This is a genomic window from Streptomyces sp. NPDC090994, from assembly GCF_044768905.1.
Lineage (GTDB): Bacteria > Actinomycetota > Actinomycetes > Streptomycetales > Streptomycetaceae > Streptomyces.
Window position 1 is genome coordinate 1 of the sequence record NZ_JBIVWS010000027.1, and the last position, 81,605, is coordinate 81,605.

Consider the following 81,605-nt stretch of genomic DNA (forward strand, 5'->3'; position numbering starts at 1 on the left):
TCGGTCAGGGTCACGTCCGGACAGTAGCAACCGCGTTCGTTCACGACCCCTGAGTTAGCTCTCAAGTCCTCGCAGAGCATTCCGTTAGGAGTTCTAAGAACAAGTCGAAGTGGACGTACGACGAGCGCGACATTCGACGCGCCGCCCAGGCATTCGCTGACTTCCGCCTGGACCTCAACGACGTCGTGGAGGTCCGTCTCCCGCCCTACCACGACCACGCCGAGCACGACCCGGAGGAGCGGGGCCGCCCCGACTGGCGGGCGAAGATCGCCTCCTGGATGTACTGGTACGCCCGCCGGAAACACCAGGAACAGCGGCACTACGAGGACTGGAACGACAGCTGGCAATGTATCGGTGCCCAGGGACTGCCCGGCGACCTGACCTGGGAAGGCTTCATGGCAGCCCACAGCGGACGCCGACAGGGCATCGCCAACACCCGGCCGCTGGAGCTGATGACGCGCTCTGACGGCACCCTGCTCCTCCCGAGGGCCTACACCGAACTCCTCGACCGCTGGGAGCAGGTGACGGAGCACGTGATCGCCCGGGCCCGGATCTGCAGCCGCTGCCGCGCTCAGGGCCCGCGCTGGGGCGCCTGGCGCACACCGACTCCGCTCGGCTACGTCACCCTGTGTCCACCGTGCTCGGGAGCCATCTTCCAGCGCTACACCGGCCACCTGCGCGGCGTGCTGTACGAGTCGGCCCGCACACGAAGCACCCGCGCCGACGGCTACTTGTGCCGCCTGTGCTCGGAGACCCGGGCGACGGCCTGGGACCACTGCCACGACCACGGCCATGTCCGCGGCCCGCTGTGCGGCAGCTGCAACACCTACGAAGGAAAGAGCACGCCGCAGTCCTTCCTGAAGAACCAGGAAGGTGCAGCCCTGCACCTGCTGGAATGCCGAGGCTGCCTGGAGCGACGCACACTGCCCGCTCGATACCACGCCGCGCTCGCCCAGATGCACGTGGAGGCGAGGGAACGCCACATCACCCGTTCGCGCCGATGCAAGCACGTGCCGTGGATCGAACATGTGGAGCTCACCCATGGTGCGTACCGCTTCAAGCTGTCCTGCTGGTGGCACAAGGCGACGTGGACAAAGGACATCACGATTGCTGAGACTGCGGCGCTCGTGAGGGAGTTCGTTGACCAGACGCTCGCCGCCGAGCAGGCCGACGTCACCGTACCGGCCCCCCGCCACCCGGCCTCGGACACGACGGTTGAGGCATAACGGCCTCCGCGTTCGCCCGCGAGCTCCGGACCGATGCGATGCGGTCCGGAGCTCGCGGGCGTGGCTACTCCTACTCTTCGCTGTCGCCGGCCCAGCGGACGCCGCGCAACGTCGGACCCGTGCTCCCCCGGCGCGCTCCTTCGATGGGGTGAACACGCAGCAGGCCGACCCGCCCAGATGGCAGTGGGCAGTATCTGTAGGACGTGCTGAAGAAACTGATGCGTGCCGCGGCCGTCGCCGCCCTCGCCCTTACGCCACTGGCCGTCCCGGCTGCCGCCTCCAGCGAACCCCGCGCGGCTGCGGCGGGTATCGACTGCCCGGACGGCTACGTCTGCATCTACCCCGAGATCAACTTCGGCGGGCAGCCCTGGGTGCGCCGCGCCTCCGACGGCAGCGTCAAGGACCTGCCCTCCGCGATCCGCGACCGCGGCAGCTCGATCCGCAACCAATCCGCCCGCACCGCCCGCGTCTACGAGAAGCGCGACTACAACGGCCGGTGGGTGTGCGTCACCCGCAGCGGCGGTTCCATCCACGACCTGCGCGGCTACAACCTCAACGACCAGACCCGCTCTCTGAGGATCAACGACAACGACTGCGGCTGACGTTCTGATCGCTGGGCGGCGGACAAGCGGTACTCACGAGCCACCGCCCTTACCGCAGTAAGGACTCTGCTTTTCCAAGGCCGGGGTGGTCGCTCAAGAGGGATCCAGCGGAGTGATGCCGGTGCCCGCGTACAGGCCTGGTTCCGTCGACAGGAGCGTGAGCGGCTCCCCCGCTTTGACCGCGTGCCAGGCGATCGCCGCGGCGTGGGCCACCGGCCAGTCCGCCTTCCAGCTCATCGCGTCGACCGCGTGCGCGGTGGTGAACGGGACGTATTCGGCGAACCGCAGGGCCGCCGCGTGCCGGCCGGCGCCCGTGGTCTGGCGTTCGGCGGCGAGGACGGCCAGGGACGGAATGAGGACGCGGCCGGTGCCGCGGGAGGCCTCGATGTACAGGCCGGTGAAGAAGGGGTCCGCACGGTAGAGGGCGGTCAGAGCCGTGTGGTCCAGGAGGGCCGTCAGGTTCACGCGGCGGCGCCGCCCTGGTGGGCGCGGATCTTCGCCCAGGCGTTCTGGCCGGCTTCGTGGACCTGCTCGGTGTACTCGATGCCGAGTTCGTGGGCCGCCGCGGCAGCCCGCTGCTCGCGTTCGGCCTCCGTGAGCTCCCGGCCGGCGAGTTCCTCCAGCAGGTCGGTGATGGTCGTGCCACGCTCCTCCGCCAGGACGCGCAAGCGGTCGCGTACTTCCTCGCTGGTCTTGATGCTCGTCGGCTTGCCCATGGCCTCGATTCTACCGCTGGTAGAGTCGCGGTGGAGGGTGAAGGCGGATGACTTGGCCAGGACGGCGTCAGCAGGCCGCCTGAGCAGGAAGATCCTCAGTCCCTGCAAGCCTGTGTGATGCGTCTTCCCTTCTCATCGAGGTCGTCGGTCAGCCAGTAACTCCATCCCGCCTCGCGCAGCACTTCCCCGTCCAGTACATCGGTGTGCAGGACGCGTCCGTGCACCGGCCCGCACATCAAGATCACTTTTTGCATGCGGGCACCGTAGAGGTCGGTGCGGCTTACGGTCTTGCGCGGCGGCGACCGGGCCGCACCAGCGGGTGGTGCGGCCGGTCGCCGGCGGGCCAGCCCGTTGACCGCTGGCAGGGCGGGGGTGACTAGAGACGGTGCAAGGGCCGGGTGCCGACGGGCTGGGGAAGGCGGCGCGCGGCGGCCAGGAGGGCGGTGACCCGGGCTGGGTCGGTGCCGGTGATGGTGGCGATGTGGTCAATGCTCAGGCCGAGTTCGTCGTAGAGAAGTGCGGTGTCCTCGGCCGGGCCGGGGGTACGGCCGGTGCGGCGGGCAACGGCGCGCTTGTGCTCGTTCCAGGCCCAGGCGGAGGGGTGTTGCTCGGTCATGATCCGAGTCCAGTTGCTGGCAATGAGGTCGAAGAGCTGGGTGACGCTGAGCTGTGCTTCCTCCTGGGAGAGAAGGACCGCGGCGTAGGTGTGGTAGGCCGGGCGGTGCAGGTCGTAGAAGGCGTAGAAGGCGGTGGTGAGTACGGACGGTGCGGGCTCCATGGTCCATCCCCCGGTGGTCATGCGTATCAGCTGGAAACGGCGGGGCCGCTGCCGCCTTCGGCTGCCGTCTGGGCTCGGCGCCACAGGGGCCGGGCGAGATTGGGCAGGCTCTGCAGGGCGACGGTGAGCCGGTCGATCACCGGCCAGTCGGGGACGCCGGGGCCGTGCAGGGCCCGGTGGACGTCGTCGGCGCTGAGGGTGTGCTGGGCGGCGGTGAGGATGACCCCGTGTTCGAGCGAGCCGTACGCGTAGTGCAGGCCCCGCAGATAGGTGCGCAGGTACTCGACCGGGTCGTCGGTGTCGGAGGGCTGTACGTCGGCGGCAGCTCGGGGTCGGTTCCGCACACCTCGCAGATGATCCTGACGTGCCTCCAGGACAGGTCGCGCTGGCCGGAGAGCATGCGGGAGATGTAGGACTCGTGCACTCGAACCGGCGTCCTCCCACATGAGGTGAAGGCGCGACAACCGCTGCGCTACGAGCCCCATCCCGCCCACGATCATACGAGCGCCCGAACCCCAGCGCTCTGAATAAGCGGACTGATCACTCAGCGCGACGCCATCACGAAATCTTGAGCCAGAACCCGAAGCCGTGACATTCGAGGCCGTCTGCACCGCGAGAGGGCCGGCCGCCAGGGTGTGCCCGGCGACCAGCCCTCCTCCGGGTGATCGGTGCTTAGCCGTGGTAAGTGATGTAGCCGTTGCCGTCCTTGTCGTTGGCCGCCTTCGTGTACGAGTGGACGTCGGCGCGAGAGCCGCCAGGCTTGTACAGGTAGATGGTGTCCTTGTCGTTGTTCCACATGAAGTTGCAGTTCTGGCGGTAGACGACGTTCTTGGCGTCGGAGTCCGTGCCCTTGCCGCCACGCAGGTACACGTAGTCGCCGGGCTCCAGGGTGTGGCTGTTCTTGAACGTGAACTTGTTGCCGGCAGCGTCCTTGACCACGTAGCCCTTGAGGTTGACCTTCGACGTCTTCGAGTAGTTCTTGATCGCCAGGTACTCGTTCTTGGTGTTGCCGCCCGAGCACTTGTTGGAGTCCCGGCCGGGAGCGTCGTACTGGATGCCCTTGACCTTCAGAGCCGACGAGTACTCGGCAGCCTGGACCGGAGCGGCCACGGCGAGGCCGAGCGCGCCGACGGCGGCACTGGCCGCGGCGGCGGTCACAACGCGATGGATACGCATGAGGAATCCCCCCTCAGTGGTGCGAATAGAGCGTCCGGAGCATACCGAAAGTGATCATCCCGGGGGGAAAATTCGATGAGACTGTGCAGATGTTCGGTGATGATGCCGATTTCTGCCGGAAGTCAACGGCTGCGTTGCGGCGTCGTTCTGGGCGAGGCGGCCCCCGGCAGCGTGGGAGTTCCTCGCCTGTGCGCTGTCCTTCGCGGCCGCTGGCTACCCGGTCGAGCTCGTGATCCTGGCTGTACGAGCCGTCGACAGCCGGCTCGGCACCGCGCTGCAACTGGGCTCTGCAACACAGCGGCGCCGCCCGGTTCACCACGCGGGTCGGGTACGACACCTGCTTCTGCGGAAGCCGTTCTCAAGCTGGAGGGCGCGGCGCACCCGGCGCTCGCCTCGACGCGCTCCGCGTCCACGCAGCCCAGGGCGGCGACGGCGATCGACGGGCAACCATTCCTGTGAGCCGGTGGTCATGTCTGTACCACCCGCGCAGTGGGTGGGCACTGTCAGCCCCGCCTCGGAGCATTCCTGGGGCACTGGAACATGGGATACGCCTTCATGCATCACCGCACCGCCGTAGCAGGTTTCGCCGGGGCTCTCGCCCTGTCCGCGCTCGCCATGCCGGGGACCGCCCAGGCAGACGAGGTCTCAGGCGACATCAAAATCACGAAGGTGGTTGTCAACGGCGGGAAGAACATCGTCCTGGGAACCGCGGACGCGAAGACGTTCACCATCGCGGTGACGGCTACGGACGACTCGGGCATCGAGGCCGGAAACACCTTCCCGGTCATGTGGCACACGCCCCTGCCGAACGGCGACTACTACGGCCTCGTCATACCCGACAACATCGCGGGCAAGTGCGTGCACCAGAGCTCCACCACGACCACCTGCACCCACACACTGAACATCAATCCGCGCGTCGACGTCCAGGACAACACCACGGCCGGGACCTGGACCGTAAGTGTCCACGTCCAGGCCAACGACGGTGACTACATGACCAAGGACTCCGCCGCGACAGCGAAAGTCCTGCGCAACGCAAGACTGACGGCCAACGCCTCGCCGGAACCGGTGAAGAAGAACAAGACGATCACCGTCACGGGCTCCCTGACCCGCGCCAACTGGGAAACCTACAAGTACGGGGGCTACACGAAGCAGCCGGTGAAGCTCCAGTTCAAGAAGAAGGGCACCAGCGCCTACAAGACCCTCAAGACCGTCACGGCGGACAACAAAGGCAGCCTGAGGACGACGACGAAGGCCACGGCGGACGGTTACTACCGCTACTCCTTCGCCGGCTCGCCGACCACCTCCGCAGTTGCCTCCACGGCGGACTACGTCGACGTGAAGTGACCTGCGGGAAGGACCTTCAGCAGGCACAAGGTCCAGGCCCGAGATCACTTCGGCCTGGACCTTCGCGCGTCCTGGCCAGCTCCCGGCCCTCTCGCCACCAACCGGTACGACGCTGGCCGGTCCCGCAGCCCTGTCACAGCCGGTTGCCTCCAACCTGGCACCCCCAAAGCTCCTGCCAGTCCAGCAGGTGCTGCACCGCGCCGGGCCCGTACCCTTACCCGCGCGCCGGTCCCGCCTCCTCGATGGGGTGAACATGCAACAGGCCGGCCCACCCGGCCGGCAGCGAGAGGCTCGTCCGGGACGACGTCGGCCGACTACGCAGTCGCGGCTTCGACGCGGCGGGCCTTGGCGGCGGCCTGGCGGGCGCGACCTGCTCCCACAAGTATCCGCGGGCCCATCTCTGGGCGGTCTCCACGTGGGGTGAGCCCCGTGGAGACGTGCACCGCGCCGCCACCGCCTACGCCGCCGCTGGTTGTGCAGAACAGCGAGTTACTCGCTGTCTCAGTGAGCCGGCCCTCTGCTCAGCAGCGGTCTGCGCTGGTGCTGAGCCAAGCGAAGGTCGCTACGCTGCCGTCCCGGTAGTCGGTGTCGACAGGTGTGTCGGTGTCGCAGATAGTCCACTGCTGGGAGTAGGCACCGATGGTGACCTTGAGGATGGTGGCGCCATCGCTGAGCGAGGTGTCTTTCAAAGTACCGAAGACGCGGATCCTGCCGTCGTCCCAGGGACATTTGTACAGTGTGCCGGTAACGTCGGCGGATGGTTGCAATTTGCTGCAGTCGATCGCCTCAGCCTGGGTTTGAGCGTAGGTGTCTGTGGCGGTGAACAGAGCCAGAGCCAGGGTTGCAGCGCCGATCGATGCGGCGGGGAGAAGACGTCTCACGGTGTCCTTCGTGGATGTGTGAACACCGGCTGGGCTTTCAGGTGCTGCCTGGGAGTCCAGCCGGTGTGTTGTGAGCGGTCAGCTGCGGTAGCGGGTCACTGAGCGACCTTCAACTCGACCTCGCAGTCGAGTGTCTGGCTGTATGCCTTGCCACCTTGGGTGTAATCGAAGCGGCAGTCGCGAGCCGTGCCCTGGGGCGGCGAAGTGATTTGCAACTTGGCCAGGTAGAAGATCGTGCTTTCCTGCTCGGCCGGTACTTCGACCGGGCCCGACGCGTAGTTCTTCAGCTGCTCGAACTTGGGCGTGTACTTCTCGCCTTCGCTCACCAGCAGCGGAAGTCCTTCCGTGTCGTTCAGGTCGTAGGCTCCGTACTTCAGGATCTTCAGGCCGGCGGGAACGTGTTCGACGGCGACTTCTGTGATCTCGATGGTGTCAGGTGACTTGTTGAAGGGGACGGGCAGTGCGAAGTACCAGATCTGCCCCACCTGTGCGTCCTCATTGCCGACGACGCCACTGGACTGGGCGCTGTCGGTGGCGAGGGCGCTGCCCGTTTCCGTCTGGTCAGCTCGGCCTGCCGGAAAGCAACCGGTAAGTGCCAGAAAGGCGAGGAAGAAGACAGCCTTAGAACGAGTAGAAGACGCCGGGCTTACCCGAGACGCGGTCATTCTTTCCCCAGATGTCGTGCCGGTACTTCTTGCTGTTGCCTGCTGTGATGCGCTGTCTGTGGTCCTTGTCGTACTGGGTGGAGCCGCCGAGCTTGACGCCATAGGCGCTGACGGCCCCGGACCACTTGATGCTGCGGTTCTTCGAGATCTGGAAGTACGTTCCGGCCTCAACGTAGGCGCGGTGCGACTTGGGCGAGTTCTTGTACGGGGTCATACCGTCTTTACTGCTTACGTCCTTGCCGTACTTGCCGACTGCTCCGCCCGAGGGCACCTTGTATTTCCCGGCTTTGATCTTGTAGCGGTACATCACCGTACGGCCGTAGTTGCAGACCCACTTTTCCTTGGTCTTTTTGTATTCGATCGGGACCTTCCACTGCTTGGCGAAGTACGGTCCCTTGTTCGTGTAGCCGGTGGTGGCCGACATGGATGAGCCGAGGGTGACCGAGCCCTCGATCGTCCACTTGGTGCCGGTCTTGACTGCGACCTCTACGCTGGAGGACAGCTTCGAGTCGTAGTCCACGGATGCCTTGGCGTCCCAGTAGGCGTGGCCCTCGCCGACCGCGGTGTAGTAAATGTTCTTGCTGATGACCTTCTCGCTGGCCTTGTCGCAGCCGCCGTCCATGGGGGTCACCACCATGGATTTGGTGTCGACGCCGTCGATGACGTACGGATCGTCCTGGGGAAGCGCGCCGGTGTCGCTCTGGTACTCGGGCAGCGGCTGGTCGCCGAGGGTGTCGACTGACACGGCCTCGTTCTTCGAACCCCAGCTCTGGGCCGTCTGAGCTTCGGTCGGCTCCGGCGTCTCCTGGAGCATGTCGTCCGTCATGGGCCGGAGCTTGGAGGGCTCAGCAGTGTCCTCAGCCGCGGTGGACACCAGGGCGCGCACGGCGGACGAAGCCGAGGCAGGAGCTGCGGACACGGCGTCGGTGCCCAGCATGATCTGACCTGATGCCGTCTGGCCGTCGACGCTGGCTGTGGCGTTGATGGCACCGCCGTTGGCCGCAGCGGCCTGTTGCACCTCTGCAGGCAGGGACTGCGGAAGAGGAAGTGACCAGGTGCCGTCTGCGGCCGTGACCGTGCTGCCCAAGATGACGGGCGCGACTTCGTCTTCGCTCTCGCTGGTGACGTCGGTGGCCTCGACGTCGACGGGCAGTCCCGCAGCCGGAGTTCCGTCACCCAGGACGAACTTGCCCGAGAACTCAGTGGGGTCCTGCGGAGCCGGATCGGCGGTCTCGTCCGTCACAGCCAGCGGCGGGGTCTCCGTCTCCGGAGGTACTGCGTCGGCTTCGGGCTTGTCGTCGGAGGAGGGACTCGCCAAGCAGGAGGAGAGGTCGGCCTGCACGTCCCCGTACAGACCCGCAGCGACCTCCTCGTTGGCGAGCGACATCTCCTGGGAGCCGGTGTAACTGCGGGCTATGCCCGTGTAGTCCGGGGTGTCACCCAGGGTGTAGATGGTGCCCGGGCCGGGACTCCAGCCACTGCGGGTCTTGGTGCCGATCCCCCGGATGACCGTCGTGGACCCCTCCGAGCTGAAGGGCGCTGTTGTCCCGAGAGTGTCGCTGTACGGCCAGGCCTTGACGTCGCCCTGCTGGTCGGCGACCCCCCGCTTGAGGGTGTACGTGATGCCGCCTGCGGCCCACACGTCGTCGGCCTGGGCCATCGCCTGGACGGCCGGATCAGTGGAGGGAACGGTGCGGAGCTTGGTGAGCACGGTCCCGGACAGGGCCACCAAGTAGACGGTCACACCGTCTTCCCCGAGGGTGTAGATCCGGTTACCGGAGGACCACACACGGGAGTAGGCGCTCCAGTCCCTTTCCATATCGCGGACGAACGTCAGAAGGTCCCCGCCGGTGGCCGTCTCGTCCCTGTACAACTGCAGGGCGCCTTCGGGCGTGATCACGTAGATGATGCCATTGCCGCTGGTGAAGTACCGGCTGTGCCGGTCGAGTGGTGCGCTCACGCCTGTGTCCAGGAGGGACCCGGCGGCGTTGCCGGTCAGCGGGTCCCAGTCCAGATACTTGCGCAGGACGCCTTCCGAACCGGTGCTTGTGTCGTGGACGTAGGTGGGGATGGCGCTCCTGCAGGTCTCTGCAGCGAGCGCCGTCGGGGCTGCCACCGCGGCCGGCAGGACGACGCTGCCGGCGAGGAGGGCCGCGACGCACGCCGCGTTCACGCCGAGACGTCCGCGAGACGTCGCAGGACGCTTTATCTGGTACCGACGATTCACTATCGTAGGCCTTCGGGTAAGACGGTGCGGGCGCCGCTGCGATGCACGAAATGGCCTGGAAACCGGGTGCGTCTGGCGGCGCCTGTATCCCCGGACGGTTCCAGGGGTAGCGGGACAGTAACCCTGCGTGCTTCCGCTCGGCTAGACCAACTTGGCCGCATGACTGAAACCCATCTTGCGATCAAACGGGGCAGGCGGTGCAATTCACGCTTTACTTAAATGTGAAAAAGGGGCGTAAGTTCCATAACGCTTGCTCGGAATGGCTGATTTCTGCCCCTTCGGAATCTCATATTCCACTCAAGTTACCGCAGGTACGTCTGGAATGCGGTCTGTAAGAGATGGTCGTCACGCTGCGCGTCCAACGCACCAGAGCGTGCCCGCCCGGCCCGCCCGTGCCGCCACAGCTGTTCGACGCTGTCCTGGAAGCCAGCCTCACCTCGCTCGCCGTGTACCTCCTCCACGCGGAGCGCGAGTAGGGCTGGAGGTGCTCGACGACATACTCGAGTCGTTCTTCACTCCGTGACCCGATGCCCTTCGGCGGTCAGACCAAACCGCTTGACCGGCCAGGGACGGACGGATGGGTCGTGCATGCGTACTGGCGGGGGCTCACGCCGCCAGTACGGCACGTACCCGCTCGCGGAAGTCCCGGACTGCCGACGTCGTCTGGTAGGGCGCGAGCCGGTCGGCGAGGTCGAGCAGGGGGCCGGTGGAGCGGTGGGAGCTGATGGTCGCGGTGAGGTCCAGTGCGTGATCGGCGACCGCGCAGGCGCGGTCGATGTCGCCGTGGTCCAGCAGCGCGTCGGCCTGCCGTGCTGTGTACAGGGCGGTGGTGCGCACGTGCGTGGGGGCGATCAAATCGCGGACCTGGGCGAAGCCGGTCGCGGCGGGTTCGGGCTGTCCCATGTCCCGGTGGCTGGAGGCCCGGGCGCCGAGAAGTTCCGCCTCGTCGAACCAGTACGCCCAGTCGGGGTCGTAGTGCCCTTCGGCTTCGGCGAGCAGGGCTTCGGCGTGGTCGAAGTCCTGCCAGCAGCGGGCATCGCCCAGGTGGGCGCGGGCGCGGGCGCGCCGGGAGGTGAGCATCGCTTCGACGCGTGGGGTGGCGTGTCCGCGGACGGCGGCCAGGCCGGCGGATGCCATGGCTTCGGCGTCGGCGTAGCGGCCGGTGTTGTAGGCGGAGACGGTCCAGAAGTTGAGGACGTTGGCGCCGAGTTCGTTGTCGCCGGCGATGCGGGCGGTGCGCAGGGCGGTGTCGAAGACGGCGTCGGCGCATTCGCTGTGGACGTCGAGCATGGCGGCGGCCCGTTGCCGGGCGAGGTCGGAGGCGACGGCGTACAGGCGGGCGCCGTGCTGGTTGGTGTAGGAGCGGGTGCGGATCAGTCCGGCGACCAGGGAGAGGGCGCTGGAGGTTTCGTCGAGGACGGCGGCGCCGCCGTCGGTGTCGTCGGTGTGGCGTAAGGCGGCCGCGTGGGTCTCGACGCGGGCGACGGCTGCTTCGCCGATGGTCGCGCCCGTGGTCATCTGTCCGGCGGCTGCGGGGTCGGCGGTGATCCAGGCCAGGAGGGTGGCGGTCAGCGTTCCGCCCGCGATGAGGACGAGTTCCCTGCGCGTGGTGTCCATGGTGGCGGCGCTTTCTGCGAGTCCGGTCAGTGCGTCCAGGGCGGCGAGGCGGGTCCAGGGCCGGTGGTGCGGCCGCTGCAGGAGGTCCTCGGCCAGCCACTGGGGCCATGGTCGCGCATCGACGGCCGCCGGTGGAATACCGAGCACGTCGGCGATCACCAGCCGGGTGGGCCGGTCGGGTTCGCGGCCGCGTTCCCAGTGGGAGACGCCGTCCCGGCCGGTGAGCAGCGGCCGGCCCCGCTGCTGGCTGCGGTCGCGGATGCGGCGTGCCATCTCGGTCTGGGTCCAGCCGCGTACCAGACGGGCCCGGGTGAACAGGTCCCGAGCGGGGGGCTGCCGGCTGTCCCTGGAGCGCATGACTGCCTCCGCTGCACGGATGAGCGACTACGCAAGGTGAGCGCACTGTAGCGGATGCGTGGGGTACGTGGGAGACGGCGGCGGTAGGTCCGTCACGTTTTTCTGGTGCCGGGCCGCACGGCCGGGCAGAGCAGGGGGACTTCGATGCGAGCGCTGTGCGTGCAAGGCGGCCGGGCCGCGGGCCGCAGCCCGGCCTTCGACCTGACGGGCCCGTGCTGGAGCCGGCTGACCGATGTGGCGGGCAAGGACGCTGTGTTCGCCCGTGACGTGGCCGCTCTGGAGGGATGGGCGTCACTCGCCGGTGAACTGGGCTCCGACGACAAGGCGTACGCGTTCGCTGCGCATGCCGGGCTGATGTGGGTGCGCCCCGATGCCTTCGCGGCGGGTACCGCGCGCCCGGTGCTGGCCACCGTCGAGCAGGCCGGACTCTGGCCGCTGGCCGCACGACCGGTACGGGTCGGGCGAGGCGCGGTGCCGGGCCCTGTGGGCCTACATGCTGCGGTGGGCCACAGCGGAGCGGCTGCTGCTCCTGGATGCCATCGCCGCGCTCGGTCCGGGACTGCTGGTGCTGTGGGCCGACAGCACGCCGGGGACGGTGTCCACGCGGATGAAGGATTTGAAGGGCAACAACGATCCGGCCCGGCGGCCCGAGGGTGCTCTGCGCGGCGTAGCGGGCGCCCCGAACCGCGCCCTGACGATGCTGCACACGGCCGACGACCCGGCGGACGTCGTTCGCGAACTGGCGGTGCTGTGCTCCTGGCCCGAACGTGCCCGGCTGATCACCGACGCCGCAGCCCGCCTGCGCGACGGCCGGCCCGTCGCCTTGGACGCCCCGGTGGGCACCGTCGAACGGAAGCTGCCTCCTTTCGGCCTGCCCCGGCACGAGGACGGCGCACCGGAGCCGTCGGTACACGAGCTGTTCGAGGGGCCGGTCGGCGGGCGGTGGCGGGCGGTGGCCGCAGCCGCGGAGAGCTGGCCGCTGCTGCGGACCGCACCGGGGGGCCGGCGGCGTGGCCCGAGCAGGAGAAGAGGAGCCCATGGCGATGACGACGGCACTCACCCCGCCCGCCGTCGGCGGGAACCGGGTGCCTGCGGCGGGCGAGGCGCTGCTGTGGCCGTGGTGGTCGCAGCAGGCCGCGGACACGGTCCGGCTGCTGCTGGAGGAAGGGGATATGGCGGCGGCCGGGGCCCGGCATCCGCTGATCGACGCGTGCGAAGAGCTGGCGGCGGCCGTCCTGGCGCCGGGACGGCTGGTGATGCTGTGCGACTCGGGCACCGCCGCGCTGGAGACGGCCTATGCCGCACTTGGGCTGGAGGCGGGCAGCGACGTCCTGGTCGCGTCGCACTCCTTCCGGTCGACGGTGACGGCGATGCTCCCCCAGGGCCTGTTCCCGGTGCTGTGCGACAGCGACCCCGTGACCGGCGCCATCGACCTGGGTGATGCCGCCGCCCGTCTGACGCCGCGCACGGCGGCGCTGACCGCCACCCACACCTGGGGCCGGCCCGCGCCGCTGGACGCGGTACGCCGCTTCTGCGCCCGCCACCACCTGGCGCTGGTGGCGGACTGCTCCCACGGACTGGCCTGGCGCGGCCGCCCGGCCGGCTGCGCGGGAGACGTGACGGTCTGGTCGCGCGGCACGTGGAAGATGGCCTCCGGCGGGAAGGCCGGACTGCTGGCGACCGGGCACCGCGACGTCAGGGAGCGGGCGCTGGTCCTGGCCCAGCCCAAGCACCGGGCCCTGGCCCAGGCATCCTGCGCCTGGCCCGGCGAGCCCGGCTACCGCCGCCAGATCAAAGTGCAGGCCAACCTTCAGGAGGGCCGCCACTCCCTCGCCCGGAAGATCTTCCACGGACGCTCGGGCCAGCTCTACCAGCGCTACCAGGACGGCGAGGCAGTTCGCACTGCCGCACCGCCTCGGAGGCCAGGGCGATGCCCACGCCCAGGCTGGCGAAGATGCCGCAGCCGACGAACACCGGGGCGGCTCCCCAGGTTCCGATAGCGGCGCCGACCAGCGGGTAACTGAGGGGGGCGAGACCGACCATGGTGAGCATGACGACGGAGGTGACCCGGCCGAGATAGGCCGGATCCGCCGCAGTCTGTATGAGGGCGTTGTCCAGACTGCCAAAGACACCCGCACACAGTCCGATGACCGCAGCCAGCACCACGGCGAGCCACAGGGCCGGCACCAGCCCGATCGTGGCCGCGCCGGCGCAGCTCACGAGCAGTGTCCCGGCCATCATCAGGCCGGCACGCGGCAGCCAACCGGCGATGGCGAGCAGCGCGGCGCTGGCCGCGGCACCTGCGCTGAAGCTGCTGACGATCCAGCCGTAGCCGGAAGGGCCCCAGCCGCGTTCGGCGTTGAGGAGCACCATGCCGACGTTGAGGGTGCCGATGAGGCCGAGTTCGCAGACGGCGCCGGCGGCGACGAGCGGGCCGATGAGGCGGTGGCGGCGGATGTAGCGCAGGCCGTCGAACAGGTCCTGCCGCGCGGTGCTGGTCTCCGGCCGTTCCGCGTCGGGCGCCCCGAGGGACCGTATCCGTATCGTGAGCAAGAGTGGCAGGGACAGAGCGATGAACAGTCCGGCGACAGTGAAGGCGGCCGCGGGTCCGCCCAGTCCCATGGCCAGGCCGCCGATCGGCGGGCCCGCGATCTGGCTGAGGCGCGTCGACAGCGAGCGCATGCCGGTGACCCGGGCCAGCTGGTCGGGGGCGGTGATCCGGGGCGGGAGGGCACCGACAGCGGGTACGAACAGCGCGTCCACGGCACCGAAGACGAGCGCCACCGTGACCAGAATCCACAAGGCCGGCGCCGTCAGCGCGATTCCGGCGGCCACCACCAGGATGAGGAGACAGCGCAGCGCGTCACTGCCGAGAATTACCCGGCGGGGGTCGAACCGGTCGGCCACCACGCCCCCACCGAGCATAAGTAACGCCCGTGGTAACGCTCCGGAGGCCATGACGAGACCTACTTCGGTGGGACCGGCGGCCTTCTGGGCGGACCAGCCCAGGGCGACGAAGTACACGCTGTCGCCGACGAGGGAGACGGTGTATGCGGTCAGCCAACGCAGCACGTTGCCGTCGCGGTGGGCCGGTGTGGCGGCGTGTTCGGGCAGGACTGTCTCTGAGGTGGCCATCGTGGGCTCCAGTACGTCGGGTATCTGGCTGGCTGAGTCAGGACCGGAAGGGAAAGCCGTATAGGTGCACTGACACGTGCTCGCGGTCCTCGGTGTCGTCGGCCGCCTTGGCGGCCCTGCCCCGCTCCCGCCAGCGTCGGGCCAGCGCCTCAAGTTCATCGCTCATCTCGGCGAGTTCGGCCGGGGTGAGGTCGAGCAGCCACTCGGAGCTGAAGGACGCATCGGTCCACGCCTTCCCCCAGGCGGACTTCTGGTCGAGATACGTGCGGTACTGGGCGACGCGGGTGTCGAAGATCCCTCGGGTCACCGCGCCGACGGCGGCCGCGCCCTCGGGCGTGTCCGCGAAGTCCGAGTCACGGAAGCCCCAGCCCTCTTCAGATGCCACCTGCCACCACCGCTCACGGCCGTCGGCGCCCTGACCGCTCGCCTGCGTCACGAAGCCGTGCTCGGCCAGCTTGCGCAAGTGGTAGCTGACCAGCGATGGCGTTTCGTCGACATGCTCGGCGAGCTGAGAGGCGGTCGCGGTGCCCGCGGCGTACAGCAGCCGGTACAGCTGCATCCGCAGCGGATTCATGAACGCCCTCAACCGTGACAGGTCGGTGATCTGCTCAGGCTCGTGCTTCGATCGCATGCACGCACCGTAGATATGAAGCGAAAATTTCGCAATAACTGCTTCAGAAACGGCTCGACCATCCCGATGGCCCGATCGAACGCGCCCGTCCGGCACAGCTCCTGCGCCGCGCGCTCGGCGTTGCGAATGGGGGCGCAGGACGACCAGCCGTTGCCGATCGAGACCGGGAAGCTGCTGGTCGTCCGCGCTGCGCGACCGTGGTTGGCTCGGTGAGCCCCGAGCGTTTCAGGGAGAGGCCCTCACTCGAACGGGTTACCCATGCAACCGCACCCGGCGCCATACGCTCTCAGCCAGCGCAGCCGGGCCGGAACCTGGGGCGGGGCATCGGGCCTCTTGTCGGACTCCGGAGCGTGGCTGACGATGCGTAGCAGACGGTTGTCCGGACCGTGACGAGGTGGGGGCCATGTCGACAGGAACAAGCGGCGACTACTGGCAAGACAAAGCACTGCCCAGCGTTTTCAAGCATGACCTGCTGAAGCGCTATCTGGCGCAGTTCGGCGGCATGCTGAGCAGCCAGTCGCACGACAAACGGGTGGTCTACCTGGACGGGTACGCGGGCGAGGGCCGATACGAGAACGGCGAGCCGGCCTCCGCGGAGCTCGCGCTCCGGGTCGCCTCCTACTTCCGCTCCCGGCACGGGGTGACGGTGGAAGGCTTCTTCACCGAGGCGCAGGCCAAGTCGTTCCAGCGGCTGCAGGAGGTCGTAGAGGGCTACCGCCGCCAGGGGGTCGTCGCGCACGCTCACCGTGGTGAGGTCGACGGTGTCCTGGACAGCGTCATCCAGCGTGCTGCGGGCAGGCCGCTGTTCCTCTTCTTGGACCCGTGCGGGCTGGTGCTGCCCCAGGACCGGCTTGTGGACGTGCTGGCCAGGCGGCGGCCTGACAAGAAGCCGGCGACTGAGCTGTTGATGAACTTCAGCATGATGGCGGTGTGGCGGCTGGGCGGGCACGTTCGTTCGCCCAACAGTAACGAGACCTCGCTGCGGCGTTTCGACGAGGTCTGCGGGGGTGCATGGTGGCGCGAGTACTTCGCCGAGGCGACTGCCCCCGGCGCGCAGGCCGATGCCGCGGAGGACGCCATCGAGGCGGTGGCGGCCGAGTACGCCCGCCGCCTGGCCCGCCGTACCGGCATGTTCGTGCAGTCGGTACCGGTCTCGCACGCACCGCACAAGCGCGCCGTGTACCGGCTGGTGTTCGCCACCCGCAGCCAGTACGGGCTGTGGGTGTTCGGCGACACCGTGGCCCGGTCCCGCGCGGAATGGTGGAAGACGCTGGAACTGCAGGAGACACGGGACGATCCGGACGCCCTCTTCTCCGCTGCTTCCGTGCTCCGGCCCGACCCCGCGACCGTGGAGAAGGAAGCCGTTCCGGCGATGGCCGCCAACCTGGAGAGACTGCTGAGCGCCGGGCGCCCGGTCCGGCTGGTCGACCACACCCTGGCCGTCTTCGGTGACTACTTCGGACAGGTCACCGATCCGGCTGCCCGCAAGGCCGTCAAGTACCTGCACAGTCAGGGTAAGACGCCCACCACGGGCGTCGGCGGCGACAAGACCCGCGCACTGGTCGTGCAGCCCGCTCGACCGTGAACGACCGGCCCGCAGCCCGCCGCGCTACACGACCGCGGGCTGCGGCTTTTCGTCCCAGGTCCGGCCGTTCAGCTCGCGGCCGCCGGCCTTTGGTGTACGGCCGCCCCACTGCTTGAAGAAGAAGGCGACACCGGCCCGCTGGCAGACGTCCCGGATCTGCGCGACCCACGCCTCGTCCAGCGGCCGGTGCCCGCGCCCGGACTCGCCGCCCGCGATCACCCAGTCGATCCCGGACAGTTCGAGCCCGTCCAGCGGTCCCAGCAGCGGCTCGCACGACAGGAACCGCACTGCCGCCGGCACCTGCCGCAGGTCGTCGACGCGCGGCAGTTCCTTCGCGCTCTCCACCGACACGCCCATCCACAGGTTGTCCGGCCACTCCAGTCGGCCGGCGACCTGGCGAAGACGCCGTGCCCGCTTGGTGAGGACCTGATAGGTGTGCTGCGGGGTGTCGGCCATCACCTCGAAGACCCGGCGCACGTAGTCCAGCGGCACCCGGGCGTGGAAGAGGTCGCTCATGGAGTTCACGAACACCGTGCGCGGGCTCTTCCACCCGTAGGGCACCCGCAGAGCGTCCGGGTGAAGCGTCAACCCGAACCCCGGGCCGGAGGTTCGCAGGTCACCGTCCGTCTGGTACTTCGGCGAGCCCATTGCTTTCAGGCGCTTGGCCAGCGTCAGCGCGTAGCAGTTGTCGCAGCCCTCCGACACACGGTCGCATCCCGTGGTCGGGTTCCACGTCGCCTCGGTCCACTCGATCGCACTACGGTCGCTCACTGGTCCCCTCCTGCTGTGTGCTGCCCAACGATGCCCTCCGCCGCCGCGTTGCGGGAAGCGATGACCGGGACTGCTGATGTTCGTAACCGATCCTGAACAATTCACTGAATAGAACAAACGTTCACACCGTAGTTGTCCGTGCACGGTCCGTCGAGCGGCGCGGTCCAGCCGCTCCCATCTCCTGGCGCCGTTCCTCCACCCACTCACCCGCCGCACAGGCAACGGTCGTGCGAGCTGCGCGCTCCTGCCGTGCCCGGCGCAACGCGGCTGCGCGGGACACCTCAGCTGGGCGGCGGCGCTCAAAACAGGTGGCATCGAACCGGATCGGCGCGTCGTCCGGAACGGCGACGTCGGGCTCGGGGAACGCCCGGCGCGACAGCTCCCGCATCGCCCTGGTCTGCCGCTCCACCGCTTCCGCGATGCCAGGGTCCACCCGGGACGGCGGCGCGGCCTGGCGGTGCGCCTCGATCGCGCGCCGGTACCCGTCCGGCGGCGGCCGGCGCTCCACCGGAACGGCAGGCACAGCAGGTGTGGCCGGGGTGACGGCCGCCGCGGCGGTGGGGCCAGCCTTCACGGGTGCGGGCGCCAAGACGTGCAGGGCGCGGACGTGTCCGCCCTGCACCCGCTCGTTGGCCGCCGCGATCAGCTTCGGGGCGCTCCAGCGCAGCTTCGTGCCGACGGCCGGGGCGTCGGGGACGACGTCCAGGCGGCCGGTCTCCGCGTCGAACGCCGTCGCCTGCACGCGTCCGGCGAGCTCGGGCACGGCCGCGGCGAGGATGGCGTCGAAGTCGGCGAGGACGGATCCGCCGGCGGCCGGGGCGACCATGCCGCGCTCGGTCATCATCAGGCCGATCGCCGCACCGAGCCCGAGCGGCTCGCGGCCGTCACGGCGTACGACGGTGCCGGTGCGCCGCTTCGGCTTCTTCGTCCGGGTGGCGCCGTTCTTCTTCGCCGCCTCCCGGGCCGCGATGAGGGCCTGGCGGGCGAGGTCGACGCCGCTCAGCTCGCCGGTCATGCGATCACCGCCCCAAAGGCGTCGCCGTCCAGCGGGCGCGCGGCGAGACCGGGCAGCCGCTGCGTCCACGACGCGGGCCGCTCGGGCCGGGCGGCGGACCGCTCGCGCAGCTGCTCCAGCCGCGCCGCCAGCAGGTACTCGGCTACGCGCTCCCGCGCCGTGTCGGCGGCGTTCGTTGCGGCGGCGACGGCGTCCGCGCCGGTCGGGTTGTGCTGGAACCAGGGGCGGCCCTGCTCGGTCCGGTACGCCCGGCGGGCCTCGGCTTCGGCCTCCGCCGTACGGCCCAGCAGCGCCAGGGCCTCGTCTTGGTACTCGCCGACGGCCTGCTGCGCGGTCTGGAACGCTGTGAACGCGTACGCGTCCGCAGCCGCCTGCGGATCGGCCTCCAGGGTGGCCACGTCGGTGATCTCCAGGAACTCCTGCCACGCGGCGGCGGTGCTGTCGCCGATGGCCGTGCGGGCCCCGGCGACGGCGGCCGCGATGCTGTCCGGGTCGCTCAGGTCGGCGAACCCGGCCGCCTCGAGGAGACCGGCCTCGCCGATCAGGGCCTCGGTCTGACGGCGGTGGTCGCACGCTTCGCACAGCCCGGCCGCCCGGCCGCGCCCGCAGTCCTCGCACGCCAGCGCCTGGCGGGCAGCGCCAGCGGCGGCCGCGGCCTGCCGCTCGCGTTCCGCCTGCTCAGCGGCTGCCGCACGAGCCGCCTCGCGCCGGGCCCGCTCCGCGCGAGCCTGCTCCTGGCGCCAGGCGAGGTCCTCCGCCTCGATGGCGGCCCGCTCGCGCAGCCGCTCCTCAAGGACGCGGCGGCGCTCGCCGTCGGACAGGCCGGGCAGCTCCCGGTCGATGTCCGCACCGATCCGGGCACGCCAGGCACGGCGCAGGTGGATGACGTTGCCGCAGTTCTCGCAGTCCTCACCGGTGTCGAGCCGGACCCCGTCGTCGCACTTGCGGTGCGAGCAGGCCGGCCGCTGGGGCAGACCCCGGCGGATCAGCCACCCGTACGGGCCGGTGACCATCGCCTCGCCACCGGTCTCCGCCAGCCGGTCAGTGAGCCGGCCGGCCAGCAGCCGCGGCGCACCCTCCAGCGCCACGCCCAGCCCGGCCATGTGCGCCAGCTCCGCCTTCGCGGAGGCCTCCACCTGGTCCTGCTGCCACCCCGATAGCCGCTCCCACAGCCAGGAGACCGGCCCCAGCGCTACCCGCAGACGAAGATCAGCCGGAAGGGCCACCCGCCTCTGCTGCTGCGCCTTTTCCCACCCCGCGGCCTTCGGCCGGCCACCGGCACCAGCCCCCGCAGTGCGCTGCCCCACCCGCTCATCGACCGGGGAATCCTTCGGCTTTTCCCCGCGCAGCGGGCCGCCCTCGGCCACCAGCGACCCGCTCCCGGCAACGCCGGTGGCGTCGTCGACGGCCTGATCCTCGCCCGCGCACACGCGCTCCGGCCGACGGCCTTTACCCCCACGGCCTTCGCCGGAAAAACCACAATCAAACTGCGGAGAAACGACGGCAGTAAGCACAGGAGCGTGGTCTGCGTGGAGCTCTGCACCATCGGGACGCTCCTGATCCACCGCATCCCCGACGCCCTCACCACCGCAGATCCCAGACGTACCAAGAGCACCAGCAGCACCGGCCGGACCATGATCTCCGCACGCACCATCAGGACGCGCCGAAAACACCGACCCGGCCCCCGAAACCACCTCCACAGAGGCCAGGGTGCGGCCGTACGCGCGGGCGACCGGCAGAAGCATGACCCGGCCCCGGCCGCGCATCCGCGTCGACGTCTCCCGGTGCTGCCGCGCCACGACACCGGCCTCCGTCAGCCGGGCCAGCACCTTCCGGGCCCCCGACGGCGAGCAGCCCAGCAGCCGGGCCAGCGTCGCCGCCCCGCGCCCCTCGCGCTTCTTCACCGAGCCGCCGACCAGCTGCAGCCAGCCCGAAGCCCGGGTGTTCAGCACCATTAGCAGCAGCCCGAGCCGGTCGGTCGCCGCGCCCTTTCCCGTACGGCCGGCCAGCAGCCCCGGCGGCGTCGGCTCCTTGTCCTTCGGCGTCCAGCCGTGCCCGAACAACGCCTCACACAGGCGCAGCAGCGTGGCGAGCTCCGCCTTCGTCAGCGCCAGCGGGTGCCCCGCTCCCCCGCCGTGGTGCGCGCGCCACAGCGGCATGACCAGGCAGTCCAGCCCGGTCGGGTGCCCCTTCCCGTCCCTCACGACCTGCGTGTGCACGGCGTCCGAGCCGCGGAGTACCGGCAGCACCTTGTGGTGGACCGTCGACTCCTTCATGCCCATCCACCGGCCGAGCTCCGCGCCCCAGATCGAGGTCTGGAGGTCGTCGTCCTCCCCCTTCGGCGCCCGTGACTTCGCGTACAGCACCACGGCCGCCAGCTTCGGCGCGTCCTTCAACCCGGAGATCGCCGGGTCCGCCAGCAGCGCCTGGACCGCGTCGCGCAGCCGCAGCCGCATCGCCCGACCGAGGCGCAGCGGGTTCCCCGGGCCCTCACCCTCCGGCTTCCCGGAGGCTGGCACCGACCGCAGCGCGTTCCGCTGCGCGTGAAGCCGGGGCCTGCCGAGGGAGTCGTTGACGACGTCCCACAGGGGGTGGTCCAGCACGGCGGCCGGCGCCGCCACAGCGCTCACCGGCCTACCCGGACGAACAAGAAAGAGATCATCTCGGCAGCCTCGCGCGAACTGCCTGTGGACAGAGGACGGCCGCAACCGACTGCAGCCGATCCTCCCGCCACGCGCCGAAAAACCTTCGAACCCGTCCCGTCGGGCGGGACGGCTCCACCAGGACCCACCGGCGATCGAAGGGCAACGGACACGGCGACACCAGCGATCCCGGCGCCCGGGTGCAGTGTGATGTCGGCCATGACCGCGCGGCGATATGCCCGCTCAGCGCGGTAGTACCGGTATGTGCGGGCATGCCGAAGCTGGCGACCCGCAGGACAGTCATGCACAATGACTCCTGTCGAGGGGCCCCGGCCTCATGGCACGACGAAGCCCCCTAGAGGTGCTTCGGGTTTCTGGCGAAACCTGATATGTGAACCGTCCGACCGGCTCCCAACCGGGCGGACAACTCCTTCGGAGGGGCCTCCCAAGCCCTTTCCGGTGGCAGATGGGCGCTGAGCCGAGGTGACTCCCAATCACCTACTGGCTGAGCGACCCGGGGCGGCACGAAGACCCGTATGGGCGCCGCCCCCGACGACTACGTCATCCGGGCCCCCTCATCCGAGGCGCGGACCGGAGTGCCTGCGAACAGCACGAACGCCCCGTCGAAGGACCAGCAACCGGCATGGCTGCTGAACCCACGGCGGGGTGCGGTGTGTCGGGTGACAGGTACGGGTACCCTGATCACGTCGGCACCTTCCTTACTGCGAAAAGGGTGCTCGGCAGGCTCTCGGACCCCTCCTACAAGGTCCGTCGGCCACGTGGCCCCTCTCGCCTTACTCAAGGGCGATTGACGGGGCCACTTCTTTTGATCAACGATCAGAGCCACTGTACCCGCCTGCTGCTGCCCACGGTGCCCTCGGCATCACGTGTCGCCGCCGGGAGCACGAGCTCAAGGTAACCATCCGCACAGGTACGGTCGGTGACGTGCAGAAACTTGCTCTCCTCGACCCCGATGAAACCCTGGTCGACCGGCAGTCGGCGCTCAACGACGCCTTGACGGACCTCTGCTGATCCCGCACGCTCCCCCCAGACGCAGAACAGTGGCAGCGCACCGAGCTGGCCGGCCGTGCGACCGCTGGTGACTTCGCCCGGCTGCGGGAAACCTTCGGTCTGGAGGCGTCGGCCACAGACTTGTGGCAGGAGTACGTCGACCTCATGGCGGCCGCCTCTCGCAGCCCAGCCGCCGTCCTTCCGCCGGAGATGCTGCGCGCGGCCGCGTCCACGCTGGCATGGTGGAACGATGCCAACGACGACGGCAAGCTCACGCTCACCGACGCCTTGGACCGCCTCGCCCAGCCGTAGCCCGCACTCATGCCGTCGCCGCTCTTGTCCGCTGCTGGGGCTGGAAGTGAGCCTCCCAGGGCACCGCATCCCAGTTCGCCTCGTGAACGACGAAGCCAGGATCGGTCAAGAAGGCAGGACGACCAGCACGGCAGTCAACACACGCCAGATCTTGGCACTGGTGGAATACGGGCTCCTCGGCACTAACCGGGCCGGCGATGATGTCGAGCTTGGTGAGCAGATCATGGGCGCGCCCGCGAGGAAGAGGGAGGAAGCGGTCATCCCAGCATTGTGCTCGGAGGCGTTCAGTAGGGCGCCGCGGAGGAAGATGGAGAAGCCGCTCGACCCCGAGAGCCGCTGCTACCCGTACATCTTCCACAGGAGCGTCACCGAGCTCGAACCACTCGCCCTGCTTCCAGCAGGAGCGGAAGTAGCGATGCAATGCGCTCTCGAGGTCACGTCCCCCTTCGAACGTTTCCAAGAGCGCGAGAGGAACAGGAGACCCAACCTGGAGGGACCAGAGGCGCTTCTGCGGGGCCTTGCTGTACCCGATCTTCACGGTGCGCGACCCGGGCGAGCCAATGACGTAGACCTGGCCGGTCATGGCGTTGCCGCTCCTGTCTGCTGCATCAGCAGCTCGTCGATGAGTCTCGCGTGCCCGCATCGTCCATCCTGCGCAGGGCCTGGTCTCGGTCGGACGCGCACATCATCAGGCGGTGCGCTCCTTGGGGGCGTAGCGGACGAAGACGATGTCGCCGATCGCCCGGACTTCCAGGACCTTCATCCGGGCCGTCGAACCGCCCGGGTAGTGGGCGGTCATCAGGAACCGCGCTGCCTCGGGCTGACCCACGAGAAGCGGGGCGATGGCGAGGTGAACCTCGTCGGCGAGATTCTGCGCCATGAGCTGGGTGTGGATGGTGCCGCCGCCCTCAACCATCAGCCGTTCGACACCACGGCGGCCGAGCTCATCGAGGACCAGGCCCCAGTCCAGCTCGCGGCCGACGCTGACGACGTCGGCCAGCTCCTTCAGGGTGGCGCGCACCTTCTCCACGGCGCTGTCCACGGTGACCACCAGCTTGTCGCCGCCGTAGTGCCAGAACTTGAGATCGGCGGACAGGTCGCCGGTCCGGGTGACCGTGACCTTGAGTGGATACTCGGGCTTACCGTCGGCCACGCGCTGTGCCCGCCGTTCGGCGCTGTTCACCAGCAGTCGCGGGTTGTCCAGGCGCATGGTGTTCGCGCCGATCAGGATGGCGTCGGACTCGGCGCGGACCTGGTCCACGCGGTCGAAGTCGGGCTCGTTGGACAGGCGCAGCCGGTCGGGACTGGCGTCGTCCAGGTAACCGTCGACCGACATGGCGGCGGAGAGGATGACGTACGGGCGTGTGCTCACGGGTTGGTGATCCGTTTCTTTCAGGCTTCGTGGGCGAGGACAGCGTCGAAGTTCTCACGGAAGGCGGACACCTCCGGCTGGCGCTGCCACGGAATCAGCGACCTGTCGAGGCGGGTGAGTTCACGCATGATCCGCCCGGAGCCGGTGTCCTTAGCGACGGTCAGGGCCTGGAAGCCGACGGCGGCGGCTTCTTCCGGTGCCCCGGCGCCAGCATGGGCGACCGCGGCACGGGCCAGGTACACGCCCCGGTCCCGGTGGTAGCCCTCGGGTAGAGCCTTGATGGCGTTGGTGAAGACCTCTGCGGCTTCGGCGTGCTTCCCCAGCACCTCCAGGCCCTGCGCGCGGTGAACGTCAACGTACTGCTCGTTCAGCCACACGCCCCAGGGGGTCGTGTCGCTAGAGACGCGGTCGAGGGCGTTGCGGACGTCGTCGATCGCGCGCTCGCTGTCGGTGGGCTCGCCCCGGAGCGCGTGGCCGTACGACTCGTACGTCCGGGCGACCGCCGCGAGGCGGCTCCGAGGCCGCGCCATGCGCTGCGCTGCCTCAGCCAGGTCGACAACGTCGACCAGGTCTCGCTTCTCTCCGGCGAGCTGTGCCTTGCGCGCCATGACGTAGGAGGTCAGGTCACCGTCACCGACGGTGTGGCTCCACTGGAATGCCCTGTCGAGCCAGAACTCCGCGCTGTCGAAGTCGCCCAAGTCCTGGTAGAGCCAGGAGGCGAACTCCGCGTACTGCGTCTGAAGTTCCATCAGGTCGTGGCGGTCGGCGCCCTTGGTGTCGCGGCGCAGGGTTTTGATCTGCTCGATGTGCTCGCGCACGGCCGCGATGGCGTGCCTCGGACCCAGCAGGTTGTCGTTGTCGATCAGCAGGCGGCGGGCTTGCTTGAAGTGCTCGATGGGAGTGCCACTGTACGCGGATGCCACCCGTGCAGGCTGCTTCAGGCTTTGCACAACATCCGAGCCCGCGGCCGCCGGCGTGCCCATGCCGAATGCAGCCGCAGCACCGAGGCCCACCCCACCACGCAGCAGGTCGCGTCGATCGAGTGCCACGAATACCACCGATCCATCCCGTAGACGAGCGGGGACAAAGATCCCCTCATGATCAGACGTTGCCCGCTGGATGCCAGCCGTGGCCAGCCCAATCGACGCTTCGGATACATGGGGGCCGGAAACGGATACAGGCGCCCGTCCGGATACACCAGGGTTGATCCGCTCCCAGAGGTCGACCAGCACACCGCCGGCCTGAAGCAGGGAGTCGATCAGTTCGACTTCGGCCCGGTCCTTCGGCGGGCGGGTGGCGTTCTCCCATTTCTGCAGCTTGGAGTGCGACATGAAGGACTTCGCGGCCAGCTCCCGAAGGGACATTCCGCAGGCCCTACGGAGCTCTCGAAGCGTGTATCCGAAGCGGTGCAGAGGTGACTGCTCTGGCGTCAGCACGTTCGGCTGCTGCCCCACTTGGTGATCCCTCCATGTCTCCACTTGGTGTATCCAGCGGCTGGATACACGTCCGATCTAGAACTCGCTCCCGGGTCGGGCCTACAACTTTGCTAACGAAGTTGACCCCGAGGAGGGACCGTGTGCAACGAGACACAGGGAAGGACGTCAGTCACCGCGCTCCTGCTCAATCCTGTCGAGGCGGGCCGCAAGGTTTTGGACCTGCTCCTGAAGATCCGCCAGAGCGCGGGCAGTTGCGTCTTGGGCGCTCTCGCTGGCGGTCTCGGTGACGAACGATCCGCGGCCCTGGTGCGAGTAGATGAGGCCAGCGGTGCGCAGCTCGGCCAGCGCTCGCTGGACGGTGCCCGGAGCCACCTCGTATTCGCCGGCCAGTTCCCGCGTGCTGGGCAGTTTGGCCCCGGCGGTCAGCCGTCCCAAGCGGATCTTGTCCCGCACGTCCTGAACGATGCGCTGATACGGCTGCACATGCACGGCCTCGTTGCTCATGAGCGTCATCGTAGGTCGGCCCCCTCGACATAGCTAGCTTCCATAGCTTCCTCAATGAACTACTTGACACGCTCCGAACTGTATCAGCTAAGTTATGTATATCGATGGTGTGGTCGGTCGGCAAAGCACCACCTGCGCGGCCTGCCCCCGTACCGCCCACCGGGGCTTCGGACCCGGCTCCCCCACCCGGAACCGCCTGAGGGCGGCGCCGGATGAGGGAGCCGGAACGTCGCTTCCTACCTGAGCAGCACCGCAAAACAGCAGGGGTCACCGTCCTTCGGGGCGGGGCAGTGGGGTGAGCCGAGCTCTCCCGGCCGAGGCGCCTGTGCCGAATAGCTCCACCTGATTCATCTCGAACAGCGCTGCTGCGCTGTCTGTTCGCCAGGACCAACCTGCCGAAAGGCTGGCCTGGCGCGGCAGAGAAGGCAGCACCCGCACCCGATCCACGTCAGGAGGATTCGATGCCCCGCAAGCGTCCCGGCCGCGTCCGGACCAAGAACACGAACCGTCGTGCGCCACTGCTGCTCAGCACCATGGCTCCGGAGGACTACAACGTCCGGCCCGGCGAAGTGAAGTCGATCGCCTGCCCCGACTGCCGCACCTGGCGCCGCATCATGGGCGACAAGGTCCTCAAGATCCGCGAGCACTGCATCTCCGACAAGGTCGCGGACGGCGAGAAACACGTCACTTGCCCGGGCAGCAACCAGCTCGTGGTCATCGACATCGACGTCCAGCGCTGGCAGGCCCGGCAGAACCGATTGCTGCGCGACGCGATGCCGCAGGAGAACCGGCGCGCCGCCCAGCAGTTCTACAAGCCGCTCCCGGCCCCGGCCGCCCCGATCACCCGTATCCACACGGGGGTCAGGCTGGAGACGGCCCGGCGGGCGTACCTCGCTCACATCGAGAACTGCGTGCGATGCGGCACCGGTCAGTACTGCACGCAGGGAGGCGTCCTCGCCCACCGCTACGTCCTCGTGCGCAATGAGGAGCCTGCCCGCCGTGAGGCCCGCAAGCAGTCGGCGCCAGCCGCTCGCAGGGCGCAGTGGAGTGAGCGCGGCGGTGAGTCGGTGGAGACGGCGAACAACCAGTGCCGTCCCCGCCTGGACGGCGCTGTCTCCGAATTCCGCGGCCCCCAGGTTCCGACCGAGCCGCTCCGCGTCAACGCCTGACCACCGCGACGATCGACCACGGCCCCGGCCGCCCCCTACTACAGGGGGCGGCCGGGGCCGCGGCTGCTCGTACGACGAAACCAGCATCGAGGAGGATGCCATGCCCATCCCCACCGACCCGCGGACGCCGCTGCAGCAGATCAGGGACCAGCTGGCCGCTGCTCACAGGGCGTTGGCTGGCCCGAGCCTGTCCCGCCCGGAGCGGGCAGCGCTGGCCGAGCGGATCCACGGCCTGGAGCAGGAGGTCCGCCGTCTCACCGCCCGATTCACGCTCTCGTACACCGTGCCCGCCGGCCTGGTCACCAAGGGGCGGCTGAGCGCGGACCGGGTGCACCGCCTCGGCGTGCTCGCCGCGCGCGGCGCCGACCGGGGAGAGGTCTGGGACATCACGGTCCGAGACGAGGCCGGCCGCGATGTCACGTTCGACTTCTCCTGCTTCGCCGACTGACCGGGCGCCAGCCGCCCTTGCTCCTTGCAGCCTGCGCTGCCTCGGGTGGCCGCCGTGCGTCGGTGGCGGCCACCTGGGAGTGCGCAGGGCGCACTCCTCCGGATCCTCGCTCGCGTACGCGGGGCCGGTGGCACGAACTCCCTAGGGATGCCGCCCTGGGGGTTCTTTGCAGGTCACCCTTTCTGAGAGGACGACCCACTCATGATGCTGCCCACCATCGTTTCTGTGCCGACCGTCGCCGACGAGATCGGCCCCCGCTATCCCGGCGCGATCTACCAGAACGTCGACGGCCGCTTCGAGGTTCTGGCGCTCATCACGGACCCGGCGGAGGCCGCCCGGCTGCTGCGCCGGGACAGTGCCCGGTGGGCGGTAATCGTCCGCGACACCCTCCGCGCGGACGGCCAGCCATTCCCGGTCGGCTCGGTCTGGACGACCGAGGACTACCTGCTCCGGCCCGGGCGGCCCCCGTACGCCCCTGCTGCCTGACGGCGGCCACGGTCCGTCTCCACCCCACGGCGTCACGGGGGTGGAGGCGGGCCGTGGCCGGCCGACCGGCCGGTCACGGCGACAGCCCCGGGAGGTGAGAGCTCCGGGGCTGTCCGGTCAATGGACCTGAAGAGGAGATCCTCTTGACCACCGCGATCATGGCACGCCCTGCGGCCCCGGCGACAGAGGCCGCGACCGACCGAACCCCCGCCGAGCGTCGGCTCGGTGACCTTCTGGCTCGCCTCGTCGGCGAGGCCGACGCCCGCATCCCCGCGGAGCGCCGGATCCGCCGCACGCTCCAGGAGATGGTGCCGGGCTACGAGCGGCAGCCCGTCCTGGTGCTGCACCGGCCGGTGATGGCGGACGATTCCTGCCCGCTGTGCGGCCGGTGGGACTGCGACCCGGCTAACTGCCCGCCCGCGTCTGCGGCGCCGGCGCCCGCGACGGCGGGGACCACGTTGCAGTGCGAGGTGTGCGGTGGCCGCTTCGGTGCCGCCCCGGCGCCGGCCGGTACGGGCACGGCCTGGGTGTGCAGCGCCTGCCAGCACCTCGGCAGCTGATGCCGCACCTCATACAGGCGGCCCGGGCGGCGCAGCACCGCGCCGCCCGGGCCGCCGCCACCATCGGCGCCGCTCATCCCCTGACCCGCCTGCTCCTCGTGGCCGCCGCCATGGCCGCGGCCGCCGCGTGGGAGGCGGGACACCGCGTCGTCGACCTTCACCCGGCCCGCCGGCACGAAAGACAGCCCAGTGCTTGAATCCCCGCTCTACCAGCGCTACATGACGGCGTACCGCGCTCACCAGGACCACCGCGCGGCCTGTCCCACCTGCACCGACGAGTCCCGCTGCCCCGAGGGCCAGGAGATCTGGGCCGCGTTCCAGCGGGCGCAGGACACCTACCTCAAGCGTCACCGCGGCTGACCGAGTTGTTCCCCCGGCGCCTCGCCGGGCGTCGGCACACAGAACAGCCCCGGGGGTGCGTCCCCGGGGCTGCTTCCTACTACCGGACCTTCTGGGAGGCCCTTGTGCACACCATCGTACGCACCGCCCGCTACAGCTACGGTGCCACGTCCACCGCTGCCCCCGACCGGCCCCGCCCGGCCTGCCGCGACGAGGACCCCGACCTCTTCTTCCCGGTCGGCGACAGTGGACCGGCCCTCCTGCAGGAGCAGCAGGCCAAGGCTGTCTGCCGTCGCTGCCTGCTGATCGAGCGCTGCCTGCAGGGCGCGCTGGAGAGGAACGAGGCCGGTGTGTGGGGCGGCATGTCCGAGCAGGAACGACGCTCCCTCAAGCGCCGCACCGCCCGCGCCCGGGCCAGCGCCGCCTGAGTGCCCACCGCCCCGGCCCGGAGCCTCGGGCCTTCCCAACGCTTCCTCGGGAGACATCATGGACTGCACCACCCCGACCGGCGCCGGTTCCCGGCGGCTGCCGGAGTCGCTGTGCACGCACACCCCCACGTGCCCGACCGCCGATAGCTCCGACCGGGAGGCCGCGCGCACCGTGGCTGAGCACCCGGAGCAGGGCTGGAGCCTGCTGTGCAACGGCCTCCTCCTCTTCGAGGACACCGGCGAGCTTCTCCCCGACGGCCGGGCCGTCGCCCCACACCGTCACCGTCGCGGCCCTGGCCTGCCGGCTGCCTGATCCGCCCGTACCGACCACCAACTCCTGGTGGCCGGGTTGGGCGGTGACGGGGAGCCGGCCAGTCCGGACTCAACGCCTCTGAGCGGAGTTCACGTAGCCAAGACGGCAACCCCCGCTGCCGTGTTCACCGACGCCACGTTGCGCAAGGCGCAGGGGATCACGGCCCACTCCTACCTGCCGGTGTGGACCGGCCCGTCCGGCGGGAGCGCCGGCCAACTCGCCGCCCGTCCCGCAGCACCGCCGCACATCGGCTGCCCACACCCCGGGCCGCCCCATTGATCCGCCTGTCGCTCCTGGTGACTGTCCAGGAGCCAGACTTCGAAGGAGTCCTTCATGGCCGGGATCTTCGCCCGCATGACCAGCCCGCTGCGCCGCGTCGATGCCGACCCCGACGAACTGGTCAGCGAGGCGTACTGGCTGCTCAAGGAAGCCGAGAAGAACCACGGCGTGTGGGCGGCGATGAATGCCTACACCGGCATGGCGAGCGTGAAGATCCAGCTCGCCCAGTACCTCAAGGAGCACCGCGACTGACCGCCGCGGCCCCGGCCGGAGTCGACCTCCGTGCCGGGGCCGGCGGTTCTCCCGCTCCGCCACGACCGACCAGGCCGTGGCGGAGTCGGAGAGCCGGAACGGCTCGGCAAAGCAAAGAGGCCCCGTGCGAGGGGGCCTCTCCTTTGTTCTCGCGATCCGCTGACAAGGAGCGATTCGCATGGCCAACGCTACCAGCGGGGGTGCCCGGTGAGTACAACCGCGGCCTCGGCCCCCGACAAGGCGACGGACGACACGTACGTGGCACACAGCCCGCTCGCGGCGCTGCTGGCCACGGTCATCGCTGTGGTCGCTGCCGTCCTGGCCCTGTTCGACCTGTTCGCGAACGGCCTGTGGCCCACCTGCCTGCACCTGGCCGTCGGCCTCGCCGTCTTCGGCGCGGTCCGGCTGTGCGTGGGCATGGCCCTGGAACCGTTCATCCCGACCGACGACCCGGAGAGCACCACATGACCGCCGTCGACTTCCGCAAGCCCGACGTGATCCGCCCGGACGGCGACGACGACCCGCACTCCTGGGACGTCCCCGCCCCGGCCGACCACACCGACTACCCCGACCATAACGACGACCAGGAGCAGCTGGAGCAGGACGACGCCCCGGAGGCCGGCACCGAGCTGGACGACGGCGACCCGCGCGCCATGCGGCTGCTCGCCGTCATCGCCGGAGTCGGCGGCCTGGTGCTTGCCGGGATCGGCTTCACCGGCTCCTACGACACCCTGCGCAACCTCGCGGAGGACAAGGGCTTCGGCCTCTTCTCCTACGCGTTCCCCATCGGGATCGACGCGGGCATCCTCGTGCTCCTGGCGCTCGACCTCTACATGATGCGCAAGCGGATGCCGCTGCCGATCCTGCGCTGGGCCGCCCACGGGCTGACCGCCGCCACGGTGGCCTTCAACGCCGCCGCCCCCAAGGGGCCGTGGACGGCCGACCCGCTCGCGGCCTCCATGCACGGCGTCATCCCGGTGCTGTTCATCATCGCGGTGGAGGCCGCCCGCCACTACATCGGCCGGATGGCCGACCTGCTGGCCGGCGAAGCCCCGCTCGGGTCGGTCCCGCTGACCCGGTGGATCCTCTCCCCGCTGACCACGCCCCGCCTGGCCCGCCGGATGCGGCTCTACAACCTCCCCTACAAGGAGGTCGCCGCTCAGCACCAGCAGCTGCGGATCTACCGCGAGGGCCTGCGCCAGAAGTACGACGGCAACGAGAAGGGCTGGCGGAAGGCGGCGACGGCGAACGAGATGCTGCCGTTCAAGCTGGCGCCCTTCGGGTTCAGCGTGGAGCGTGCCCTCGCGGTGCCGCTGGAGGAGGAGACCAAACGGATCGAGAGGGAGGCGCAGGCCGCCGTTCAGCGTGCCGAGGCCGAGATTCAGCGAGTGAAGACCGATGTTCAACTCGGAGCCGCTCGCATTCAGGCGGAGGTCGACAAGATCCGCGCCGAGGGTCAGCTGAAGATCGCCAAGGCCGAAGCGGAACGGGAGGCTCAGGCGGAGATTCAGCGCGCCGAAGCCGATGCTCAACTCCGTGAGGCCAAGCGTCAGCACGCGCTCAAGCTCGCTGAGGACCAGGCAGCGGCCGAGGCGCAGGCGCTCGCCGACGAGACCGAGAAGCGCCGCACCCTCGCCCAGATCGAGCGGGAGAAGGTGCAGGCCAGTTGGGGTCTGGAGAAGCAGCAGATGGCCACGGAGGCCACCGAGGCAGAGCGCCGGATCCAGGCGGATGCCGCCGCCCGCGCCCAGCGCGACGAGGCCGCCCGCAAGGCCGGCATCGCGGGGCAGGAGCGGCGCCGGGCGGAGGCCGAAGCCGCGGCCAAGAAGGCCCTCGAAGAGGCCGCTGAACACGAGCGGAAGGAGGCTGAACACCGCGCCGCGACGGTGAACGCGGCCAAGGAGGAGCAGCGCGCCAACGAGGAAATCGCCCTCTCGAAGGCCCGCGAGGAGGCTGCGGTCGAAGAGGCCGCAGAGCGTCGGGCGCGCGCTGCTGAACACGAGGCCCGCGCGGTCGAAGCCGCTGCCCTGGCCCGCATGAACCAGGTCGACTGGGACGTGCAGAGGGTCGTCGCGATGATCGAGGCCCGGGGCGAGAGCGCGGTCACCGTCCGCGTCATCGCCGACGAACTGGGCATCTCCACCGGCTCTGCGCAGGACCGCAAGACCCGCGCCGTCGACCTCCTCAACGGTGGCGGCAACGAGGCTCCGGAGCAGGCCGCAGCCTGAAACGGAACCTGATATGAGGGTCCTCCTGGCCCACACGGTCGCCCCTCGCAGCGCCCCTCCGGCACACCGCCGGACGGGGTGGCTGCGGGGGTCGGCCGCGGCCGCCAGGCCGACCGCTTCACCCGCTCCACCCAGCACGATCCGGCCCGACCAGCGGCCCGGAAAGCACCTTTTGCACCCCCGACCCCGCCGTTTACGGAAAGTAGTGGCGAGGCGAGGCGAGGCGAAGCGAGGCGAGGCGAGGGGGAAACCCCTTCCCAGCCCCCTGCTGAGCCCTCTAACCGGGGGTGACGGGGGGTCTCTGCCCTCGCCTCGCGTCGCCTCGCCTCGCCTCTCCGCTACACATCGTGAGGAGATTCGTTGTGGCAGACACCGCGACCGCGCCCCCGGACACCACCGCCGGCGGCACCACCGAGGACACCGACACCGCCGAATACACCGTCGTCACCGAGCCTTCGGAGACCACGGACCCGGCTCCGGAGCAGAAGAAGACCAGCCGCGGACGCCCCCAGGCGCTGCCGCTCATCGTCCACGGCACGAACGCAACCGGAATCGCCACGGGCATCGCCTACGGCCTCGCCGGAGTGCCCGGACTCGTCGCCGCGGGCGCGGCCGGGGTGGCTGTCGCCGCTGCCGCGCTGGCCGGTCGCAAGAAGCGCTCGAAGGCCTCCGCCGCCCGCAAGGCCGCCGCCGCGAACCGCTCCGGAGGCGGCTCCGGCCGGGCCGGTGGGGGTGCGGGCAAGGGCGGTCTGCTCGGACGCGGCGGTGGTCGCGGCCGGTCGGGCGGCGGCGGGGCCGGCGGCGGCCGGATGAACAGTCGCGGCGGCCGGTTGAACGGCACCGGCGGCAAGATGAACAGCGCCGGGAGCGGCGCTGGACAGCGTTCCGGCAGCGGCCGTCACGCCGCCGGCGGCGGCACCGGCGGGTCCGGGTCCGGGAAGAACGGGCGCGGCCTGGGCGGTCTGCTCGGCAAGGGCGGCGGCCGCGGCAAGGGCGGCCTGGGCGGCGGAGCCACCAGCCCCGGCGCCAACACCCCCAAGGGCACCGGCGGCAAGAACGGCCCCGGCGGGAGCAGCGGCGGCGGGAAGGCCGGCGCCGGTCAGCAGTCCCGCACCGGCAAGGCGTGGCAGACCCTCAAGGGCTGGGGCAACAAGATGCGCCGCAAGAACGGCGGCGGCTCGGGCACCGGCGGCTCCGGGAGCGCCGGTTCCTCCGGCGGCTCCAGCGGCTCCGGCTCGGGCACCGGCTCCAGCGGCAAGGGCAGCACCCCGGCGAAGTCCCGCCTCGGGCGTGCGATGCAGAAGATGCGCGGCTGGGCGGGCAAGCTGCGCCGCTCCAAGAAGGGCAAGGGCGGCACGTCCGGCGGCTCCAGCGGCTCCGGCAAGAAGACCGGTTCGGCATCGGGCCGCCTGTACCGGATGCGCCGCACCGCCGCCCGCAAGCTCGGGCACTGGGCCCGCTGCGCCGGAGCCGGATTCCTCGCTGGACTCGGAGGGCTCCTCACGCTGCCCCTCGGAATCCTGTGGGGCACCTGGCGCCTGCTCACCAAGCACCGCGACCCGCTCGCCGGGTTCGCCTTCCCCGTCCGGACCGCCGGACGGATCTGGCGGTTCTTCTTCCGCCGCTCCAAGGCCCGCCACGACAAGGAAGCCAAGGCGGACCAGCTCAACCTCACCGTCAACGACCCCCGGAAGGACACCGACCCCATGACCGGACCCTCGCTCGCCGCAGGCACCACCGTGCTGGACGGCAACAACTCCAAGTTCGCCCTCGCCATGCGGGCGACGCACTCCGCGTACACCGGCTACAGCCCGACCAGCATGATGGAGGTCGCTGCCGAGTACGCGGGCCTGCCCAACGGCATCCGGGCCGCGGCGATGGCCGTGCAGCAGATGGCCGTCAACTCCGACCAGAAGTACCCGTGCAGCAAGCGGGCCATCGCCAAGCTGACCGAGGCGTACCAGCGGATGGTCAACGCCGCCTCCCGCGCGGAGAACATGGTCGCCCTGTTCCGCTTCGCCCACGCCTTCGACATCGAGCGGATCGTCGCTCCGAGGAGGAACGAGTGGATGTGGAACGTCACCCCGAACGGGTCGTCCGCGTCCGAGGCCGCGATGTTCCAGCCCGGCCGGATCGAGTCCGGGTGCGTCCTGATGGCCGTGCTCTACCGGACCTTCGACCCGGTCCACATGCTCCAGGTCGGCTCCGAGTACCAGGGCATCGGCTACGGGCTCAACGCCCTGGCCGACGCGATCGAGGCCCTGCACCAGCGCACCCGCGACCTGTACCCGGTCGACGACCGCGTCACCGACGAGCTCGGCACCCTGGTCCAGATGATCCGGGCGGCGGCCGACGACGCCGACATGGCCGCGAAGCTGTTCCTCGAGGACCACCGCCTGGAGATCAGCCACAACACCAACCCCCGCAAGGGCCCGGCCGCCGAGTCCATGTGGAACACCCCCCGCTGACCCTTCGATCCCCAGCACGACCCGCACCACCAGGAGCCGGTGGCCGCCCCCGAACCCGGGGCCGGCCACCGGCTCCCTTGCTGCCTATCCACCTTGTTGCTGCCCCCGCCCCGCCTTCCTGACCAGGACGGAGAACCTCCCCATGTCGATGCGTCACTGGGACTGGTCGCTGCCCAGCGGCCACACCACCTTCCTCGGATACGCCAGCGAGACCGCCGCCTCGATGGTGATGCTCGCCCCGATCACCGGACTGCCCTGGCAGGCCGCCGCCGTCACCCTCACCGGCGCGGCCGCCGCCGGCGCGGTCCACGACCTGCGCGAGGGCACCACGGCCGGCACCCTCACCACCCGCGCCCTGTCCTGGGTCACCGCGGCCGGGTGGGCGTCCTGGGCGCTGGCGACCGCGCCCCTGACCTCCACCGGCTGGGCGACCGGCCTGGGCCTGGCCGCCGTCGGCATCGCCGCGAACGCGTCCGCGACCCGCTCGGAGTCCACCCGCTCCGAGCGCAAGCGCCTGCTCAAGCTGCGCCGTGAGTCGGTCGGCATCCTGCGCGACTGGGAAGACCGCATGAAGCGCGTCGCCCGGGTGGAGAACTGCGTCGGCAAGGACGTGCAGCACTGGCCCGGGAAGGTCGGCTACACCATCGAGATCGACCTGCCCTCCGGCGGCATGAACGTCGACGACCTCAACGGCTACGGCCCGAAGTTCGCCGCCGACCTGCGCCTCGCCGACGGCTGCGGCGTCGAGATCTTTCCCGGCGCCAACCGCGGAACGATCCTGATCGAGGTCACCCTCAAGGACGTCATCAGCGAGGACATCCCCTACCCGGAGGACTTCTCCGAGCTGACGCTGACCGAGCGGTTCCCCTTCGGTCTCCACCGCAACGGCCAGGAGGCGCTCGGCAGTCTCTGCAACGACTGCGGCATCCTCATCGGCGAGACGGACGCGGGCAAGACGAACACCCTGCGCGTCGTCACCGGCCAGCTCGCCCGGATGCCCGACGCGCTGATCTGGGCCATCGACATCACCGGTGGTGGCGTCGCCCTCCCGTGGATCACCCCGTGGGCCACCGAGGGCCTCGCGTCCGCGCCGGTCGTCGACTGGATCGCGCACACCGAGGACGAAGCCCGGCTCATGCTCAAGATGGCCGGGGAGATCATCGCCGCCCGCAAGGCCGGATACCAGCAGCTGATGCGGGAGAAGAAGACCGACAACAAGCTGCCGATCTCCCACGAGATCCCCGGCATCGTCATCATCACCGACGAGACCGCCTCCCTCCCCTTCGACGTCAAGGAGATGCTCGACAAGGTCGCCGAAGAGGGTCGCGCGATGCGCGTGCGCAACCTCGTCTGCGGCCTGCGCGCCACGCAGGACGTCGTCACCGCCACCATGAAGATCCAGGCGAAGTGGCGCGTCGGCATGACCGTCTCCGACGCCGAAGAGCTCGCGTACCTCTTCCCCGGCTACATCAAGATCGACCCGAAGGACGCGCCCGTCGCGGGCGCCGGGTGGACGATGCACACCCGCCTCGGGCCGAAGAAGCCCACCGCGATGAAGGTGTGGCGCCTGGTCGACGAGCTCACCGACAAGATCTGCGCCGCGACCGCCGCACGGCGGCCCAAGCTGGACCAGCTCTCCGCGTCGGTGGAGAGCGGCGCGTTCTACCCGCAGCGGTGGGCGCGCACCCTGCCGGACCTTTACAAGGGCCAGCAGCTCACAGAGTCCGCGCAGCACGCGATCGACAACGCCGGGGAGATCATCGACGCCTCCACCCTGCTCGCCTCCGCCCCGGCCCCGGCCCCGGCCGGATCGGCCGGCACCACCCCGGCGGCTCCGGCCGCCTCGGTGCCGCAGGGATTCGAGGGCTTCGGCGGCGCGGCGGAGCTGTTCGCCGCCGTCAGCCGCAGCCTCGACCCGACCGCCGGGCCGATTGCGGTTCCCGCGGGCCCGGCTCCGGCAGCAGCTCCGGAAGCGGCTCCGGAAGCGGCTCCGCTCCCCCGCCCGACCCGCCCGGTCGACCCGCGCGAGAAGGGCTGGGAGCTCCTGGTCGCCGCCGGCGAAACCGGCTACACACCCAAGCTCCTGCACGAGGCGCTCCAGCAGCTCCTGGGCGACGCCACCCCGGCGCCGCGCACGGTCGGCGGCTGGCTCAGCAAGTGGGCGGAGGAAGGCAGGGCCATCAAGGACGAATCCGGGCAGTACGCCCGGTACATCGCCCGCGAGGCCGCAGCCCAGCAGCCCAGCACCGTCCCGGTCGAACCGGCCGGGACGGCACTGCCCGAGGGCTTGGACGGCGCCCTGGTCCTCGAGGCCGTCGAACTGGTCGTGTCCACCCAGTTCGGGTCGACGTCGATGCTCCAGCGCAAGCTGCGCATCGGCTTCGCCCTGGCGGAGAGGCTGATGGACTACCTCCACCAGCTGGACATCGTCGGCCCCTCCGACGGCTCCAAGGCACGCGAAATCCGGGTCTCGACTGACGACCTGGAGGTGGTAAAGATGAGGCTGGCCGACGAACTCGGCTTCACCGCGCGCGACTTGGGCGCGATGGGTCTCGCGGCCGCCGCCGCTTCGCACACCGAGGAGTGACCATGGAGACAGCGGACGAGGAGATCGAGCGCCTGGAGGCCGAACGGCACTCCTACAGCGAGACCTTCAAGAACACATCCGAGGCCGACACCGTCACCCGCGCACACCTCCAGTCGGAGATGGACCGGCGCACCGCCCGGATCCAGGAGCTCCAGCAGCACCAGCCGCTGGGCTTCTTCGCCCGCTGGGGCCTGCGCGCCGCCGCCATCGCCGCAGTCTGGGGCGCCTTCGAGTTCGGCCCGTGGTGGGTGAAGGTCGGCCTCGGCCTCCTCGCGGCGTTCCTCGCCTTCTACAGCCTCGGCTGACCTTCCCGCCACGCCCCACCTCACGGCCCGACCCGGGCCACCCAGGACCCGCCCAGCCATACCGGCCGGGCGGGTCCTTCGCGTTCCCCACCACCCTCTCCCCCGTCAAGGAGCACCCCGTGGAACCCCGCGACCTCACCCTCACCGACTACCAGCACACCCCGCACACCACGCCGACCCCGGGCCCGCCCACCGCCGGCCTTCCGGTCGACGGGCTGGAGCAGATCTGGGCCCTCTTCCCCGAGGCCCGGCCCGGCGACCTTCCGGCCGCGCCCGCCCACGCCGCCCTCGGACTCCCCACCGACGAGGCGTACATGGCGCGTGTCTACGACCTGGTCCGCCGGGAGGAAGCCCTCCAGTACCTCCGCGCGCAGTACCAGCAGGCGGCCCTCGCCCCGGTCCCCGCGTACCCGCAGGTCATGACTCCGGCGCCGACGCACCTGCTGCCGCCCGCCGCTCCGGCCGCGCCGCAGCGAGCGGTGCCCGCGTTCGTGTGGAAGTACAGCGCCATCGCCCTGTCGACCGGCGGCGGCATCGCGCTCGCCGGGGTCGGTGTCGGTGCTGCCGCTCCGACCCTCGCGCAGCTGCCCGCCATCCTCACCGCGACCGGCCAGGCCGTGATGAGCGTGGCCGGCCTGTTCGTGCTGATCTTCCTCGCGCTCGCCGTACGCGGAGCCTCGCGCGGCAGCGGCGGGGGCGGCACCACGGTCAACATCCGCAAGGCGGTCTTCCGGCGCAACAAGTTCCACGGATGAGCCGGGCTGCCTGCCTCGCCCCCGCCCCGCCCGCTCCGGGCGCCGGGGACGGGACAGGCCGCCCGGCCCGCACCACCACCGCCTCGACAAGGAGCAGCATCACCTTGGCACCCAACGACCCCACCCCGGCCGCCGACAACGACCGCACGAAGGCGACGCCGACGAAGAAGGACTCCCGCCTCGCCGAAGCCCGCACCTGGTGGAACGAGGCATGGGAAGAGGACGGCACCCTCCACGAGCTGTGGGAGGACGTCCGGCGCGCACCCGACGCCGGATGGCACGGCATGGCCAACTGGATCAAGGCCGTCGCCGCCATCGCCGTGTTCTCGTTCGTCGTCCTGCTCTTCAACGGCGCCGTCGACGTCCTGCTGGACGCCGCGCACCGCATCCTCACCGCCGTGCCGAACGTCCAGGTCGGCGACAACACCTCCACCGGCGTGTGGGCCACGATCGACAACCCGATCCGCTCCTACATCGCCGCCCACTCCGCCGGCCTGCCGATCAGCGCCTCCACCGTCTACACCCTGTGGCAGGTCACCGGCCTGTTCTCCCTGATCGCCGGGTTCATCACCCGCAGCAACGGGATCCGGCTGACGTGGCTGGCATGGGGGTGCGCGGGCGTCGCGATGGTCTGGACGACGACCCCGGACACCTCGCGCACCGTCGCCACCGCCATCGCCGTCCTCGCCTGGACGTTCGCCTCAGCCTTCGCCCTGCGCGGACTGAACCTGCGCCCGCGGGTCTTCTCCACCGTACACACCGCCACCCCGCAGATCACGGTCCAGCCGCAGATCCACATCCCGGCCCAGCCCGACGGCCCCGCCCCGGACAACGTCCGCCAGCTGGGCCGCTGATCCGGTCGCTCCGCCTGGACACCGGCCGCCGCCCGCACCCGGGCGGCCGGCTGCCGGTGACCGGACAGGCCGACCGGCCTGAGCTCCACCCGCGCCCGCCGCCCTGCCACCAGGGGCGGCGGGCCTTTGAACGTCCACGCCACCGACGACATGGAGGGTTCATCGTGCTCATCCCCCGGCCCCGCCGCAGGATCGGCCGCCCCCGCCCCACCATCCCCGGCCCCCGCTACCCCGGGCCCCAGCGCCGACTCCCCGGCACCTGGAGCAGGTGATGGCCGACCAGGACCTGGTCGACGTCGACCCGTACGACCCCGGCGACGGCTCCTTACCGGTCTTCCGGTGGAAGCAGGCCGGGCGCGAGAACCTCGCGACCCGCCACCAACTGCGGGAGATGGGCCTGCGCCCCGGCGGCCACGAGCCCGTCGCACGGATCGAATGCCGCCGCGGGAAGCGGTGGGCCTGGCTGTACCGGATCGACCTGGCGAAGCCGAAGTTCGCGATGACGCTGGCGAAGGAGGCCGCGCTCGACAAGGCGATGGCTGCTCGCCAGACGTGTCCCGGCCCGTGTGGCCGGCGCTATTTCCACTGCCTTCCCTTGAAGACCTTGGGGTCCTGTCTGGAGTGCTTCGACGGCACACCCGCCGACCCCACCTCCTATTTCGCTCCCCCGGCCAAGCACTTGCTGGCCGCCTGATTCGAGAGGACACCAGCCCGTGAGCACCGCCACCCTCGCCGCCTTCACCGAGCCGGACCGCCCCAAGAACCTGCTGATCAGGTTCATCACGGTCGGCGGCTCGTACGTGGACGTCACCGGCCCCGGCAAGCACTCCGACAAGAACCGCTGGGACTGCCACGGCTGCGGCGACTCCTCCGACCGACCCGAGGAGGACTTCCTGTTCCGCATCCGGCCGGACGCCAACAACCACGCCGCCACCTGCCGCGCCATCCCCCTCAAGTGACCGACCCCCACGTGCGCGGCCGCCCTGCTGCTCGCCGCCACCGTGCCGCTCGCCGCGGCGACGGCAGCCGCGCTCATGTGGGCACTGGCCAGCGTCTTCGCGTTGCACGGCCTGACCTTGCGGCCCATCGTCCACAACCACCCGCGGCAGTTCATGCCGCCCTCACGTTGCACCTCCACACCGCCCTGCCCGCCCCGACCCCACCGGGCGACGACTTCGACGACGAAGACGACAACGTCCACCGGCCCCGGCGCTGACCACGGCACCACCCCACTTACCTGCCAGCGCCGCGACCGACTAGAGCGCGGCGGCGCCCCCGACGGAAGGAATCCCTTGAAGCTGGAGACGAACGAGTTCTGGGTCGGCACCTACCACGGCCGCCACGACAGCCGCACGGTCACCGTCACCGTCACCCGCGACGACAGTTGCCCCAAGCCCTTCGCCTGGACGTGCACCTGCGGTGCCTCCCGCAGTTTCCCCACGGAGGACGGCGTGGACCGCACCGCCTGGCGGCATACGCACCCGACCCTCTTCGACCAGTTGAGGCACAAGGCCGCCCGACTGCTTCGCTCTAGCTGAAGACCTGACGCCCTGCCTGGTCCTTGCCCGCCCGGCCCCCGGGGCCGGGCGAGATTCGGGCAGGCCGCCTGGCCGAACGCACCACCCGCCGCGCCCCGCTGACAGCAGCACGACTCGGCGGGCGCAGCGCTGTGCACTGACGACTCGTGTTCATCCCCCGCCCGCGCCGCCCGATCGGCCGGTCCCGCCCGCAGCGCTCCGGCCCCCGCTACCCCCAGTGCCCCGTCCGGCTCCCCGGTCCCTGGAGCAGGCGATGCCCCGCCTGCGGAAGGGGGCGCCGCCGCGAGGTGAACGGGTGCTGCGCAGTGACGCGCCGTTGCCGGTTTCACCTCAAGCCTCGAAGTGCTGACCCGGTCACAGACCCATCACCGACACCCGGATGCAGCGCATCCACCACCCCTACGACGGTGGCGCCGACGTCTTTCTTGCCACGTCCGAGGAACGGGACCGGGTGCGTGATCAGCACGCTGGCTGGCTTTCCCGTCACCCCTCCGGTCTCTGACCCGCTCGGATCTCCGCCCCGCTCAGAATCGTCTCCACTGCAAGTACCGGGTTGAGAGGCTCCACGAGCTCTTTGGTGGCGACGGCCACGAGACGCGCGGGCGCATAACCGTCCAGCAATGCGCTCACATATTCGATGGCCTCCGCAGGCGAGAACATCGGCAGGCTCTGGCGCAGTGTCCGCACAGCGTGCATGCGTCCGCGCGCGGCGGCGACTTCGCACAGCGCATCGTGTAGATCGTCTACTGCGGTGCGCACCGGCAGCCGACGTATCCGGGCTCGATAGTCGGCCTCCCACTCCCCGGTTACCGCGGAGACGACGCCGACCCGGTGCAGTCCACCGTCGACATGGTCGACCAGGTAAGGCCCGTTACCGGCCAGCATGAACTCCGGGTTCCGGGTGCGCACGAACTCCTCGGAGGTCCAGTAGACGATCCACACCAGCTCGTGCTCCTCGACGTCGATCACAGCCATCCGCATCGCGTCCACACCCGAAGCCCGCCACTGCTGATAGTCGCGCTCCAGCTGGTCCTCGACAGCCTGAACGGCGGCCTCTCGCTCGATCACGCTTGCAGCTTCCCGCACTGGCTCCTCTCTCGACCAGCGAATTCGCACGACCCAGGGGCACGTACGAGGGGTCTGACGGGCCTTCTTGGCCAGGAATACGACAGCAACGGAACAAGTGCTCTGCGCCAGTACGGCTGCGCACCCAGGGGTGCTGCGACTCCTGCGTCAGGGGCTACGAGCCCAGCCCCGGCACCTACTTCCCGTCCACGGCCCCGGTCATCCACCGGCTGGCCGCCTGATCAACGATCCTCTCGAAGGAGAATCACCGTGGCTCTGTTCACCCGTACCGCGCCCGTCGCCGTCCCCGAGAGCTGGACGCCGGAGGGCACGCTCGTCTCCCAGCGCTACCGGGCGCTGGAAGGCGCGACCGTCCTCGTCTACACCGCCGACGCCGACCGGAGCACCGCGTACTACGCCGCTGCCTGCTTGGGCTGCACCCACCGTACGGACCGCAACGCCTCCGGCAATGTGATGACGGAAGCAGAAGCCGCCCAGGCCGCCAACGCGCACGCTGCCGTCTGCCGGGCGGTGCCGCGCGGCATCCCCGCCCGGCCGGACGACACCGAGGCCGCGAAGATGATCCGCACCCGGCTGTGGGCCCGCCGCTACGTCACGGCCCCGCACCAGCTACGCCTGTCCGACTTCACCGGCCTCCGCGTCGACCTCCAGCGCTCCACCGACTGGATCAAGGCGGTGCTGAACGACATCGCGAAGGCCGACCCCAGCTTCCTCGCGGCGGCACCCGCCAGCTCCGGAGGCGGCACCCGATTCACCGTCCAGCCCTTCGGCCGGCCCTGACGTCGTGCGCCTGCGAACCGCCGTGCTGGCCGCGGCCGCCGTGCCGGTCACGGTCGCCGCGGCCGCCGCCGCTCTGAAAGCCGGCCACTGGAAGGTGCACGCCGACCGGCACCGCATCGAGCTGACGCCCCAGCCCCGCCGCTCCTGCCCCGACTGCCGGGGCGCGGGCGGCTGGTGGGTCGACGGCGCGAACCCGGAGATGGAGGCATGCGGCTGCTGGTCGGACCGGCCCGAGCTGCGTATCCGCCTTCTGCCCGTCCCGGCCTGGCCGGACGAACCACCGTTCTGACACCTGCGCGGGCGGACCGCGTGGCCCGCCCGCGCACGACAAGGAGACGCACCGCCCATGACCACCACGGTCCCCTCTCCCGGCATCGACAAGAACCTGGACGCCGCCTGCGCCTCGGTCGCAGGCGAGATCAGCCGCACGGACGGCAAGTCGTCGTTATTGCTCGCCTTCAACGGCGCCGTCCTCGCGGGCCTCACGTCCGTCGCCGACAAGGACCTGCCCCTGCCCACCAAGGTGTTCGGCGCGGCAGCCGTCCTCGCCCTGGGCGCAGCCGCCGTGCTGCTGCTCCTGGTCGTCCGTCCCCGCCTCAGCGGCGCTGACCGCGCCTCCTTCCCGTACTGGGCGCAGCTCGACGAAGACTCGATCCGCGACTGCATGGAGGGAGACACCCGCGCTGCCCGCATCCAGGTCCTGTCCACCCTCGCGGTCCGCAAGTTCCTCCGCCTTCGCCGTGCGGTCGACCTGTCACTCGCCGCCCTGGTCCTGCTCGCCCTGGCCGCCGCCGGCACCGCGCTGTGACGGCGGCCCAGAAACCCACACTCCGCATGCGTATCGACCGCGTCCGAGCCCGGCGGGCATGGGCGCAGCTGGACAGGCTGCGGGGCCAGATCGACGACGCCGGAAGCCTCATGCATATCCACCACGTCGCCACGGCCATCGACTACGTCCCTGGCTCAAGGGAGACGGAATGAGAACCCAGCCGCCGCACCCGCACCCACTCACCCCGGCCGACCTCCCGACCGGAGACGACTGGTGGCATGGCTGCCCGGACTGCCCGCTGCCCATCCAGGGCGGGACCGCAGGCCTCGCCGCGCACCGCCGCACCGTCCACACCAGCGCCGGAGACCTCCGGCGCCCCATCACGATCCAGCTCGACTTCTGACCGCCAACAGACCACGCGCCCTCGCCCCCCCCAGCCGTACGGCGCGGGCTCCCGCCACAGGCATCAGGCGTCGACGGCACAGCGGCCCGCCGGAGCCTGACCAACCAGCCTCTCTCCCATCAACCGGCACCACACCACACACCCGAAGGGACACACCCATGCGCATCACCTCCTTCCTCGCCCGCCGCCCGCAGCCGCAGCCCACCACTCCCGCGCCCGATGTCACCGCGGTCGCCGCCGGGCTCCGCGCGTTCGCCGACGACCTCGATGCTGGCGACGCCTGGGCGCTGGAGTGCCTCGGCGAGACCGGTGAACTCCCCCACGACGCGCGGGAGTGGGCCGAGTACCCGCACGACCTGGTGCGCCGGATCCGCATCGCCTACCTCGGCCGGCCCGGCCCCGGCGAGGTCCCGGACGCGCCGACTTCGACCGGATCGCCGACGACCTGACCGCCCGCTGACCCCCGCCTGAGGAACGCGGCGTTCCTCCGTGCCGCCCCGGGCGCCCTTCGTGGCCCGGGGCGGTCGCGGTGCTGCGCCGCGCACCAGCAGCAACCACACCCCGTCGCCGCCCCATCCGGTCCAGGACGGGGAGACCACGGCCGTCCCATTGAGGTAGATCTGCCTGATGCGAGCACTTTGGAGGTACCGCTCGGAGCGACGCAGGTGGCGCGCCACCCGCACGCTCGCCGACCTCGGCCTGCTGATGGCGGCCTGGCTCGAAGGAGAGCTCGGCTCCCGGCCCGCCTACACCACCGGCTGCGGCCCGGACGCCGACGAGACCGTCGCCACCGGCCTCGACCGCGTGCTCGCCGCCTGCTGCCGGGCCGGATACGTGACGGACATGTCCCAGCCCGGCCACCCGCCCCAGCCCGGCCGGGACGGCCACCAGTACACCCAGCGCGCCTTCACCACCGGGTTCACCACCGACCCCCAGATGCTGGCCCGGCTCACTGCCGCCGCTGACGCGGCCGGCCTGATCGTCGTGCGCACCGCCCCGACCGGCCGGGGCGCGACCGCTGTTCCGGTGTCCACCCGCGACGGCCGTCCCTGCGCCGCCGTCGGCCGGCACCTCGACGAGCAGAACCTGCGCCATCAGTGGGAAGGTCACATCGGCTCAGAAGCGCTCGACGAACTCCTCGGGGCAGCGCAGGTGTCCGTCGTCGACCCCGAATGGGGCAGCAACCGCCTGTGGCCGGTCCTATTGAAATCATCCGCAGCCTGACCGAGCGCATCGCAAAGGCCAAGCTCAACGGCTGGCTCGGCGAAGAAGAAGGCCTTCGCGTGAGCCTGGAAGCCGCACGCAACAAGCTCATCGCCCTGGATCGCGCCCGAAACCAGAACACAGCCCGGATCGCCGATCTCGGAATCCCGCAGATCAGGAAACCCTGACACGCGCGAGGCGCGGCCCACCTTACGCCGCGCCTCGCGTCCAGGGCACGATCATGGTGCTTCGAATGCCACCTGAGCTCTGGGTGCTGAAGACCGGAGCGTGGTCTCAGGCGAGAAGCCTGGACAGCCGGGCAGCTTGTCGCTCGGCCGTTCCTGGCGGATTACGAGGGCGCTCAGGGTCGTCGAAGGACAGAAGGAACAACCACACGAGTGCCAGCAACCTGCGGACCTTCGGAAGCCGAACACGTTCGGCAGCATTCAAATCGAACTGACCCAAGAACGCCTCAACATCCAGAGGCTGGTCGACCCAGCTGGCGACGTGCTCAGTGATCTCTGCCAGTTCGAAAGAACGGTCGCTGAGACCAGAGTCCTCGAAGTCGACGACCCGTACGCGGGAGCCGTCCCAGAGATAGTTGGCGAGATTGCCGTCGCCGGGACCGAAGACCAGAGGGACATCCGGCTGGTCGACACGGTCCATCCCCGAGTGGGTCAGCCATGCAAGGCCGCGGTCCATGGCTTCGCCCACCTCACTGCTGACTCGTGGACGAGCTTGCGGCGCCCAAGCACGAATCTGGGCGATGAGTTCGTGCTGGCGACCGGGCCTGACAGGGATTTCGCTCAGGACGTCCGCAGGCACGGCCGCATAGAGCTCACTTGCCGCAGCAGCCAGGGCCTTCAGCTGTTGAGCACTGAGCCACTGTCCTCGAAGCGGTTCACCTGGCAGGCGCGACATAACCACGACCGGCTCTTCGGCCACAAGGTCCGCGCTCTGCGGCACAGGGGCCAAGTCCGGTGCATACGCAGCGAGCAGCGTCAGCGCACGCCACTCCCGCTCGCCCCCCTCACGCCTCTCGCGCCGAAACCTCTTGATCACACTGCCGGGCTGGAGCTCGACAGCGTGAGTACTCCACGGAACGGAAGTCATGAAACGCGATCTTGCCATCAGGCACACAAGCCCCGACGCCGTAGTCCGGGAAAAGTCCTTCAAGGACGTCAACGACACGATGGGCCACCTGGCCGGGGAGGATGTCCTCAAGGCGATCGCGGCCCGGCTCACCGCCTGGGCGGGCCCGCGCGTAGCCGTGGGCCGCCTCGGTGGTGACGAGTTCGCCGTCGTCCTGGAGCTGCCCGCCGCCCGCCGCGAGATCCGCCTCGCTCAGCTGGTGCAGAGGCTGCGTACGCCGGTAACCCTGGACGACGGCCAGGCGGTGGACGTCGCCGCCTCGGTCGGCGCCGCGACCGGCGACGTCACCGAGACCTGTCCGCGTTGCAGCGCGCGTCCGATGCCGCCCTCTACGGGGGCAAGTACTGCGGTCGCGCGGTCATCGCCACCGCCGCGCACGCCACGTTGCCGTCCGTCAACGACCGCCTGGCCGGCCGCCCGGGCACGAGCCTGTGGGGGCGAGCCGCGTGAGCATCACGCCCCAGCCCGAGGGCGACTGGATCCGCGGCATCACGATCCGCCAGCCCTACGCCACCTGCATCCTCGCCGGGAAGAACCCGGAGAACCGTCCCATGCCCTGGCCGTGGCGCGGTTGCGACAGCCCCGAGCACGTTCGCACCACGCTCGGACTGTCCAAGGACGAACTCACCGAAGCCGTCCGGCACGCCGACACGGCCGCCCCCGCTGCTCTCTCCGAGCCGGCCTCGGACGACAGCGCCGGCGCCCCGGAGGCGTCCGCCGTGGCGACTACGTCCGGCAGCACCGTGGGCACGGCGGGCACAGGCGGGATCGAGGCGCTGCTCGTCTGGGCGGATAGGCACCCCGCCGCCGGCGTCCGCAACCGGGCCGCCCGCGTGCGCAGCGACCTCACCGAACTGACGGAGCGCCGCTCCGCCGACGCCGCCCAGCAGCGGGCTGAGGAGCGCGTCGCGAAGGCCAAGGCCGAACTGGAGGCCGCGCAGGCGCAGCTGCGTGCGGTGAAGACCGGTACCCGTGCCGCCACGGCCGACCAGGATGCCGCGCTCCTGGTCCCCGCGGGGGTTCCTGCGGCGCGGAGCGGCAAGCGCAGCAGGGAGGAACTGGTTGCGGTCCGGGTATGGGCGCGTGCCAACGGGCACCAGGTTGCCGACCGGGGCGTCCCGCCCAGGACCGTTCTGGACGCCTACGACGCCGCCCACCGCACCACCGACGGGGCGGAGGCGAGCTGATGGACGCCCTTCCCATCGTGCTGGACGGCTTCCTTGCTGACGACGCCAAACCCGGCGACCGCGAGGGCGCCGTCTGCTGGCGGTTGACCTGCTCCGCCGGCACCGACCACCTGCGGGACGAAGCGGTCATCCCCTGCACCACCATCAAGCCGGAGATCGCGCAGGCCCTGCTCACCGAGCGGCAGCCCGGCGACCTGCTCCGGGTCACCGGCCATCTCACGCTCCCGGACACCGCGGACGGGGTCATCCGGCTGCATGCCGACACTCTTGAAGTCCTCTGGGAAGCCCCGGCACTGGACCTGGACGGAGACGGGGATGATGCGGGCACCGTGACCGCAAGGGGCGCAGACGCGGAGCGTGACACGGCGATCGAAGCCCTCGCCGAAGCCCTCACCGCCCTGGCCGGCGCCCACGGCCCGGAGACGGGCATCCGTATCCACATCAGCCCGACCGGAGTCCTCGGCTCAAGCCGTCAGCACTGCCACAGCATCGTGATCACCCCGGCCCGCGCCCACCAGCTCGCCGACCAGGCTCACACCATGGGCTGCCACCTGGACAGCGAACGCCCCGACGCGAGCACCGTCCCGGACTCGAGGACGATCGCCGACATCACCGAGCTGTTCGAGGACATCGACCTGGTCAGCCTCACCGGCACGGTCCTCAGCTCCACACGTCCCGAGAACCGGATGCAGGTCACCCGCGTGATCGACGACATGTTCGGCGACGTCTGTGACCTCGAGGACCCCGAACCCTGACGGCAACGCCTGTACCTGACCACCTCAACCCCGAGCGCCGTGCCCCGCCCACCGGCAGGCACGGCGCTCCCTCGCATCCCCACAGGAGACCCATGGCCAGCATCACCATCCGCGTAGAACCCCGGCACGCCGACAACACCCCCTGCAAGCACGCGGTGAAGCCCTCGGGCAAGCCACGCAACCCCGCCTCCGGCTGCCCGGGCCGTACCGCGTATGCCGTCGTCTGCTCCGAGCACGGCGACGTCGGCCGGCCCCACCACGTCAGGCAGCTCGCCGAGCCCGCAGCCGCCGAGCACCACCAGGAGCACCGGGCCGCCCTCGCCGCCCACTGACCCCGCCCCCCGCCCCGGCCCGGGGGCTTCCTGCCTCGGCGGGGCGGCCGCAGCCCAGGCTCCGACCGCCCCGCCGGCCTTCGCACCCATTCCTTCACCCAGGAGCAGCCCCATGACGGATGCCCCCACCCACCTCACCCGCCTGCGTACCCGGCTGCTGGCCGCCGCCTACGCCAACACCGACGTCCGGACGCAGTGCGCGGCCCTCCGCACCGACCAGGCCCTGGCCGCGCTCGCCCACCACGACCCCGCCGCAGCCGAACACCTCGCCGCCGCCACGCTCGCCCCCGACTTCCTCGACGACACCCGCATCCTGGGCGCAGCGGCGCAGGCCGGGATCGACACCAGCACCTGGGAGGAGCGCCGGGCGAAGGCCCGCGCCTACGCCCGTGACGCTGACGAGCTGCCGTCCGCAGCCGACCCGGTGACCGAGGCCCAGCGGATCTGGGCATCGCTCTACAACAACTACCCGCCCATCGCGGCAGCCCTGGCCGCCTACCTCCACGCACTGCCACCGACCTGGCGCGAGGACCTGTTCACCGCCGGCCCCGACTCCCCCGCCACCCGTCGGGCGGCCGCTGGACTGCCCGGACCGGAGACCGCGCCCTACGACCCGCTGGACTGGGAGGACTGCCCCGCCTGTGCCGAAGCGCAGGAGTCGTGCCGCTACCACCGCGGCGCCCTTGCCAGCATGGCGTACCAGCGCGATCTGATCACCACGGCCCTGACCGACGACACGGCCATCGACCAGCTCCAGCAGCGCCACGCCGCACTCGCGGCGAACCCCGCCCAGCCCGCTGCCGCCGCCGCGCACACGCCCACCGTCTAGCAGAGCCCCCCGGGGCGGCAGCAGGATTTGCCCCCGGCCACTACCTTCGCCGTTCACCTACGGAAGGACCGCCTGTGCCCCGCCAGACCGTCACCACCACCGAAGCCCGCCCGCCGATCGTCGCGCTGTGCGGGTCGACCCGGCACTGGGACGCCCTCGCCGAAGCCAACCTGTACGAAACCGCCGCCGGCCGCATCGTCCTCGCCCCCGGCTGCAACCTCAGGCAACCGCACCCGCTGTGGGCGGACCCGAACCGGGCCGGCCGCCTCAAGCAGCAGCTGGGCGAACTGCACCGCCGGAAGATCGACCTCGCCGACGAGGTCCTCGTCGTCAACCCCGACGGCTACATCGGCGACAGCACCCGCAGCGAGATCGACTACGCCCAAAGCCTCGGCAAACCCGTCCGCTACACCCACACTCCCGACACCACCCGGTACACCGCCGACGTGGTCGTGCTGACCCCGGACGGCCGCGTCCTGCTGATCGAGCGCGACTGGCCGCCCTACGAAGGGGCCTGGGCCCTGCCGGGCGGCCACGTCGACCCGGGGGAGTCGAGCCGCGAGGCCGCGGCCCGGGAACTCGACGAGGAGACCGGCCTCCACGTCACCGTCGGCGACCTGCGCCCGATCGGCACCTGGGACAAGCCCGGCCGGGACCCGCGCGGCCGGTACAGCACCGACGCCTACCTCGCCGTCGTCCCCGCCGACACCCAGATCACCGCCCACGGCGACGCCCGCACCGCCCGCTGGTGGCCCTTGAACCACCTGCCGGACCGGCTCGCGTTCGACCACGCCGACATCCTCAACACGGCCGTGGCACCCAGCTCCTGAACAACGCACCCCAACCACCGGAGCGCCGCGCCTGCCCCTCCCGGGCACGCGCGGCGCTCCGGCGTTCCCGCCCGACTCCGAACCTGGAGGCTCCATGACGACCGATGTGTTCATCGACTCCTTCGGCGCCCGCTGGCAGGACGCTCCCCCGCCCCGCTACCGCGCCGCCGTCCTCGGCATCAACCTGACCAACGCCCTGCTGAACCCGCCGGACGACCCGGCACTCGCCGATATCGTCGCCCAGCAGACCGGACGCGACGCCGGCGTACGCGACTACGTCCTGGGCACCCCGGGCGCGGCCCATATCATCACCGATGCCGTCCACGAACTGAGCGCACTGCGCGCCGCCGCGCACGATCGCCCGGTCCAGCTCCTGGTGAACTGCTGGTACGGCCGCCACCGCGCACCCGCCATCGCGGACGCCATCGGCCGCCGGATGCAAGAGACCGGCGCCCGCGTCCACGTCACCCACCACCACATCAACCGGCCACCGGTGCCCCGCAAACACCCGCGCCCCGACTGCCCGTTCTGCCGGATCATCCACGATGACGCACCAGCCACCATCGTCCACGAGTGGAACGACGCCCTCGCGATCGTGCCCCGCAGCGGCGGCTGCACCAACGGCCACCTCCTGGTCCTGCCACGCGGCCACGTCGCAGACTTCACGACCGACCCTGTCGTCTCCGCCACCGTGCAACTGCGTGCCGCCGAACTCGCCGCGCAGATCGGCGGACAGTGGAACTACCTCACCTCCTGCGGCCCGGACGCCACACAGACCGTGTTCCACCTGCACGGCCACCTCGTCCCCCGCACCACAGGCGACGGCCTCGCCCTCCCCTGGACTCACCCCACCGGCGAACAGGAGCCCACCTCCCAATGAAGCGACTCCTCCGCCGCTGCGGCCACGTCCCCGTCGCCCTCTCCCCCGAAGACCAGGCCGTCGCCGACCAGATCCGAGCGACGCTCACCGCCCTGCGCAGCCCGCAGCCCTGGGCCCCCGGAGGCGCCCAGGACATCGCCGTCAGCATCGGGCCGTTCTTCGAGCGCGCGCACACCCGGCCCGGCGGCGACGACGGCCCCGACCTGATCGCCGTCGCCCTGGTCCACCCCGACACCCCACACGCTGGCGCCCACCTCCACGGTCGCCGGCTTGGCTACACCGAGCGCGGCTGGCTGCGCTGCCAGACCACAACGACCCTCGGCCTCTGGCAGCCCGGCTACGCGATGCTCACCCACGCCGCCGCCAACCTTCCCCTACCCGACGACGTTGGCATGGACCCGGCGCACTACGCCCTCTACACCGAGGCCCGCCGACGCGACGACAGCCTCGACGGCTACACCCTGCTGCGCCACGGCCCGTACACCCAGACCCGGCACGCCCAACAGGACCACGACCGGATCACCACCGCGCTGGACGGGAGGGAGACCACCCTCGTCCACGAGCACCGCGTCAGCGTCCGGTACGCGCCGTTCGACGTCAGCGACCACCACCTGTTCGCCGACCCGTACGAGGCCGACGCCGTGGCGCTCCTAGACGCCGCCGTCGCGGGGGTGAGCGCGTGACTGCCCCGCCCCTGTACAAGATCGAAACCAGCGAGGGTGACGACGGCACCCTGTACCCCGTCAAACAGCTCTGGACGCCCGACGAAGGCGCGCCCGCATCCCGGGCGGTCTGAACACCCGAAGGCCCGGCACCCTCGCGGATGATCGCGAAGGTGCCGGGCCTTTTTGCGTTCGAGCAGGAACTTACGCGGTCAAACCTACTGCTCAGACTGAATGACATCCCGCAGAAGCACCGCGTACTCGTCCGGATGTTCCTCCCGCAGAATCTGCAGCAACAGCCGAGCCGACTCGGAGAAGACCGATAGCTCCATCTTGCGGTGTAGGTGATGAACGACGAAGACCGCGTCGCCGTACGGAAGCGGGCGGGGCTGGCTACCGTCGCTCTGTCCTGCAGCATCAGCCTCGTTCGGCGCTGACGTCTCCGGGTCCGGGGTATTAACGGCGTTAACGGTTTTGAGCTGACCGGGCTTCTCAGCGCCGGCCGTCTCCGGGGTATTAACGCCGTTAACGGTCGGTGCTGGGCTCCCTTCACCCAACTGCCGACGAGGGGAACGCTGACGAGGGGTCTTCGCCGCCGCCATGGCCTTCTGCGCGGCAGGCGCCTGCTTGTCCTTCGGCAGCCGGCCGATACGGCGGGCCGGCTCCACCTTCAGCTTCCCGGTCTCCACCGCCTTCTGCAGATCCGGCGCCAGCTCCAGCAGCGCCAGTCGTTGCGACACCCAGGCAGGCGTCTTGCCCAGCCGCTTGGCCACCCTTCCCTGAGAGCCATGAACCTCCACAAGCTGCTGGATCGCCTTGGCCTGGTCGAGCGGCGGCACGTCTACGCGGTGGACGTTGGCGATCAGCGCCGACTCCAGGATGTCGGATGCGCTCGCCGAGAGTTCGTCGTTGACGTCGATCCGGAGCTCGGTCAACCCGGCATGGGCTGCAGCCCTAAGCCTGCGGTTGCCGTCGATGACCACGTACGCGGCTTCACCGATCTGCTCCTGCTGATCGGGGTGCGCGCTCAGGAACGCTGCCCGCCGCGCGACAGTGACCGGCTGAATCTGCCCGCGGACGCGAAGCGACTCCGCGGTCTCCTCGATGTCGGTGTACTCATCACGAGGGTTGAACGGGTTGTGCGCCAACTCCCGCAACGGCACCGAAGCCGGCGGCCGCTTGCCCTCCCCGTTGATGATCTGTTGCCGCGTCCGTACACGCCGCGGCGGAGACTGCCCGCCGTCCGCGCCGTCCCCATCCATGGTGAAGCCGCGCGTCACGCGCTCCTGCGGAGCCTTCGCCTTGGTCTTCCTCATACCGCCAGTTCCTTCGCCAGGTCACGCATCGCCTGTGCGTGCTCGCTGTCAGGCGCGTACTCCAGCAGCGGGATCTCCCCGTCCGCAGCTTCGCGCCCTTCCTTCAGATCCCCGATGACCGCCAGCACCGACGGCGAACTGCTGAGCTCCCACTGGTCGCGGTTCTCCTTGACCAGCTTTCCGCGTCTGCTGTCGTAGGCGTTGATAACCAGACCGAGGTAGTCCACGGTGATGCGTCCCTTACGGCACAGGTCCTCCATCTGAGAACGGAGAAGCCGGAACGCCCGATGGGATGCCTTATTGGCCCAGACCGGTGTGATGACACCCGACCGGTCTGACAGTTCACCATCGCGGCGCCGGACGTAGTACAGCGCGGTGTCCATGTTCAGACCGAGGCTGGGCGGCCCGTCGATGATGATGACGTCATAGTCGCTCTCCAGCGGCTCCAGCGCTCGCTCCAGAGCAGCCTCGCTGAAAGAGACCTTGGATAGTGCCACGTCCCGCAGGAACGCGTCATCGCTGGCCGGCAGAAGGTGCAGCCGCTCCCCGAACCGCTCGTGGTCCAGAGCGACCAGCAGGTCATGGATGTCGCCCCTGGCGGTTCCGTCCATGTGCATCAGCAGTGTCTCGACATCGTCCTCGTACATGAGGTCCTCGAACCCGAGCTCTGCGGTGAGGTGCCCCTGCGGGTCGTAGTCGACGATCAGCACTCGGCGCCCCGCCTCGGCGAGAGCCTGAGCGATGCCGCTCGAAATGAACGTCTTGCCGACGCCGCCCTTCTGATTGGCCACTATGACCCGGACGACCGGCTGTTCCGTGAGCGGTGTGGTGGGTGAGGGGTGCGTGTCCAGCCAGAGTGTCAACGCCTGGGCCAGGCCTTGGACGTAGGTGACACCACGCTCCGCGCAGGTGGCCTTGAACCTGTCGGGTTCGCCGGCAGGAAGGAAGGTCCCCCACGTCTTGGCGCCATCGGTCTTCACCTCGGCTAGGCCGTCAGCTTCGTACCAGGCCTTGATCGCGTGCTCAGCCGCGTCCTGGATGTCCATTCCGTGCTCGAAAGCCCGGATCTTCAGGTGCCTGCGCAGCTGGGGAGTGAGAGCGGTGATTAGCTTTTCTCGCTCCCCTCTGGGGCTAGGGATACTCATGAGGCCGAACATTACTAGGTCGTTTCCGGGACAGGGAGCCACAGGGACGCGAAACACCCGCTTGGCCTCAGCACCACCGGTGCCCACTGCTGACTTATCAGCACCCGGCCTCGAGGATCACCGCCAGTCGTAACCGAGCCGCCCTCCGGTCGTTCACCTCCCAGAGTCGCTTCGTGACGGCTCCAGCTCAGCAAGCACCGCCCCGTGAGCGGTGCTTCGCATCGACAGCTGGCATACGCACCGCGTAATCACTGACGGCCATGCACGTCATCACCGACTGCCAGCGCCGGGTCACGGGACTGGCGCGGAAGCCGAACAATGCAGTCCCACAACCAGGCACGGGCCAATGCCGCCCGGCGTCGTCAGGCAGAAACCGGCGAGTCCTACGCGGCTGCCCTCGAAGCAGTCCGCTCGACCGGCTCCCCAAGCCCGACGTCAGCACCCACACGGGCGACGTCCCCGCTGGCAGAGACGTCGACTACTTCCACAAGCAACCCGTTCCCGAAGCCCTGACCGAGCTGGTGCGCTACCACTCCCATCGGATCAGCAAGTACCTGTACTTCGCGATGGACGAAGGCCACTGGCGCAACGACTTCGCCGAATGGCAAGCCATGACGCTGTACAAACTCACAGACGCCATGGCCCAACTACGCCTGATGATCGGCACGATCACTGCGTACCTGCGCGACGAGGGAGTCGACGAGTACTTCCTGCGCCGCTACCTCCAGGTCAACGAGGACCGCCAGGTCCAGGAATACCTCACGCCGCGAGCAGAGGAACACCTGGCAGGTCTGACCGGCAAGCCCGAACCGGAACACACCGGGGTCTGGCACTCCGTTGGCAGCGACATCGCTGCTCGAACGGGATGGAGCGCTGCGGACCGGCACGAAGCACTGGAAGCGGCTCTGCACGCCCACTTCTGCAACTACCCGGATGACGCCCAAGCCCTCGACCACCTGCCATCAGCACTCAAGGAGCAGGTCCTCACGCTGATCCCCCTCCTCAGAACGGTGAACACGACACCTCACGAGGCCGCCGACTGAACCAACCCGCACCCGGCGGAAAGCCTCACGAGCAGGCATACGCGCTTGGCCAAGACGTCCCTCAAACCAGAGGACCAGTGCAGTCAAGGCTCCAACGCCGGGTGGACCGAAGAGGTGAACACTGGACGCGACACCCCTCAACCAACCGGCCGCGCCGCTACGCTCTGAGAAGGCCTATCAGGAGGCCATCACTCACAGGCGCACCGTCCGACCAGGTGCCCAGCATGCTGATCGTGGGTGTGAAGGAGCCAGGCCCCGCCTCACACATACCAGCACACTCAGAACTCCGAACCTGAGTGCGCCGGGGTCGGACGGCGCACGGTTCAGGACCACCATGACCCACGGAAGCGCGCTTACGCAGAAGGCCCGCTACCGCTCCCACTGCACCGGCACCAGCCACCAGGCCAGCCTGCAGCGACTTGCCCCTGTGGTAGACCAGCACCCAGTGCCCAACGCGGGCCGCGATCAGTGCCTCCTTGAAGCCGGCGTCTTCGAGCGCCTCGGCGGCACCGTCGACTACTGCGCCCACCCCGCCGGCGTCGCCTTTACCCTGCCCGCCGCTGACCACCTGGCGATTCGACTGGACCCCAAGCTCGGCCCCCGCCACCGACTTCCCGAGCACACGGTCGGAGCCCTGCTACCGACCTGGTACACCGACGGCAAGGAGTCAGAAAGTCCTGGCGGCATGATCGGTGCCAGGCTTCACCGCATCGACGCGGACGGTCTTCACCTCGGCCTGGCCGGCACCGATGCCCGCGTCACCCTGACCGGGCCTACACAGGACCACTGGCTCTCGATCCTCGCTGATCACCGAGCCTGGTGCACAGAGCACGAGCTCACCCCCCTATGGGACGCGCCCGAACTGACCAGCCACGAACGTGACTACCTCGACCAAGACGCCACCTGGTGGCAGGAACGAGCAGATGCAGCGTGGGTCGGCAGCGGCCTGCTACGCCGCATCGCCCTCCTCCACACAGTCACGAAGCCGTACTGCGTCAAGTACTGGCAACACGGCCTCGGATGGAAATTCGAGCTCAATTACGAGCACGGCGTCACAGTGAACCACGACACACTCATCGACCACCTGACACACCCAAGGTGGGGGATGCCGCTCCAGGTGAAGCATGACTACTGCGCCTGCAAACCATGTGACTGCGACGGAGGCGCGGAGCGTTCCTGCTGGTTCAGACTCGTACCCCAGGGCGACCAGGGAGGGGTCTCCATTCACTTCCGCCGAACCAGGACCGGCTATAGGAACTCGGACGTGTATGAGCGGCTGGTTGCCGCAGGGGCCGAGCCAGTATGGCTTGAGCAGGCGCTGCCCACCCAACATGGCAGTGCGGCCGCGCGCCGTGACGCGCGTGTTTTTGTCCCGGGTGCAGAACTCAGGGGCTTGGCTCGGGTGACGGCGGACCCGAGCGCTTAGGGGGGAGCCCCTGGGGCCTCGACTCGCAGGTGTGCGAGCGGAACCCGTACGTGCGCTGCGGTCGCGGAGGGTTTCCGGGTTGCCGTAGTGGTCGCCCTCCACGGTGATCACGCTCTCCGCAGCGGCCATGGCCTCGGCCGCTTCCCGGCCCCCCTGAGGTCGGCGTACAGCGCGTTCGCCTGCGCCTGGACCGACGCCTCGCGGCTGTCGGCCCGGGACTGCCCCGCGTGCCCGCCCCTGCCCGGCCCACCAGCCGGGCAGGGGCGGGCACCCGTCAGGCCCCGAGGCTGAGGTGGCGTCGGCTGGAGTCGTACATCCGCCGCCAGGACAGCCCGTAATGCTCCCGGAGCGTCACGACCTGGATGGCGGCCCGGCGCTCCAGGAGCCGCGCGAGGTCGGAGGAGGTGACGGACAGCCAGTAGGGCCTGGCCCTCGGTCGCGGCTCGGTGTGCCCGGCCTCGCTGGCCCCGAGCGACTCCGGGGCGTAGGCGAGTTGGTCGCCTTCGACAGCAGCCGCGAGGCAGTCGCCGGGGTCGTACTTCATGGTTCAGCTGATCGTCGCGGCGTATCCACCGGACCGGCCGCCCCTCCTGCTTCGAGCACCTCTTCCCCCGAGGGGAGCCCATCCCGCTCGGCCGGGTCGGCTACGGCTTCGACAGGATCGAGTGCGTGCCGATGCGCCGCCAGACCACGTGGGGGGTGCCGGGGCGGCGTTCGGGCCCGTACTCCCAGGTGGCGCGCCCTGCGGGGCCGGTGCCTGCGGACCAGGTGAGTTCGTAGACGCCGGGTGCGCGCTGGACGCGCTTGACTGGTGGAGTACGTACGGGTTCGTTCGTGGCCGTCTGGCGTGTCGACGTCGCATTTCAGCTGGTAGATCGGCGTGCTGGGCCCGTTCACTCGATGGTGTGAGATCTCCGCAGTAACTCGCAGATTCTGCGAGTGATCGCCGTAATCTGCGGCTTTGTGTCGGATCTCGAAAGTCGCACCCTGTCGCTCGTACGCACCGTGCCGGAGCCAGGCGTGCCGGTGGACCCGGCCTCGGTGTCGGTCGAGGCCGGGCTCGCGGACGTCGTGACGCTTCAGCGGCGCCGACAGGCAAGGATCTCGGCGCACGACGAGGAGAGCTTCTTCCTGGACACGCTGTCGGAGTACCAGTGGGCCCGGGACGCGGCCGGGCTGGCGCAGGAGACGCTGGACGGGCTGATCAAGCCGGTGATCGAGGTCTGTGAGTTCTACGGCACGGTGCCGTGGCAACTCTCTTCCCGTGAGGTCGACCGGTACTTCGCCGGGCCGGGGAAGCGGGCCCAGTCGACGATGCGGTACAAGATCGGCAAGATCGACCGGTACTTCGCGTTCCTGGAGCAGCGGTACGCGGGCGAGATCATGAGCCGCTTCGGGGCTGTGGTCGAGTCGCCGATCGATCCGTTCAACAGGCCCCGGCACCGAGGCGACTTCGGGCTGAGAATCCCGCCGTCGCAGGCGGCGATGAAGATGTTCTTCGGCCGCTGGCGCGAGGACCTGCCCTGGGCGCGGAAGTACCTGGTCGCCTGCCGCGACTACGTGATGACGAAGATCGCCTACTTGTCGGGCGTCCGTGCGGCGGAGTTGTGCGGCGTCTGCATGGGGGACGTGCACTGGGAGCACGGTCAGTGGGGCCGGTTCGTCGTCCTGGGCAAGGGCGCGAGCGGTTCGGGACCGCGGCCGCGCGAGGCGTACCTGTTCCAGGAGGGCCGGGCTCTGCTGTGGTGGTACATCGAGCAGATCCGGGGTGAGTTCGGTGATGATGCCGAGCACCCGCGGGCGCCGTTGTGGCCGTCGGAGCGCAAGCCGACGGCGATCGCGGCGCTGAACCTTCCGATCGCGCCGGCGATCGTGCCCTCGACGTTCCGTCGCGCCCTGCACAGCGCGGCGGCGAGCTACCTGAGCGGGCCGGTCACCGACCTTTTCCCGCACCTTCTCCGGCACGCGTGCGCGACCCACAACTACGAGCGCGGGATGACGTTGTGGGAGGTACAGAAGGTCCTCGGACACGCCTGGGCAACCACGACTCTTCGGTACATGGCGACCGCGCAGGCCGATCCTGAGCACGCGAACGTGGAGGCCAGCTCCCGGGCGGCCCGACGACTGGTGATGGACAGGGGGAACCTGAGGTGAAGTGGAATCTGCGGATGGTGGCCGCGCAGCGCGATCTGTGGCGGCCGACCGAGGTGCTGGCTGCGTTCCGGCAGGTCGGGTTCAACCCGTCGCTGAGCAAGGTCGCCGCGCTGTGGGGCGGGACTCCGGTCACGGTGCGGTTGGAGGACCTGGACCTGATGTGCGCCGCGCTGGGCTGCACCGTCGCGGACCTGCTGCAGGCCGAGCCCCACGCCGGGACCCAGGCGGTGCCGGAGGAAGGGGAGCGGACGGCCGACGGCGCGGAGTTGCCGTCGGGGCCGGTGCGGCCGGTGCCGGGAAGCCGCCGGGGGAGTGGGCCGCGCTCGCTCCCGCCGAGCTGAGCGCCGGTGGCCGCGGACCGGGCAACGGCCCGGAGCTGTGCGGACTGTCTGGGCTGGGTCGTCCTCAACCAGCGGGGGGCCTGCGCCGGGTGCAGGCGCTGGCGACAGCACTACCGCGAGCGGGGAACGTGTCCGCGGTGCCGGCACGAGCGGCTGCTGAACTCCGACGGTCTGTGCCGCTCGTGCCTGCAGGCGATCCGGCTGCTGGACGACGCCGAGTGGGCTCTGGGCATCGAGGGGGCACCGCCGCGTGACCTCCAGCTGACAGTCGGCGTCTATCACGACCGCGCGGACTCAGCCCGCCAGCTGAGCCGGGCCGGCGGCACCGGTCCGCGGACCAGCGAGGTGTGGAACCTCAGACTCCGGCAGCAGCGCGCGGGCACCGAGCAGCGGCCCGCGGCGCTGGAGCCGGGCGCGTGGGGGCAGATCCCGCTGTTCACGATCCCCAGGACTCTGACCGCGGACACGGCCCGGGCGGTTGCGGGCCGTCCGGTGCCCGAGTGGGAGAAAGCCCAGGCGGTGCTGGAGGAGATCGCCGCCGAACAAGGGCTGAGCCGCGGGACCCGATACCGCAAGGCCGCGCTGCTGCGACTCGCGCTGGCGGTCCGCGCGGCCGAAGGCACCTGGCTGCTGCCCGAGGTGCTCCTGCGGGACCTGCCCGCCGGCCGCAACACGATTCGCCTCGTTCTCCAGCGGGCCGGGCTGCTGGCCTCCGAGCCGGAACCCCTGCGACTGTTCCCAGCAGTCCGCCGCCCACCCCGGACCGTGGCCGGCCGGGTGCCCTGGTGCCGGACGCCGCATTCGTGTGCGGACTGCCAGGCGTGGATGCCCTCTGGCCAGTACGGTTCCCGCTGCACTCCCTGTCAGCACTGGCACGCCAAGCTGGCGCGGAGCACCTGCACACGCTGCCACCGGCAGGAACTCCCGCTGCGGAAGGGACGCTGCCGCGGCTGCCGCCCATACCGTCTCCTTGACGACGCCCAGCCCACCACCAGCCAGTACACACAACTGCTGATCGACGTGCCCATCGGCGGATCCGGACCGCCCCCGCCGATCCCGGCCGACGAACCGTCCCACGCGGACCTGCCACCCGCACCGGCGCACACCGCGGCCGGGCAGGAGCAGCTGTTCGCCATTCGACGCGACTGGAAGCGGCTGCTGCCGCGCCTCCAAGGCCGGAACACGGCCGAACTGATGCTGACCGGGACGGCCACACGGCTGGTCGAGGACTTCAGCCGGGTTCTGCACGAGCGGCAGTCACCCAGTCACAACAGCAACATCCGCACCCTGAGCATCATCCTCTACTGGTGCGGCGCCCAAGCAGCCATCTCTGAGCGGGACATCCACGACCTGGCCCGGACCGGCCCAGACCTCAAGGCCAAGACCGTCTGCCAATTCCTGCGCGACCGGGGCATCCTCCTCCAGGACCCCGACCTCCACCGCGACGTCGATCGGACATGGATCGACACCACCCTCGCCGCGCTGCCGGAGGTCCTCGCCGACGAGGTAGGACAGTGGGTGAAGGTGCTGCGAAGCCGGGGCCGCCACGAGGGCGAGGGCCGCGGCTACGACGCGATCCGCCCGTACCTGGCCTCCCTCCAGCCCGTGCTCAGCACCTGGGCGCAGGCAGGTGACCTCTCGCTTCGAGAGGTCACCCGGCAGCACGTCGACGCGGCCGTGGACGGCTATGTCGGACGTGCCCGCAGGCAGCTCGCCCTCGCCCTGCGCAGCTTGTTCGCAACACTGAAGCGGGAACGGGTGGTCTTCCGCGACCCCGTCCAGCACCTTCGCGTCGGGAACCCGACAGGCATCCCGAAGCCCGTCCCCCAGCGACCTGCTGGCCGGCGCCTTGCAGCAGACGAAGACCCCGCTCGGGCGTCTGGTCCTCGTCCTGGCCGCAGTCCACGCCGTGCCCGTTCACGAACTCCGCACGATCCTGACCTGCGACCTGGACCTCGCACGCGGCACCCTCGTCATCCGACGCGGCCTTCGACGGCACACCCTCTACCTGGAGGAACTCACCCACCAGATCGCCGCCGACTGGCTTGACTACCGACACCGCCGCTGGCCCGCCTCGACCAACCCCCGCCTGCTCGTCAGCCAGAGATCGGCGCTCGACCCCGACCACCCCGCCGTCGGGACGACCCTGCTCCGTGCCGACCTGCCCCAAGGGCTCACCCTGGTCCGCCTGCGCCAGGACCGCATTCTCAACGAAGCAGCAGAAACAGCGGACCCCCTCCGGCTGATGAGGCTCTTCGGGATCACGGAAAAGACCGCCATGCACTATGTCACCGCGGCCCATCCCGAACGCACGGCGAAGCTGCCCCGGTGACGCTCAGCAGAGCCCGCCCTCTAGAAGGGAGGATCGTTGGGGCCCCGGCCAGCCTGCGCGGCCGCATCACGCCGTCGGCTGGCCGCATGCTGTTCGGCGAGGGAGGGCATTCCGGCGATGGCTTCAGCGGCGCGGCCATGCCGGATGAGCAGCTCGGCCACTTCCGACGGCCGCACTTCGGTGTCCGCTCTTAGCAGGGCGAGGGCCTCCTCAACGCGCCCCATCTCATCGAGGATCCACGCCTTGCTGACCGTCAGGCCGTACACGTCCCGTGGCAGCGTCCCCGCGTAGGCGAGGGCCTCCTCGTGCCGGCCAGCCTCGCCCAGCAACCAGATCCGGTTCGAGCTGAACCAGGACGAGTGCTCCTCGACGAACTCAGCACTGCGCTCGTCGAGGAGCGCCAGAGCATCGTCCAGCCGGCCTGCCTCATGCAGCAGGTGAATGACGCCCTCGAAAAGGCAGGCATCGTGGTAATCGAACGTCGGGCGACCCACCTCGATGGCTTCCTCGATCCGACCTTGGCGGCCCAGCAGTTCGATCAGAGGCCAGCGGAACCGGTCCGGATACTCGGCGGCTGCGATGAAACGCCGCAGCACAGCCTCCGCCTCACCTGCCTGCCCGTCGTCTTCAAGCGCCCGCGCGTAGTGCGCGAGCGTCTCACCCGCACGCTCGCCGGTGCCCAGCACACGCAACTCCTCCACATACCCGTGGCGCCGCAGGAGCTCGGCGTAGGCGATCAGCGTGTTCTGGACCACGAAATGCCCGGCTACGATGTCTGCCCCAAGTATCCGTACGGCTTCATCGACCCGGCCCGCACGCTCCAGGACTTGGGCTTGGAGATCTTGCGCGTTGCTGGGGTGAAAGCCCCAACGCTTCTCGCCGCGGGCGCTGCGGGCCCGCTCAGCGTGCGGGGCGATCAGCTCCAGGACCTGTTCATCACGGCCCTGTCCCTTTGTCAGCTCGACGAGGGTGGACAGAATCCACCTCCTGTCCAGATGCGGTGTGAGTACGGTGATCGCCTCGTTTAGCTGGCCCGCCTTGGCCAGCAGTTCCGCGAAGTTGTGGCGCACCCACTCCGAGGCAAGGCCTTCCTCGTCCGGGCGGACGGCGTCCAGTGCCTGCTGCACCCTCCCCGCCTCGAGCAGGACCTCGGCCCCCTCCCAGCGCGCCCGGTTCCACCCAGCCTCGATGAACGGCTCCAGCACGCCCAAGGCCCGCTCGACCTCGCCCGCCCGGGACAGCTCACGAGCCGCCGCCTGGGCGCAGAACCACTCCCCCCGCTCCGATGCGGCCTGAACCAGCAGCTCCACCTCCCCCTGCTCCACGAGCATGGTGACCAGGCGAGGAGATATTCCGCCGAGTGTCCGTGACTGCCATTCAAGATCCTCAAGGTTCACGGGCCTGAGCGTACGGGCGACTACTGACAGGCTGCATCGACCAACTGCCGGAACCCACTCCTTCTACGCCGGAAACACAGGCTGGCGGACGAGTTCCCCGTCAGACCCCTGCCAGATTCCGCGAACCCGAGCGCTTCGCGGAGGCCGGCGCGGAAGCGGCCGGTGCGCAGGTCCTCGACGAAGGCCGCCACGGTCCGGCGGAACCGGCGGCGCTGCTCTGGGGTGAGGCGGCCCAGGTCGTTGTTGAAGCGGGGCAGGGTCTCGTAGGTGGGCACGGTGAACCTCCAGGACGCACGAAGCCCCCGGCCGGAGTCGGCCGGGGGCGGTGGTGGCTGTTCGTGTTGAAGGGCGTCGGTGACGCGGTGTGCTCAGCGGTGGTGGGCGGTTGGGGAAGAGGTGCGTTGGTGCGCGTTGGATGGCGTTGGAGTCGGCTCGGGGCGGATTTCGTGGTGGGCGGTGCTGGTGTGGTGGTGGCGCAGTATTCGCACGGCCCGGGTCAGCCGCTGTAGCGGGCGTTCATCAGGTCGAACCACTTCTGCTTGTCGGCCGGATCGTTGGCGCAGCTGGTGCAGTGGGGCAGGTAGTCGGTCCGGGTGGGGTACGGCACGTTCGAGCGGACTTCGACGGTCGGGCGCAGCGTGAGGGGGCGGCCGCACAGCGGGCAGAGGTCTCCGTGGAGGAGGTTCGTATTCATGCGGCGGACTGTGCACACACCGGCGGCTTACCGTCTCGGGTTGGCGTCGCGGCCCGTCTGGCGGGCTGGGCGGTAAAGATCTGGTGATGGCCTCCCGCCCGGCGGGACCGACCCCGGATCACGCTTTTGTGCAGGTCAGCGCCGGGGTTCCATGTGGTGATGATCAGCATGTCGCCAGTTCGCCCAGGGGCCGGGGTGCGCTACCTCTTCCGTGGCGTGATGGTCGGCGACGGCCACCGCAAGGCGGGCACACCGTTGCGCGCCGCCCAGGACGAAGCCGGTGTCCCGCCCGGCGTGTGGAAGGGCCGGGGCCTGGCAGCGCTCGGCCTGACGGCTGGGGACGTGGTGACCGAGCGGCAGGCCGAACTCCTCCTGGGGGAGGGCCGGCACCCGGACGCCGACCGGATCGAGCGCGAGCTCCTGGCGCAGGGCAAGACCCCGGAGCAGGCCCGGCGGGCGACCGTGCTGGGCAGGCCCATCGAGCACAACCGCTCACCCGAGACCGACAAGGCCAAGGAGCGCACCCCCTGGCTGGCCTTCGACTTGGTGTTCCGGCCCCCGCCGACGGCACACCTCGCGTGGGCCCTGATGGACGACTGGCACCGCCGGGTGCTGGAGCTGTGCGACGACGTCGCTCAGGACAAGACGCTGGCGTGGCTGGAGGAGTCGGTCGCGGAGATCCGCTCGAAGGCCGGCGGCAAGCAGCGGGCCCGGGTCAAGGACGGGCTGATCGTCGCGGTGTTCCGGCACTACGAGTCCAGAGCCACGGAATCGAGGCCCCTGCTCCACGCGCACGCGGTCGTGTCGGTCCGCGCCCGGCGGCCGCACGACGGGAAGTGGGGCAACCTGTCGGCGGACTCGCTGATGACCCACATAGTCGCCGCTGACACCCTCTACACCTTGTACTTCATGGAGGAGGTGTCCGCCCGGCTCGGGTGGGCGTGGGAGCCGCGCGAGGTGACGCCCGGCCGCCGGCCCGTCATGGACATCGCCGGGATCGACCGACGTCTCATCGGTTGGCAGTCGACCCGCCGCCAGCAGATCGAGGACGCCCTGTCCGTCCTCACGGACAAGTACGAGGAGCAGCAGGGGCACGCGCCGGGGGAGAAGGCCGGCTACGCGCTGGCCTGCCAGGCCGCCGACCAGACACGCTCACCGAAGCGCAAGGAGCTGCTGTCGCTGACCGAGCTCCGCAGGCGATGGCGGGAATCGGCGATCCGGGCGTTCGGCGCCGACGTCGTCGACCGGCTGGCGGAGCGGGCGAGGGCGGCGGCCGCGGCGGTGTGGGCGCGGGTACGGCCGGTGGTCGACATAGCACTGGCGGCCGTCGACGTCGTCGCCGTGGTGTACGTGATGCGCGGCGCGTTCAAACGCCACCACCTGCTCGCCGAAGCCCGCCGCCACCTCTCCTACGTCCTGCGCGGCCGACCCCACGAGCCCGGCCTGGACGAACAGATCGTGCAGACGGTCGTCGACGACTACACCCGCCCGGCGAGCCGGCGGATGATGACCGCCGACCTGCGCGCCCTCTACCCGCACGACACCGAGGACCAGGCCGTGCTGCGCCCGCTGACCCGCAAGCGGACCGCCTCGCTGTACGAGCGAGCCCGCCTCGCCGCCGACGCCCTGGCCGCCCGGGTCCACGCGGTGCGCCGTGCGGAGCGGCTGGGCTCCCGTACCCGACCACGCGCTGTCGCCGTGCCCGCCGCCTCGAGGACGCATCCGCGGCCGTTCCGCAACGGTCCGAAGGACGGCCGCCTCCTGGAGCCGGAGACCGGCGTCGACACGGTGGAACGAACGCGCCAGACCTTGGAAGCCGCCGCCGCGCAGTTGGCCGCCACGCTCCAGGACAGCCGGCGGGCACGCGAAGCCGCCCACGGCCCTCGCCCGCAGCCCACCCCGGCGACGGCCCCGTCGCCGCACACCCAGCAGCCCGGCGTCCAGCACACCCCGGGCCGACGTTCAGGAGGAGTCGCGTGAGCACCCCGGAAGAACTGCCCAACCCCGACGACGCACTCGCCCGCGCCCGCGCGGCCCGCCCGGAGATGGCCGCCGCGCTCGACGAGGACCTGGGGTGGCAGCCGGTCTGGAAGCGGCCCCGGAAGTTCAAGTCGAAGGCGGACCAGAAGAAGGAGCTGCGCAAGCAGCGGGAGCGGCTCCGGGACGCAGGGAAGCGCCGTCTCGCCGCGGCGAACTCGCGACGGCCCCGCTCCCGGCAGAGCAGGATCGGGAACGCGGCCGCGCGCCGGGATGCCCGCGCCCTGTCCCGGGTGCGGCACTCCAACGCCTGGCTGTGGTGACGATGCCGAGCATCGTCGACCGAGTGGACCCCACGATGTTCTGCATCCAGTGACGATGCACGACATCGAGTGGGCTCCACTCAGTGGGCTCCACCCGATGGGCTCCACCGAGTGGACTCCACTCCGGTGCGCCGGATGACGATGGACTCCACCGTGGAGCGCACCGCATCGGTGCGCCACCGCACCCGGTGCGCCGCACCGTCCGGCGATGCCCGGCACTCGCGCGCGCCGGTGCGCCGCATCCGATGCAGCGCACCGCATCGGTGCGCCCACCGCCGGCCGCCCCCTCCATCAGGTGCGGCCGGGCGCGCACGCCCCCCTTGTCCAGCTCCGCTACACCCCCTTGTCCGGCTCTGCTACCGCGACGTTTTCCCTTGACCTCGCCCGTTTCTGCTCGCGATCAGGTCGCGGTCAAGGGGGTGTGTGATATAGGGGCCCGCCCCGGCCGTGGCGCGCCCGGTGCGGTGATGCCGGTGGAGCGCACCGAGGTGGCGCGGCGCGGTGGAGCGCACCGAGGTGGTGCGGCGCGGCGCGGTGGAGCGGTGGAACGCACCACGGCGCCGCGCCGGTGACGCGCGCCGCGCCGCACCACCGCCGTCCTGGAGGTGTGGCTACGCGGTGGTGCGGTGCGCCTCCATCGCCTGCTTCATCCCCGCGGCCTCCAGCTGTCGCAGGACGTCGGCGACGTCGCCGTGGTCTTCGGTGAGGATGTTCTCGGTGAAGCGGACGATGGTCTGGGCGATGCCCGGCGGGAAAGCCAGGCAGGCGCCGTCGGCGTGGCACAGGACCTCCAGGAGCAGTCGCCCGAGTGCCGCTGCCAGGAAGGAGTGCGCACACGGCTCCCCGTCGCAGTCGTCCACGGCGGTGACCGGGATGAAGATGCGCGCGGCGACGTCCAGGAGCAGCCGGCGCAGCTCCGGGCCCGTGTCGTCGGCGACCGCGCAGGCGGTGTCGATGTCGTCGGCCTGCAACGCCCGGATGTAGGCGAAGGCGTCAGCGACGTCGTCCGGCTCCATCGGGGCGAGCGGCACGGTGATGGTGTTCTCGGGCATGGGTGCTCCTCACGTTCGTGCCGCCCCTGCTGATTGCGGCGGCCTCGAAGACACCCTCGAACTGCGGCCCTGTGGACAGAGTCCGGCCACCGGCGGGGGGAGAACTCTCCCCCCGCCGGTTGATCACGATGCGGTCACGACGGAGGGGTTTTCCGAGGTCGGCGTCACACGAAGCCCGAAAACCGAACCTGTACAAGGTGAATGGCGGGATAGGCCCGCCCCACCTCCAGGAGCATCCCTTGGCGACCGCCGGCGATCCCGAGCAGCCCCTTGACCGGACCGAACAGGCCCCCTCCGTGGACCCCTCCATCACCCCCTCCGCGCCCCGTCACCACGGGCCGGACGTTTCCGCAGGTCAGGCACGGCGGACAGGGGGTCGCCGCAGGTCCGACAACCCTCATGTAGATGTAGCAAGGAAGCCAAAGCACAGGAGGACTTCGACCGAGCCTCGACGCCGGGAGCTCCTGCAAGCACTGGGAATCTTCCAGAGGGCTACGCCCGACCAGCTGTGGAAGCTGACCCGGCCGGACAACCAGCACGACAAGCTCGTACGGGACAACCTCCTGGATCTGGAGGACCACCACCTGGTGAGGATCGAAGCGGTCCGGGACGACCAGCGGCAGGTGTGGGTGCTGACCAAGCGAGGACACGGCGAGGCGAAGAAGCTGCTGGAGCCGAAGGGCATACGGGTCTCGGCACTGCGCGAGAAGAAGTACGACCCGGTCACCGGGAAACTGCTCGGCACCAGCTACGACGACCACGCGGCGGCGGTCACCTCGACGGCCGCCGAACTCCACCGTGCAGGCATCGGCCACCGGCTCGGCTTCCAGACCGAGATCGGGCACCGGCTCGCGGACGGGTACGTGCAGCGGGCCGACCTGGTGGTGAGGGCGCCGGAGGCCGAGGTGCCGGTCATGCTGCTGGAGATCGACCGCCGCTCCGAGGACGCACACGACCTGGTGCAGAAGCTGCGCCGGTACTGGCAGTGGGGCCGGCTGCTCCCGAAGGACGCGGCCAAGCGCACCGTGGACCTGGTCCGCTCCCGGCCGGGCGCGATCGAGGACGTCGACCACGAGCTGCGGCTGTGGCGCAGGTTCTACCCGCCGACCGGCCGGGAGGGCCTGGTCCCGCTCGCGTTCGTGTTCGCGGACACCACCGAGGCGAAGGTCGCCAACACGGTCGCCGTGCTGGAGGAGGCCGGCCGCCGCTACTGGGCGCCGCGCCGGTACGACACCCTCTACCCGAAGGCGGTCACCGCGCGGGACTACCGCCAGGCGGTGCCCGTCGTCGTCACCACCCTGGAGCAGCTCCAGGAGCACGGCGCCGGTGCGGCGGTGTGGCGGCGGCTGGGACGGACCGGGGAGCAGACGCTGACGGCCGCGCTCGACAACCCAGACGGGCACGCCCTCTACCTAGCCCAGGAGGCCCGCGCCGACGCGGAGGACCAGCAGCGCCGCGCCGCGCAGCGGGAGGCGGAGCGGCCGGTGTGCACGCGGTGCGGGCGGAAGTTCACGGACGAACGCTGGGAGGAGATCACTGTGCACCGGACTGCCGTGCGGGCCGGGGACAAGTCCGTGTGCGGCCCGTGCCGCGCCGACGACGTCGCCCGCGAGGAAGCCGCCGCCGAAGCCGCCCGCCTCGAGGCCGCCCGCCCGCCGGAGCCGGAGCCGGAGGACGACTCGGGCCGGGGCCGCGGATGGTTCCGCCGGCGGAACTGACGGAAGGGGTACAAGTACCAGCTGGCCGCCGGAGACCTCGCCCGTTCGAGGGAACCGGCGGCTCGTGGCTTCGGGCGGTGCGGCTGCGCCGGTTAGCATCTGGCCCGGCTAGTGGCGTACTGCCGATCACCGCCCGCTTCCGGAGCCACGCCGCCGGACGTGGGGGTCAAGGTCCTGCGGGGCCCGCTCCTTTCCGTTCTGCGTTCCGTCGTGATCTACGGCAGTCGTACGAGCCGGAGTCGGGGGCGTGGCCCGGCCCGGCAGAGGAGTACGTCATGCCGAAGAACCAGTCCACTGCCGCGCAGTCCGCCCGCCGGGCGAGCCGCAGCGGGGTCAAGTACACCGAAGCTCTGCGCCGCGCGACGACCAGCGATATGCCGCACGCCCCGCACGTCCTGCGGTTCCTGGCGGAGCGCTCGGGGAACCTCTACCACCTGGTCGGTGGGATCGCGGCGGCCTGGGCGCACAGCGGGCAGCGGGTGCTGCTCCTCGAGGAAGCCGAGGACTACTGGCGCTGGACCATGCGGCCCCGCAGCCGTGGGCGCCGCAAGAAGGAGATCGAGCCGGCCATCCCGCCGGAGCCGACGACCAGCACGCTGTGGTCCTCGCCGGACGGCCCCGGCCTCCTGACCCGCCACACCTGCATGTGGGAAACCCGCCACCCCGCTGAGGAGTACAACCGCGGCTTTCCCCGCACCGACCGCAGCCCACTCGCGGCGGCGGTGGCCGACTTCTTCGACGCCTACGACGTGATCGTCCTCGTGCCGAAGCACTGGTCCTACCCCGACCGCGAGAACGCGACGGCGCACGTCATTCTCGGCGAGATCGATATCTTCCCCGACATCGACTGCAGGACCGCGCTACCCGGCCCCGGCGGCGAAGAAAAGGGCGTCCCGCTGAGCCCCGACCAGAGCGCGGCGGTTCTGCGCGAGCGCTGTCTGGGCTTCCTCTTCGGATCCCCGCACCTCCCCATCGCCCTGGACGGGGTGATCTGGCAGTCGAACTGGGAGCTGCCCGTCGACGCGGACTACCTGGCGGGCGTCGACCGGGACATGAACCGTGCCGGGCTGCGCCCCTTGGGCTGGTCGCTCGCCGGGCCCCGGCCCCTCCCGCACAAGCAGCTGCCCGAGCCCAACGAGCTGAAGGACCCTGACTTCGTCCAGCGGTTCCAGCTCATCGCGGAGCGCCTGCGCGCGGCGCTGGACGCCCGCCCCGCCGGCAGGAAGTGACCAGGAACCGGACAGGGGCGACTGCCGGGCACGCGGGAGCGGCACGCAAGGAGAACGCCCGCGCCCCGGGCCGCCCTTCTGGACGGCGTGGAGCGCGGGCGGTCGCGAGGACCTCGGAGGCTTACGCCGGTACGGGGGCCGGTTCCGGGCGCAGCGATGCGAGCGGAGAGCGCCGGCCCTTCTCCACGGTGCGCAGCTGCTCCCAGTCGACCTCGGGGTGTTCGGCGGGCACCGCGTCGACGGAGGCCGTGGTGTAGAGCGCGACGTCGACGGCTCCGGCCCGGCTGGTGCCGAAGCGGACCTCGATCGACTGAGGGGAGCGGACCCATCCGAGCCGGACCATGTGGTCGAAGTCGGCGCGGCGGACCCGGAGGCGGGCGGCCGCCTGCTCGGGTCCGAGCGGGGTGTCGGCGGCGACCAGGTCCGCCAGGTCCTCGCGGCGGCAGACCTCCGCAACCTGGTCGGGGTGGTGCAGCGTTCCGTCCGGGTTCGCGCTGAGGTCGACCAGGAGGCCGCGGTCGACGAACCGGCGCACCACGAACGCCGTCACGCTCGCCCGCTCGCCGTACGTGGTCGGGTTCGGGGTGCCGAGCGCGTCGGCGATCCGGTCGGCCGCTGCGCCGCCGGAGATCGGCGGGGTGGGCATCGCGGCCCGGATGGCGTCGGCGTCCAGCGCCTCCACGGCGGCCCGGGACCACTGGTGGGACGACGCGTCCGGGGCGGGGATGAGGCCGGTGTGTCGGGCCCACCGGAAGGCGGCTGCGGGCACCTTCAGGCGCTTGGCGGCCTGTCCCGCGTCGTACTCGGTTCGTCGCATGAGATCACCTCTCGCTCGTTCGCCGGAAGCGGCGGACAGAACATGACAGAACACATGAAAATCTGTCAAGACTCCTCGAAAACAGGCAAGTTGAACGCGCTCCGCTAGGACTGCGCCCGCGTACGCGAAGGGAAATCACCCGTCCGGATGGCACGGTGGTGGTCCGCCGATCCGCGGTATTGACCGGGCGCGCAGGGCGCGGGACGGTCGTCACGCAACTACGCGCAACCAGCTCGCTTCGGAGGGGATCATGGCGTTACTTTTCTTCGGCACGGACCCGAACTCGGGCGGAGGGAACTGCCCGGCGATATGGGTGGACACCGACACCGCCCAGGGCCCGGAACTGGTTCTGCAGGGCAAGTTCGCCGACGCGGCGACCCGGGCCACCTGCAGTCAGGACAGTCCGCCCGCAGACGACGAAGGGATCGTCCGGATCCCGCTCAGCATGGTGGAGCAGATCAGGAGGGCGTGCGATGCCGCAGAGGCCGCCGGCACCCAGCTTTGAGGACCTGCTCGACTCCGCCCAGGCCCACGCCCTGCACCTGGAACTCCGCGACGTCTACGCCGTGGGGGAGGAACGCGAGGTCTTTGAGGCCTTCCTGCGGGACGGGAGCGTGCCCGCGGACGACTCGGAGTACTGGAGCGGGTGGCTGCCCCTGGTGGAACGGACCGTCGCCCGGGGGGTGAAGGTCCGCCGGGCCCGGATCGTGTCCGAGCCCGTCACCGACTACATCCGCTTCGAGCACGCCATCACCGACGCCAACTGCCGCGCCGGCGAACAGGTCCGCTGGCTGCCCCGCCGCCGCGCCTCCCCCCTCGCCCTGCCCGGCAACGACTTCTGGCTCATCGACGACCGCCTCGTGCGCTGGAACCTGTTCTCCGGAGACGGCGAGGCCCTCGAGCCCGACCACACCGACGACCCGCAGGCCATCAAGCTGTGCGTGGAGGCGTTCCGCGCGGTGTGGGACCTGGCCACCGACCACGCCGACTACCGCATCTGACCGACGCACAACCCAAGGGCCGCCATCTCATGACGACCGCCTCCCCCTCGTCCAGCGCTCAGGCGGCCCGCGAGGCGCTCGCCGTCCGGCTCACGCACCTGCGCAAGGACGCCGGCCTCACCGGTAAGGAACTCTCCGCCCGGTGCGGCTGGCACCCCGCCAAGACCACCCGCATCCAAAAGGGCGCGGCCGCGCCCTCCGACAGCGACATCCGCACCTGGTGCGCGGCGTGCGGCGCCGACGACCAGGCCGACGACCTCATCGCCACCGCCCGCGCGGTCGACTCGATGTACATGGAGTGGCGCCGCCTGCACCAGGGCGGCATGCGACAGGTCCAGGAGGACTGGCTCGCCCTCCATGAGCAGACCCGTCACTGCCGGGTCTACCTGTCCAACGTGCCGCCCGGCTTTCTCCAGACGCCGGCGTTCGCGACCGCCCTGATGAACCAGATCACCCGCTTCCAGGGCACCCCCGACGACGTCGCCGAAGCCGTCGCCGCCCGCGTCGCCCGCTCCCGGTTCCTCTACGAAGGCGGCCACCGCTACGTCGTCCTCATGGAGGAGTCCGTCCTGCGCTTCCGCACCGCCGACCCGGAGACGATGCGCGGGCAGCTGCGCCACCTCCTGGCCGTGATGCCGCTCGCGTCCGTCTCGCTGGGGATCATCCCGTTCACCGCGCAGCGCACCGTGTGGCCGCTGGAAGCCTTCTACGTCCACGACGACACCATGGCCGTGGTGGAGACGCTGACGGCGGAGATCAAGGTGACGCAGCCGCGCGAGCTCGCCGACTACGTCAGGGCGTTCGCCGGCCTCGCGGAGATGGCCGTCTACGGCGACGCCGCCCGCGCCCTCATCGAGGCCGCGATCGACGCCCTGGAGTGAACTTCCGCAATTCTCCGCAACTTCGTTGGGCGCGCGGACCACAGGTGCGTAGCGTCGACGGCACCGACGGACCACCAGCCGGAAAGGCGGGTCTCCATGCGCGCAACCACGGACACCACCGCCCCGGCCCGGGAGGGCCGCGGCCTCCAGTCGCCCGCCTACGGCGTCCCCTCACCGGCCCTGCTGGCTCGCGCGGACCGCGGCTTCGCCCGGTTCCTCGGCCGGCACAACGAGGACCAGGACGACGGAGCCAGCGGCGGCGAGGACCCCCAGCGGTGACCGCCGGCCACCCGCACACGACACTCCCGGCATCGAGGCCCGCCATGCACACCAGCGCCCACACGGTCCTGCACGACCCCGACGGTCTGATCGAAGCCGGGCTCCCGCTCGATCGCGAGCCGTACGAGTGCCTCGTCAAGGCCGTCCTCGCGTGGACCGGCCAGAACACCCTCACCGCCCGCGACTTGGAGCAGATCGCCCTCCAGCTCACCGGCCACGCCCGCGCGGTCGCCTCCGACGTCCGCCGCCGCGCCGACCAGCTGCCCAAGGACAGCGGACCCAAGGCGCTCGCCGACGTCGTCCTGCGCGAGGCGGAAGGCCGGCTGTCCGTGCCGATCGAGGGCGCCGTGCGCTGCGTCCAGAACCGCGCCCGTCTCGTGCGCGCCCTCTACGAGCGCCTGGACCGCCTGGAGGCCGCGCGCCCCCAGGCCGGGTGACCACCCTCCGTACCCGGTGCGACCACGGGCCCGGGTGCGGAGGGCTGCACCCTCAGCAGGACTACGCGTGCGCCGGTTCCGGGCGCAGCGAGGCGAGCGGCGAGCGCCGACCCTTCTCCACCGCGCGCAGTTGCTCCCAGTCGACCTCGGGGTGGGCGGGGACGATCGCGTCGACGGACGCCGTGGTGTAGAGCGCGACATCGACGGCCCCGCTGGCTGGTGCCGAAGCCGACCTCGATCGACTGCGGTGAGCGGACCCAGCCGAGCCGGACCATGTGGTCGAAGTCGGCACAACGGACCCGAAGGCGGGCGGCGGCCTGCTCAGGCCCGAGCGGGGTATCGGCGGCGATCAGGTCCGCCAGGTCCTTGCGTCGGCAGACCTCCGCGACCTGACCGGGGTGGTCGTCCTGTCCGAATTCGCGTTCAGGTCGACGAGCAGGCCCCGCTCGACGAACCGGCGCAGCACGAACGCCGTCACGTTCGTCTTCTCCCCGGCGCGGCGCACCGTCCTTTTGGCTGCTGCACGGAAGTTGAGCCACAGCCGGGAGTCGTGAACAAAGCCAACGCGGTCTCGCCACGGGCTGAGCCTGTTGCACTGTGACGATGCGCGCTGCATGCTGCTGCGAAGCGCCTCAGTTCCTGATGAGAGGCTCGTAGGGGTGACCCTCCAGGGTGAGAACGAAGTCCCTTCCCACCCGAACGGCTACCTCCCGCAAGCGGGCCAAGGCGTCCGCCTGCCCCGGAAGGTCGAAGCCCTCATGCTGCAGGTTCCCAATCCGGCTCATCTTCCCCGGTTGACACCAAATCGCAAACGTCTACCTTCATCTGCCCCGGTCGATTCAGGTCATCAGACACGCGGACCACCTGAACATACAACTGATCCCCCTTGTTGACCTGATTGGTTTCGAACCGCTCACGCAGGCCCGGAGTCATCTTCCGGATGTGCAGCATCGCAGGTCGGGGCAGGCTGGGGTGATTATCGAGATTCACCAGGAGGAAACCCTTGTCGAGCCGGACGTCGTGAACCGTGGCCGTCATGCGCTCCTGCTCTGCAGGGTAAGAATTCCGCTCCGGAAGGGGTGCGGTTGCCGCTGCTTCGACTCGACGCACATCGATTCGGTGCAGATTCCGGTCCACCTTCGTGATCACGATAGTGACTTCGTTGTCCCGCTGGAGTTCCTCTCCCGGGTGCACCGTGAAACGAGATTTTCCGCCTCCGGGTAGGTCAACGAACGCGTCGCGGCCGACCACATTGTTTACCCTTGCCTGCACTTCGCTGTGTACTGGGTATGCCTTTTCCCAGGCGTCCCAGGGGTCATCTTCAATTTCTTTCTGAGAGAAGATGTAGACGTCGTCGCGCATGAGGAAGGCACCCCTCAGCTGCCCGCCGACTTGGAACCGTTTACCCTTCGGCATCCCCTGGGCGGGCAGCACTTCGGTGTAGCTGACGTCATCGCGGAAAAGCTCAGCAGACCGGTCCGTCTTGTTGATGTCCCGGACGCGAACACGGTCTTCGAATACAGCTTCCACTTGGGCGACCGTGCTGACTAGCGGGTTGCGGGGCGTGAGATCCATCTCCCGCAAAGGCTGCTTCCGCAATCGTTCAATTTCTGCGAACAGTTGCTCGACGAGCTCTCCGGTTCCCCTGGGAGTGAAATCGTACACGATAGGCCGAAGGCCTCGAAGGTTGGTCGGAATGTCGTCTTCGCTCTGCGCGAGTACGATCATGCGCTTGTGCAAGCACATGGCCCAACCAGCTTCAAGTGCTACGGACTCTGACGCTGCGGAGAAGTCGACCACCACGATGCCGGCTCGATCGATCCCTTCCCAAGCCACAGTCGATACAAGCTCGGCACCTGGTCTCTCGTCGGCGCGCTGAGGCTTCAGTCCTGCCTTAACTAGGGGTCGTTTGATCTGGTACTCGTAGAGCTCGTTGAAGTTGTACTTCACGTTGGGGTCGCCTTGGCGCAGGGGCTTCAGCCCGTACGGCATGGCGAAGAAGATCATGGAGTCATCCACGGGTTCGGACGAGCGAGTAGGTCGCAACACAGCCGACATCGGATCTGAGTACCCCCCGGCTTGACTAGGCTTTACAAGCCAATCTAACGCTAAGTCACCAGTGGGCGGAGGCTTTCGTAGTGACTCGCGTCGCCTACGTCAACCTCCGTACGTTGTCGTGGCGTGGGGCATGCCGCAGGGACGTTGCCTGTAGTCGATCTGCCCGGTTGATCACGTGATTCCGAGGGCTGTCAGAGGTCGTTGTGGTTCGCGGGAGGTGTAGCGGCAGTCGGCGGCCATGTTGGTGTGGTCGTCCTGGCGAAGCACGCTGATGGAGAGGTTGCGCAGGGTGGCCATCACGCGGGGCAGGCTGCCGGTGCAGGTGGCTCAGGCGAGTCCAGGACGCAGGCGGTGCTGGAGGAGATTACCGCGGACCTGCGCGCAGCGGTGGCGCAGGCGGGTCTGCCCGGGGCGGAGACGGCGGCTTTCCTCGAAGGAGAGAGATAGTCGCGGTTGTCGGTATTGAGGTTGGCTGGTGCAGCCAACGTCGGCGTTGTCCTGGCGGAGACCCGGGCCCCCATCCCCCGCCGACCGTAGGGAAGACCACCGCACCCCTGTGCTGTGGCGCACGAGAGCCCGGGCCCGTAGGGCGGGCCCGGGCCTCGGTGTGGCGGGGAGCGGTCAGCTGAAGTTGCCCAACATCAGCGAGCGCCCTACTTACCTGCTCATCTGGCGCGCTGCTCTACGGATGGCCTCCGCGTACGGCGCGTCAAAGGCGCGGGTTGCCGGGTCGAGGTCGTCGTAGGGGATCAGTGCTTCGTGAGTGCTGTTCACTGTCTGCATCCATGCGGACCAGGCGTCGTGGACATCCTCGTTGGTCACCTCCGCCCCCTTGGCCTTCAGCAGGACTGCGTACATGCGGAACAGGGCTGCCGAATCTTCAGGAGGTTCAGCGTCCGGGGGAAGGCAGGCGCGGATCAGGTCGGCGAGAGGATCGAGGTAGGTCACGCCGTCAGTGTGCCCACAAGCAGGAGCAGATGCGCCGCGACGAACACCAGGGGCACGACGCGTTCAGACGTACCCAGCTCGGCGTAGCGCTTGCGCCAGCCGGAGATTGGGTCCCGACGCAGGGCCTCCCACTCGTCTGCGAAGATCTTGACTGGGAGGCGTTCCTCGATCTTGTTGATGCCTTGGAACTTCGCCGTGTTGAGGTCCCGGTAGCTGCGGAGCTGCAGCCACCAGGTCCCCGACAGTGTCACTCCTGCCAGGGCCACGGCCGTTGCTGCCCACCAGGGGGACTCGGCGAGTTTCGGGAATCCAAAGCCTACGAGGCCGATGAACGCGGTCTGGACGGACAGGAAGAAGGCGTTGGCAGTTCCTCTGCGTGCGGAGACGCGGTCGGCCATCTCGACGGCGAGCTTGTAGAGCTCGAGGGTTTCCGCCCGCTCATTCGGTGGAGGAGGGGTTGTCACCGACCGCCTCCGACGAGGGTCTTGAGGTTCTCCCATGTCCACTTGTAGACCTTGTCGGTGGTCTTCGCTGACGTCGGCTTCTTGCCAGTCGAGCCGGCGTACCCGTTCAGGAGGAAGTAGTCGATGTTCTCCTCCTGGGCGATCTTGAGCTCGATGGCCACACCAACGGCCTTGTCGGTGTGGTCGCCGCAGAGGACGATGACGATGTCCGACGCCCTGATCCTCATGCGCGCCTTGTCTTTCCAGTCCGGAGACGCCTCCTTGATCGACCAGTCATGGATCTCGAAGGGCGAGTCAGGGTTCTTGGCCTGTCCGATCAGGAAATCTTTGAGGGTCTTGTCGTAGTCGTAGTCGAAACTAACGAAGACGCGCTTCGGCATCAGTGAGTCCTTACTTCAGTGCAGGTACGTCTGCGCATCGTAAGATCAGGCACTGACAGCGATCACTGGATATTCGGATTTGCGGTGCTCACGCTTACACCGCGACCTGGTGACCGGCGTCGTCCTGGCGGAGGCCTGGGTCACCGTCCCGCGTCGCCCGTAGCGACTACCGCCCCGCCGCGCTGTGACGTACGAGACCCCGTGCCCTGTCGACGGGCCCGGGGTCTCGTGCGGCGGCGGGGGAGCGGTCAGAAGTCGTCTCCGTAGCCCTCCCGCTCGGAGGGTGGCCCGAACCGCTTGATGGACCAGCAGGTGCAGTTCCCGCCCTCGTACAGCTCCTTGTCACACTCCTCGTGGTGCTCCCGCACCGGCCGCTTCTTCGGGTCCGCCGGCGGCGCGGGCTGCGCCGGGGCGACCTCGATGGCCGGCACCACGCCCGCCCACTCCATGCCCAGCGCGGCGAGGGCGGTGCGCTGCTCCGTGGTGAGCTTGTCCCGCCTCGACTTGGTGTTCGAGAGCCATACCCCCAGCTTCACCGGCACCGGACCCGCCTCGCCGTCGACCGCAACCTCCACGACCGCGCCGCGCGGGACGGACCGCTGTCCCTCCTTCTCCACCCACTGCGCCAGGGCTGCCAGGCCCCGCTGGAACGCCGCCTCGGCCTTGCTCCCTGCCTTCTTCGGCCCCTTGAGGGCGGCCGCCAGCGCCGGACGGAGCTCCGCCGGGGCGGCGGCCGTCACGGGGAGGGTGGCGCCTTGTACGCCCAGGGCGGTCAGCCGCTCCCGCTGCTCGGGCAGGAGCTGCGCCCAGGTGCCCGGCTCCTGCTGCCGCCACCGCCACTTTCCGATGTCGTCGCCCTCGAAGGTGACGCCCGGCGCGATGTAGGGCAGGTGGCCGTCGGCGTCGACCAGATCGGCGAGCACCCGGTAGTGGCGCTGCCAGTTGAGCGGCCAGGGGCAGTTCCAGTCCGGGTCGATCGCGGCCAGCTGCTTCGCGCGCTCCTCCGCCCGCTTCGGGTCCTTCCCGAGACCGCCCTTCCGGCGCAGGTTGGCCATGTACTGCCCGATGGGCACCATCGCCTCGCCTTCGCCCCACACGGCGTTCTGGCGCGGAGCGAGGTGCCCGGTGGCCCGGTGGTAGGACCGGAGCGCGGCGAGCTTGTTCTCCCACGCCTCCTCGCCCGGCTCCCAGACCATCCCGGCCTCTGGCAAGTCGAGCAGCGTCTTGCGCCGCTCTTCCAGCTCCCCGGCCCGCAGCGCCTTCCGCTGCTGGTGCACCCATCGGCCAAGCGGAAAGTCCTTGGTGACGCCGACCTCGACCTCGACGTCGTAGGGAACGGCGTAGAGGCCGGTGATCTCGTTCTCTGCCCGCCACCGCAGCAGGGCCTGGTAGCCCTCCAGCCAGACCAGGGACTCGGGCCGGTAGACCCGGGTGCGCAGGAACGCCGCGATGGTCGCCGCGTCCCGGGGAGAGGAGAAGTGGAGCAGCGCGGCTTCGGCGGCAGCCTGCGTGTCGTCGTCCTCCTGGTCCTCGCCGTCACCCTCCCCGCCGGCCCCGACGATCCGCCCGTCCTCGTCACGCCGGACGTGGACCTTGCGCTTCCCGCTCGTGAGCGCGCGGGAAGCGAGCTGCTCGACGAGTCGTTCATCATGCGAGCGCAGGCCCTGGAGGACCGCGACAAGGGGGCGGAAACTGGCGCTGGCGACCATGTCGGTCGGGTCCTCGTTCGGCTCCAGGAACACCGGCACGATGATCCTGGCCACCTTCGTGCTGCCGTCCTTGTTGAGCCGGAGCGCCCGGCCGATGTTCTGCACGATCTCCACCTGCGAGCCGCGGGTGTCCGCGAAGCAGATCGAGTCGACTCCCCGCTCGCCCGTGATGTCCACGCCCTCACCGAGCACGCGAACGCTGGCGAGGAAGGCGCGGTGCACCCGGCGCCCGGCCGCGTCGATGCCGTTGGCGAACTGGCGGATCTTCTCGCGCCGCTCGGCGACGGTGTGGTCGCCGCACAGCCACGCCGACCACACCCGGTCCGGCGGGACGTGACGGCCGGCCTCCAGCTCGTAGAACTCCGCGTCGATGGAGGACTTCGGCAGCTTGTCGGCGGCGGCCAGGTCGTCGTCCGTGGCGTCGTTGACGTACAGCTCGGCTGCGGTCTCCGGGAGCTTCTCCGCGAAGGCGGCGGCCTCCTCCACCTTCTGGTGGAACGTCATGGTGGTGTGGAGGTTGTGCGCGGCGGCGTGCTCCAGGAGCGCGGTCTGCAGGAGTGCCAGGCGTCGGCCCCGCCGTGCCTCCTCCGACTCCCCCAGAACGGGGGAGGGGTCGCGGATCTCCAGCACGTCGATCTCGAACCCGGCGAGGATCTCCCGCTCGATCGCTTCCGACAGCCCGAGCTCCGCGATCCACGCGCCGTAGGTCCCGTTCGGGTCGTCGGCCATGGTCGCGATCTCCGCCTCCTGGCCGTCCGCGCCCTTCTGGGGGCGGGCCGCGGCGAGGATGCGCGGGGTCGCGGTCAGGTACAGCCGGAAGTCCGCGGGGATCCGCTGGTTGTCGTGGATTGCCGCCCACGGACGGCCAAGATCACCAGCGGTTCCGTGTGCCTCATCCACGATGGCGAGGTCAAAGCCGTCCATGCGCTGGCCGTAGAGGCGCTCTCCGCCCGCCAGAGCGGCCTCCAGCGGCCCGCGAACCTTCCGCTGGCCCACGGGAGCGTCGATGTCCTCGCGGTCCACGAGAGAGGCGTACGTGGCGAACACGACGACCGGCCCGTGCCCGGCCCACAGGGCGAGCTGGATCGGGTTGGTGGTCGTGCGCACCCCGAGCGCGCCCAGGACCGCGTCGTTCTCCAGCGAGCACACCGCGACCATCGGCGCCCGGTGGCCCACCAGGCGCCACGCCTGGGCGGTCTGGGCGAGCAGGTCCAGGGTCGGCACGGTCACGAGGATCCGGCCGTCCGCGAACGCTTCCAGCGCGCACGCGGCGGCCGTGATCGTCTTGCCCGAGCCGGTCGCTGACACGATCGTGGCACGGGCACCCTGCGGGGGCACAGATGACCTTGCAGGGAATCCCACCCACCTGCGAAACGCGGAGCGCTGATCTACCTGGTGTTCCTTGAGCTGAATCGCTGACATTTCCATGCCCTCCCCGAGCGCTGAATTCCTGTGGTCTTTCAGAGGGCCGCGTGCGGAATGCCGTCCGCGCCCAGGTCGTTCCAGATCGACGCATCCGCCTTGTGCCAGCCGCCGGGCTTTCCGTCCTTGAACGGCGGCTTGTCGTCCACGTCGTAGTGCCCGGCATCGAGCGTGCAGACGATGACGTCCCCGTCGCTGTTCCTCGTCCGCGCCGTGCACAGACCGCCGGCCTCGCCCAGCGCCTCCAGCACCCGACGCCGCGCCGTGGTGTGCGGGTGGGTGCGCGGCAGCACGGACTCCCGGACGAACTTCTCCAGCCTCACCAGGTCCGCCCGCTCACGCTGCCTCACGTCCGCGATGTGTACGGCCAGTTCAGCAGCCCCGGCCGACCGGCCGCCGCGCCGGGACCACTCCCGGTCCGCGATACCCACCAGGGCCTCGCTCACGGCCCTGACGCCGTCATCCCAGCCGTCAGCGAACAGCGAGCCCCGAGAGACCGGCGCCATGCCGTCCAACTCCACCACCTGGCACTGCGCCCCGGCGACCGCCCCGGCCTCCAGTGCGCCCACCAGGTCGTCCGCCTCGCCCGCAGGAACGCCCTGCGCCTCCAGGAGCGCGAACACCTTCAACCGGGCGTTGACGCCTGCCGTCTGATACTGGCTCACCCGGCGCAGAGAATCGCTGCTCAGCGCGGGGTTGGGTCCGGTAGATTCGTGGTGACCGGTCATCTGCGGTCGTTCCTCTCGGAATTCCGGGGAGGTTCCCGGGTGGTTGGGGGTGTCCCGTGTTTCCGCCAACGGTACATGCTGCATCAACCCGATGCACGCGGTACACTGGAACCCACACGAACGAGCGACCCCCACCCCAGCAGCCAGCCCGGCCCGCGCCAGCGGGCCCCAACGGTTCTGGAGGCGCAGCCGGAAGGACCGTCAGGCGGGGGAGCGCAGCGGACCCGCCGGGAGCGCCCCGCGCTCCCCCCAACTCCCGTACTGGAGGCCCCACTAGCCGCACCCTACCCAACCCGATCGGCCCGGCCGCGCACCGCGCGGCCCGCCGGGCGCGCAGCGGCCGGCCCCACCGGTCCCTGGAGCGCAGCGGAGGGGACCGCCCTCGCATCGCGAGGGCCAGCGGGAGCGCAGCGACCGCCCCGCTTGCACATCGCGCAGACCCACGCCCTCGGCT

At 70.1% G+C, this 81,605-nt stretch carries 89 protein-coding genes and 2 pseudogenes; 55 read left to right on the forward strand and 36 right to left on the reverse strand.

The window, feature by feature from the left end:
• Nucleotides 1-185 precede the first annotated feature (185 nt).
• Both ACIQR3_RS33440 and ACIQR3_RS33445 read left to right on the forward strand, forming a co-directional pair.
• On the forward strand, nt 186-1,226 hold the full coding sequence (locus ACIQR3_RS33440) for an endonuclease domain-containing protein (RefSeq protein WP_403544680.1): 1,041 nt from the start codon (nt 186-188) through the stop codon (nt 1,224-1,226).
• 203 nt (nt 1,227-1,429) lie between these two features.
• Nucleotides 1,430-1,828: a peptidase inhibitor family I36 protein gene (locus tag ACIQR3_RS33445; RefSeq protein WP_403544681.1), complete on the forward strand. Its 399-nt coding sequence runs from the start codon at nt 1,430-1,432 to the stop codon at nt 1,826-1,828.
• Nucleotides 1,829-1,921: 93 nt separating this feature from the next.
• Here ACIQR3_RS33445 and ACIQR3_RS33450 read toward each other — a convergent pair whose 3' ends face one another.
• The 6 genes from ACIQR3_RS33450 to ACIQR3_RS33475 form a co-directional block, all read right to left on the reverse strand.
• Complete coding sequence (locus tag ACIQR3_RS33450) at nt 1,922-2,293, reverse strand: PIN domain-containing protein (RefSeq protein ID WP_403544683.1); 372 nt, start codon at nt 2,291-2,293, stop codon at nt 1,922-1,924.
• Nucleotides 2,290-2,544 (reverse strand): hypothetical protein, encoded by a 255-nt coding sequence (locus tag ACIQR3_RS33455; protein ID WP_403544685.1) that lies wholly within the window; start codon nt 2,542-2,544, stop codon nt 2,290-2,292. Before ACIQR3_RS33455 ends, ACIQR3_RS33450 begins: the two co-directional genes overlap by 4 nt.
• Nucleotides 2,545-2,639: 95 nt before the next feature.
• Entirely contained in the window at nt 2,640-2,798 is a 159-nt protein-coding gene (locus ACIQR3_RS33460) for a hypothetical protein (RefSeq protein WP_403544686.1), read from the reverse strand.
• 122 nt (nt 2,799-2,920) lie between these two features.
• Nucleotides 2,921-3,343 (reverse strand): hypothetical protein, encoded by a 423-nt coding sequence (locus tag ACIQR3_RS33465; protein ID WP_403544688.1) that lies wholly within the window; start codon nt 3,341-3,343, stop codon nt 2,921-2,923.
• Nucleotides 3,344-3,348: 5 nt separating this feature from the next.
• On the reverse strand, nt 3,349-3,666 hold the full coding sequence (locus ACIQR3_RS33470) for a hypothetical protein (protein WP_403544824.1): 318 nt from the start codon (nt 3,664-3,666) through the stop codon (nt 3,349-3,351).
• A 328-nt stretch (nt 3,667-3,994) separates the two neighbouring features.
• Complete coding sequence (locus ACIQR3_RS33475) at nt 3,995-4,498, reverse strand: lamin tail domain-containing protein (protein ID WP_403544690.1); 504 nt, start codon at nt 4,496-4,498, stop codon at nt 3,995-3,997.
• A 555-nt stretch (nt 4,499-5,053) separates the two neighbouring features.
• Between ACIQR3_RS33475 and ACIQR3_RS33480 the strand changes: the two genes are divergently transcribed.
• Nucleotides 5,054-5,842: a DUF5707 domain-containing protein gene (locus tag ACIQR3_RS33480; protein ID WP_403544692.1), complete on the forward strand. Its 789-nt coding sequence runs from the start codon at nt 5,054-5,056 to the stop codon at nt 5,840-5,842.
• Between the two features lie 521 nt (nt 5,843-6,363).
• Here ACIQR3_RS33480 and ACIQR3_RS33485 read toward each other — a convergent pair.
• The 4 genes from ACIQR3_RS33485 to ACIQR3_RS33500 form a co-directional block, all read right to left on the reverse strand.
• Entirely contained in the window at nt 6,364-6,723 is a 360-nt protein-coding gene (locus tag ACIQR3_RS33485) for a hypothetical protein (RefSeq protein ID WP_403544694.1), read from the reverse strand.
• Between the two features lie 95 nt (nt 6,724-6,818).
• A complete protein-coding gene (locus tag ACIQR3_RS33490) occupies nt 6,819-7,388 on the reverse strand; it encodes a hypothetical protein (RefSeq protein ID WP_403544695.1) in 570 nt (189 codons plus the stop codon).
• On the reverse strand, nt 7,345-9,561 hold the full coding sequence (locus tag ACIQR3_RS33495; protein ID WP_403544697.1) for a hypothetical protein: 2,217 nt from the start codon (nt 9,559-9,561) through the stop codon (nt 7,345-7,347). The genes ACIQR3_RS33490 and ACIQR3_RS33495 overlap by 44 nt, the downstream gene beginning before the upstream one ends.
• A gap of 660 nt (nt 9,562-10,221) precedes the next feature.
• Nucleotides 10,222-11,589 carry a transcriptional regulator gene (locus ACIQR3_RS33500; protein WP_403544699.1) on the reverse strand — a complete coding sequence of 456 codons (1,368 nt, stop codon included), beginning with the start codon at nt 11,587-11,589 and terminating at the stop codon, nt 10,222-10,224.
• A 1,256-nt stretch (nt 11,590-12,845) separates the two neighbouring features.
• Here ACIQR3_RS33500 and ACIQR3_RS33505 point away from each other — a divergent pair.
• Nucleotides 12,846-13,427 (forward strand): annotated as a pseudogene (locus ACIQR3_RS33505) (DegT/DnrJ/EryC1/StrS family aminotransferase); the annotation flags it as partial.
• Here ACIQR3_RS33505 and ACIQR3_RS33510 read toward each other — a convergent pair.
• Nucleotides 13,381-14,724: an MFS transporter gene (locus ACIQR3_RS33510; RefSeq protein ID WP_403544700.1), complete on the reverse strand. Its 1,344-nt coding sequence runs from the start codon at nt 14,722-14,724 to the stop codon at nt 13,381-13,383. The pseudogene ACIQR3_RS33505 and the gene ACIQR3_RS33510 overlap by 47 nt on opposite strands.
• Nucleotides 14,725-14,761: 37 nt before the next feature.
• Nucleotides 14,762-15,355, reverse strand: coding sequence for an ArsR/SmtB family transcription factor (locus ACIQR3_RS33515; protein WP_403544702.1), 594 nt, complete (start codon nt 15,353-15,355; stop codon nt 14,762-14,764).
• Nucleotides 15,356-15,758: 403 nt separating this feature from the next.
• Here ACIQR3_RS33515 and tcmP point away from each other — a divergent pair, with 403 nt between their 5' ends.
• Nucleotides 15,759-16,940 carry a three-Cys-motif partner protein TcmP gene (tcmP, locus tag ACIQR3_RS33520; RefSeq protein WP_403544704.1) on the forward strand — a complete coding sequence of 394 codons (1,182 nt, stop codon included), beginning with the start codon at nt 15,759-15,761 and terminating at the stop codon, nt 16,938-16,940.
• A 24-nt stretch (nt 16,941-16,964) separates the two neighbouring features.
• On the opposite strand, the gene ACIQR3_RS33525 is transcribed toward tcmP, so the two are convergent.
• The 3 genes from ACIQR3_RS33525 to ACIQR3_RS33535 form a co-directional block, all read right to left on the reverse strand.
• Nucleotides 16,965-17,711, reverse strand: a complete 747-nt coding sequence (locus tag ACIQR3_RS33525) for a DUF5131 family protein (RefSeq protein WP_403544706.1) — start codon at nt 17,709-17,711, stop codon at nt 16,965-16,967.
• A gap of 121 nt (nt 17,712-17,832) precedes the next feature.
• The gene (locus ACIQR3_RS33530; protein ID WP_403544708.1) at nt 17,833-18,726 is read right to left on the reverse strand and encodes a DUF721 domain-containing protein; all 894 of its coding nucleotides are present in this window, start codon (nt 18,724-18,726) and stop codon (nt 17,833-17,835) included.
• Nucleotides 18,723-21,356 (reverse strand): hypothetical protein, encoded by a 2,634-nt coding sequence (locus ACIQR3_RS33535; RefSeq protein ID WP_403544710.1) that lies wholly within the window; start codon nt 21,354-21,356, stop codon nt 18,723-18,725. The genes ACIQR3_RS33530 and ACIQR3_RS33535 overlap by 4 nt, the downstream gene beginning before the upstream one ends.
• Before the next feature lie 1,188 nt (nt 21,357-22,544).
• Between ACIQR3_RS33535 and ACIQR3_RS33540 the strand changes: the two genes are divergently transcribed.
• The gene (locus ACIQR3_RS33540; RefSeq protein WP_403544711.1) at nt 22,545-22,691 is read left to right on the forward strand and encodes a hypothetical protein; all 147 of its coding nucleotides are present in this window, start codon (nt 22,545-22,547) and stop codon (nt 22,689-22,691) included.
• Nucleotides 22,692-22,698: 7 nt separating this feature from the next.
• Here the strand turns inward: ACIQR3_RS33540 and ACIQR3_RS33545 are convergent, their stop codons facing one another.
• The 4 genes from ACIQR3_RS33545 to ACIQR3_RS33560 all read right to left on the reverse strand — a co-directional run bounded on the left by ACIQR3_RS33545 (nt 22,699) and on the right by ACIQR3_RS33560 (nt 26,003).
• A complete protein-coding gene (locus tag ACIQR3_RS33545) occupies nt 22,699-23,274 on the reverse strand; it encodes a GIY-YIG nuclease family protein (protein WP_403544713.1) in 576 nt (191 codons plus the stop codon).
• A 105-nt stretch (nt 23,275-23,379) separates the two neighbouring features.
• Nucleotides 23,380-24,063, reverse strand: a complete 684-nt coding sequence (locus ACIQR3_RS33550) for a RibD family protein (RefSeq protein ID WP_403544714.1) — start codon at nt 24,061-24,063, stop codon at nt 23,380-23,382.
• A gap of 20 nt (nt 24,064-24,083) precedes the next feature.
• Nucleotides 24,084-25,541 carry a helix-turn-helix domain-containing protein gene (locus ACIQR3_RS33555; RefSeq protein ID WP_403544716.1) on the reverse strand — a complete coding sequence of 486 codons (1,458 nt, stop codon included), beginning with the start codon at nt 25,539-25,541 and terminating at the stop codon, nt 24,084-24,086.
• A gap of 123 nt (nt 25,542-25,664) precedes the next feature.
• A complete protein-coding gene (locus ACIQR3_RS33560; RefSeq protein ID WP_403544718.1) occupies nt 25,665-26,003 on the reverse strand; it encodes a GntR family transcriptional regulator in 339 nt (112 codons plus the stop codon).
• Between the two features lie 461 nt (nt 26,004-26,464).
• Between ACIQR3_RS33560 and ACIQR3_RS33565 the strand changes: the two genes are divergently transcribed.
• The 19 genes from ACIQR3_RS33565 to ACIQR3_RS33655 all read left to right on the forward strand — a co-directional run bounded on the left by ACIQR3_RS33565 (nt 26,465) and on the right by ACIQR3_RS33655 (nt 41,012).
• A complete protein-coding gene (locus tag ACIQR3_RS33565) occupies nt 26,465-27,172 on the forward strand; it encodes a hypothetical protein (protein ID WP_403544720.1) in 708 nt (235 codons plus the stop codon).
• Nucleotides 27,173-27,272: 100 nt separating this feature from the next.
• Nucleotides 27,273-27,620: a hypothetical protein gene (locus tag ACIQR3_RS33570; protein WP_403544722.1), complete on the forward strand. Its 348-nt coding sequence runs from the start codon at nt 27,273-27,275 to the stop codon at nt 27,618-27,620.
• 201 nt (nt 27,621-27,821) lie between these two features.
• The gene (locus tag ACIQR3_RS33575) at nt 27,822-28,106 is read left to right on the forward strand and encodes a hypothetical protein (protein ID WP_403544724.1); all 285 of its coding nucleotides are present in this window, start codon (nt 27,822-27,824) and stop codon (nt 28,104-28,106) included.
• A 143-nt stretch (nt 28,107-28,249) separates the two neighbouring features.
• Entirely contained in the window at nt 28,250-28,666 is a 417-nt protein-coding gene (locus ACIQR3_RS33580) for a hypothetical protein (protein ID WP_403544726.1), read from the forward strand.
• The gene (locus ACIQR3_RS33585) at nt 28,666-28,863 is read left to right on the forward strand and encodes a hypothetical protein (RefSeq protein WP_403544727.1); all 198 of its coding nucleotides are present in this window, start codon (nt 28,666-28,668) and stop codon (nt 28,861-28,863) included. The genes ACIQR3_RS33580 and ACIQR3_RS33585 overlap by 1 nt, the downstream gene beginning before the upstream one ends.
• Nucleotides 28,856-29,026, forward strand: a complete 171-nt coding sequence (locus ACIQR3_RS33590; RefSeq protein ID WP_403544729.1) for a hypothetical protein — start codon at nt 28,856-28,858, stop codon at nt 29,024-29,026. The genes ACIQR3_RS33585 and ACIQR3_RS33590 overlap by 8 nt, the downstream gene beginning before the upstream one ends.
• 113 nt (nt 29,027-29,139) lie before the next feature.
• Nucleotides 29,140-29,433 carry a WhiB family transcriptional regulator gene (locus ACIQR3_RS33595; protein WP_403544818.1) on the forward strand — a complete coding sequence of 98 codons (294 nt, stop codon included), beginning with the start codon at nt 29,140-29,142 and terminating at the stop codon, nt 29,431-29,433.
• A 109-nt stretch (nt 29,434-29,542) separates the two neighbouring features.
• Nucleotides 29,543-29,746 (forward strand): DUF5999 family protein, encoded by a 204-nt coding sequence (locus ACIQR3_RS33600; protein ID WP_403544819.1) that lies wholly within the window; start codon nt 29,543-29,545, stop codon nt 29,744-29,746.
• Nucleotides 29,747-30,079: 333 nt separating this feature from the next.
• Complete coding sequence (locus ACIQR3_RS33605; protein WP_403544730.1) at nt 30,080-30,277, forward strand: hypothetical protein; 198 nt, start codon at nt 30,080-30,082, stop codon at nt 30,275-30,277.
• A gap of 207 nt (nt 30,278-30,484) precedes the next feature.
• A complete protein-coding gene (locus ACIQR3_RS33610) occupies nt 30,485-30,745 on the forward strand; it encodes a hypothetical protein (RefSeq protein ID WP_403544732.1) in 261 nt (86 codons plus the stop codon).
• Nucleotides 30,742-32,505 carry a DUF2637 domain-containing protein gene (locus tag ACIQR3_RS33615; RefSeq protein WP_403544734.1) on the forward strand — a complete coding sequence of 588 codons (1,764 nt, stop codon included), beginning with the start codon at nt 30,742-30,744 and terminating at the stop codon, nt 32,503-32,505. Before ACIQR3_RS33610 ends, ACIQR3_RS33615 begins: the two co-directional genes overlap by 4 nt.
• A 362-nt stretch (nt 32,506-32,867) precedes the next feature.
• Nucleotides 32,868-34,973 carry a hypothetical protein gene (locus ACIQR3_RS33620; protein WP_403544736.1) on the forward strand — a complete coding sequence of 702 codons (2,106 nt, stop codon included), beginning with the start codon at nt 32,868-32,870 and terminating at the stop codon, nt 34,971-34,973.
• Between the two features lie 142 nt (nt 34,974-35,115).
• On the forward strand, nt 35,116-37,560 hold the full coding sequence (locus ACIQR3_RS33625) for a DNA translocase FtsK (RefSeq protein WP_403544738.1): 2,445 nt from the start codon (nt 35,116-35,118) through the stop codon (nt 37,558-37,560).
• A 2-nt stretch (nt 37,561-37,562) separates the two neighbouring features.
• Complete coding sequence (locus ACIQR3_RS33630; RefSeq protein ID WP_111339999.1) at nt 37,563-37,865, forward strand: hypothetical protein; 303 nt, start codon at nt 37,563-37,565, stop codon at nt 37,863-37,865.
• Nucleotides 37,866-37,984: 119 nt separating this feature from the next.
• Nucleotides 37,985-38,620 carry a hypothetical protein gene (locus ACIQR3_RS33635; RefSeq protein ID WP_403544740.1) on the forward strand — a complete coding sequence of 212 codons (636 nt, stop codon included), beginning with the start codon at nt 37,985-37,987 and terminating at the stop codon, nt 38,618-38,620.
• A 104-nt stretch (nt 38,621-38,724) separates the two neighbouring features.
• Complete coding sequence (locus ACIQR3_RS33640; RefSeq protein WP_403544742.1) at nt 38,725-39,474, forward strand: hypothetical protein; 750 nt, start codon at nt 38,725-38,727, stop codon at nt 39,472-39,474.
• Nucleotides 39,475-39,745: 271 nt separating this feature from the next.
• Nucleotides 39,746-40,168 (forward strand): RRQRL motif-containing zinc-binding protein, encoded by a 423-nt coding sequence (locus ACIQR3_RS33645; RefSeq protein WP_403544744.1) that lies wholly within the window; start codon nt 39,746-39,748, stop codon nt 40,166-40,168.
• Nucleotides 40,169-40,187: 19 nt separating this feature from the next.
• On the forward strand, nt 40,188-40,433 hold the full coding sequence (locus tag ACIQR3_RS33650; protein ID WP_403544746.1) for a hypothetical protein: 246 nt from the start codon (nt 40,188-40,190) through the stop codon (nt 40,431-40,433).
• A 333-nt stretch (nt 40,434-40,766) separates the two neighbouring features.
• Complete coding sequence (locus ACIQR3_RS33655) at nt 40,767-41,012, forward strand: hypothetical protein (RefSeq protein ID WP_403544748.1); 246 nt, start codon at nt 40,767-40,769, stop codon at nt 41,010-41,012.
• 483 nt (nt 41,013-41,495) lie between these two features.
• Here the strand turns inward: ACIQR3_RS33655 and ACIQR3_RS33660 are convergent, their stop codons facing one another.
• Nucleotides 41,496-42,080 (reverse strand): YrhB domain-containing protein, encoded by a 585-nt coding sequence (locus ACIQR3_RS33660; RefSeq protein ID WP_403544750.1) that lies wholly within the window; start codon nt 42,078-42,080, stop codon nt 41,496-41,498.
• Between the two features lie 267 nt (nt 42,081-42,347).
• On the opposite strand from ACIQR3_RS33660, the gene ACIQR3_RS33665 reads away from it, so the two are divergent.
• The 7 genes from ACIQR3_RS33665 to ACIQR3_RS33695 all read left to right on the forward strand — a co-directional run bounded on the left by ACIQR3_RS33665 (nt 42,348) and on the right by ACIQR3_RS33695 (nt 45,441).
• Complete coding sequence (locus ACIQR3_RS33665) at nt 42,348-42,878, forward strand: hypothetical protein (RefSeq protein ID WP_403544752.1); 531 nt, start codon at nt 42,348-42,350, stop codon at nt 42,876-42,878.
• Between the two features lie 4 nt (nt 42,879-42,882).
• Nucleotides 42,883-43,167 (forward strand): hypothetical protein, encoded by a 285-nt coding sequence (locus tag ACIQR3_RS33670; RefSeq protein ID WP_403544753.1) that lies wholly within the window; start codon nt 42,883-42,885, stop codon nt 43,165-43,167.
• Nucleotides 43,168-43,224: 57 nt separating this feature from the next.
• Nucleotides 43,225-43,686 (forward strand): Pycsar system effector family protein, encoded by a 462-nt coding sequence (locus ACIQR3_RS33675; RefSeq protein ID WP_403544755.1) that lies wholly within the window; start codon nt 43,225-43,227, stop codon nt 43,684-43,686.
• A gap of 169 nt (nt 43,687-43,855) precedes the next feature.
• On the forward strand, nt 43,856-44,050 hold the full coding sequence (locus tag ACIQR3_RS33680) for a hypothetical protein (RefSeq protein WP_403544757.1): 195 nt from the start codon (nt 43,856-43,858) through the stop codon (nt 44,048-44,050).
• A 158-nt stretch (nt 44,051-44,208) separates the two neighbouring features.
• Nucleotides 44,209-44,499 (forward strand): hypothetical protein, encoded by a 291-nt coding sequence (locus tag ACIQR3_RS33685; protein WP_403544758.1) that lies wholly within the window; start codon nt 44,209-44,211, stop codon nt 44,497-44,499.
• 178 nt (nt 44,500-44,677) lie between these two features.
• Nucleotides 44,678-45,274 (forward strand): DUF6919 domain-containing protein, encoded by a 597-nt coding sequence (locus tag ACIQR3_RS33690; RefSeq protein WP_403544759.1) that lies wholly within the window; start codon nt 44,678-44,680, stop codon nt 45,272-45,274.
• Nucleotides 45,241-45,441, forward strand: coding sequence for a hypothetical protein (locus tag ACIQR3_RS33695; protein ID WP_403544761.1), 201 nt, complete (start codon nt 45,241-45,243; stop codon nt 45,439-45,441). Before ACIQR3_RS33690 ends, ACIQR3_RS33695 begins: the two co-directional genes overlap by 34 nt.
• A 106-nt stretch (nt 45,442-45,547) precedes the next feature.
• Here the strand turns inward: ACIQR3_RS33695 and ACIQR3_RS33700 are convergent, their stop codons facing one another.
• A complete protein-coding gene (locus ACIQR3_RS33700; RefSeq protein WP_403544762.1) occupies nt 45,548-46,366 on the reverse strand; it encodes a phosphotransferase in 819 nt (272 codons plus the stop codon).
• A 79-nt stretch (nt 46,367-46,445) separates the two neighbouring features.
• Here ACIQR3_RS33700 and ACIQR3_RS33705 point away from each other — a divergent pair.
• From ACIQR3_RS33705 to ACIQR3_RS33740, 8 genes and pseudogenes are all read left to right on the forward strand, one after another.
• A pseudogene (locus tag ACIQR3_RS33705) lies at nt 46,446-46,625 on the forward strand (diguanylate cyclase domain-containing protein); the annotation flags it as partial.
• 226 nt (nt 46,626-46,851) lie between these two features.
• Nucleotides 46,852-47,592 carry a histone-like nucleoid-structuring protein Lsr2 gene (locus ACIQR3_RS33710; RefSeq protein ID WP_403544826.1) on the forward strand — a complete coding sequence of 247 codons (741 nt, stop codon included), beginning with the start codon at nt 46,852-46,854 and terminating at the stop codon, nt 47,590-47,592.
• Nucleotides 47,592-48,347: a hypothetical protein gene (locus ACIQR3_RS33715; RefSeq protein WP_403544764.1), complete on the forward strand. Its 756-nt coding sequence runs from the start codon at nt 47,592-47,594 to the stop codon at nt 48,345-48,347. Before ACIQR3_RS33710 ends, ACIQR3_RS33715 begins: the two co-directional genes overlap by 1 nt.
• Before the next feature lie 92 nt (nt 48,348-48,439).
• Nucleotides 48,440-48,679 carry a hypothetical protein gene (locus tag ACIQR3_RS33720; protein WP_403544766.1) on the forward strand — a complete coding sequence of 80 codons (240 nt, stop codon included), beginning with the start codon at nt 48,440-48,442 and terminating at the stop codon, nt 48,677-48,679.
• A gap of 112 nt (nt 48,680-48,791) precedes the next feature.
• Complete coding sequence (locus tag ACIQR3_RS33725; protein WP_403544768.1) at nt 48,792-49,508, forward strand: hypothetical protein; 717 nt, start codon at nt 48,792-48,794, stop codon at nt 49,506-49,508.
• A 74-nt stretch (nt 49,509-49,582) separates the two neighbouring features.
• On the forward strand, nt 49,583-50,338 hold the full coding sequence (locus ACIQR3_RS33730) for an NUDIX domain-containing protein (RefSeq protein ID WP_403544769.1): 756 nt from the start codon (nt 49,583-49,585) through the stop codon (nt 50,336-50,338).
• A 94-nt stretch (nt 50,339-50,432) separates the two neighbouring features.
• Nucleotides 50,433-51,218, forward strand: coding sequence for an HIT family protein (locus tag ACIQR3_RS33735; protein WP_403544771.1), 786 nt, complete (start codon nt 50,433-50,435; stop codon nt 51,216-51,218).
• On the forward strand, nt 51,215-51,901 hold the full coding sequence (locus ACIQR3_RS33740) for a hypothetical protein (RefSeq protein WP_403544773.1): 687 nt from the start codon (nt 51,215-51,217) through the stop codon (nt 51,899-51,901). Before ACIQR3_RS33735 ends, ACIQR3_RS33740 begins: the two co-directional genes overlap by 4 nt.
• Nucleotides 51,902-52,098: 197 nt before the next feature.
• On the opposite strand, the gene ACIQR3_RS33745 is transcribed toward ACIQR3_RS33740, so the two are convergent.
• Nucleotides 52,099-53,196 carry a ParB/RepB/Spo0J family partition protein gene (locus ACIQR3_RS33745; RefSeq protein ID WP_403544774.1) on the reverse strand — a complete coding sequence of 366 codons (1,098 nt, stop codon included), beginning with the start codon at nt 53,194-53,196 and terminating at the stop codon, nt 52,099-52,101.
• Nucleotides 53,193-54,341 (reverse strand): ParA family protein, encoded by a 1,149-nt coding sequence (locus tag ACIQR3_RS33750; protein ID WP_403544775.1) that lies wholly within the window; start codon nt 54,339-54,341, stop codon nt 53,193-53,195. The genes ACIQR3_RS33745 and ACIQR3_RS33750 overlap by 4 nt, the downstream gene beginning before the upstream one ends.
• Before the next feature lie 260 nt (nt 54,342-54,601).
• Here ACIQR3_RS33750 and ACIQR3_RS33755 point away from each other — a divergent pair, with 260 nt between their 5' ends.
• Complete coding sequence (locus ACIQR3_RS33755) at nt 54,602-55,384, forward strand: hypothetical protein (RefSeq protein WP_403544776.1); 783 nt, start codon at nt 54,602-54,604, stop codon at nt 55,382-55,384.
• A 334-nt stretch (nt 55,385-55,718) separates the two neighbouring features.
• Nucleotides 55,719-56,810 carry a hypothetical protein gene (locus tag ACIQR3_RS33760; RefSeq protein WP_403544777.1) on the forward strand — a complete coding sequence of 364 codons (1,092 nt, stop codon included), beginning with the start codon at nt 55,719-55,721 and terminating at the stop codon, nt 56,808-56,810.
• A 274-nt stretch (nt 56,811-57,084) separates the two neighbouring features.
• On the opposite strand, the gene ACIQR3_RS33765 is transcribed toward ACIQR3_RS33760, so the two are convergent.
• Nucleotides 57,085-57,354, reverse strand: coding sequence for a hypothetical protein (locus ACIQR3_RS33765; RefSeq protein ID WP_403544778.1), 270 nt, complete (start codon nt 57,352-57,354; stop codon nt 57,085-57,087).
• 482 nt (nt 57,355-57,836) lie between these two features.
• Between ACIQR3_RS33765 and ACIQR3_RS33770 the strand changes: the two genes are divergently transcribed.
• Genes ACIQR3_RS33770 through ACIQR3_RS33780 form a run of 3 tightly spaced genes read left to right on the forward strand, consistent with a single transcriptional unit; the run spans nt 57,837 to nt 61,354 of the window.
• Entirely contained in the window at nt 57,837-58,964 is a 1,128-nt protein-coding gene (locus ACIQR3_RS33770) for a site-specific integrase (protein WP_403544821.1), read from the forward strand.
• Nucleotides 58,961-59,305 carry a helix-turn-helix transcriptional regulator gene (locus tag ACIQR3_RS33775; protein ID WP_007453321.1) on the forward strand — a complete coding sequence of 115 codons (345 nt, stop codon included), beginning with the start codon at nt 58,961-58,963 and terminating at the stop codon, nt 59,303-59,305. The genes ACIQR3_RS33770 and ACIQR3_RS33775 overlap by 4 nt, the downstream gene beginning before the upstream one ends.
• A gap of 6 nt (nt 59,306-59,311) precedes the next feature.
• The gene (locus ACIQR3_RS33780; RefSeq protein ID WP_403544780.1) at nt 59,312-61,354 is read left to right on the forward strand and encodes a hypothetical protein; all 2,043 of its coding nucleotides are present in this window, start codon (nt 59,312-59,314) and stop codon (nt 61,352-61,354) included.
• A gap of 303 nt (nt 61,355-61,657) precedes the next feature.
• On the opposite strand, the gene ACIQR3_RS33785 is transcribed toward ACIQR3_RS33780, so the two are convergent.
• The 3 genes from ACIQR3_RS33785 to ACIQR3_RS33795 all read right to left on the reverse strand — a co-directional run bounded on the left by ACIQR3_RS33785 (nt 61,658) and on the right by ACIQR3_RS33795 (nt 63,728).
• A complete protein-coding gene (locus ACIQR3_RS33785; RefSeq protein WP_403544782.1) occupies nt 61,658-63,034 on the reverse strand; it encodes a hypothetical protein in 1,377 nt (458 codons plus the stop codon).
• A 20-nt stretch (nt 63,035-63,054) separates the two neighbouring features.
• Nucleotides 63,055-63,309 carry a hypothetical protein gene (locus ACIQR3_RS33790; RefSeq protein WP_403544783.1) on the reverse strand — a complete coding sequence of 85 codons (255 nt, stop codon included), beginning with the start codon at nt 63,307-63,309 and terminating at the stop codon, nt 63,055-63,057.
• Nucleotides 63,310-63,530: 221 nt separating this feature from the next.
• Entirely contained in the window at nt 63,531-63,728 is a 198-nt protein-coding gene (locus ACIQR3_RS33795; protein WP_403544785.1) for a hypothetical protein, read from the reverse strand.
• 159 nt (nt 63,729-63,887) lie between these two features.
• Between ACIQR3_RS33795 and mobF the strand changes: the two genes are divergently transcribed.
• Nucleotides 63,888-65,708 carry a MobF family relaxase gene (gene mobF, locus ACIQR3_RS33800; protein WP_403544787.1) on the forward strand — a complete coding sequence of 607 codons (1,821 nt, stop codon included), beginning with the start codon at nt 63,888-63,890 and terminating at the stop codon, nt 65,706-65,708.
• Nucleotides 65,705-66,028, forward strand: a complete 324-nt coding sequence (locus ACIQR3_RS33805; RefSeq protein WP_403544789.1) for a hypothetical protein — start codon at nt 65,705-65,707, stop codon at nt 66,026-66,028. Before mobF ends, ACIQR3_RS33805 begins: the two co-directional genes overlap by 4 nt.
• Nucleotides 66,029-66,639: 611 nt before the next feature.
• Here the strand turns inward: ACIQR3_RS33805 and ACIQR3_RS33810 are convergent.
• Nucleotides 66,640-67,080, reverse strand: coding sequence for a hypothetical protein (locus tag ACIQR3_RS33810; protein WP_403544791.1), 441 nt, complete (start codon nt 67,078-67,080; stop codon nt 66,640-66,642).
• A 515-nt stretch (nt 67,081-67,595) separates the two neighbouring features.
• On the opposite strand from ACIQR3_RS33810, the gene ACIQR3_RS33815 reads away from it, so the two are divergent.
• Both ACIQR3_RS33815 and ACIQR3_RS33820 read left to right on the forward strand, forming a co-directional pair.
• A complete protein-coding gene (locus ACIQR3_RS33815; RefSeq protein WP_403544823.1) occupies nt 67,596-68,798 on the forward strand; it encodes a hypothetical protein in 1,203 nt (400 codons plus the stop codon).
• A gap of 275 nt (nt 68,799-69,073) precedes the next feature.
• Nucleotides 69,074-70,027, forward strand: coding sequence for a hypothetical protein (locus tag ACIQR3_RS33820; protein WP_403544793.1), 954 nt, complete (start codon nt 69,074-69,076; stop codon nt 70,025-70,027).
• Between the two features lie 121 nt (nt 70,028-70,148).
• Here the strand turns inward: ACIQR3_RS33820 and ACIQR3_RS33825 are convergent, their stop codons facing one another.
• The gene (locus ACIQR3_RS33825; RefSeq protein WP_403544795.1) at nt 70,149-70,844 is read right to left on the reverse strand and encodes a hypothetical protein; all 696 of its coding nucleotides are present in this window, start codon (nt 70,842-70,844) and stop codon (nt 70,149-70,151) included.
• A gap of 313 nt (nt 70,845-71,157) precedes the next feature.
• Here ACIQR3_RS33825 and ACIQR3_RS33830 point away from each other — a divergent pair, with 313 nt between their 5' ends.
• The 6 genes from ACIQR3_RS33830 to ACIQR3_RS33855 all read left to right on the forward strand — a co-directional run bounded on the left by ACIQR3_RS33830 (nt 71,158) and on the right by ACIQR3_RS33855 (nt 73,996).
• Complete coding sequence (locus tag ACIQR3_RS33830) at nt 71,158-71,349, forward strand: hypothetical protein (RefSeq protein WP_366768845.1); 192 nt, start codon at nt 71,158-71,160, stop codon at nt 71,347-71,349.
• Nucleotides 71,318-71,845, forward strand: a complete 528-nt coding sequence (locus ACIQR3_RS33835) for a DUF6879 family protein (RefSeq protein ID WP_403544797.1) — start codon at nt 71,318-71,320, stop codon at nt 71,843-71,845. The genes ACIQR3_RS33830 and ACIQR3_RS33835 overlap by 32 nt, the downstream gene beginning before the upstream one ends.
• Before the next feature lie 29 nt (nt 71,846-71,874).
• Nucleotides 71,875-72,726: a helix-turn-helix domain-containing protein gene (locus tag ACIQR3_RS33840; RefSeq protein ID WP_403544799.1), complete on the forward strand. Its 852-nt coding sequence runs from the start codon at nt 71,875-71,877 to the stop codon at nt 72,724-72,726.
• 96 nt (nt 72,727-72,822) lie between these two features.
• Nucleotides 72,823-73,005, forward strand: coding sequence for a hypothetical protein (locus ACIQR3_RS33845; RefSeq protein ID WP_403544801.1), 183 nt, complete (start codon nt 72,823-72,825; stop codon nt 73,003-73,005).
• 44 nt (nt 73,006-73,049) lie between these two features.
• Nucleotides 73,050-73,442 (forward strand): DUF6415 family natural product biosynthesis protein, encoded by a 393-nt coding sequence (locus ACIQR3_RS33850; RefSeq protein ID WP_403544803.1) that lies wholly within the window; start codon nt 73,050-73,052, stop codon nt 73,440-73,442.
• 275 nt (nt 73,443-73,717) lie between these two features.
• Nucleotides 73,718-73,996 (forward strand): hypothetical protein, encoded by a 279-nt coding sequence (locus ACIQR3_RS33855; RefSeq protein WP_403544804.1) that lies wholly within the window; start codon nt 73,718-73,720, stop codon nt 73,994-73,996.
• A 202-nt stretch (nt 73,997-74,198) separates the two neighbouring features.
• Here ACIQR3_RS33855 and ACIQR3_RS33860 read toward each other — a convergent pair whose 3' ends face one another.
• From ACIQR3_RS33860 to ACIQR3_RS33890, 7 genes are all read right to left on the reverse strand, one after another.
• On the reverse strand, nt 74,199-75,449 hold the full coding sequence (locus ACIQR3_RS33860; protein WP_403544806.1) for a hypothetical protein: 1,251 nt from the start codon (nt 75,447-75,449) through the stop codon (nt 74,199-74,201).
• A gap of 222 nt (nt 75,450-75,671) precedes the next feature.
• Nucleotides 75,672-75,800, reverse strand: a complete 129-nt coding sequence (locus ACIQR3_RS33865; protein WP_403544808.1) for a hypothetical protein — start codon at nt 75,798-75,800, stop codon at nt 75,672-75,674.
• A 357-nt stretch (nt 75,801-76,157) separates the two neighbouring features.
• On the reverse strand, nt 76,158-76,448 hold the full coding sequence (locus ACIQR3_RS33870) for a hypothetical protein (RefSeq protein ID WP_403544810.1): 291 nt from the start codon (nt 76,446-76,448) through the stop codon (nt 76,158-76,160).
• The gene (locus ACIQR3_RS33875; RefSeq protein WP_403544811.1) at nt 76,445-76,912 is read right to left on the reverse strand and encodes a hypothetical protein; all 468 of its coding nucleotides are present in this window, start codon (nt 76,910-76,912) and stop codon (nt 76,445-76,447) included. Before ACIQR3_RS33875 ends, ACIQR3_RS33870 begins: the two co-directional genes overlap by 4 nt.
• The gene (locus ACIQR3_RS33880; RefSeq protein WP_403544813.1) at nt 76,909-77,292 is read right to left on the reverse strand and encodes a TIR domain-containing protein; all 384 of its coding nucleotides are present in this window, start codon (nt 77,290-77,292) and stop codon (nt 76,909-76,911) included. The genes ACIQR3_RS33875 and ACIQR3_RS33880 overlap by 4 nt, the downstream gene beginning before the upstream one ends.
• A gap of 248 nt (nt 77,293-77,540) precedes the next feature.
• Nucleotides 77,541-80,423: a Helicase associated domain protein gene (locus tag ACIQR3_RS33885; protein ID WP_403544814.1), complete on the reverse strand. Its 2,883-nt coding sequence runs from the start codon at nt 80,421-80,423 to the stop codon at nt 77,541-77,543.
• 38 nt (nt 80,424-80,461) lie between these two features.
• On the reverse strand, nt 80,462-81,088 hold the full coding sequence (locus ACIQR3_RS33890; RefSeq protein ID WP_403544816.1) for a hypothetical protein: 627 nt from the start codon (nt 81,086-81,088) through the stop codon (nt 80,462-80,464).
• Nucleotides 81,089-81,605 lie beyond the last annotated feature (517 nt).

Excerpts from the sequence above, each read along its gene's own strand:
- ACIQR3_RS33725 (WP_403544768.1), top strand. The coding sequence starts at position 48,792 with ATGACGGATGCCCCCACCCACCTCACCCGCCTGCGTACCCGGCTGCTG.
- ACIQR3_RS33685 (WP_403544758.1), top strand. The coding sequence starts at position 44,209 with ATGCGCATCACCTCCTTCCTCGCCCGCCGCCCGCAGCCGCAGCCCACC.
- ACIQR3_RS33510 (WP_403544700.1), bottom strand. The coding sequence starts at position 14,724 with ATGGCCACCTCAGAGACAGTCCTGCCCGAACACGCCGCCACACCGGCC.
- ACIQR3_RS33850 (WP_403544803.1), top strand. The coding sequence starts at position 73,050 with ATGCACACCAGCGCCCACACGGTCCTGCACGACCCCGACGGTCTGATC.
- ACIQR3_RS33460 (WP_403544686.1), bottom strand. The coding sequence starts at position 2,798 with ATGCAAAAAGTGATCTTGATGTGCGGGCCGGTGCACGGACGCGTCCTG.
- ACIQR3_RS33565 (WP_403544720.1), top strand. The coding sequence starts at position 26,465 with ATGCCCCGCAAGCGTCCCGGCCGCGTCCGGACCAAGAACACGAACCGT.
- tcmP (WP_403544704.1), top strand. The coding sequence starts at position 15,759 with ATGTCGACAGGAACAAGCGGCGACTACTGGCAAGACAAAGCACTGCCC.
- ACIQR3_RS33560 (WP_403544718.1), bottom strand. The coding sequence starts at position 26,003 with ATGAGCAACGAGGCCGTGCATGTGCAGCCGTATCAGCGCATCGTTCAG.
- mobF (WP_403544787.1), top strand. The coding sequence starts at position 63,888 with ATGATCAGCATGTCGCCAGTTCGCCCAGGGGCCGGGGTGCGCTACCTC.
- ACIQR3_RS33840 (WP_403544799.1), top strand. The coding sequence starts at position 71,875 with ATGACGACCGCCTCCCCCTCGTCCAGCGCTCAGGCGGCCCGCGAGGCG.
- ACIQR3_RS33630 (WP_111339999.1), top strand. The coding sequence starts at position 37,563 with ATGGAGACAGCGGACGAGGAGATCGAGCGCCTGGAGGCCGAACGGCAC.
- ACIQR3_RS33880 (WP_403544813.1), bottom strand. The coding sequence starts at position 77,292 with ATGCCGAAGCGCGTCTTCGTTAGTTTCGACTACGACTACGACAAGACC.
- ACIQR3_RS33575 (WP_403544724.1), top strand. The coding sequence starts at position 27,822 with ATGATGCTGCCCACCATCGTTTCTGTGCCGACCGTCGCCGACGAGATC.
- ACIQR3_RS33690 (WP_403544759.1), top strand. The coding sequence starts at position 44,678 with ATGCGAGCACTTTGGAGGTACCGCTCGGAGCGACGCAGGTGGCGCGCC.
- ACIQR3_RS33750 (WP_403544775.1), bottom strand. The coding sequence starts at position 54,341 with ATGAGTATCCCTAGCCCCAGAGGGGAGCGAGAAAAGCTAATCACCGCT.
- ACIQR3_RS33500 (WP_403544699.1), bottom strand. The coding sequence starts at position 11,589 with ATGCGCTCCAGGGACAGCCGGCAGCCCCCCGCTCGGGACCTGTTCACC.
- ACIQR3_RS33835 (WP_403544797.1), top strand. The coding sequence starts at position 71,318 with ATGCCGCAGAGGCCGCCGGCACCCAGCTTTGAGGACCTGCTCGACTCC.
- ACIQR3_RS33810 (WP_403544791.1), bottom strand. The coding sequence starts at position 67,080 with ATGCCCGAGAACACCATCACCGTGCCGCTCGCCCCGATGGAGCCGGAC.
- ACIQR3_RS33740 (WP_403544773.1), top strand. The coding sequence starts at position 51,215 with ATGAAGCGACTCCTCCGCCGCTGCGGCCACGTCCCCGTCGCCCTCTCC.
- ACIQR3_RS33735 (WP_403544771.1), top strand. The coding sequence starts at position 50,433 with ATGACGACCGATGTGTTCATCGACTCCTTCGGCGCCCGCTGGCAGGAC.
- ACIQR3_RS33625 (WP_403544738.1), top strand. The coding sequence starts at position 35,116 with ATGTCGATGCGTCACTGGGACTGGTCGCTGCCCAGCGGCCACACCACC.
- ACIQR3_RS33700 (WP_403544762.1), bottom strand. The coding sequence starts at position 46,366 with ATGACTTCCGTTCCGTGGAGTACTCACGCTGTCGAGCTCCAGCCCGGC.
- ACIQR3_RS33845 (WP_403544801.1), top strand. The coding sequence starts at position 72,823 with ATGCGCGCAACCACGGACACCACCGCCCCGGCCCGGGAGGGCCGCGGC.
- ACIQR3_RS33455 (WP_403544685.1), bottom strand. The coding sequence starts at position 2,544 with ATGGGCAAGCCGACGAGCATCAAGACCAGCGAGGAAGTACGCGACCGC.
- ACIQR3_RS33545 (WP_403544713.1), bottom strand. The coding sequence starts at position 23,274 with ATGACCGGCCAGGTCTACGTCATTGGCTCGCCCGGGTCGCGCACCGTG.
- ACIQR3_RS33475 (WP_403544690.1), bottom strand. The coding sequence starts at position 4,498 with ATGCGTATCCATCGCGTTGTGACCGCCGCCGCGGCCAGTGCCGCCGTC.
- ACIQR3_RS33760 (WP_403544777.1), top strand. The coding sequence starts at position 55,719 with ATGACCCACGGAAGCGCGCTTACGCAGAAGGCCCGCTACCGCTCCCAC.
- ACIQR3_RS33795 (WP_403544785.1), bottom strand. The coding sequence starts at position 63,728 with ATGAATACGAACCTCCTCCACGGAGACCTCTGCCCGCTGTGCGGCCGC.
- ACIQR3_RS33755 (WP_403544776.1), top strand. The coding sequence starts at position 54,602 with ATGCACGTCATCACCGACTGCCAGCGCCGGGTCACGGGACTGGCGCGG.
- ACIQR3_RS33745 (WP_403544774.1), bottom strand. The coding sequence starts at position 53,196 with ATGAGGAAGACCAAGGCGAAGGCTCCGCAGGAGCGCGTGACGCGCGGC.
- ACIQR3_RS33715 (WP_403544764.1), top strand. The coding sequence starts at position 47,592 with ATGGACGCCCTTCCCATCGTGCTGGACGGCTTCCTTGCTGACGACGCC.
- ACIQR3_RS33530 (WP_403544708.1), bottom strand. The coding sequence starts at position 18,726 with ATGACCGGCGAGCTGAGCGGCGTCGACCTCGCCCGCCAGGCCCTCATC.
- ACIQR3_RS33480 (WP_403544692.1), top strand. The coding sequence starts at position 5,054 with ATGCATCACCGCACCGCCGTAGCAGGTTTCGCCGGGGCTCTCGCCCTG.
- ACIQR3_RS33885 (WP_403544814.1), bottom strand. The coding sequence starts at position 80,423 with ATGTCAGCGATTCAGCTCAAGGAACACCAGGTAGATCAGCGCTCCGCG.
- ACIQR3_RS33860 (WP_403544806.1), bottom strand. The coding sequence starts at position 75,449 with ATGATCTTCTTCGCCATGCCGTACGGGCTGAAGCCCCTGCGCCAAGGC.
- ACIQR3_RS33490 (WP_403544695.1), bottom strand. The coding sequence starts at position 7,388 with ATGACCGCGTCTCGGGTAAGCCCGGCGTCTTCTACTCGTTCTAAGGCT.
- ACIQR3_RS33825 (WP_403544795.1), bottom strand. The coding sequence starts at position 70,844 with ATGCGACGAACCGAGTACGACGCGGGACAGGCCGCCAAGCGCCTGAAG.
- ACIQR3_RS33675 (WP_403544755.1), top strand. The coding sequence starts at position 43,225 with ATGACCACCACGGTCCCCTCTCCCGGCATCGACAAGAACCTGGACGCC.
- ACIQR3_RS33465 (WP_403544688.1), bottom strand. The coding sequence starts at position 3,343 with ATGACCACCGGGGGATGGACCATGGAGCCCGCACCGTCCGTACTCACC.
- ACIQR3_RS33645 (WP_403544744.1), top strand. The coding sequence starts at position 39,746 with ATGGCCGACCAGGACCTGGTCGACGTCGACCCGTACGACCCCGGCGAC.
- ACIQR3_RS33615 (WP_403544734.1), top strand. The coding sequence starts at position 30,742 with ATGACCGCCGTCGACTTCCGCAAGCCCGACGTGATCCGCCCGGACGGC.
- ACIQR3_RS33605 (WP_403544730.1), top strand. The coding sequence starts at position 30,080 with ATGGCCGGGATCTTCGCCCGCATGACCAGCCCGCTGCGCCGCGTCGAT.
- ACIQR3_RS33540 (WP_403544711.1), top strand. The coding sequence starts at position 22,545 with ATGGCGGCCGCCTCTCGCAGCCCAGCCGCCGTCCTTCCGCCGGAGATG.
- ACIQR3_RS33820 (WP_403544793.1), top strand. The coding sequence starts at position 69,074 with ATGCCGAAGAACCAGTCCACTGCCGCGCAGTCCGCCCGCCGGGCGAGC.
- ACIQR3_RS33765 (WP_403544778.1), bottom strand. The coding sequence starts at position 57,354 with ATGAAGTACGACCCCGGCGACTGCCTCGCGGCTGCTGTCGAAGGCGAC.
- ACIQR3_RS33585 (WP_403544727.1), top strand. The coding sequence starts at position 28,666 with ATGCCGCACCTCATACAGGCGGCCCGGGCGGCGCAGCACCGCGCCGCC.
- ACIQR3_RS33570 (WP_403544722.1), top strand. The coding sequence starts at position 27,273 with ATGCCCATCCCCACCGACCCGCGGACGCCGCTGCAGCAGATCAGGGAC.
- ACIQR3_RS33680 (WP_403544757.1), top strand. The coding sequence starts at position 43,856 with ATGAGAACCCAGCCGCCGCACCCGCACCCACTCACCCCGGCCGACCTC.
- ACIQR3_RS33720 (WP_403544766.1), top strand. The coding sequence starts at position 48,440 with ATGGCCAGCATCACCATCCGCGTAGAACCCCGGCACGCCGACAACACC.
- ACIQR3_RS33515 (WP_403544702.1), bottom strand. The coding sequence starts at position 15,355 with ATGCGATCGAAGCACGAGCCTGAGCAGATCACCGACCTGTCACGGTTG.